Raw genomic sequence first — 91,788 nt, 5'->3', positions numbered from 1 at the left:
TGGAACATGAGAAAAACACCTTCCTTTAGTCGGCTTTTCTCTATTATAAAATGAGGAGATGTAAATTTTAAGGGAAAAATAAAGCTGTCGAGATTTTCTCGACAGCCTGAAAGCCGGTGAAAAACCGGCTTTACTTTTACTCAGATTGTTCTTGATCTGACTCTATGTTTTCTACATTTTCTTCACTGTTCTCTTCATCGTCTTCTGGTGATTGTTCAACTAATGCCACTGTAGCGACATGTTCATCATCACCTAGACGAATCAGGCGGACACCTTGAGTGACACGGCCTGTTGTCGAAATGTCTGAAACGGCCATACGAATGATGACACCGCTCCCTGTAATAATCATCAAGTCTTCTTCAGCTTCAGCATTGGTCGCCTTCACTGTGACAAGCGGACCATTGTTGTCAGTGATCTTGCACGTTTTAAGACCTTTACCGCCTCGAGTTTGAACACGATATTCTTTTTCAGGCGTTAATTTACCATAACCTCTTTCGGTTACGATCAATACGTTTGCATCTGGCTCAAGGATTTCCATTCCAACGACGATGTCATCCTCAGAAAGTGTGATCCCTTTGACCCCAGCTGCCGTACGTCCCATTTCACGAACATCCGTCTCGTCGAAACGAATCAGCATCCCCTTTTTCGTCCCAATGATGATTTGTTTTTCTCCATTGGTTAAACGAACGGCCATCAGTTCATCTTCGTCACGCAGGCTCAGTGCAATAAGACCATTGTTTCGAATGTTTGCAAACTGAGACAATGATGTCCGTTTCGATACACCGTGTCTTGTTGTAAAGAAGAGGTACGAATCTTCATCAAATTCGCTTACTGGGATAATGGCGTTAATCCACTCTCCCTTTTCTACTTCAAGAAGGTTAATAATCGGAATCCCTTTCGCTGTCCGTCCAAATTCAGGAATCTCATACCCCTTGGCACGATAGACCTTCCCTTTATTAGAGAAGAAGAGGATCGTATCGTGGGTCGATGTTGAGATCAGTTGTTCAACGAAATCATCCTCGTTGGTCCCCATTCCTTGGACACCTTTACCGCCTCTTTTTTGACTGCGGTATGTTGATGCGGGCAGACGCTTAATATAACCATTATGAGTCAGTGTAATCACAATGTTCTCAACAGGAATCAAGTCCTCATCTTCGATTGTTTCAATACCCGCTGTCACAATTTCAGTTCGACGCGTATCATTGAAACGTTCTTTGATTTCTATTAATTCTTCTCTAATAATTTCAAGAACTTTCTCATTGTCTGCTAGGATGGCTTTTAATTCAGCAATCAAATCAACAAGTCCTTTATATTCATCTTCTATCTTTTCTCGTTCTAAACCAGTCAAGCGCTGGAGTCGCATATCAAGAATGGCCTGTGCCTGTTTTTCAGACAAGCTATAGTTTTCCATCAAACCATTTCTCGCAATTTCAGCAGTTTGAGATCCTCTAATTAAAGCAATGACCTCATCTAAGTGATCAAGTGCAATTCTCAAGCCTTCTAAAATATGAGCTCTTGCTTCTGCTTTACGCAGCTCATATTCCGTTCTTCTGCGAATGATCACTTTTTGATGCTCAAGATAATATTCAAGACATTGTTTCAGTGATAAAACCTTTGGCTGTCCATCAACAAGCGCCAGCAAGTTGATACCGAATGAGGTTTGAAGTGTCGTTTGTTTATAAAGATTGTTTAATAGAACATGGACATTCGCATCTCTTCTCAGCTCAATGACAATACGCATACCATTACGATCTGACTCATCACGCAAATCTGTAATGCCATCAATCTTTTTATCACGGACAAGATCAGCGATTTTTTCAATCAAACGGGCTTTGTTGACCTGGTATGGGATCTCATTGATAACAATTCGCTGTTTACCGCTAGATGTTTCCTCAATATTCGATTTTGCTCTTAATGTAATAGAGCCGCGCCCTGTTTCATACGCCTTTCGAATACCGCTTCGGCCAATAATTTGTCCTGCTGTTGGGAAATCTGGCCCTGGGATGATATCCATAAGCTCCTGTGTTGTCATTTCCGGGTTTTGACTGATGGCCAATACCCCATCAATTACTTCACCTAATTGGTGCGGCGGAATATTGGTCGCCATTCCTACAGCAATTCCTGTCGCTCCGTTGACCAATAAGTTCGGAAATCTTGCAGGCATCACCATTGGCTCTCTTTCACTGCCATCATAGTTATCTTGATAATCAATGGTATCCTTTGTGATATCACGGAGGATTTCCATAGAAATCTTAGATAGACGCGCCTCGGTATAACGCATCGCCGCTGCTCCGTCTCCATCGACTGAACCAAAGTTTCCATGACCATCAACTAACATATAACGATAGTTGAAATCTTGCGCCATCCGAACCATTGCTTCGTATACAGCGCTATCACCGTGAGGGTGGTACTTACCGATAACTTCCCCAACGATACGTGCAGATTTCTTAAATGGTTTATCGCTTGTCATTCCTAGGTCATTCATCGCATACAAAATTCTTCGATGCACGGGCTTCAATCCATCTCGTACATCTGGTAATGCACGCGAAACAATAACACTCATTGCATAATCTAAAAAGGACGTACGCATTTCTTGACTGATATTCACTTCGCGTACATTTGGTGTATGTTGTTCACTCACTATAAGAACCTCCCTTTACGTATCACATGAAATAAATTATGTGGGAGTAAAATATGTATTTATCTTCACAAGACTATTCTTCATTATATCAATAATCTCTGCTTTATACACATTAATTTACTAGAAAATCAACGAAACATAGAAAACCAGGACATTCGTTTCACAGGCCTGAATCTTGAAAAACAACCTTATTCCAAACAAGAAATAAGGTTGTTCTCAAGGGGACCTATCTAAATATCAAGATTTTTCACGTATTGTGCATTTTCTTCGATAAAGTTTCGTCTCGGTTCTACTTTATCTCCCATCAGCATTTCAAATGTCTCATCAGCATCAATCGCATCCTCAAGTGTCACTTGAAGAAGTGTTCTCGCATCAGGATCCATTGTTGTTTCCCAAAGCTGAGTTGCGTTCATCTCTCCAAGACCTTTATAGCGCTGAAGTCCAGGTTTTGGTGTTTGAGGCAATGTCTTTAGCAGCTCATCTAGCTGTTTATCGTTATACACATACTCAACACGTTTACCTTGCTGCACTTTATATAAAGGCGGCTGCGCAATATACACATAACCGTTTTCAATGATTTCACGCATGTAGCGATAGAAGAACGTTAAGAGCAGCGTGCGAATATGGGCACCATCGACATCCGCATCCGTCATGATCACAACTTTGTGATAGCGAGCTTTCTCTAAAGTGAAGTCTTCACCGATTCCAGTTCCTAACGCTGTAATCATAGAACGAACTTCGTTGTTAGATAAAATTTTATCTAGTCGTGCTTTTTCAACGTTTAGGATCTTTCCTCTTAGCGGTAAAATGGCTTGGAAGTGACGATCACGCCCCTGCTTAGCAGATCCGCCCGCAGAATCTCCCTCTACGATATAGAGCTCAGAGATAGAAGGATCTTTAGAAGAACAGTCTGCCAATTTCCCAGGCAGGCTAGAGACTTCCAGTGCACTTTTACGTCTTGTAAGCTCACGTGCCTTTTTGGCTGCCATTCTTGCACGAGCTGCCATCAGTCCCTTTTCCACGATTTTCTTCGCAGAATCAGGGTTCTCTAGCAAGAATTTCTCCAGTGCTTCAGAGAAAAGAGAATCTGTAATGGTTCTCGCTTCTGAATTCCCAAGCTTCGTCTTCGTTTGACCTTCGAATTGTGGGTTTGGATGTTTAATGGAGATAATAGCTGTTAAGCCTTCGCGCACATCTTCACCACTCAAATTCGAGTCTCCATCTTTGAATACGCCATTTTTACGAGCATAATCATTAATGACGCGCGTCAAACCCGTTTTGAAGCCTGCTTCGTGTGTTCCGCCTTCATACGTATTGATATTGTTGGCGAAAGAATAGATATTACTTGTATAGGAATCGTTGTATTGTAAAGCAACTTCAACAGTGATTCCGTCTTTTTCACCCTCGATGTAAACTGGTTCTTCATGAACCACTTCTTTCGAGCGATTTAAATGTTCCACATAGCTCTTGATACCGCCTTCGTAGCAGTATTCATTTCTCCGCTCTTTTCCTTCGCGTAAGTCCTCAATGATGATGTTAACACCTTTTGTTAAGAAGGCTAACTCACGTACACGATTGGCAAGTGTGTCGTAATCAAATTCAATGGTTTCAGTGAAAATTTCTGGATCTGGCACAAAATGAGTGGTTGTACCTGTTACGTCTGTTTCACCAATAATTTTTAGATCGCCAACTGGAACTCCGCGTTTGAATTGCTGATGATGAATCTTTCCATCACGGTATACTGTCACGTCTAAGGTTGTAGATAACGCATTTACAACAGACGCCCCTACACCATGCAGACCGCCAGATACTTTATAACCGCTGCCGTCAAACTTACCGCCAGCGTGAAGAACAGTCATAATGACTTCTACTGCAGGTCGTCCCATCTTTTCATGAATCCCAACAGGAATACCGCGGCCATTATCTTTTACTGTAATGCTATTATCTTTTTCAATTTGCACTGTAATGTCTGTACAATAACCAGCTAATGCCTCATCAATACTGTTGTCGACAATTTCCCATACAAGATGGTGAAGTCCTTTTGCATTGGTTGCCCCAATGTACATTCCTGGACGTTTTCTAACAGCTTCTAGCCCCTCGAGCACCTGTATCTGATTTTCATCATAACTATTATGTTGCTGTTCCATTGCCACGTACATTCACCTACACTTTTCTTAAACGATATATTTATATGAATTGAGCTTTTAGACTTCAATTTCAATCACAAATGAAGCACGTTTTTTGAGCGTGCTTGAGGAAAGAGGAGAGTAATACACAGATTTAGTTGTGACGACGATGGATTTGGGTGTCCCTTGTGACAACGAAATGATTTGTTCCTCTTGTTTTTTAAGAAATTCCTCTACAACAGAAGATGACCTCATTTTGTAATCAACAATTGCGACAATCTCTCGTGTAGAAACAACACAATCATCACCTAAATGAATATACAAGACTCACACCTCATTTATCAGTCAATTACTTTTCCACTGGCTACTCTGAAAATTTCCGCTTCTTTCAGGGTAGCGTGATCGATGCCTTCAACACTTGTTGTCGTGACGAAGGTCTGTACACGGCCCTGAATGGTATGGAGCAAATGAGACTGTCTATAATCATCAAGTTCAGATAAAACATCATCGAGTAGAAGAATTGGGTATTCACCGATTTCTTCATGGATCAGATCAATTTCTGCAAGCTTTAGTGAAAGAGCTGTTGTTCTTTGCTGCCCTTGAGAGCCATATGTCTGAACATCCCGACCATTCACAAAGAAAAGAAGGTCATCTCTGTGAGGTCCCCACAGTGTCACCCCTCGGTCTATTTCTCTGTCTCTTAGTTTCTGAAACGATTCTTCATAGCTATTCTTTATTTTCGACAAGTCTGACGCTTCTGATACCTCTATCGCTGTCTGGTATTGGAGCGTGAGTGTTTCTAGCTCTCTAGAAATTCCAAAATGCAGCGGCTGCGCCCATTTTTCAAGCTGTTTCGTAAAAGTAAGCCGTCTTTTGACAACTTTCGCTGCCGCATCAATCAACTGCTCTGTTAAAACCTCCAGCATCGCTTGATCCGTTTGCTTTCTTGTTTGCAATTGTTTCAAGTAATGATTTCGCTGAGAGAGGATTTTTTGATAGAGCGATAAATCATGCAAATAAACAGCAGAAACTTGTCCAATCTCCATGTCGAGGAATCTTCTGCGAATTTGCGGGCTGCCCTTCACAAGGCTCAGATCCTCTGGTGCAAACATGATGGTGTTTAAAGCACCAACATAATGACTAAGTTTCTGTTGTTCAATGTGATTGACCTTTCCCTTTTTTCCTTTTTTTGAGATCACGAGCTGCATTGGGAGTGGACCGTTTTTTTTGATGACTCTACCTTCTATTTTAGCATAGTCTTCGTCCCATCGGATAAGTTCTTTATCATTTGACGTACGATGAGACTTTGCCATCGACAATACATAGATCGCTTCCATCAAGTTCGTTTTACCTTGGGCGTTCTCACCGATCATGACATTGACCTTATTGTCGAATTGAAGTTCGGTGTGTTCATAGTTTCGGTATGAGGTTAACGCCAGACTTTGAATGTACATGTATTGTCACCCGTTTCTACTTCACAACTTGAAATGTGCCATAACCTTCAATCTCGACAACATCTCCTGGGTATAATTTACGTCCCCGTCTATTATCTGACTCTTGATTAATGAACACCTCATGTTCACTTAAAAACCATTTCGCCATTCCGCCAGATTGGATGACTTCGGCTAATTTCAAAAACTGCCCTAATGTAATCATTTCTGTTTCAATGGTTATAAGATTAGGCATTGTATCGACCTCTTTCAATATCACTAATATCTAATTGTACTAAAAAACAAGACAAGAAGGAAAGGGGGAAAGCGTACTGGGATGAAAGAAAGCATGGTAAACGAGAAGAAAAGCTGCTGTGCACTCACACAGCAGCCATTTTAGATGAACTTAATACGTTCTTACTGGAAGAATCAATTGCAAGATTGAATCATCATTCGGCGTGCGTAAAAGGAATGGTCTCATCGCACCAGTGAAGCTTACATGAATATCAGTTCCCTCTAATACTTTTAAAGCATCCAGCATATATTTCGGACTGAAGGAGATCTTTAGGTCCTCCCCTTTAATGTCATCCGCTTGAACCGTTTCAACCACTTTACCAATTTCAGGCGAGTTAGAAGAGATTTCAAGATTTTGCGCAGGATCAGCAGACAGTTTCACGACATTATTCCGTCCCTCTCTTGCCAAAAGTGACGCACGATCAATCGCTTGAAGGAATTCTTTCGTGTTCACCACGACATCCGTTTTACTTTCTTGCGGGATAAGGCGAGCTGTATCTGGATAATTACCGTCCAGCAATCTAGAGAAGAACAGCACGTTTTGTGCTTTAAAGAGAACTTGCGTTTCTGTAATCACGATGCTCACAAGATCTTGTCCATCATCAAGAATTTTGCTTAGCTCTGTTAAACTCTTCCCTGGAATGACCACATTGTACGAGCTTTCTTCGTTCATATCTAACTTCGCTTTTCTTAAAGCAAGACGATGGCTATCCGTTGCCGTGCATATTAATTCACCTTTTTCCACCTTCCAGTTTACACCTGTCAAGATAGGTCGTGTTTCTGAGGTGGACACTGCGAAAACGGTTTGACGAATTAAGTTTTTAAGCAGATCTGTTGGAATTTGAAAAGCATGGTGCTCTTCAATTTGTGGCAGATGCGGATATTCTTCAGCATCTAAGCCGTTTAGATTAAATTCTGCTGAACCAGAGCGGATGATGGTCAAATGGTTTTGTTCTACTTCAATTTCGACAGTAGACATTGGCAGTTTCTTAACGATTTCGCTAAAAAAGCGGGCCTGCAGCACAATGCTTCCCGGACGATCAATTGTAATCACTTCTAAATCCCCATCTCTTTTAGGAATAAAGGATTCAATTGAGATATCAGAGTCGCTTCCTGTTAGAGAAACCCCTTCATCAGATGCAACAATTTTAATCCCTGTCAAAATAGGAATCGTTGTTCTAGAGGATACGGCCTTTAATACATCTTGGACACCTTCAACAAGACGATCTTTTTGAATCGTGAATTTCATAGTGGTCCTCCTAAATTTTCTTAATGACATGTATATATATTTATTTAATAAAAATCGTAGAAGTACTAGTAGGGCTTGTGAATATGTGGATAAGTTGGCAAAAAGAAAGGAAAGACAGCCTATCCACATGTGGACAGACTGTGTATGACCATGCTGAAGTTATTCACATTTTCCCGTACTAATCATATCAGCTTGTTTATTTTAATTGTTCTTTGATCTCTTTGACATGCTGCTGAAGCTGTTCATCTTCAACGATTAATTTCGAGATTTTCTCGTGAGCATGAATGACTGTCGTATGATCACGTCCGCCAAATTCTTCTCCTATTTTAGGCAGAGAGGAATCGGTCATTTCTCTAGAGAGGTACATGGCAATTTGTCTTGGATAAGCAACTGATTTCGTCCGTTTCTTCGCTTTGAAATCTTCTAATCGAATATTAAATTGCTGCCCTACAATTCTTTGAATATCTTTAATCGTAATGATCCTTGGCTTCGATGAAGGAATGATGTCCTTTAGGGCCTCAGCTGCCAGATCAGCATTGATGTCTTTATTAATTAGAGAAGAGTAAGCAACGACACGAATCAAAGCACCTTCCAGCTCACGAATGTTGCTGTCGATTTGATTGGCAATATAAAGCATGACTTCATTTGGTATGTCTAAGCCTTCTGCCTTTGCTTTTTTTCGCAAGATCGCAATACGCGTTTCTAGATCTGGCGGGGTAATGTCTGTAATGAGACCCCATTCGAATCGGGAGCGTAATCTGTCTTCAAGTGTCGGAATTTCTTTCGGCGGCCGGTCACTAGAAATGACGATTTGCTTACTTTCTTCGTGAAGTGTGTTGAATGTATGGAAAAACTCTTCTTGTGTTTGTTCTTTTCCTGCTAAAAATTGAATATCATCTATCAAAAGCACATCTACATTCCGATAGCGATTACGGAAGTCGACAGCCTTGTTGTCTCGGATTGAGTTGATAAATTCATTTGTAAATTTTTCAGATGATAGATAGACCACTTTGGCTGATGGATTATGGTCTATGACGTAATGACCAATCGCATGCATCAAGTGGGTCTTTCCTAAACCAACGCCTCCATAAATAAAGAGCGGGTTATAAGCTTTTGCTGGTGCTTCTGCGACTGCAAGTGAAGCGGCATGAGCAAAACGGTTGCCTGAACCAATAACAAAAGTATCAAAAGTATATTTTGGATTCAGCATATTTTGTGGAATTTCAACAGGCTCTTCTTTAGACATTTTTTTAATTGGAGACTTTGGCACGGCTTCCACTTCGTCCTGATTTTGAGGAATAATAAATTTGATGCTGAGCTCTTCACCTGTCAGTTCATAGATGGTATCTGCAATTAGGTGGAGATATCTTGACTCCAGCCAGTCTCTAGCAAATTCATTAGGTGCAGTAATTGTGAGTGTATCTCCTTGAAGAGAATGGGCTTTAGTCGACTTCATCCATGTTTCAAAACTGGGTTTGCTCAATTTTGTCTCTATTTTTTGAAGTGCTTTATTCCACAGATCCAAAATATTTTCCATAAGGCTTCTCCCCCCTCCTTTTCTTTTTAAAATGACCAGTATCAAACTGTTATAGAACACGAAAAAGAGCAAATGGTCATTACCATTCGTGCACATACTTTGTTGAAAACAATTAATATAGTAGAAAAACGTCTTTTCGACAAATTACACAAGTTGTGGATAAACAATTCAACAAGCTGTGTAATAACTTTCCACAGGTTATCCACAGATTGTGGATAATATAAATAGGTCAGATAAGTAATTAAGAGTTAAAACACAAATATAATATCAAAATAAACGAGATGGTGCAATGGGTGTCACAAACTTATCCACAAACTTTACATCCTGTTGAAAAATAATTATCCACACCGGTTATTTGTGTGAAAAAAATGTCGATAATGGATGTGGATAGTCTAAATATGCTGGGAAAATATCCACAACCTTGTTTTGGAGGTCTTTTAGGAGAAAAAAAAGAATAAAATGCTGGAAACTGAAAAAGAAGGTTTCTTCACTTGATAACTTGTGTTATGCTTATAAGGTTGATAATAAGAGTTTTATCATTGATATTGACAATCGATGGGTTACACAAATATAATGAGTTAGACTGTCTTAAACAGCTATTCCTCAGGGAGGTGTCATAAATGAAAAGAACGTTTCAACCAAATAACCGTAAGCGTAGTAAAGTTCATGGCTTCCGCAGCCGTATGAGTTCTAAAAACGGACGTCTAGTTTTAAAGCGACGCCGCAGTAAAGGTAGAAAAAAATTATCAGCTTAGGCCACTGAATAATGTCAGTGGTCTTTTTTACATAAAATCGTAAATGAACTGTCAGTTTTTATCGGAGTGGAAGAAAACATGAAGAAGCGAAACAGGCTAAAAAAAAATGAAGAGTTTCAAAAAGTGTTCAAAAAAGGTCAATCAATGGCTAATCGCCAATTCGTTATTTACCAGCTGGATCAACCAAATCAAGATGAACTGCGTTTAGGATTGTCTGTCAGTAAGAAGATTGGTAATGCAGTGATAAGAAATCGAATTAAACGTCTGATCCGTCAGGTGTTTTTAGAAGAAGGTCATAAGTTAAAGCAAGAAAAAGATTATATTGTCATTGCACGAAAACCAGCGAGTGAATTGACCTTTGAGGAAACAAAGAAATCTCTCCAGCATTTATTTAGAAAATCCGCTGTTTATCAACAACAACCGAAAAAGTCTTCGTAATAGAAACTTTCGTTGAATCAATTTTTAAAAGCGCTTCCTTCATCTAGTGAATTAAAATGAAACCACCACTTTGTAATGAAAAAATGTTACCATACTGATTAGGTGAGTCACTTTCGTAATCAATTCCAACTTAAATAAAGTTTGAAGTAATGGGAGGAATCTTGTTGAAAAGGCGATTATTACTAATATTTAGCTTGATTGGCGTGTTGGTTCTATTGGCAGGATGTACACAAATCAATGAACCAATTACATCAGATAGTGAGGGATTCTGGAATTCTTATATTGTTTACCCGCTATCTCAATTAATCACGTACATGGCAAATTTGACTGGTGAAAACTATGGTGTTGCGATCATTATTGTTACACTGTTAATTCGCTTGCTTATTTTACCATTAATGATTAAACAGTTAAGAAGTACAAAAGCAATGCAAGCTTTGCAGCCTGAATTGAAGAAGCTTCGTGAAAAATACAGCTCTAAAGATCAAAAAACACAGCAGCAGCTTCAGCAGGAAACAATGGCTCTTTTCCAAAAAAATGGTGTAAATCCATTAGCAGGGTGTTTCCCGATTTTAATTCAGATGCCAATCTTAATTGGTTTTTATCATGCGATTATGAGAACAGCTGAAATTAAAAAACATACATTCTTATGGTTTGACTTAGGCAGTCCAGATCCATTGTTTCTATTACCGATTATTGCGGGTGTAGCTACTTTCATTCAGCAGAAGCTGATGATGGCTGGAAATCCTTCGGACAACCCTCAAATGGCAATTATGCTTTGGGTCATGCCGATTATGATCGTTGTGTTTGCAATCAGTTTCCCAGCGGCACTTTCACTGTACTGGGTTGTAGGTAACATTTTCATGATCATTCAAACATTGGTGATTAGAACACCTCAAGTACAAGTTGATACAAAAGAAAAAGCTGGCGGGAATAAAAAATGAAGGAAATAACTGCTGTCGGTCGTACAATCGAAGAAGCAGTAGATTCCGGACTTAAACAAATTCAGCTACTACAAGAAGAAGTTGATATCACAATAGTAGATGAAGGAAATAAAGGGTTTTTAGGATTATTTGGTAAAAGACAAGCTGTTGTTAAGTTAATAGAAAAGAGAGATGCTTTCAAATTAGCTACACAGTATTTAGATAAAATTGTTAAATCAATTGATCCTAAAGCAAAAATTGTTTCCAAGAAGGAACCGAAAAAGATTTCTTTCCACATTGATGGAGATAAAACGGCATTAATGATAGGAAAAAGAGGACAAACTTTGTACTCTTTAGAAACATTGGTACAGTTAGTGTTTAATCGTTATTCCGATCAGTATCACCATATTACAATTGATATTGGAGATTATAGGAAGAAACGTCAAGAAGCACTTGAACAATACGCCATCAAGACGGCAAACCGTGTTTTAAAAACGAAGAGAAAAGTTCATTTAGAACCTATGCCTTCGAATGAACGAAAAGTCGTTCATGATACGATCGCCGCATTTTCTAAAGAACTTGCTACGGCATCGGAAGATACAGGCAGCAAACGTCATGTTGTGGTGCTGTATAAAAAATAGCAGAAAGGCTAAGATTCAGCAAAGCTGGATTTTAGTCTTTTTTTATTGAAAAATTCCCTTTTTATAGAAGATTCATCCTTTATTTCTAAAAATTTAGCGTGTTATTTGGATGAAAAACGCCATTTTTACAATGAAGTAAAGGGATCGGGGCGTTTAAATTTATTGGATTTAGGTGTAAGATGTGAAGATAAGTTGAGAACGTCGTTATTCACATGTGGATAAGTTAAGTGTTAAAATAGACAAGATGCAAAGTTGTGGATAATTAGATATGGGATGCTTTCGCTTCGCTTTCATTTGTGGTATCTTTAAATTTTGGATTAAGCGTTTTTGATATAAAGATGGACAACGTCCATTTAATCGATAAAAGACTGTCTATTAAGTAGAGAAAGAGGTGAATGAGCGGTGGATACAATTGCAGCAATTTCTACACCAATGGGTGAAGGGGCAATTGCGATTATTCGTTTAAGTGGGCCTGATGCGGTACAGATTGCTGATCGTATGTATAAGGGGCCTAAGGAGAAAAAACTTGTATCGATGGATTCCCATACCATTCATTATGGCCATATCGTGGATTCTAGTACTGAGCAAGTAATAGAAGAGGTCATGGTGTCGGTATTAAGAGCACCTAAAACATTTACGAGAGAAGACGTTATTGAGATCAACTGCCATGGCGGAATTGTGACGGTAAATAAAGTATTGCAGCTTGCTATAAGAGAAGGAGCAAGATTAGCGGAGCCAGGTGAGTTTACAAAACGTGCTTTCTTAAATGGAAGAATCGATCTGTCTCAAGCAGAAGCCGTAATGGACTTGATTCGTGCAAAGACAGACCGTGCGATGAATGTAGCGATCACTCAAATGGAGGGACGTCTCTCCGGTTTGATTAAACGACTTCGCGGTGAGATATTGGAGACACTCGCCCATGTTGAAGTAAATATAGACTACCCAGAGTATGACGATGTCGAAGAAATGACACATCGAGTCTTAGTTGAAAAAGCGACATCTGTGAAAAAGGAAATTGAATCGCTGCTGACGACTTCGCAGCAGGGGAAAATTCTTCGTGAGGGCTTATCCACTGTGATTATCGGAAGGCCGAATGTTGGGAAGTCTTCCTTGCTGAATAGTCTTGTACAGGAAACAAAGGCGATTGTGACGGATATTCCTGGAACAACGAGAGATGTCATTGAGGAGTATGTGAATGTAAGAGGGGTACCTCTTCGTCTAGTAGATACTGCGGGTATACGTGAGACTGAGGACATTGTTGAGCGTATAGGGGTTGAGCGATCTAGACAGGTCTTAAAAGAAGCCGACCTGATTTTACTTGTGCTCAATTATAGTGAGGAATTATCAGAAGAGGATATTAAGCTTTTTGAGGCTGTCTCAGGTATGGATATCATCGTGATTGTGAATAAGACAGATCTTGAGCCTAAGCTTGATATAGAAAAGGTCAAGCAGCTAGCGAAAGATCGTCCGGTGGTCACAACATCATTATTACAAGAAAAGGGGATTGATGAGCTTGAAATGGCGATTCAATCACTGTTCTTCACAGGTTCAATTGAAAGTGGAGATTTAACGTATGTAAGTAACACAAGGCATATTGCGCTCCTTCAGGCAGCCAAACAATCAATTGAAGATGCTCTTGAAGGAATTGAAATGGACGTACCGATTGATATTATTCAAATAGATTTAACACGCTGCTGGGAGCAGTTAGGTGAAATTATTGGGGATGCTGTTCATGAAAGCTTAATTGATCAGTTGTTCTCTCAATTTTGTTTAGGAAAGTAAAGGGAGGAACATAAGAAATGGGTTATGAAGCTGGCCAATATGACGTCATCGTTGTCGGTGCCGGTCATGCCGGTGTTGAGGCTGCTCTTGCTTCTGCAAGACAGGGCGCCAAAACACTTGTATTGACCATCAACCTCGATATGGTTGCTTTTATGCCATGTAATCCGTCCGTAGGTGGTCCCGCAAAAGGGATTGTCGTCAGAGAAATTGATGCACTAGGCGGAGAAATGGCACGAAATATAGATAAGACGCATATTCAAATGCGCATGCTGAATACTGGGAAAGGACCTGCTGTCCGTGCGTTAAGAGCGCAAGCAGATAAGTTCCAATATCAGCACGAAATGAAAAAAACAATGGAAAATGAACCAAACCTGACAATGCTCCAAGGTATGGTGGATCATTTAATTGTAGAAGATGATGAATGTAAAGGTGTCGTTACACAAACAGGGGCGAATTATCGTGCGAAATCTGTTGTCTTAACGACTGGTACTTTCTTAAAAGGCCGCATTATTTTAGGGGATCTTTCCTATTCAAGCGGCCCTAATAACCAGCAGCCTTCAATTAAATTATCAGATCATCTAGCAGAATTAGGATTCGATTTGGTTCGTTTTAAAACAGGAACACCCCCTCGAGTGAACAGCCACTCGATTGATTATAGTAAGACAGAAATTCAACCAGGTGACGATGTACCACGGGCATTCTCCTATGAAACGGTTGAATATATTACAGACCAATTACCATGCTGGTTAACATACACGAGTTTAGAGACACATCAAATTATTGACGAGAATCTTCACCGTTCTCCAATGTATTCAGGTATGATTAAAGGAACTGGTCCTAGATACTGCCCTTCCATTGAAGATAAGGTGGTTCGATTTAATGACAAACCGAGACATCAAATTTTCTTAGAGCCAGAAGGTCGTAATACGCAGGAAGTTTATGTGCAAGGTTTGTCTACAAGTCTTCCTGAAGATGTACAGCAGCGTATGCTTTCAACCATCCCAGGACTTGAAAATGTACAAATGATGCGAGCGGGTTATGCCATCGAGTATGATGCAATTGTGCCTACACAGCTGTGGCCGACACTTGAGACGAAGAAAATTTCCGGATTATATACAGCCGGCCAAATTAATGGAACATCGGGTTATGAGGAAGCAGCAGGTCAAGGAATTATGGCAGGTATTAATGCAGGAAGAAAAGCTTTAGGGAAAGAAGAAGTCATTTTAAGCCGATCTGATGCATATATCGGTGTTCTCATCGATGACCTTGTCACAAAGGGAACAAATGAACCTTATCGTCTCTTGACATCCCGTGCAGAGTATCGTCTACTTTTACGTCATGACAATGCTGATTTAAGATTAACTGAACTGGGATATAACCTGGGATTAATTTCTGAAGAGAGATTCCAAGCGTTCCAGCTGAAAAAAGAAGCCATTGAAGCGGAGAAAAAACGATTATACTCTGTCATCATTAAACCTACAGCGGAGACACAAGAATTTATTCGTTCACTTGGTGGAAGTGAGCTGAAGGACGGCATTCGTGCAAGTGATTTGATGAAGCGTCCAGAAATGAACTATGAATCTGTTGTGCAATTAGCTCCTGCTGAAACACCGCTTCCTTCTGATGTGTGTGAGCAGGTAGAGATTCAAATTAAATACGAAGGTTATATTGAAAAGTCGCTCCAACAAGTTGAAAAGCTGAAAAAGATGGAGAACAAAAAGATTCCGGATCGAATCGATTATGATGCCATCAAAGGGATTGCAACTGAAGCGAAGCAAAAGCTGAAAGAAGTCCGACCGCTTTCTGTTGCACAGGCTTCTCGTATTTCTGGCGTTAACCCTGCTGATATTTCTATCCTTTTAGTGTATTTGGAGCAGGGACGTATTGCGAAGATAGCAGAGTAGAAAGGATGTCGGCATGAACATTGATCAATTTAAAGCAGCACTTGAGGAGAAAGGGATCACTCTTTCTCCTGTGCAGCTTGAACAATTTGAAACTTACTTCCGCATGCTTGTAGAATGGAACGAGAAGATGAATTTAACGTCCATTACAGAAAAGGAAGAAGTCTATTTAAAGCATTTTTATGATTCGATATCAGCAGCATTTTTTATTGATTTTCACAATGTGACAACGATTTGTGATATTGGAGCTGGTGCTGGTTTTCCAAGCATTCCTCTTAAAATTTGTTTCCCTCATCTACATGTGACCATTGTTGATTCTCTCCAGAAACGAATTACGTTTCTCAATGAGTTAGCAAAAGGGTTAAATTTACAAGATACTACTTTTTATCATGATCGTGCGGAGACGTTTGGCCAACGTAAGGAAAAGCGAGAAAGCTATGATCTTGTCACTGCTAGAGCAGTTGCGCGTCTATCTGTTTTGAGCGAATTATGCCTGCCTCTTGTGAAAAAGGAAGGATTGTTTGTTGCATTAAAAGCATCTGCCGCTGATGAAGAGATGCAAGCAGGGAAAAAAGCCGTCACAGTCCTCGGAGGAGAGGTTGTTGAAAAGCATTCCTTTGTTCTTCCTTTAGAAGAAAGCGAACGGAACATCATTGTCATTGAAAAGAAAAAACAAACACCAAAAAAATATCCTAGAAAACCAGGAACACCTAATAAATCACCAATAGAAGGTTGATCATGTAAAAGGTCGGTTTTTCTTCAATATTTATGATTTTACAGAAGGAAAAAACATGAGAAAATAGAATTATAAAAAGGTAGTTTTTAAAGGTGGTGTAGGTTCATGAAGCATTCACTCTCACGCTTCTTCGGGCTTGGTGACAAAGAACATCCTGAGCGTGAAACCGAAATAGAGGTAGAGATTGCTGAGCATGATACATTAAAGGAAGAGATACAGGAGCTCCCGGTCGACACAATTATGCCTAACCGTTTTCAGCCACGCACCATTTTTTCAGAAGAAAAGATACAAGAGCTGGCCACGACTATTCATACCCATGGCATTATCCAACCTATTGTTGTCAGACCAACAGAAGAAGAAGGAAAATATGAACTGATCGCCGGCGAAAGACGTTGGAGAGCGGTACAAACTCTTCAATGGGAGAAGATCCCCGCTATTATAAAAGATTTTACTGATACGGAAACGGCATCTGTGGCATTGATTGAAAATTTGCAAAGGGAAGAGCTGTCTGCTATTGAAGAGGCTCATGCTTATGCACGCCTTTTAGAGCTCCATGATTTAACGCAAGAGGCGCTTGCTCAGCGTTTAGGCAAGGGACAATCAACTGTTGCCAACAAATTAAGACTTTTAAAGTTGCCTGAAGAGGTACAACAGGCCATTTTGGAGAAAAAAATCTCTGAGAGGCATGCACGTTCACTTGTACCCCTAAAGCTTCCAGAATTACAAATCGCGCTATTGCAGGAAATCATCGAAAAGCAGCTGAATGTGAAACAGACTGAAGAGCGTGTAGTGAAGATGCTTGAACAAAAAACAGATCGCAAACCGAAGCCAAAACGTAAGGCATTTAGTCGAGATACACGAATTGCGATGAATACCATTCGCCAGTCTCTCCACATGGTAGAAGACAGCGGACTTAAAATAAATACCGAGGAAGAAGAATTTGAGGAATACATCCAATTAACGATTCGAATTCCTAAATAGAAAAAAGCTGATGAGATCGGGACTGACCCCCGTTTTTGAGACAGGGATCAAAACACCTTTATGAAACAGCCAGTTGTCGAAACTCTTTCGGTGACTGGTTGTTTCATTTCAATTGAATTCGGATATTGTTATAATAATAAATATACTCCCTGACTGTTTTTTCTACAATGGCTGTTGTAGTGTTTGTCAGGTGGTGGAGATAGAATCCTTCTGATTTTAAACTGGAGTGAAAGGATTCGATGGGGGCATTATCAGCGGGCATTCCCTTACGGGACATGCTCATGATAATGCCTTTTTCCTTTATCTCCTTTTGATAAGCATATGAAGTGTAGACCGATCCTTGATCACTATGAAGTACGCAGCCTTTAGGCAATGTCTGTAACTGATTCAACGTATCTAGCACAAGAGAAATATCCTGTTTATCACCAATCGTATAAGCTACAATCTCACTTGTATATAAATCTTTTATGCTAGATAGATAAAGCATTTTTTGGCCAAAGGGCAGATACGTTATATCTGTCACCAGTTTTTTAAGTGGCTTTGTCGCAGAAAAATCTCGTTTCAAGTGATTTTCTGCAATGTCATAAGGTTGACCGGTTTGTTTACGCTTTTTCACTTTCACACGACACTGCAAACCGTAGGTTTGCATAATACGTTGTACCGTCTTATGGTTCATTTTCATTTCTTTTCGCAGTAGAGCCGTTATTTTTCGATAACCATACGTATATTGGTGTGCCTCACAAAGCGATGAAATGAGGTCGATTAACCCCTGCCGCTTCGGCTGATGACCTTGTTTTTTCCAACGATAAAATGTTGATTTTGCAAGCTCAAACATCTGACAGAATGCACTTATACTCACTTTGTCTTTTACCGTATCATAAATCGACACGAACGCTTCTTTTTTCACTTCCTTTCCCATTCTGTGTACTTTTTTAATATGTCAATTTGTTGTTTTAAGTAGCGAATTTCCGTTTTCAATTTCTCATTCTCATCTTGATATTCAGGCCCTTTCCCGTACGAATACTGTTTGCCTACTGGCTGTCTTAAACGATGAATGTCTCCTGATTTATACCGTTGCATCCATGTTTTAGGTTGAGTCACATTCTGAATATTTAATTCCTCCAACACTTTTTTAACTGGTACTCCCGCCAATCGCATTTCAATTGCTTTCATCTTCACTTCAATTGGATAACTAACTCTTGAGCCCATAGAAAAACACCTCCAAATTATTTTCAGGTATTCTATACCCGATTTTCAACTTAAAGGTGTTTTTTATTTGTCTCACTTTATGGGGTCAGTCCCCTTTCATCAAAGTGCATAATATTTACTTATTATTGATTAATTGGTAAAATATGATTTTCATAGTAGAAAGGAGGTGACATCTATTCAATGAATATGAAAAAAACTATTTTTGCTATTATCTGTTATTTACTATTTTCTATTTCTCTTTTTTCAAATGAAACGACTATATTTGCTGTGAATACGCCACCGAGTCAAGAGGTTCATGCTGGAGAAGAAACGGTTACGAAGAAAGAACTGAACGTCCTGAAGAAACAAGGCGTGGTTTCTAAAGAGGTAACTGTTCAACAATTAAATCAAGAGCATGAGTCTCAGGACGAGACGATCGACTTGATCACAGCTGATGATGATTTGAAGAACTATGGCTTACGGCAAAACAAGCAGGATGAGATGGAGACTGATGAAAAGCCGCATACCATTCGCCACCTTTTAGGAAAGCCTTATCCTGGAACCGATATTATGCCTAAAAAAGGGGATATATTGGTGACAAGCACTGGTGCTTTGAATGGCTTAATTGGTCATGCTGGTATCGTCATTAACGAGAAAAGCTATGCCTCCATTCCAGGGTTTCGACAGCACCCTCATATTGATTCCATTCATAGCTGGTTTCGCTATAGTGCCAACACAAAGGTGATTCGGATCAATCACGAAGAAAAGGCGGATCTTGCAGGGGAATGGGCACACGATTACGTGAAAGACCATCCGAAGGCTCGATACTCCATCACAATGTCGATCCAATCATTGGACCCCACATACTGTTCAAAGATTGTGTGGCAGGCCTACGCCAAAACGGGTGACGCTGTCGGACATGCGACATTTACCATTAAGGCACCCTATGGATTCTTGAAAAAGAAAAGCTATAAAACAGTGACCCCTAAGGTCATTGTGAGCGAAGGCCGTAAAATTGGCGGATTAAACTTTTGATATGTGCCCTCACTTTTGATTAAAGTGAGGGTTTTTTATTTCTAAGTATATCGATTTTTATCAGAAAGATATACTAATATACTTTTTATGTGTGTTTTCATTCATCTAATCATGTACGAAAATAGACATTCGTCAACGAATTAATAATGGAGAAACAAAAAAAGCAAACGTTTCATACTTTTTTTGATAGAATAGAAAGTATGAATGAATGAGAAACTTGTTAAGTTGAAAGTGGGTGACATCGTGGGAAAAATCATAGCGATTACCAACCAGAAGGGCGGCGTCGGGAAGACGACAACTTCTGTGAATTTGGGTGCGTGTTTAGCATACATAGGAAAAAGAGTGTTGTTAGTTGATATTGATCCGCAGGGCAATGCCACGAGTGGTATTGGGATTGAGAAGGCCGACGTAGAGAAGTGTGTGTACGATATTTTAGTTGACGATGCAGATGTACTTGATGTGATTAAGACGACAGAGGTCGAAAATCTTGATGTCATTCCTGCGACGATACAGCTTGCAGGGGCGGAAATTGAGCTTGTGCCTACGATCTCACGTGAAGTGAGGCTGAAGAGAGCACTTGAATCTGTGAAGCAAAATTACGATTACATGATTATTGACTGTCCGCCATCACTTGGATTACTGACGATTAATGCGTTAACTGCATCCGATTCCGTTTTAATACCGGTTCAGTGCGAATATTATGCGCTTGAAGGATTGAGTCAATTGTTAAACACAGTTCGTCTCGTGCAGAAACATTTAAATACCGATCTTGCCATTGAAGGTGTCTTGCTGACAATGCTTGATGCGCGAACAAATCTTGGAATTCAGGTCATCGAAGAAGTGAAGAAATACTTTAGAGATAAAGTCTATCAGACCGTGATTCCGAGAAATGTGAGACTCAGCGAAGCGCCTAGTCATGGAAAGCCTATTATCTTGTATGATCCACGTTCAAGAGGTGCAGATGTCTATTTAGACTTAGCAAAGGAAGTGGATGCGAATGGCTAAAGGTCTTGGAAAGGGTATTAATGCACTATTTAACAACGTAGATTCAAATGAAGAAACTGTCGAAGAGATCAAAATGAAGGATCTGCGTCCGAACCCGTATCAGCCAAGAAAAACGTTCGACGATGATGCATTATCCGATCTCAAAGAGTCGATTCAGCAGCACGGTGTTTTACAGCCGATCATTGTCCGAAAATCGATTAAAGGATATGACATTGTAGCAGGTGAGCGCCGATTCCGAGCAGCACAACAAGCTGGTCTGACAACGATTCCTGCGATCGTCAGAGAATTTTCAGAAACGCTGATGAGAGAGATTGCCCTTTTAGAAAACTTACAGCGCGAGGATTTATCACCATTAGAGGAAGCGGAAGCCTATGCTTCCTTGCTAGATCACTTAAGTGTGACTCAAGAGGAATTAGCGAAGCGATTAGGTAAGAGCAGACCACATATTGCGAACCATCTCCGTCTTTTGACATTACCGGATGAAGTACAAAAGCTGATTGCAGATGGAACGTTATCTATGGGACATGGGCGAACATTGCTTAGCTTGAAAAATAAGAAGAAGCTGGCGCCATTGGTAAAGAAAATCGTGGATGAAGGGTTAAATGTACGTCAGGTTGAGAAACTTGTTCAGCAATTAAACGAAAATGTTCCACGTGAAACAAAGAAAAAAGAAGCACCAAAGGATCGAGTGTTGAAAGAAAGAGAGTCTTTCTTACAACATTACTTTGGTACTCCAGTTACGATCAAGAAACAGAAGAAAAAAGGGAAAATTGAGATTGAATTTCTCTCAAACGAAGATTTAGAAAGAATTCTTGAATTGCTTTCTGCGAGAGAATCCTCAGAGTGACCATCTTGATACGAGAGATGGTCTTTTTTATATTCTCCCAGTGATATTTTGAATAGGGGTGAAGAGAGACCGGCTTTTTTCTCTCGTCCAATCCATTTGATCAATGTGAGATAGACTTTCAGAAAGTGTATTGGCCATAGACATGACAAGGTGAAGACGTGTATTTTGGAGAACGAAGTATTCCATAAAACCGCTCACGTTGACGATCCCATTGATATGAATATCTCCTACCTCTGGCAGCTCCTTTTGCACACCTGCCCCAGGCTTTAACGGCCCATCTCCAATCTGAAAGGAACCTACACTTTTCACTCTTCCTAAACAGGCATCAACAGCTACAATAAACGGATGTTTATGAGCTTGTTCAATTTCAGCGAGCTTTTCTTTTAAATTGACCGCATGCACTGGGTCAGAGAGCGTTCCGTATACATGAAGCTTTTTCAATTCCAGACCTGAAAGCTTTGTGCCAACAAGTGGACCTAGAGAGTCGCCAGTTGAGCGGTCTGTTCCAATACAAACGATGGCAATAGGTCTTTTTCCTGCTTTCTGAAGATGCGAGAATAAAATACTTTTAAGCTGTTGAATGGCATTTGTATCCGTATGGGACACGTATTCTTTTACCCTATTTCTTAAAAAAAGACCGTTCTTGCTATTCATAGGTCTCACTTCCTTGTCATAGTAGTTAGTAACAGTATACGGAAACAAGCTTAATTCTATACCTATGAGGTGATGATTGTGTGGAAGGCTGGTTCAAGGTGGACGCTTTTAATTTTAGGAAGCTTAATAGGAGCGGGATATGCTTCCGGCCAAGAAATTTGGCAGTTTTTTGGCATTGATAGTGGACTAGCCATTCTCCTGTTTACATTGATGTTTATGCTGTCTACCTATGTGGTGTTAAAAATCAGTTATGAGGTGCGTGCCGATCACTTTGTGCCAGTGTTAGAGCGGCTTGTAGGACCATGGCTGGCTAAGGTGTATGACATTTTAATCGTTCTTTATTTATTCACGACAACGACGGTCATGATTGCCGGTGGCGGGGTTACACTTGAGATGTATCATGTACCATTTTGGGTTGGCATCGGTGCGTTTTGTTTTTTTTCATTTATGATTTTTTTCTGGGATGTGAAAGGGCTCTTATCAGTGAATGCTTTCATTATACCAATTTTGGTGGCGGGGCTCATCTATGCGTTTGTTTTTTATTATATGAATCATGATCATATGTGGAGGATTGATTTTGGCCAGCAGTACAATTGGCCAGCCAGTATTGTCTTTGCCTCTTTGAATATATTATCTGTTGTTGCAGTGCTGTCTTCGGTTGGGAAAGAAATGAAGGGGCTCGGAGAAGCCAAGGTGGCGAGCATATTAAGTGGTCTGATTTTTGGTGTGATCTCTTATGTGTATAACGAAATACTGGTTGATATTTCTGGAAGTCTTTCAGCAGAGGGAATTCCTTTGTTTACAGTATTAGAGGGGGCGCCGACGTCATTGTTTGTGTTTATGACAGTCGTCCTTTGTCTAGCGATTTATACGACGACAGCCGCAGGTTTATTTGGTTTATCCAGCCGGATGCTCTCTGTTGTAAAAATGCCTCGCTGGTTGATTGTGTTTGTCATGCTTCTTTTGATGGCGCCTTTAACATCTCTTGGATTTGCCGATTTGATTGCTTTCTTGTATCCGATTTATAGTTTGTTGAACCTTTATTTACTCGTCTGTTTAATGCTATATCCGATTTTAAGTAAAAAGATATTTTTCCGGTCTAAAAATTATATTGATAAAACAAAATAAGCACCTCTCTTCGCAAGAGAAGTGCTTATTTTATCCGAATTGAATCGATGGCGTCTTTGATATCGTCATATACAGGCATTTGCTGGAGACGCTGAATGCGTTCCTCTAATTCAGTGATGGCTTGTCCTTTTAAATGCTGGGATAAATGCTGTTTGACAATGGTTGTCTGGTTCAACATGTCTTCTGTTTTGGACAGCTGATACTCCAAGTGCACGCGAGTGTTTGCTAATTCGTCATGAAGCCGCATTTTCAGCAGTCGCTTTAAATCCTTTCGCTGTCCTTCTCTGCGTATAGCCTGAATGGCGGCGATTTCTTCAGGAGATTGCGATTGTGTTTGGGGTGCAGATTGATTTTCGAATACAGACATGGAGCGGCGAGCGCTCACATTTTGCAAGAAACGCTGGGCGTCACTAGGAGGTTTATTTTGATTGACCATTTGGCGACTCCTTTCTTAATGAATACCCATTTGCAACGCAAGACGTCTATCTGCCTTGGCATAGTCATCACCCATTGTGTAGAGATGTCTTGAAAGGGTGGAAAGTTCTTGTTCATAATCTCTAAGGGTGTACAAGGCATTCAGTTGTTTTTCATGTGAATAAAAGGATGAATGCTGCTGCTCCATCCTTACTTCCTCTAACAGTGCTTCTACATCTGTATGACTTAATAAATCATAGTGGCCAAAACCGACAAGTCCTTTGAGCTCTTGTTTTACATGGTGGACGGCTTCTTTTACACTTTCATCGATTCCATCGATTTTCTCAAATACAGTTTGCACCTCATGCTCAATAATGCTTTGTAGATCATAAGATGAATTTTTTAGTAAATGGGATTTTATGATAATTTCAAGACCGCTTTGTGCATATGCACGGCCTGAATGAATTTCTTGCAAAAGCATCGCTGTAAAACTTGTATTGTGATCAAGCTGTTCATCTAAAATACGAGCGGTTCCATTCGGGTGGAATAAATAACCATTTGGCTTGGAATCTCCTGAAACGAGAGCTAAAAATGCATTTGTATCAAATGATTCGTTCCATTCTATATTCATAGAAGCAAAGGCTGATTTTAAAAAGGTGTCAATTTCTCTTTGTTTATATTGAATGGATTCTTGGACTGAGCCTTGCTCCCGAGGCGGTACGGTGTATTTGACTTGTCCAACCCCATGATCGTGACGATTGAGTAAACCTACGTAATGAGTAGGCTGAATATATTCAGTGAGAACATGAGTATATTTACCTTGCAGCGCCTTTTGCTGAATCGAAGGCGGCAGGCTACTCCATATATTTGGACTATCAAAGGTGACGGCTTTTTTGACAGCTGGCTGTTCTGTTGCAATATAAGCACAAACAGCACCGGCAAGGGCTTGTCCAGTGAGATGGATGGCTACATTAGGGTGCTTCTGACTGATTTGTTCTATGTATTCCTTCCCTCTAAAAAAGACATGTTCTTGATTCCCAGCTAGGGACTTTCTTTCAATAGGGTAGGCATAATCCGTTTTGAGCAATGATTGTGCCGCCGTTTGCACATCTTGTGATGATGTGACTGTCATTTGATTTGGCAGCGGACAGTGAAAAGCAACGATGAATTCGTCTGAATGTTCCTGCTGCATCATTAAACCATATAATTTATGATCGATCTTTAGAAAATCGTGGACAGTGAGCGTTTGCTGACCTATTTCTATCGTATGGTGCTGCTGGTAATTGTCTATGTCTCCAGCATGATCGGATATGATTTTATATTCTTTATCAGTTAATCTATCCTTTCGATTGACCATCGTACCTGCTCCCTCACATAACATTTATGCAGATATCATAAATCAAAAAATATGGAAAAACCACAGCGTTCTACCAATAAAAACCTTTTGACCTACAGTGTTTGTGACAATATTGAAAAAAAGCGGAGTTTAAGTAACTATTGGTCACAAATAAAATGATCTAAAAGAAGGGTTTTTTCTATAAGTAAAGAACTGGATTGACGAATGAAGAGGCTCTTTATTTTATGCATTGCCCTTCATCGTCGTTTTTTTGTACAATAGATTCAATGAAGTGAGCAAGAGAGGTGAAGGCTGATGGCAGACAAAGCGTTTGGGTTACATGACGTAGTTGAAATGAAAAAACCCCATCCATGTGGTGCCAATCGGTGGAAGGTGATTCGTTTGGGCATGGATATTCGCATTAAATGCGAAGGCTGCGGGCACAGCGTGATGATTCCAAGAAGAGATTTTGAACGAAAAATGAAGAAAATTCTTGTCAAGCATGAGGAGCCAACTGCTTAGTAGGCCTCATGTTTTTTTTGATTAAATTTGTATATTGTACAGGAGAAACAGATACAATTTCTCCTTTTGCAGCTCTGATTTACTCTTTTTGTTGCTGTTTCTTCTATTGAAAATGCATGATGGTTAGCTTGTCTTTTCATGTAAACCTACTTATAATTGCTCTAGGTTCATATTACGCAGTATAACGAGCACGTTTGATATAGAGGAGATGAAAGAATGGCTTTAACAGCTGGTATTGTTGGCTTACCTAACGTCGGGAAGTCAACGCTATTTAATGCAATTACACAGGCTGGAGCGGAGTCTGCTAACTATCCGTTCTGTACCATTGATCCAAACGTCGGAATTGTAGAAGTTCCAGACGAGCGTTTACAAAAGCTAACAGAATTGGTGCAGCCGAAGAAGACAGTTCCAACTGCTTTTGAATTCACTGATATTGCTGGTATTGTCAAAGGTGCATCTAAAGGTGAAGGTTTAGGGAATAAATTCCTTTCGCATATTCGCCAAGTAGATGCGATCTGTCACGTGGTGAGAGCCTTTGCAGATGATAACATTACACACGTATCAGGTAAGGTTGACCCTGTATCAGATATCGAAACCATTAATCTAGAATTGATTTTGGCTGATTTAGAAACGGTTGAAAAGCGTTTGACTCGTGTGAGTAAGCTCGCGAAACAAAAGGACAAGGAAGCTGTAGCTGAATTTGATATTTTGTCGAAGCTAAAGGACGCATTTGAAGATGGGAAATCGGCAAGATCTGTAGAATTTACAGATGAGCAGCAAAAGCTTGTGAAACAGCTTCATTTACTCACGTCTAAACCCGTTCTTTATGTAGCGAATGTGAGTGAGGACGAAGTAGCGGATCAGGACGGTAACGAATATGTGCAGCAAATTCGCGAGTTTGCATCTGGCGAAAACGCTGAAGTGATCATCGTTTGTGCTAAGATCGAGTCTGAAATTGCAGAGCTTGAAGGAGAAGAGAAGCAGATGTTCCTTGAAGAGCTTGGCATCAAAGAATCAGGACTAGATCAGCTGATCAAAGCGTCTTATTCACTTCTTGGCTTAGCTACGTATTTTACAGCAGGTGAGCAAGAGGTACGCGCTTGGACATTTAAAAAAGGAATGAAGGCGCCAGAATGTGCCGGCATCATTCATACTGACTTCGAGCGTGGATTTATTCGTGCTGAAACGGTGGCTTATAAGGATTTACTGGCTGGCGGAAGCATGTCTGCTGCGAAAGAGGCAGGGAAAGTTCGTTTAGAAGGTAAAGAATACGAAGTGAAAGATGGAGACGTCATTCATTTCCGTTTTAATGTATAAGTTCTTGTCATAGGCCAAGTGATTTGTTATAATATACAATTGTGAGTAATATAATTTATTGCTCCTTGCCCGTTTAGGGCCGCTTAGACCAAAAGGAGGTGCAATCAGATGAGAAAGTACGAAGTTATGTACATCATCCGCCCAACAGTTGACGATGAGGCTAAAAAAGCAGTTATCGAGCGTTTCAATAACGTGTTAACTTCTAACGGTGCGGAGATCACTGGAACAAAGGATTGGGGTAAACGTCGTCTTGCATACGAAATCAACGATTTCCGTGACGGTTTCTACCAAATCGTAAACGTTCAATCTGACGCTGCAGCAGTTCAAGAATTTGACCGCTTAGCTAAGATCAGTGACGATATCATTCGCCACATTGTTGTTAAAGAAGAAGTATAAATCATTGAAATATATATTTAAAGGTGGTCTTTCAATATGCTAAACCGTGTTGTATTGGTCGGAAGACTAACAAAAGACCCTGAGCTTCGCTACACGCCTAATGGTGCGGCTGTAGCCACGTTTACTCTAGCTGTGAATCGTACGTTTACGAATCAATCTGGAGAGCGTGAAGCCGATTTCATTAACTGTGTTACTTGGAGAAGACAAGCCGAGAACGTGGCTAATTTCTTGAAAAAAGGAAGTCTTGCCGGTGTAGACGGTCGTTTGCAGACAAGAAACTATGAAAATCAGCAAGGACAGCGTGTCTTCGTGACAGAGGTTCAAGCTGAAAGTGTTCAATTTCTTGAGCCTAAGAGCGGCGGTGCTGGTTCAGGTGGATACAGCGGCGGTGGCAATAGCGGAGGCCAGTATTATGGCGGTAGCCAAAACGATCAGAATCCATTCGGAAATGAACCAAATCAAAATCCATATGGCAATCAAAACAACCAAAATCGTAATCAGGGAAATAGCTTCAATGATGACCCATTTGCGAACGATGGTAAACCGATTGACATCTCCGATGATGATTTGCCATTCTAATTGATCTGGAAAAATGACTAAAGGAAAGGTGTGAAAACAAATGGCAGGTGGACGCAGAGGCGGTCGTGCGAAACGTCGTAAGGTGTGTTTCTTTACTTCTAACGGTATCACGCACATCGACTACAAAGATGTTGATCTTCTTAGAAAGTTTGTTTCTGAGCGTGGTAAAATTTTACCTCGTCGTGTAACAGGAACTAGCGCTAAGTATCAACGTAAATTGACTTTAGCGATCAAAAAATCACGTCAAATGGCATTACTTCCATACGTTACTGGTGAGTAAGTCGTTGACTTAAAAGCGAAGAGCCTTGAGCTCTTCGCTTTTTTTATTTGTCTAACTGAAGAATCACATCTTTTTTTGCAAGAGCCGTTTTTGGCGGTCATACTAGGGGAAGTATGTAAAAGAGAGCCAAGGTGACAGTTTGTTTCTATACAAATACTAGGTGGATCTGTCATATTGGTAGTCTAGAAAATAATTGGAGTCAGGGCGTGGGAAGATGATTGAATTTAAGAGGGTATCGATGCAATTTTCTGATGAGCGCTATGCCGTTCAATCTGTTGATTTAGAGATTCAGAAAGGTGAGTTTTTTGTACTGATTGGCCCTAGTGGAAGCGGGAAAACGACAACCTTGAAAATGATCAACCGTCTCATCTCTTCTACAGAAGGTGAGATTTACATAAAAGGTCAAAAAATAAGTGATTATGATATTTATGAGCTGCGCTGGGACATTGGCTATGTTCTTCAACAAATTGCGCTTTTTCCTCATATGACCATAGAAGAAAATATTGCTGTGGTACCGGAGCTGAGACATTGGAGCCGGAATGAGACGAATAAGCGTGTTGATGAACTGATGTTAATGGTAGGGCTTGACCCAGCTATGTATCGACACCGAAAGCCGGCAGAGCTTTCTGGGGGACAGCAGCAGCGGGTCGGTGTTGCACGTGCACTTGCAGCTGATCCTGAGATCGTCTTAATGGATGAACCTTTTAGTGCGTTAGATCCACTAACGAGAGAGAAATTGCAGGCTGATCTGCTTGATTTACAGCGCCGTATTCAAAAGACCATCGTCTTTGTGACGCATGATATGCAAGAAGCCATGAAGCTTGGTGATCGGATATGTGTCATGAATGAAGGAAAAGTGGTGCAGATTGGACGTCCAGAGGAATTGGTTCAACATCCAGTCAATTCATTTGTTCGGGAGTTTGTCTCAGGGGCTGCTCGCCATGTGGGACATCAGGCATTTGAGCTAGAAGCTCTGGCTCAACCATTGGCTCACGAAGCTCTTTTAGGCTATAATGCGGTCTCAGCAAATGCCACGCTGGATGAGGTCTTGTCTCGATTGACAAAGCATGAGGAATTGGCTGTTGAGAAGGATGGGGAGCGGATTGGACTGGTCAATCGGCAAGCAGTGATTCAGTTTTTAGCTGATTCTCCTAGAGATAGGGGCGAGTCACATGAATGAATGGACCAGTGTGTTATGGGCACGGAAAGAACAATTGGGTCACGCCTTACTTGAGCATATTCAAATTTCTTTTATTGCTTTATTTTTGGCAATTTTGATTGCGATTCCATTGGGCATCTATTTAACGAGGGTTCCAAAGTTAGCAGAGTGGGTGATTGGGGTGACGGCTGTCTTGCAAACGATTCCGTCTCTGGCTTTGCTGGGCTTGCTGATTCCTCTAGTTGGAATCGGGCAGGTGCCCGCCATTATTGCTCTTGTGGTCTATGCTTTACTTCCTATTTTAAGAAATACATATACAGGCATTCATGAGGTTGATCCTTCCCTTAGAGAAGCGGCGCTTGCCATGGGAATGAATCATCGCAAACGTTTATTAAAGGTGGAACTGCCCCTGGCCATGCCAGTGATCATGGCGGGTATCCGAACCGGGATGGTTCTCATTGTTGGGACAGCTACTCTTGCGGCTCTGATCGGGGCTGGGGGATTAGGAAGTCTGATTCTACTAGGAATTGATCGAAATGATATGTCGCTGATCGTCATTGGCGCTATACCAGCTGCCTTACTTGCGCTCTTATTTGATGTGGTACTGCGAACATTTGAGAAAATATCCTTTAAAAAGACCGTGATCTCTGTGACTGTCTTAGCTGTAATTGCAGGAGCAGTTGTCGCTGCCCCCTTGCTGCTTCAACAAGAAAAGAAAGAAATCACCATTGGGGGAAAATTAGGATCAGAGCCTGAAATTTTGATCTCGATGTATAAGCTTTTAATTGAAAAGGATACGGATATTCAAGTCAATCTTAAGCCGGGCCTTGGTAAGACGTCCTTTGTTTTTCAAGCTTTACGATCTGGCGATATCGACATTTATCCTGAGTTTACGGGTACAGCGATTTCTGAGTTTCTCAAAGAAACAGCGAAAAGCACAGATAAAGAAAAAGTGTATGAGCAGGCGAGGCGAGGCTTGGAGTCATCCTTTCAGCTCCGTCTTCTTCAGCCGATGGCTTATAACAATACGTATGCTTTAGCCGTACCTCAGTCGCTGGCTGATCAATATGAGTTATCAAAGATTTCAGATCTAGGTCAAATCAAGAATCGTATAAATGCTGGATTTACCTTAGAATTTTCTGATCGTCAGGATGGGTATCGAGGCATTCAAAAGACTTATCAATTTTCCTTTGACGATATGGTGACGATGGAACCGAAGCTTCGGTATCGAGCGATTCAAAAAGGGGATATCAATTTGGTCGATGCGTATTCTACAGACAGCGAGCTGAGACAATACAAATTAAAGGTGCTCGATGATGACAAGCATGTGTTCCCGCCATATCAAGGAGCGCCACTGCTAAGACAGGAGACGTTAACTGAGTTTCCTGAGATTGAGACCTCTCTCAACAAGCTCGCTGGTCAAATCACAGACGATGAGATGAGAGAAATGAATTATGAAGTCAACGTGAAGGGAAAAGACGCATTTCAGGTAGCGGAAGCCTATTTAAAAAAGAAAAAGCTTCTGAAATAATCAAGAAACAGCAGGTTTGCCATTTGAAAAGCAGGCCTGCTCTTTTCAAAGAAAAGACAAAAATCGTTGACATTTATTTAAAAACATCATATCCTTAATTCGAGATAAATATATTTTTTGTTTAATATCTCGAATTCAAGATAATATAAAGACGTCAGCAAAGACAGAATGAATAGAGGCTTGTTACTTCATGATGAGGAGGTCATTAGAAGTGAAGAAAACAGAAGGTATTCACCATATTACAGCAATTGTTGGTCATCCTCAGGAGAACGTTGATTTTTATGCAGGTGTATTGGGATTACGTCTCGTTAAGAAGACCGTCAATTTTGATGATCCGGGCACATATCACTTATATTTTGGGAATGAAGGAGGATCTCCAGGTACCATTATGACGTTTTTCCCTTGGCCAGGCGCACAAAAGGGGCAAATTGGTGCAGGTCAAGTGGGTGTGACAACATATGTTGTCCCGACAGGCGCTTTTTCTTTCTGGAAGGAACGTCTGAAGCAGTTTGATATTTCTTATGAAACCATTGAACGCTTTGGTGAAGCCTTTCTCTCATTTGAAGATCCACACGGCTTGTTGATTGAGCTTGTAGAGCGTGAGGAAGGAAAGCAAAATGAGTGGACATTTAACGGTGTCACATCAGATATAGCGATTAAGGGGTTTGGCGGAGCTGTGTTATTAACATCGCAGCCGGAGCAAACGATGCAGCTGTTAGAGCAAACGATGGGACTTGAACGAGTTGGAGCAGAAGAGGACTATGTGCGATTCCGTTCGTTCGGTGAAATTGGCAATGTGATTGATGTGAAAGTGACACCTGTTGCACGAGGACGTATGGGTGTTGGGGTTGTACATCATATTGCATGGAGAGCAACAGATGATCAGGATCAATTAGATTGGCAAAGACATATTGCACAAAGCGGGTATCAAGTCACACCTGTGCAAGACAGAAATTACTTCAATGCCATTTACTTTAGAGAGCTTGGCGGCATATTATTTGAAATTGCGACGGATCCTCCAGGGTTTGCACACGATGAAACAGTGGAAACAATGGGTGAAGCATTGAAACTGCCATCGCAATATGAGGCGCAGCGCAGCCAGATTGAACAAATTGTGCTGCCAATTGAGGTGAGAGAAATCAAAGGGAAAGGAGATTCATGATGAAGCATCTTTTTCGAAAAGGAAAGAATGAACAAAGACCTGTCCTTTTATTACTGCATGGAACTGGCGGTACAGAACATGACTTATTGCCACTTGCAGAGGCGATAGATCCTGACGCATCTGTTCTTAGTGTGAGAGGAAATGTGTTAGAGAATGGCATGCCGCGTTTTTTCAGGCGTTTGGCAGAGGGTGTATTTGATGAACAAGATTTAATTGAGCGTACAAACGAACTATATACATTCATCGGGGAAGCAGCAGTTGAATATGGGTTTGATCGTCATAATGTGATAGCTATCGGCTACTCCAATGGGGCGAACATTGCTGGAAGTCTGTTATTCCATTATGGAGACGCGCTGAAAGGAGCCATCCTGCATCACCCGATGGTCCCAAGACGCGGGGTTTCAATGCCTTCATTAGCGGGGAAACAAGTCTTTATAGCAGCTGGTGAAAATGACCCAATGTGCCGTCCAGAGGAATCACAGGAGCTGGAACAATTGCTGCAAGACGCGGGCGCTTCGGTTACGCTTCATTGGGAAAATCGTGGACATCAGTTAACGAGAGAAGAAGTCGATGCTGCGGCTTTATGGTATCGTCGTCAATTTAAATAAGGTGGGGAATACAGGTGGGATTTTTACAGAAGCTTTTTGGGCAAACCAAACAAAAGGAGCTGGAACAAATGGAACATGTAAAACTAGCGATTATTTATTATAGTTCAACAGGTACAAACTATCAGATGGCGAAATGGGCTGAGGCTGGAGCGAAAGAAGCTGGCGCTGAGGTCAAAGTATTAAAGGTTCCTGAATTGGCACCAGAATCAGTTGTTGCATCAAATCCAGCATGGAAAGCACATTTAGACGAAACAAAGGATGTACCAGAGGTTCAATTGAGTGATTTAGAGTGGGCAGATGCGATCATCTTTAGCATGCCGACACGTTTCGGTAACTTGCCGGCTCAAATGAAGCAATTCTTAGATACAACAGGTGGCCTGTGGTTCCAAGGAAAATTGGCAAACAAAGCAGTGAGTGCGATGACATCTGCACAAAATCCAAATGGCGGACAGGAGCAGACCATTCTGAGCCTTTACACAACCATGTTCCACTGGGGAGCGATTATTGCTGCTCCTGGATACACAGATGACTCCCTATACGGTGCAGGGGGTAACCCTTACGGTGTGAGTGTCACTGTGGACCAAAATGGAAAGATCCAAGAGGATGCAGAAGCAGCCGCGAAACATCAGGCAAAACGTACAGTCAATGTGGCAGAATGGATCAAAAAAGGCCAAAACGCTTAATAGGTGTAAAAAAGAAAGAATGCAGCCTCGCCGCTGCATTCTTTTTTATTTAATAAGGATCTGAAGGTGTGCTATTGTTGATGGCTTCGTTCACGGCTTGAGCTGCGCCTGTTGAGCCAATGGGTCCGCTTGGTTCCTCTTGTTTAAAGGCTTTTAAACCGTCAGCGACACGCTTTCCGTAATCAGGATCTGCTTTTGTAAAGTTTTCGATCATTTGATCTTGAATGTCTTTTTGACATGTCGCAAGGGTGTTGACTAAGTTCTTAATCAGCTCCTCACGCTCCCAATCATTGAAGCGGCGATACGTTTCTCCCGCTTGACCGAAATTGTTCGGGCGGTCAATGGATTCTCGTTTGACTTCACCCTCGACAAAAGGTGAATGATCCTTTCCATCCTGCTTCGCTTCTTTTAATCCACCGAGGATAGACGGCTCATAATTCACATGGGGATTTTGCCCTTTTCCTTGATCGACGTGGTATTCCATTTGTCCATCTCGTTGATTGGTGGCGACATGCTTTTTCGGAGCATTGATCGGCAGCTGTAAATAATTTGGCCCCACACGATACCGCTGCGTGTCAGAGTAGGAGAAGGTGCGCCCTTGCAGCAATTTATCATCTGAAAAATCGAGACCGTCTACGAGAACCCCAGTCCCAAAGGCAGCCTGCTCGACTTCTGCAAAATAATTTTCTGGATTTTTGTTTAAGACCATTCGCCCGATCGGTTTCCATGGATAGTCATCCTTGTACCAAAGCTTTGTCGGATCAAGCGGGTCAAAGTCAAGGTGAGGATGGGCATCATCTTCCATGATCTGCGCATATACCTCCCATTCAGGGTGGTCTCCTTGCTCAATCGCTTCATATAAATCCTGTGTGGCATGATTAAAGTTTTCACCCTGAATCGCTTGAGCCTGTTCCTGGGTCAAATTGCGAATGCCTTGTTTCGGTTCAAAGTGATATTTGACCAGCACCGCTTTTCCATCTTGATTCACCCATTTGTAGGCATGGACACCCGATCCTTGCATGTGGCGGTATGTCGCTGGAATGCCCCATGGTGAAAAGAGAAATGTCACCATATGTGTCGCTTCTGGTGATTGTGAGACGAAATCAAAAATGCGCTCGCCGTCCTGACGATTGGTGACAGGATCGGGCTTAAAGGCATGAACCAAATCAGGGAACTTCAAAGCATCTCGGATAAAGAAAATTTTCAGGTTGTTTCCAACTAGATCCCAGTTGCCTTCTTCTGTATAAAATTTGATCGCAAACCCTCTAGGATCGCGCAATGTTTCTGGCGAATGACCGCCGTGAATCACAGAAGAAAAACGAACGAAGACAGGGGTCTTTTTCCCTTTCTCCTGAAATAATTTGGCTCTTGTATAGGTGGAGATGGGTTCATCACCGAATGTACCATAGGCTTCAAAATAACCGTGTGCCCCAGCCCCGCGTGCATGAACGACTCGTTCAGGAATACGCTCACGATCAAAATGACTGATTTTCTCTAGGAAATCGTAGTTTTCAAGCGTGGTTGGTCCTCTATTCCCAACGGTTCTCATGTTTTGATTATCTGTTACCGGATGACCTTGTCGATTCGTTAAAGTGTCTTCTGAATCTGAAGATGGTTTAGGCTGTTGATCTTCTTTCAAGTAGAATCCCTCCTTCAATCTCTCAATAACAATATGGTCATGTTGCTCCCTATTTCATACAAGGATTGATATAATGATTGAAAACTTTCATGAGGAGCGAACCTGATGTTTCGATTACACTGCCTTCACGCACATCCATCCAATATGTCTTATATAGAAGACGTTTTTCGTGATACAGCATTTGAGCTGCATCACACAGTCGATTCATCATTTATGGAACGCGCCAAACAAGATCCCGTTTTTGATCTTCACAAGCAGCAAACCTATGCCATCAACAGACTGATGCAAGAGAGGAAAGCCGATATCATCCTCTTAACCTGTACACAATATATTGCGGCTATGGGTGATCAGCAGCACCTTTTCAAACAACCGATTGTTCCGATAGATGAACCGTTATTTGAGCTGATTTGCGAGAAAAAAGAGGCTCTTCAGCTTGTGTTTTCAAACCCAGATACAGTGGAAGGAACGATGTATCGGCTTTATTCGTATGCACAAGAGCGGGGAAAACAGGTTGAAGCAGACATTGTTGTGATGGAGGATGTCTTTCATCTTTGCCTAAATGGTGACATGCAGGCTTATGAGGATCGAATCAAGGAGCAGCTGAGAAGATGTATGAAGCAAAAAAGCGGAGACATTTGCGTGATGCAGCTCTCGATGGTTCACGCTGCACAACAGGTAGAGCGGGAGACAGGCATCTCCATCATTCATCCGCTCTCTCCATTAAGATCGTTTGTTCATCAAAAAATAACCGCTTTGAAAGAGTGAACCCGTCAGGTTCGCTCTTTTTGTATAGAAACGAACATGCGATGACATGTTAAAAAAATAACTGAGCGCAAACTATTTTCAAAAGGCGCGCGTCTATCCATTGTAAGAAATAACAAATGCGCATTTAAGATAAAGGAGCTCTTTGTAAAATGAAGAAACGAAAGATTGATGATCAATTTGCAGATTACGTAATGGAGCATAAACATAGTTTTTATCGATTGTCCTATAGTTATGTCAAAAACCCGGAAGATGCCATGGATGTCGTTCAAGAGGCGATTCATAAAGCACTTAAATCTGTTCACCGGCTAGAGGATGCAAGCAAGATGCATAGCTGGTTTTATAAAATCGTGGTGAACGCTGCCCTAGACTTTTTACGAAAGAAGAAGCGGATGCAGGTGACAGATGACGACACACTCGAATTCTTATCAAAGGGTGAATCAGATGTCTATGAGGATCAAGACGTCAGACGGGCCATAGAGGATTTACCTGAGATGTATCGGATCATCATCATATTGAGATTCTTTGAAGATTTAAAACTAGAGGACATCGCTCATATTCTTGAAGAAAACGAAAACACAATCAAAACTAGATTATATAAGGCGTTGCGACTTTTAAAAGTAGAATTATCGCAGGAGGAAATATAAATGGATAAGTATTTGGAACAGTTAAAAGAGGAATATTTAGAAATCCCTATTCCACCGGAATATGATGCCATGGTTGAACGGACGTTGAAACGAAAAAATAAAAAACCTCACTTTCAGCAATGGACCATTGGACTCGTCGCTGCGGCTGCTCTTTTTGTCACGACTGTTAACGTCAGTCCACAGGCAGCAAGAGCAATTTCAGAGATACCTGTCATTGGCGAGCTTGTGAAGGTTGTGACTTTCACAGAATTTAAAAAGAGCGATCAAGGAACGAATATTGATCTCAAAACACCACATGTATCGGGGCTTGGTGACGGAAAATTAGAAGCCAGCCTGAATCAAAAATATTTAGCTGAAAACAAAAAGCTGTATCAAGATTTTGAAAAGGAAACAAAGGGCTATAAAAATGGTCATTTGAGTGTTGAGAGTGGGTATGAAGTGAGAACAAACAATGATCAGATTCTCTCACTAGGTCGATACAAGGTAACCACTCAGGCTTCAGCAGCAGAAGAAAGAACGTACGATACGGTGGATAAGAAAAACCATGTACTGATCACACTACCAAGCTTGTTTAAAAATGACCGTTATATTGATGTGATTAGTGAGAACATTAAAGAACAAATGAAGAAACAGATGAAAGAGGATTCAAATAAGATTTACTCGATTGGCAAAGATGAAATGGACCCATTTAAGAAGATTCAGCCAGATCAAAGCTTCTATATCAATTCGAAAGGCAAGCTTGTGATTTCCTTTAATGAATATGATGTGGCGCCTGGCTACATGGGTGTTGTTGAATTCACGATACCAACAAGTGTGCTAAAGGATATTCTCGTCAGTGATATGTATATTCATTAAAAAGAAGCGTTCTGAAAGGAACGCTTCAGCGTGTAGACAAACCCTCGCATTCGTTGTCAGGTCTGCGCTTCGGTGCTCACGAATCTCAAATTCGCTCCGCTCCGGTGCTCGTCCTTCCTAGACCTCAAGGGCTTTCTATCACGCTGAAAAGAAGACATACAAAAAAGACTGCTGAACGTGTCAGCAGTCTTGTCGTGTTGATTAAGCAAGTACGTCTGTAAGTGCAGGCACCACTTGTTTCTTTCTTGATACAACACCTTTTAGTAAAGCCGTGTTATTTTCAAGTGTTACGTTAAATGCTTTTTCTACTTTTGCCGCTTCAGCACCAAGTGCAAGAGCAAGAGAATCATTTTCTAAAATGTCTGTGATCACTAAAACAAATAGATCAAGACTTTTCGCTGCAATGACTTCATTGATTTTCGCTTCAATGTCAGCCTGTCTTGCTGTCACTTCAGCGATATCTACTGTATTGACCTGAGCAATTTCGACTTTGCTGTTACCTAGTGCAAATTCTTTAGCATCAAGTGTAATTAATTCTTGAACGGTTTTTTGGCTCAGATCAGCGCCTGCTTTCAGCATGTCTAGGCCGTATACTTCTGGATCAACCCCTGCGATTTTCGCAAGCTCATGTGCAGCATCAATGTCTTGCTGTGTGCATGTTGGGGATTTGAATAGTAAGGAATCAGAAATGATCGCAGATAAAAGCAGACCAGCGATTTCTTTTTCAATCGTGATTTGATTCTCTTTGTACATTTTGTTTAAGATCGTTGCTGTACAGCCAACTGGCTCAGCACGATAGTAAAGAGGTTCACTTGTTTCAAAGTTGGCAATACGGTGATGGTCAATGACCTCAGTCACTTGTACTTGATCAATATCGCTTACACTTTGCTGGAATTCGTTATGATCGACAAGAATGACTTGCTTTGTTTCGTTTGCAGCCGTTTCAATGAAACGAGGTGCTTCTTGTTTAAAGAAATCTAATGCGTATTGTGTTTCTCCATTGATTTCTCCAAGTCTGACAGCTTCTGCCTGAGCGCCGATTTTGTTTTTCAGATCAGCGTAAGCGATAGCAGAGCAAATCGTGTCTGTGTCAGGGTTTTTGTGTCCGAATACGAGTGTTTTTCCCATGTGAATTCTCCTTCTTACATTTATTGATGATGTTTCTATTCTAACAGCTTTTGACCTTGAATTCAGGGTTTATAGCTAAGAATAATCTAAAAAATTGTAACATGCTGTCTGAAAACTTGCATGTACAATTCCTTATTGTGTTCCACGTGAAACGTGCTCAGGATAGCCTGGATTTTACTTGAGATTTGCCGCTATGGTAAAATAAAGGTTGGGGCAAGACATGATGGAGCTTACATAGTACGTATACATAGAAGTACAAATTGAGCAAGATATAGAAAAATGATTGGATAGAGGTGAGGGTGTGAAACAAACAAAAGCGTTAGTAGAAGGCGCAATTATGATCAGTATTTTTTCGGTCATGACACTGTTTTATTTGTATGTGCCGCTATTATCCATTATTTTCTTTCTAGCTGCTCCGATTCCGATCATTCTCTATACAATCAGGCATGGCTTGAAAAAAGGAATTGCTGCTGGCGCTATTGGCATAGTGATCAGCTTTTTAATTGGGTCTATTGCTGGGCTGATGAGTGCACCAATGCTGATTGCTGTCGGTTTAGGCATGGGTGTTTTCTACAGCAAGAGGCAGCCGGGGAATGCGGTCATTACAGGAGCGCTGATCTATTTATTCAGTTTTCTCATCTACTTTGTTGTCAGTGTTCAGCTTTTCCAAGTCGATATACTTGGTATCGCTAAAGAAGCGATTGAGCAAATGATTCCTATGTTAGAGAGTGTCTTAAAGCAATCCGGCGCTTCTGCACAGGACATTGCGAAACAACTGAAGCAGTTTAGAGAGATGCAGGATACCGCATTGAGTGCTTTACCGGTAACGTTATTGATTTTCGCCACGCTAATGGCTTTCGTGAATCATTGGTTCGTGCAGCCTCTGATCAAACGGTTTGTCAAAGACATGCCAACCCTTAAGAAATTTAAGGATATGCGGCTGCCAAAAAGCATGGTATGGTATTATTTACTCACACTGCTTTTGATGCTGATTCAGACGGAAAAAGGCAGCTTTTTATGGCTCGTGCAAACGAGCGCGTTTCAAATTTTATTTATACTGGTGATTATTCAGGGCTTTTCTTTTATCTTCTATTATTGCCACGAAAAAAACATCTCAAAAGTGGTACCCATTTTTGGTATTGTGTTGACGGTTCTCTTTCCGCCAATCGGTGTGATTGTACGTATTATAGGGATTGCTGACATAGGCTTTGATTTAAGAGATAAAGTAAAAAACAAATAATTCACTCTGAATGTTGAGGAGTTGATATCAGTGCCAAGCTTCTATAGAAAACCTGTCATCAAGTATCCGATCTTCGCGTTAATTGTACTTGCGATGGTCACAGTCCTCCTCAACCTTTATTATAATTGGATCATAGGAGCGATTGGTCTTTTAGTCCTTGCAGGTGTGCTCTACTTCTTAAAGTGGGCAGATACGCAAGTACAGAAAGAGATTGATTCATATATTTCAACATTATCCTATCGAGTCAAAAAGGTTGGAGAAGAAGCATTAATGGAGATGCCAATTGGTATTATGCTGTTTAATGACCAGTATTATATCGAATGGACGAATCCATTTCTCGCTTCGTGCTTTCATGAAAGTACACTTGTCGGCAGATCCTTGTACGATACATTCGAGTCAATCGTGCCTCTTATTAAACAGGAGGTCGAGACAGAAAATGTGACGCTGAATGACCGGAAATTTAAAGTCATTATTAAGCGGTCAGAGCGCCTTCTATATTTCTTTGATGTAACGGAACAGGTGCAGATTGAAAGACAGTATGAAAATGAACGAACGGTGTTATCTTATATCTTTTTAGACAATTATGACGATGTCACGCAAGGCCTTGATGATCAGGTGCGCAGCATTATTAATAGTGAAGTGACGTCGCTGTTAAACAATTGGGCACAAGAATATGGCATTTTCCTGAAGAGAATTTCGTCTGAACGATTTATGGCGGTATTAAATGAGAACATTTTAGCAGAGCTTGAAGCGTCGAAGTTCTCCATTTTAGACGAGGTTCGTGAGAAAACAGGGGCACATAGCGCGACGCTTACCCTTAGTATCGGAATCGGTGCGTCTGTTCCTTCTTTAAAAGAGCTTGGAGCACTTGCGCAATCGAGTCTTGACCTTGCCCTTGGACGAGGCGGGGATCAGGTAGCCATTAAACAGCCGAATGGGAAAGTGAAATTCTACGGCGGGAAAACCAATCCAATGGAAAAACGGACACGAGTACGCGCACGGGTCATTTCTCATGCCTTAAAAGAAATTGTGTCTGAAAGCGGCAATGTCATGATCATGGGGCACAAGTTCCCAGACATGGACTCAATCGGTGCATCGATCGGTATTTTAAAGGTCGCCCAAGCCAATGGGAAAGAAGGCTATATTGTCATTGATGCCAACCAGATTGGGGACAGTGTTCAACGCTTAATTAGTGAAATTAAGAATTATGAAGAACTTTGGTCACGTTTTATCACACCAGAGGAAGCCATGGAGCTTGCAAAGGATGACACATTGCTTGTGGTCGTTGATACACATAAACCGTCCCTCGTCATGGAAGAACGACTGCTGAATAAAATTGAAAATGTCGTTGTCATTGACCACCATAGGCGTGGCGAGGAATTTATCCGTGATCCTTTACTTGTTTATATGGAGCCGTATGCTTCATCTACAGCAGAACTTGTGACAGAGCTATTAGAGTATCAGCCGAAGAAATTGCGGATTAACATGATTGAGGCGACTGCCCTTCTTGCTGGAATCATCGTGGATACGAAGAGTTTCTCGCTGAGAACGGGATCAAGAACGTTTGATGCAGCTTCCTACCTTCGTGCGAAGGGGGCAGATCCTGTCCTTGTGCAAAAGTTTCTGAAAGAGACAGTCGATCATTACATCAAACGGGCAAAGCTCATTCAGCATACAGAGCTGTATCAAAATCAGGTAGCGATCGCTTCACTGCCGTCTGACAGCTCGGAGTATTATGATCAAATTACGATCGCACAGACAGCTGATTCCCTCTTGTCAATGAGTGAGGTGGAAGCGTCATTTGCTGTCGCTCGACGAGATGACGATACTGTGTGCATTAGTGCAAGATCGTTAGGGGATATCAACGTTCAAATTATCATGGAAGCGTTAGACGGAGGCGGTCATTTGACTAACGCTGCGACCCAGATTTATGGTATAACCATTGAAGAAGCGGTAGAGAAGTTAAAAGATGCCATAGACGAATATTTCGAAGGAGGGGTTCAAAGATGAAAGTCATCTTTCTAAAAGACGTAAAAGGCAAAGGGAAAAAAGGCGAAGTCAAAAATGTAGCTGACGGATACGCACACAACTTTCTCATCAAACAAGGGTTAGCGGTTGAAGCAAATCCAACGAACCTAAGTGCATTGGAAGGACAGAAAAACAAAGAGAAAAAGAATGCCATCCAAGAGCTTGAACAAGCGAAACAACTAAAAGAAACACTTGAGGCGTTAACAGTGGAGCTCACTGCAAAATCAGGTGAAGGCGGCCGTCTGTTTGGATCTATTACAAGCAAACAAATCGCTGATAAATTGCAAAAAGGTCATCAAATCAAACTCGATAAGCGCAAAATCGAGCTGAATGACGCCATCCGTGCGTTAGGATATACAAATGTACCTGTGAAGCTTCATCCAGAAGTGCAAGCAGCATTAAAGGTACACGTCACAGAACAAGCATAAGCACAAAAGAACCCGTCTCACGAAGAGGCGGGTTCTTTTTTTAAGATGGATCTGAAATATAGACGCTTCGTCCGGCTCGCATACCAGATAGAAACATGAAAAATAGAATGATGATAAAGATGATAATCGATGGCGTCCATGTATGTGTGATATCAAAGAGAATCCCAATCAAGAGCGGGCCAACAGCGGCTAATAAATAACCGAGAGACTGCGCCATTCCTGAAAGGGCAGCTGCTTGTTCCATATGTGTTGTCCGTAATCCGATAAATGTGAGGGCAAGACTGATACTGGCTCCTTGTCCAATGCCGATCAATAAAACAGAGATGACAAGAATAGGCGTAGTTCCTCCTAGAAGAAGTCCGATCATGCCAAGCAAATACACAAGAACAAGGCCGCATACAAGCGGTCTTTGCGTTTTTAATTTTTCTGCAAAAACAGGCGTTAAAAAGGTGGATGGCAGACCAGCGAACTGCATAATAGACAGCATCCATCCAGCCGTTGACAGGTTCATTCCATGTGATGTCAAAATATCAGGGAACCATGCGATGCTGCTATAGAAAAGGAATGACTGCAAGCCCATAAAAAAGGTCACCTGCCATGCGACACGTGAACGCCATATTGGCTGCTCTGTGAGCGAAATGCTTTTGACTGCCGCTGTGTTTTGGTGAAGAAGCTGCGGAGCCCAGACCATCATGGCTATAAGCGCAAGTCCACCCCATACAAGGAATGACGTATTCCAGCCGCCAGGCATCGTATGGCTGAGCGGAACACTCACACCTGATGCAAGTGCAGCAAAAACGGACATCGAGGTCGTATATACACTTGTCATCAATCCAGCATGTGCAGGGAATTTATGCTTCACGAGCCCCGGTAAGAGCACGTTACAAATCGCAATCCCGACGCCGACTAGCGCCGTTCCAATCATTAAGAAGGTGATGGTGCCAAACGAGCGAATGACAATCCCAAATAGAAGGACAGCAAGTCCAAGCCAAAGGGTTCGTTCATTGCCAAGACGTTTTCCGATTTTAGGTGCAATTGGAGATAGCAATGCGAATGAGAGCAGCGGTAATGTCGTGAGAAAACCTGCAAGTCCATTTGAAAGCTGCAAATCGGAACGAATGGCGCCAATCACAGGGCCAACGGACGTAATGGCAGGACGCAGGTTAAAGGCAATGAGTAAAATCCCAGCAATCAGTAAAATGGTTTGCCCTGTACTGCGAGGATGTAATGTTGATTGTTCTAGTTGTTGTTCCATGAATGTAAACTCCTTTATTTCTTTAAGAAGAACGATCTTTCTTCTGTTCAAGCTCCGCTAATTTAGCTATTAAGATATGCTGCGGCATATGCATAATTTGTTCAATTGGTACATTGAGAGATGCAGCAAGCTTTTGTGCGGTATCGGCTGAGATTTGTAAGGGTCTCATGCGCAAATCCCTCCTCCTTCAATCTATACGTTCCAATATATCATATAAGGGGATCGCTCTAATAGATTTTTTCACAACACACTGGGGAAGTATAGAAATGGTCATTTCAAGTGGATTTTATGATTGTTGCGGATTAGATGGATTTACTGTTATCAATGAAAATGGAGAAATCATTGGATTCATTACATACATCATAAAAGATCAGGGAAAGTCCCATCATTTCTAAATTGAAAATGATAAATTTCAATGAATGACAAAGAAGCAGACAGCAAAGGTCTGCTTCTTACCTTTTTTTCTAAAAAAGGTCACCGGTGAGAATCAGCTTTTATAACGATTTTCTTTTAGCAGCTCTATGATGAGTTCATTTTGTTTTTCAGTTCTTTTTAAACTTTTCTCAATCATGGTACTTGATATGAAAAGCACAATTAAAATGGCAATCCCAACAAATAACAAATAATTCCTCCTCAAATTGAACATATCAAACCAAAAATCAATTTAATCCTTCTAGGTAGTTCTTGTTTTGTTGTGGGAATCCTTCTTCACTTCAACCAATGTCATATAAAGAACCGTTTTGATAACCAATAGATAACACCAAATCGGGAATTGAATCAAACCCGTTTTTGGCTAGATCAAATAGCTGTGCACCGTAATGTGAAGCGGCAATGCGCGCATTTTCTGATGTGTATGGATTTTTCAGGAGTTCTTCTTTGTATATATCAAAAATATTTGTTCCGTTATCCGTTACAAATTGACCATTTACAATGCTTAAATCTTTTAAATTGTAGCCTGTCACCGTTTTGATTTGATTGACAAGATGGAATTTTGCAAGAGAATCCGGTGTGAATTGAGTAGAATCGTCATTTCTACTTTTCATAATATGGAAAAATAGTTCTCTTGTATTGTTGGTTGTATTTAATAGGTCTTCTATTTGTTTGACCAGCGATTTGTCTGTTGATCCACTCACCACTAATTTAAAATTATTTGGGTCAATGGTAAAAGTTAAATTTGTGTTTTTAGGAATGGTCAAACCATTGCTAGAAAATAAAGCTTGCAGTTGTTCGTTCACCTTTTGACGATTGAATAGTTTCTTTTCTACACTTTCTTGGGTAGGATCGTACCGTTTTTCATTACGGAAGATGCATCATTAAAGTCATATTGTCCCCCTTTATTATTCCTTGCCCAACTCATTTCCATGGTGTACGCAGCTTCTCTTTCAAATTGGGTTAGATCACTTCTGAAATAAGAGGAATATGGATTTCTATACTTATTATATATGTGGTCTTGAGGATCTTTGAATCGTTTATTTTGTTCATTTATTTTTTGGTATTTTTCATCTAATATTTTCATCCGTCTATCAGATTCTGTCATCATCTCATTTGTACTTTTAATAGCTGATTGACCTTTAGAGTCTATTCGGTTCTGATTGTGTGAAGCACCTGCCGTGTATGACGTATTAATATTCATTTTGATTCTCCTTTTTAAAAAATAGTGATTATTAAATATATCAGCAATTAAGTTAAAATTTGTTAAAAAATATCTTTAAACGTTTTTTATTCCCATTATTGTTGCTCATGCTTGTTACCAGCTTTATTACACCAAATTCAGCGGAAGCAGCTATTACAGGAAATAACAGTCCTAACACAGCAAGTTTAATGGGGGATTGGAAATATAGTCGTCCAGATACAACAATCTTACCTGAAGGTGAAAATGAAGCGTATTATCAGTTCACGATCAATAAGGGTGAAAGGGTTTATGTGCGAAGTTCATATGATAAGCAATATACAGGGATGAAAATAGAGGTGTATAATTCAAAACATTCTATGACTGGGTCCGAGGTTATGAATCCTGATTCAATTACACCATTTATTTATGCCAATACTAGTAAAGTTACTTCAACAACAGAAACTTATTTTGTGAAAGTAACTCGTGGCACATATACAGGGAATATGTATTTTACTGTCTCAATTCGAGATCGTATTAAGTCTGGAAATGGGACATTTAATTTTACAGGAACTGCTACAAACATCTTTTTTGTTATATCCACATTCATGCTTTTAGTTTTCAATCCTTCTACCTCTCCCATCTATAAAAAGACACTGTTCAATCATTCATCCTCATGGTAATTTTGACTATAGTCGATGTTTTTCACTTTTTTATTGATGAAAATGTTAAAATGATGAGTAGCGTATTTTTTTATGAAAGGACGGTGCTTGGCATGACGGAACTTCTCGATGACCGGCTGCCGCCGCAAAATATAGAAGCCGAGCAGGCCGTATTAGGTGCTGTTTTTTTAGAACCGTCTGCGCTAACGCTCGCTTCTGAGGTATTAATTCCAGAGGATTTCTATAGAATGTCGCATCAAAAGATTTACAATGCGATGCTTGTACTTGGTGATAGAGGGGAACCGGTTGACCTTGTCACGGTGACATCAGAACTTGCCAATACAGATTTACTTGAAGAGGTAGGCGGGATTTCGTATTTAACTGATATTGCGAACTCTGTCCCAACTGCCGCAAACATTGAATACTATGCAAAAATTGTAGAAGAGAAATCAATTTTAAGACGTCTGATCCGAACTGCGACAACCATTGCACAGGATGGGTATACGCGTGAGGATGAAGTAGAAGATTTATTGAGTGATGCTGAAAAAACCATTATGGAAGTAGCTCAGCGTAAAAACTCAGGAGCCTTTCAAAACATTAAGGACGTTCTTGTTCAGACATATGATAATATTGAACAGCTTCATAACCGCAAAGGCGATATCACAGGGATTCCAACAGGTTTCTCAGAGCTTGACCGGATGACAGCTGGATTCCAGCGAAATGACTTGATTATTGTAGCGGCTCGTCCATCAGTAGGGAAAACAGCCTTCGCATTGAACATTGCACAAAATGTCGCGACCAAGACAGACGAAAGTGTCGCCATCTTTAGTTTAGAGATGGGGGCTGAGCAGCTAGTTATGCGTATGCTTTGTGCAGAGGGGAATATCAATGCACAGAACCTAAGAACCGGTAATCTGACAGAAGAGGACTGGGGCAAGCTGACAATGGCGATGGGCTCGCTATCAAATAGTGGAATTTTCATTGATGATACACCTGGAATCAGGGTAAGTGAAATTCGCTCGAAATGCCGCCGGTTGAAGCAAGAAAATGGTCTTGGGATGATCCTGATTGACTATTTGCAGCTCATCCAAGGGAGCGGACGATCAAGCGATAACCGTCAGCAAGAGGTATCTGAAATCTCTAGGGCTTTAAAATCGCTGGCAAGGGAACTTGAAGTTCCGGTCATTGCCCTGTCTCAGCTTTCTCGCGGAGTAGAGCAGCGTCAGGATAAACGTCCGATGATGTCTGATATTCGTGAATCAGGAAGTATTGAGCAGGATGCCGATATCGTGGCATTCCTTTATCGTGATGATTACTACGACAAAGAATCAGAGAATAAGAACATTATTGAAATCATTATTGCCAAACAGCGTAACGGTCCAGTTGGTACGGTTTCACTGGCGTTCGTCAAAGAATATAACAAATTCGTTAACCTGGAAAGAAGATTTGACGATGCGGGTGTTCCGCCCGGTGCTTAAAGCCCAGCTCAAGAAGCTGGGCTTTTTTGATCCATCTACATCGAAAGAATGACTGAAAAACAGCCGAAATGAGGAGGAGAGAGAAAAAAAGAGATCGTATACTAAAAGGAGAAAAGGAGTGATGACTGATGAAATTTCAACAGTTCGAAGCCGCTCAATTACGCATCGCACGCCCAACCGTCAACATGAAAGAGGTTGTTTCCTTTTATGAAGAAGGCTTAGGGCTCAAACGGATAGGCTCATTTGATCAGCATGAAGGGTATGATGGTGTGATGCTCGGACTTCCTCACCAGCATGTTCATTTAGAAATCACCAAACATGAAGAAGAAGAGAGCCTGCCCGTTCCGCATCCAGAACAGCTGCTTGTTTTCTATATTCCTGATGAACAGGAGTTTCAGCAGATGAAAGAGAGACTGATCTCATTTGGCGGACGGCAAGTCACCTCTACGAATCCATACTGGGACCGGGGAGGAGCGACCATTGAAGATCCAGATGGGTATCGGGTTGTGCTCATGAACACAGATGGAATCACCCCCGTTTAAAAACGACTCCCATGCCCGGGAGTCTTTTCTGTTATGAACGAGGCGTAACACGCAGTTTCAGCTATTTCAGTCCATACATACTGCTGCTTGTCATTGGAACGTAAGAGAGGAGCTCAAGTGCCTCATATAGTTCCATTAAGGCCTTTATGGCAGTACATGCTTCAAGACGGGCAAGTGGTGCGCCAAGACAGAAATGGATGCCGTGACCGAAACCAATATGAGGGTTAGGATGGCGGTGTATATCAAATTCATGTGCGTTTGAAAATTGACGCTCATCCCGGTTGGCAGAAGCAAGCAACACAATCACATTGTCTCCATTCTCCTCTGCTTGAAAATGATGGCTGAGGACAGGAAGACCTTACTCGCCTGATTTTATGGCAAGTTCGATGATTCGGTTGATTGAAAATCAATCAAAATAGGGAACAATCAAAATCGTTGTTTTTACTCAAAATCTCCCTTTTTAAGCGCTGAAGAAGTGATTAAAGCGCTTTTCCTCACATTTAAAGCGAACAAAATTTGATTTCGAGATACTAATGTTCGGATTTAGCGTTGACTTTTTCGTTTTGCATTGATAAAATAAATGTGTTTGAAAGAGATAACGTTTTGAAAGGTTAACGGAGGTGCACGATATGTCTTCAGTAGTCGTAGTAGGTACGCAGTGGGGTGACGAAGGGAAAGGGAAAATTACCGATTTCCTTTCAGAAAATGCAGAGGTGATTGCCCGTTATCAAGGGGGAAACAATGCAGGTCACACGATCAAATTTGATGGAGTGACTTACAAGCTACACCTCATTCCGTCCGGTATTTTTTATAAAGAGAAAACTTGTGTCATCGGTAATGGAATGGTGGTTGATCCTAAAGCGTTGGTCACTGAGCTTGCGTATCTTCACGAACGGAATGTGAGTACAGAGAACCTCAGAATCAGCAATAGAGCCCATGTGATTCTACCTTATCATTTAAAATTGGACGAGGTAGAAGAAGAGCGGAAAGGGGCTAATAAGATCGGTACGACGAAAAAAGGAATCGGACCAGCTTATATGGATAAAGCAGCTCGCGTCGGAATCCGCGTCGCAGATCTATTAGATCGTGAAGTATTTGAAGAGAAGCTTGCACGTAATCTAGAAGAGAAAAATCGTCTTTTAGAGAAAATGTACGACACAGAAGGCTTCAAAATTGAAGATATTTTAGACGAGTATTATGAATATGGCCAGCAAGTGAAAAAATATGTCGTGGACACGTCTGTTGTATTGAACGATGCTCTAGATGAAGGCCGCCGTGTTCTATTTGAAGGGGCACAAGGCGTTATGCTTGATATCGATCAAGGGACATATCCATTTGTGACATCCTCTAACCCAGTGGCTGGAGGAGTGACGATTGGTTCTGGCGTAGGACCTACGAAAATTCAACATGTAGTCGGCGTATCAAAAGCTTACACAACACGTGTTGGAGATGGCCCATTCCCAACAGAACTTCATGATGAAATTGGCGATCAAATCCGTGAAGTTGGCCGTGAATACGGTACGACAACTGGACGCCCGCGCCGTGTTGGCTGGTTTGACAGTGTTGTTGTCCGTCATGCCCGCCGTGTGAGCGGTATTACAGATTTATCTCTGAACTCAATCGATGTACTGACAGGGATTGAGACATTGAAAATCTGTGTCGCTTATAAATTGAACGGAGAAATCACAGAGGAATTCCCAGCAAGTCTAAAGGAATTAGCGAAATGTGAGCCTGTCTACGAAGAAATGCCAGGATGGACCGAGGATATTACAGGCGTGAAGAATTTAAGTGAACTGCCTGAAAATGCCCGCCACTATTTAGAGCGCATTTCACAATTAACAGGTATTCCACTTTCTATTTTCTCAGTCGGACCAGACCGTTCACAAACGAACGTTGTCCGCAGCGTGTACCGTCCATAAGTATAGACTGATCAGACACCAGTAAAATCACACATTTTACTGGTGTTTTTTTTGTTTAAATATTCCTTAAATTCAACAGAACGGACTTCCTGACTTTACCAAAATATGATAATTGTATAAAGGGAAGGGGCGTTCAAGTGAAAGAGAGAATACGATTATTAGATATTTTACGAGGCTTTGCCATACTAGGCACATTGGGGACGAACGTTTGGTTTTTTGCGTACGCAGGGGATACCTTTGCGACAGATCAGATTGCAGATGAATATGAAAATGGCAGTTTGCTTGAAAGCATTGTCTCGATGTTCGTTTATGGCAAAATGCTCTCGCTGCTCACCATCATGTTTGGTGTGGGATTGGAGCTGAAATACCAGCAGGCGAAAAGAAAAAACACGCCTTGGCCGGGTACATATTTATGGATTCTTTTATTTTTATTTAAGGGCTAAAATAAAGATCATTTTAGCCCTTTGTCAACAATCTGAGAAGCCCTCATCACGAGAGCTTCTTTCTTATTTTATGCTTTTATATTGCCCTTTTAAATTTTTACGAATGTATTGGATGATTTTGCGCAATTCGTTGGCATGCGGTCTGCCAAATGGGCTTGTTTGTCTTTGTTGATAGAGCACTTGCCCTTTTTCATTTAATAAGAAATAGGCGGGTTCTCCGTGTACCCCGTGATCTTCATATGGGGCATCTTCCCCGTGATAGAACACTTCATATGCTTTTAATGATGTGAGATCTTGGTCAGACATGATCGGGATGGAAAGTCCCTCTTTATCAGCAAATTTCTTCAAGTCCTCAGGGTTATCCGTTGAAATCGCCATTAAGTGAATATCCTTGTCTTGAAAGTATGATTGCTGCTTTTCTAGCTCTTTTAATTCCTCTACGCATACTGGGCACCATGATCCTCTAAAGAAGATGATGAGGTGCCAGCTTTGATGCTCCTCTAAATGTTTGTAGAAATCAATGTGTTCGCCCTGCACCGTTGGCAGTGAAAAATTGGGCATTTTATCTCCTAATTTGAATGAACTCATGCTGCTTCCTCCTTTTTCAATTACAATGTTACTTGTCTCTTGTATAACCATTTTCAGGCGGTCTAAAACGTTTCTATGTGCTTGAATAAACAGTGACCATTGAAAAGAAGGATCAAAATTGAAAGCGGTTGCAGAAATGGGCGATTTGACAGGAGATATCAAATCCGACACTTTTATAAAAAAAATGTCGAAAAACGTATTGCCATATGTAATGACTCTATGATATTATAAATCTCGTTGTTGCAAAGGTCTCTGAAACTTGTTAGGATGCGATGTTCCAGCTTTTTTGAAAGCGATTGGTTTGACGCAATACAGCTTCTTCAGATTCACTTTTCACAAACCGAGAGCCATTAGCTCAGTTGGTAGAGCATCTGACTTTTAATCAGAGGGTCGAAGGTTCGAGTCCTTCATGGCTCACCATGTATTGGCCCGTTGGTCAAGCGGTTAAGACACCGCCCTTTCACGGCGGTAACACGGGTTCGAATCCCGTACGGGTCATTGATTTACTTTAGCGTTAAGCTAATTTTTCCTCACTTGCTTGAAAGAGCACCACGATTGCTTTTTCGGGCAAGTTACTGAGGTCCGGTAGTTCAGTTGGTTAGAATGCCTGCCTGTCACGCAGGAGGTCGCGGGTTCGAGTCCCGTCCGGACCGCCATTTATACATATTCATCTTTTTGATGATGGCTCGGTAGCTCAGTTGGTAGAGCAACGGACTGAAAATCCGTGTGTCGGCGGTTCGATTCCGTCCCGAGCCACTTCCAAACGCATCTGCAAGCGCAGGTGCGTTTTTATTATGAAAAGAAGGCATAAAAAGGGAGAAGCCGGACCTAGGTAGGGCCCGGCTTCATAAGAAGAAGACGTTACATGTATATAGACGTTTGGTGATTGGAAAAGTTTCGATAAAAAAGGAAAAAGTCATCAATTTTTTTGAGCAGTGTCCTTCCTATTCAACGTTTACTAGAAAAGAAAGCCGTTATTATTTTTATCTTTGCCTCGTAAAACGTTATAATAGACAGTGAGCCTTTTTTCCGCAAATGAAAAAGGCGTGATTAGACATGCAAAATGGAATGACATAGATGCTAAAAATGCAGGAGGAAATTATAATGGAAAAAAAGATTCTTGTCGTAGATGATGAAAAACCGATTGCGGATATATTGGAATTTAACTTAAGAAAAGAGGGCTATGAGGTTCATTGTGCGTATGACGGAAATGAAGCCCTTGAAATGGTAGAAGAAATGAAGCCGGACATCATTCTGCTCGACATCATGCTGCCGAACAAAGATGGCGTTGAAGTATGCCGTGAAGTGAGAAAGAAATATGACATGCCGATTATTATGCTTACAGCGAAGGACTCTGAAATTGATAAGGTCATCGGTCTTGAGCTTGGAGCGGATGATTATGTGACGAAGCCATTCAGCACGCGCGAGCTGCTTGCACGTGTGAAAGCGAATTTGAGAAGACAGACTGCTGCTCCGCAATCGGAGGAAGAATCTGAATCAAATGATATCGAAATTGGATCACTTGTCATTTACCCAGATGCGTATGTCGTGTCTAAGCGTGAGGAAACGATCGAGTTGACGCACCGTGAATTCGAATTGCTTCATTACTTAGCGAAGCATATTGGACAAGTCATGACACGTGAGCATTTACTACAAACTGTATGGGGCTACGATTACTTCGGAGATGTCCGTACAGTAGACGTCACAGTGCGCCGTCTTCGTGAGAAAATTGAAGACAACCCTAGCCACCCGAGCTGGATCGTGACAAGACGAGGCGTCGGCTACTATTTAAGAAACCCAGAGCAGGACTAAGATTCTTATGAGTAAAGTAGGTTTTTTTCGCTCGATTCACTTCAAATTGACCTTAATCTACGTGCTGCTGATCATTGTCGCCATGCAGATCATTGGCGTCTACTTTGTGAAGCAGCTAGAGCAGTCCTTAATTAATTCTTATGATAATTCCTTGAATCAGCGAATCTACTCGTTATCGTATTACCTAGAACAGGATTCATCGAAAAGCAAGGCGGAATTAAAAGAGGATGCTCAAAAGATTTTAAACGATTTTAACAACAAAGATGAGTCTAATGAAATTTCTGAAGTCAGCTATATTGACGAAAGCAGAGAGGTCATTGCCTCTGTGAATAATGGCAGTCAAGAGATTGCCGGCAAGAAAATCACAGATCAAATCATTAACCGTATTTTCGCGGTTGGCAAAGACTACGAGAAAAAATTCTATGACCCAGAATCGAACAAACGAGTCCGCATATCAGCGACAGCCGTGAAAAATGAGAACCAAGAAACCGTTGGTGTCATTTATGTGGTCTCCTCCATGGAAAGTGTTTTTAACCAAATGCGAACCATTAATACGATTTTGGCAACGGGAACGCTTCTTGCCCTTGGAATTACTGCTCTACTTGGTATATTCATATTCAGAACCATCACACACCCAATTTCGGATATGAGAAAGCAAGCGATCGAGCTCGCCAAAGGGAACTTTTCCAGAAAGGTCCGAAAGTATGGACATGATGAGATCGGTCAGCTAGCGACGACCTTTAACCATCTGACGAGAGAGCTGGAGGAAGCTCAGCTGATGACAGAGGGTGAGCGGAAAAAGCTTTCTTCTGTGATTGCGTATATGACGGATGGGGTCATTGCAACGAATCAAAACGGTGCCATTATTCTATTAAACAGCCCAGCATTAGAGCTTCTGAATGTTTCACGTGAAACAGCATTAGAGATGCCCATTACGTCATTGCTAGGCTTAGAGGAAACTCATACATTTGAAGATTTAGTCGAAAATCAAGACTCCATGCTGCTTGAAATTGAACGCGAAGATCAGCTGTCTGTTCTGCGTGTCAATTTTTCAGTCATTCAGAAAGAGCATGGGAAGATCGACGGCTTAATTGCTGTCATTTATGACGTGACAGAGCAAGAGAAAATTGATGCTGAACGCCGCGAATTCGTGGCGAACGTATCGCATGAACTACGTACACCGCTAACGACGATGCGAAGCTATCTTGAAGCATTGGCTGAAGGTGCGATTGGTGATAAAGAGCTTGCGCCAAGGTTCCTCAGTGTCACGCAAAATGAAACAGAGCGCATGATCCGGCTTGTCAATGACCTGCTCCAGCTGTCTAAGTTCGACAGCAAGGATTATCAATTCAATCGTGAGTGGACGAATTTTATCAGGTTTATCTCTTTGGTCATTGATCGTTTTGAAATGACGAAGGAGCAGCATGTCGATTTCATCCGCAACCTGCCGCAGCGTGAAGTGTATGTTGAAATTGATCAAGATAAAATCACACAGGTACTCGATAATATTATTTCCAATGCCATGAAATACTCGCCAGAGGGTGGACATATCACGTTCACAGTCGATCTGGATGAGGATCAAGGGCTTGTGTTATTCAGCGTCAAAGATGAAGGAATCGGTATTCCGAAGAAGGATATGGATAAAATCTTTGAACGTTTTTATCGAGTGGATAAAGCGAGAACAAGAAAGCTTGGCGGAACCGGCCTAGGTCTTGCGATTGCAAAAGAAATGGTTCAGGCTCATGGCGGAGATATTTGGGCTGACAGCATTGAAGGAAAAGGAACAACAGTAACCTTTACCCTTCCGTACAATGAAGAACAAGAGGATGATTGGGATGAAGCGTGAGACCTTTAAAACCATAATATTAACAATCCTAATTGCGATCAGCCTTGTGTTTACGTGGAATATTTGGATGTTCCAGCCCGTCATGCAGGATCAGGCGGATGCCGGCACAAAGGTCGTGGAAACGAAAAAGATTTCAAGCGATGAGCCCCGAAGTCTCATTGATGTCGTGAAGCCGCGGGAGATGTTCATCCATTCAAATGGTGAGCATTTTAAAGTGGATCAAAAGGAACTCTTTCAAAACTTTTGGAATGATGTGAGCCTGTGGGATGTCAAAGAGATTGCCGATGTGTCGGACCAATATTCCGAGCAGAGATTTAAAAATTTCTTCTATGGACGCGGAGGACAGGGGAAGACATTGGATCTTGTGTTCAATGATCCGATTCCGATTGATATTTTCCAAGCACTGTTTAAATGGCCGAATAAATCCATTGAATACAACTCATTTGATCGGATGATTGTGCCGTTTGCCCAGCAGGATAAGGCCAATAAAAAAGTCTATTTGGTCTCATATAGCAAGGAAACGGTGCTTGAGCTGACGATTGAGTCCGCCAACTATCGTAATCTGATGGACAGCATCACAGCCGCTCAAAACGAGATGCCGCGCTATGATCTTTATACATTCTCAGAGAATTCTAAAAGAGATTTCCTCCTGCCGAGAAAGCAAAAGCAGCTTGAAGCAAAAATGTTCTTTATCGAAACGATTAAGACAACCAAATTCAAGGACGCTTTGTTTACAGACCCAAGTCTTGTCGGTGAGGAATCTAATTTAAACCGGACGGTGTATACAGATGGGACAAGTCGTCTTGAAGCCAATCAAAAAGATCACCGCATCCAATATCAGCACCGCAATATCAATTCCAGTACCGTTTTTCAAACGGGGGATTTGATCAAGCGAAGCGTGAAGTATTTCAATGATACGGGAAGCTTTACAGATGACTATCAATACTTTGGCATCAACAGCAACCAGCAGCTGTCCTTTAATATGTTTATGGATGGTCTGCCAATCGTCAACAGTACGAAGCATCCATTTGGTATGACCTCTCTTGAAGTACAATGGGCGAATGATGACATCTTGAATTACAAGCGCCCAAACTACATTCTTGGCAACAAAGCGAGTCAAAGTGAACAGGTCAAGCTGATGAATGGGACAGAGCTGAAGAATCTGATCATCAAACAGACGAAATATGATGATCTGGAGAAAATTGAACAGATTTTCCCTGCGTATCAAGCTGCGACAACGGCATCAGATCAAGATCAAGCGATGTTTGTCTGGCTGGAGCCAGTATGGTGCATGAAATATAACGGCAAAACCGTGATTCTATCGAATGATCTGCTGACAGAGGGGAGCGAGAATAATGGAGTGGAATAAGACCAAAACGATCTTTATCCTAGCCTTTCTCGTTCTCGATATCTTTCTAGGTTTTCAATACTTTGAAAAACGATCGACTGATCATTTTGCGATTATCGAAAAAACGGATACGCTGGAAGAAATGAAGGCAGACGGAATCAAATATGGCAATCTATCAGATGAAGCGAAGATTGGATACCGCATTACAGCTGAAAAGAAGCAATATACGAAAAAGGATGTCGACGGATTAGCTGATCAAAAGGCGAAAAGCACATTCCCGAAATCAGACAAAGACGATCCTGTCACGTTGCTTGAAATGACTTTCAATAAACCAGTCGCATTGCCGAAAAAGGATATGAAAACAGCAGCGACGAACCTTGTGAACCAGCGTTTGCTGGATGGGAAGAATTATAAGCTGTGGAGTATTGATGAAGAGACAGGTAAAATCGTCTTTTTCCAAACGTATAAAGGGAAATACATCTTCCAAGAAGGCCTTGATGACACCGAAACCATCGGAAAAATCACATTAGATTTGAACGATCAAAACGAGGTCGTATCGTATCAGCAGTCGATGGTGACGTCGATTAATGAAGTGAGAAAAGAAACCCTTGTCCCGGCGCTTGAAACCGTGAAGGACTTATATACACAAAATATGCTGAGCCAAAACACGACCGTGAACAAGGTGGAACTTGGCTACTATACGCAATACCCAGGTGCAAGCACTCAAGTCATGGTTCCTGTATGGCGAGTGGAGCTTGAAAGCGTATCAGCTGGTTCAAAGAAAAAGACAGAGGAAGAATATTTGATCAATGCCATCGACGGCTCAACACTTGATCATATAGAGAAAGATGACAAATCTTCAATGGAGTGAGAGAACATGAGCTTGCAGTTCAGTGTACTAGCGAGCGGAAGTACGGGGAACGCTTTTTATTTAGAAACAGACGAGCATGCCTTTTTGGTGGATGCTGGCCTAAGCGGCAAGCAGATGGTCGAGCTGCTTGGTCAAATCGACCGAAAGCCTGAAGACTTGGACGGAATTTTTGTGACACATGAGCACTCAGATCATATTAAAGGGCTTGGTGTCATGGCAAGAAAGTACAAGCTTCCCGTCTATGCGAATGCGAAAACGTGGAAGGCGATGGAATCTCATATTGGGAAGATTGACACAGAGCAGAAATTTCATTTTGATATGGAGACGGTTCAAACCTTTGGCGGTCTGGATGTCGAGTCCTTTGGCGTGTCACATGATGCGGCAGAGCCTATGTTTTACGTATTCCATTATGGAGGGCGAAAGCTTGCCCTCATGACGGATACAGGCTATGTGAGTGATCGCATGAAAGGAATTATTAAATCAGCCAATACGTTTGTATTTGAGAGTAATCATGATGTCGGCATGCTGCAAATGGGCCGATACCCATGGAGTATTAAGCGCAGAATCCTGAGCGACGTTGGACATGTATCGAATGAAGATGCCGCTCTTGCGATGACAGATGTAATTGGGGATGCCACCTCACGCATTTACTTAGCTCACCTGAGTCAAGACAACAACATGAAGGATTTAGCCCGTATGGCGGTCCAGCAGACGCTTGAAATGAAGGGCTATGTTGTGGGGGGCGGCTTTGATTTATATGATACGGATCCGAAAAAAGCAACCCCGCTTTGCGCCGTATGATTTTGACAATCGTATGATTAAGATAAGAGCTTCTTACCAACACTATATACATCATCTATTCACTGAAAGGAAGGAAACATAGTGGATTATCGCGATGTAGAGTGGAAGCCGAGACGAAGCAGAAAAGGATATTTCCTATCTGGTTTGATCGGTGTATTGGTAGGAGCTTTTTTAATGGGATTCTTTTTCCCCTATGTATCTGGACAGAGCGGCAGTCCCTTTGGCTGGCAGCCGGCCGGAGACCAGCAAGCATCAGAGGGCCCTTTAAAGACAGTCAATGTGAACGTCAATGATGCTGTCACGAAAGTGGTGTCTAGTATGTCGGATACGGTTGTCGGCGTCATTAACATCCAAAAGTCGAGCTTTTGGGAGGAAGGTGGAGAAGCAGGCAGCGGGTCAGGTGTGATTTATAAAAAAAAGGGTGATACCTTTTATATCGTGACCAACCATCATGTCATCAAAGGCGCAAACCAGCTTGAAGTGAGCCTTCAGGACGGGACAAGAATTGGAGCCGATCTTGTCGGCAGCGATCAGCTCATGGATTTAGCGGTACTCACAGTCAAAAGTGATAAGATCAAGAAAACCGCCGCCTTTGGCAATTCAGACCATGTGAAGCCAGGTGAGCCTGTCATCGCCATTGGGAATCCATTAGGGCTTGAATTTGCAGGCTCAGTCACACAAGGTGTCATTTCGGGAACGGAGCGTGCGATCCCTGTTGATTCAAACGGTGACGGACAAACGGATTGGAATGCGGAAGTTTTGCAAACGGATGCCGCCATCAATCCTGGGAACAGCGGTGGTGCCTTGATCAATATGGACGGGAAAGTGATCGGTATCAATTCAATGAAAATTGCTGAATCAGAAGTTGAAGGAATTGGGCTGTCCATTCCTGCGAATTTGGTTATCCCTGTCATAGAGGATTTAGAGCGCTATGGGGAGGTCAAACGTCCGTACCTTGGGGTTGGCATGAAATCACTAGCCGATATTGCGAGCTACCACTGGCAGGAAACGTTGAAACTGCCAGAAAAGGTCACAACCGGGGTTGTTGTGATGAGTGTTGAACCTTTGTCTCCAGCAGGAAAAGCGGGGCTAAAAGAGCTGGATGTCGTGACATCCTTTGATGGCAAAGATGTACAGAATATCGTGGATCTGCGTAAATATTTATATCAAAAGAAAGTCGGCGACAAGGTAAAGGTGCAATTTTACCGAAGCGGAAAGAAAAAATCAGTAGAGATCAAACTCTCCCAGACCGACCGATTCGGCGGATAACCAGTTCCAACAAGGGACTGGTTTTTTTTGCATGCTCATCATATGATGAAGGAAAGGGGGAGGTACGATTGGTTACACTACAACCGATGTCACAAACAGATTACGATTCATTGATGGAGGAAGCCATTAAGCGGTATGCAGAAGAAAAAGTGCTCGCAGGGACATGGGAGAAGGAGGAAGCACTTGCGAACGCAGAAGATCAATTTGACAGGCTGCTTCCAGAAGGTCTGCAGACAGAACATCATGAGCTGTGGAACTTCTTAAATGGAGAAGAGGCGATTGGCTGGGTTTGGCTTTGTTATGATCCGAATCACCCTCAACAGGAAGGATTTATTTATAACTTTATTTTGTTTGAAGCATATCGAGGAAAAGGTTTTGCGAAGCAGGCCATTGCTGCATTAGAGGAGCAGGCAAAGTCATTAGGTGTGCAAAAACTCTCGCTGCATGTCTTTGCTCATAATCAAATCGCCCGTGCGCTGTATGAGAAGACGGGATTTGCGGAAACCGGCATTTACATGAGCAAACCCTTATAAAAAAGAAGAAGTACCGTGCGGATAGCGTACGGTACTTTTTATGAGGAAATCATGGCATCCTGAGCCGTGACTCTGTATAGGTCTACTTTGCATTTCACGAAAGCGCGGATGATCGCAGGGACTTGGGCTTCTGAACGAATCAACAATGAGGTCTCGTCATCACTGATCACAAGATCTGTTCCCACAGTTTGTAAGTACTGCGTGAGAACAGGCTTCACCTCATCATCAATCCATGCATGCTTGAAGGTTGCACGAATGTTTGAGGATGTGATGGTTTTCTCTTGAGGATAAGTATGTGGGGACACTAATTTTCCTTCAGAAATGAACGCAGTTTTGGTACAGATACTATTTGTGAACCTTGGACGGTCAACTGTTAAAAAGACGGTTTTGCCTTCATCCTTTAACGTATCAATGACCCGCTGGATATTCAAGATAGAATCTGAATCAATATCGGCAAAAGGCTCGTCGAGCAAAATAAATTCAGGTTGATGGGCGATGGCCTGCGCAATTCCGAGCCGCTTCTTCATACCAGGTGTAAAGGCACCGACTTTCTCCTGATGATAGCGATGTAAACCGACGAATTCGAGTAATTCTTCATAATCGCTCGTTTTCTGGCGTGTACCGGTAATTTTTGATAAATAGGCGATATGCTCAAGTGCCGTGAGCCCTTCATATAAATCCGTATATTCAGGCAGAACACCGATGTGATGCCTCACTTTTTTTAACGAAGGCATGTCCATCATTGTAAACGTACCAGAGGTGGGGCGGGAAATTCCCGTAATGATATTGAAAAATGTGGTCTTACCAGCACCCTTTGGTCCGATGAGTCCGAAGATATCGCCTTGATTGACATCAAGGTTAATATGATCTATTGCGACTTTTGTCCTATATTTTTTTGTGAGTCCTTTAGTATGTAGCATTTAGACATCCCTCCTCTGAAACAGCAGCGCAGTTCCAATGAGTAAGACAACGGTCAATGCTGCATTCATCAGCACATAGGTCAGCGGTTCACTCCATCGCGCATAATAATAAGGCGTCATGTATTTGAACCAATGAATCAACCGCTCTGAAGAGAGAACAGAAATCATACTGACGATTGGGAAAAGAAAGGAAAACAACATACCGACAAACATCGATTTCTGCGGTGTTGGAAAGAGCATGGACAAAAACAAAGCACATGAGATGCCGACACTGATAAAGGTTAAGATTTTTAAGGCATCAGAGAACAGAAACCGATGTGAAATCACCATATTCAGTACATATGTCGTCATAATGCAGCTGAGCCAAAACAGCATCAGTCCAAGATATTTTCCGACGATAATATTCAAACGGGTCGTTTTACTGACGAGAAAACGAATGGTTTTCAAGTGAATTTCGCGACTCAAAATATCATGAGACAATAAAAAAATAAGGAAAAAACCAAATAAAGAAATCACCAGTTCATTCCCAATGGAATAAGGGTCCTTTGCCTGCTCCCATTTCCCTTGATAAGCAGCTATAAATGGAAGACTTGATACAAAAGTAGATAAAATGAAAATAATAACAATTGTTAAGATGGATTTTGTGCTTTTGAAGAGCTGCTTAAACTCATTCATACAGATGGTCCACACACACTGTACCTCCCTTCCTCTCTATTATAACGCTAGAAAAGAAAGACACCATATCTCACTCTTTAACATTTGTTTAAATTTTATAAAAAGAAGACTCTTCCAGTATCAGTTGACTCATTTTTAAAAATGTTCAGAAAAATATCTTGATTTATAAAATAACATCATGTATGATAGCTTTAATTCAAAATAGTTGAACAGGCAATGACGAGAGAAAGTACAATCATCAATTTTTCCACAGAGAGCTTCGGCAGCTGAAAAGAAGCAAAAATAATGATTCGAAAAATGGTCTCTGAGCCTCGTACTGAACATATCTTTGATATCAGTAGGTCACGACGAGAGTTGGTACTCGTTATCAAAACCACAGTATATGAGCCAGATTGGAGCTTTGTACTTGTAGAGGCTGTTTAGCGCGAGCAAACAGTAAATAAAGGTGGTACCACGAGACAAATACCTCGTCCTTATGATTCAAAGATAAGGATGGGGTATTTTTTATTGTCCACTTTTTTCATACAAATGTTCAAATGTTCCACGTGAAACACCACAACCATTTTTTCAAATGAAAGGGAGATTAACATGAGTGAACATGCATTGGTTTTACAATCAGATTTCGGCATTGATGACGGAGCAGTCAGCGCAATGTACGGAGTGGCAAATACGGTGAGCAGCAACATCCGCATTTTTGATTTAACACACAACATTCCGCAATATGACATTTGGGAGGCATCTTATCGCCTGCTCCAAACCGTCACATACTGGCCGGAGGAAACGGTCTTCGTATCCGTTGTTGACCCGGGCGTTGGATCAGAGCGAAAGAGTCTTGTCGTCAAAACAACAAGCTCGCACTATATCATTACCCCAGATAACGGGACACTCACGCACGTCGCGCAGGATATTGGGATTGTGGAAGCCCGTTATTTAGATGAAACCATTAACCGGCTGCCGAAGTCGGGAAAATCACATACATTCCATGGGAGAGATATTTACGCGTATACAGGCGCGAGAATTGCTTCAGGCATGATTTCTTTTGAAGAGGTCGGGCCAAAGGCGAATATTGATGATATTATTCACCTTCCAGTCGTACAGGCTTATGCTGAAGAGGAAGTGATCACAGGAACAATTGATATTTTAGATGTGAGGTTCGGAAACCTATGGACAAACATTCATCACACGTTATTTGAACAACTTTCAATCAATTATGGTGATGCAATAGAAGTTACCATTGCCAACGGCCCGAAAAATGTGTATAAAAATATCATGACCTATGGACGATCTTTTGCCGATTTAAAGGTAGGCGAACCACTCGTATATGTCAATTCACTCGATCATTTAGGCGTGGCGATCAATCAAGGGTCATTTGCAAAGGCTTATAACATCGGTACAGGCACAGGCTGGCGCCTTTCGATTCGCAAAGCTCCGCGCATTATATACGAATAAGAGGAGGAAACATCATGGCAGGTAAACAACTTTCAACGAAAACTGTCGTTGCCATCGGAATTGGCGCAGCCGTCTTTGTCATTTTAGGCCGCTTCGTCTCCATTCCAACTGGAATTCCGAATACACAAATTGAAACATCGTATGCATTCCTTGCGTTAATGGCTGTATTATTTGGCCCTATTGCAGGCGCACTGATTGGTTTTATTGGCCATCTCATTAAAGATGCCACTACATTTGGCCCTTGGTGGAGCTGGATTATCGTTTCAGGTATCGTTGGTTTGTTGATCGGCTTCATTTCAAACCGTTTAAAAGTAGAAGAGGGCGACTTTGGCTGGAAAAAGATCACGCTCTTCAACGCTGTACAAGCAGGCGCGCAGGCATTAGGCTGGTTTGTCATTGCCCCTGTACTCGACATTGTGATCTATGCAGAACCAGCGAACAAAGTGTTTGTTCAAGGCATCGTAGCAGGAATTTCGAACATCATCACAGTCGGTGTACTAGGAACAATCATCATTGCAGCTTATGCGAAAACGAGAAGCAAAAGCGGCAGCCTATCGAAAGAAACATCATGAAGCAAGGTGGAACAAGTAAATGAAGAAACCGATGATTCAATTCGAACATTTCGGATTCAAGTATCGCAGTCAGTCAGAACCGACATTGAAAGATATCAACCTGACCATCTATGAAGGAGAAAAAGTCCTCATCGCAGGCCCGTCTGGATCGGGAAAAAGCACACTAGCCCATTGTATCAATGGGCTAGTTCCTGCGTCTTATAAAGGGTCTATGGAAGGAAGTCTTCACATCGGCGGAAAGAATGCAGAGAAAGAGAACATTTTCTCCCTCTCACAGCTCGTCGGGACGGTTTTGCAGGACCCTGATGGACAATTTATCGGGCTGACCGTTGGAGAAGACATAGCGTTTACGCTTGAAAATGATCAGGTCACGCGTGAAGAGATGAAAACACGTGTAGCAGAAGCAGCGAGATTAACAGAGGTAGACGGCAAGCTGGCAGCATCCGTGCATGAGCTGTCAGGGGGGCAAAAACAGCGTGTCGCCATTGCAGGCGTACTTGTCAACGATGTCGACATTTTATTATTCGATGAACCACTTGCGAGCCTTGATCCCGCAACAGGCAAAGAAGTCATCGACCTCATCGATCGACTGCAAAAAGAAACGAAAAAAACTGTCGTGATGGTCGAGCACCGATTAGAGGATGTCCTCTTCCGTCATGTCGACCGCATCATCGTCGTCAATGACGGTACGATTGCAGCGGATATGACACCAGATGAATTACTCGCGTCAAATGTATTAGGAGCGGCGTATTTACGTGAGCCATTATATGTGAAGGCCATGAAATATGCAGGCATTCCGGTTGCGCCGGGAGATCAGTTAGCAAATTTACAGCACCTCACCTTAAATGACGAGGCAAAAGAGAAAATCGATCAATGGATGGAAGCATCCGAGCCGTCAGTAGAGCAGATTGCAGCACAGGATTTACTAGAAGTGCGCGAGCTGAGCTTTGACTATCCAACAAGACCAAACACGCTGAGCAACATCTCTTTTACCGTCAAAAAAGGAGAAATGATCAGCATCGCAGGAGCCAATGGTGCAGGCAAGACGACATTGTCCAAGCTGCTCTGTGCATTTGAAAAGCCAACTGAAGGGACAATTCTTTTAAATGGTGATGACATCACAGGAGATACGATCAAACAGCGATCCGAACGAATCGGTGTCGTCATGCAAAACCCAAATCAAATGATTTCAAAACAAATGATCTTTGATGAGGTCGCACTCGGTCTCGTTTTAAGAGGCGTGCAGGAAGAAGAAATAAAGGAACGTGTGGAGCGTGTCCTGAAAGTGTGCGGCTTGTATCCATTTCGAAACTGGCCCATCTCGGCCCTCAGCTTTGGACAGAAAAAACGCGTCACCATTGCGTCCATTCTTGTATTAGAGCCAGAAATCATCATTTTAGATGAGCCAACCGCCGGACAGGATTTTAGACATTACACAGAAATGATGACGTTTTTAGAGCAATTAAACAAACAAGGTGTCACGATTTTAATGATCACACATGATATGCATCTGATGCTCGAATACACGACAAGAACCATTGTGATGTCAGATGGAGAAAAAATTGCAGATGATACACCGGCTAAAGTGCTGACAGATCAGCTGCTTGTCCAAAAGGCGAGTTTAAAGGAAACGTCGCTGTATGAATTGGCGCTGAAAGCAGACTGGCCGAATCCAAATGAACTCGTGGATCGCTTCATTGAGGTTGACAGAAAGGAACGAATGACATGGCTGTAGACATGCTGTCCTATATCGATCGCCCGTCGCCGATACACCGGCTGACAGGTGCAACCAAACTCATTTGCTTTATCCTCTGGTCATCCGCAGCGATGCTCACGTATGATACAGGCGTATTAGTGTTTATGCTAGCCGCCAGTATCGTATTCTTTCAGCTGTCGAACGTGCGATTTCGTGATATCTCCTTCGTGGTGATTGTCCTGGCGATTTTCCTTGTGATCAACAACATCGCCATTTACATCTTTGCGCCCCAGCAAGGTGTCGCCATCTACGGAGCAAAACACGAGCTGTTTCATATCGCTGGCTGGTACAATGTCACACTTGAACAGCTTTTCTATCAATTGAACATTACACTCAAATATGTGACCGTCATGCCAGCGGCGCTTTTATTTATCGTCACAACGAATCCAAGTGAATTTGCCTCATCGCTCAGCCGAATCGGGGTCAGCTACCGGATTTCCTATGCTGTAGCGATTGCCCTGCGCTATATTCCAGACATCCAGCGGGATTTTCGGACGATTGCGATTTCTCAACAAGCAAGAGGAATTGATTTATCGAAGAATGAAAAACTGGGGAAACGAATTAAAAATGCGCTGTCGATTGTGATGCCGCTGATTTTCTCCAGCTTGGAGCGGATTGAAACGATCAGCAATGCGATGGAGCTGCGTGGATTTGGAAAGCATAAAAAGCGCACATGGTTTACCGCCAAAGACTTTCAAAAAGCAGATTATGCGGCGTTATTGTTTGTTGGTGTGGTGCTGATCGTGTCGCTTGTGATGACTTTTGTAAGAGGAACGAGATTTTATAATCCGTTTATATAGAAGGAAGCCTTCACAGGAAGTGGAGGCTTTTTCGTTTTGTTTGTGGATAAAAGGTGTGGAAAAAGGCAAAAGACTATTAACATGTGAATAAATCGGTTATATTGAACAATGAGCGAAATAATGTGAATAACCGGAGAACATATTGGAGGAAAAAGAAACTTATGAACAAAATATTTTATGCTTGTGCAGAACACATTGAAACCGTATTAGACATGTACATAGATGATCACGAACTGCCACCAGAATTCAGAAAAATCGAACATACACACAGCTTATCCACAACCTGTGAATTGTGCGATGAACCTGCAATATATATAGTGGGGAACGAATGATCGGACACAAAATACACAAATTTTATCCACAATTGTTGATAACTTATATGAATAACTTGTTCTTAAGGTGGGGATGACCTGTGAATATATCAATTATCACAGTAGGAAAATTAAAAGAGAAATATTTAAAGCAAGGCATAGCCGAATACACAAAACGATTACAGGCCTATGCGAAAATGGAGATCATTGAGCTCGCGGACGAAAAAGCGCCCGAACACCTCAGCGATCAAGACATGAAAATCATCAAAGACAAAGAAGGCGAACGCATCCTAAGCAAAATCAACCCAGACGCCCACGTCATCGCCCTCGCCATCGAAGGAAAAATGAAAAGTTCCGAAGAATTAGCCGATACAATAGATAAGCTGGCAACATACGGAAAAAGTAAGGTGTGTTTTGTGATAGGCGGGTCGCTTGGGTTAAGCGATGCTGTCATGCAGCGTGCGAATGAGAAGCTGTCGTTTTCGAGGATGACGTTCCCGCATCAGTTGATGAGGCTGGTGTTGGTGGAGCAGATTTATCGGGCGTTTCGGATTGTGCGGGGGGAGCCGTACCATAAGTAAGTGAGGAATGAGAAGGGTAAATTTAGCGGAGGGTAATCTGTGCAGTTGATTTTTTAATGCTTAGACATTGACATAACAGGAAAACAATATTCCGTTTTCCTGTTTTATCTCCAAGAGGAAAGACGAGATCGAACCCCAAATTATGTTCAAGTTGAAATATTTATAATTGCTCTTAATCCAGATTCTCTTTAGGTTTTTCTTTATGTTTTCTGTTTTTGACCTCAGTAAATAAGTTATCTGACATGATTGTTTGAGTTTTTGATGATCCATTCTGAGGGCGGGATTGGTTTGATTCAATTAGCGATTTGAGCATCTGAATATCCTCCTTAGTAGCATATTGTTTATCAGACTTTAACATATATCCTAACTGACCGTTCGCTTCTATTGTAGCCCATTGTAAGTCAGTGAAATGCTGAATGTTCTCCTGCCTCATTCGTACTTCAAGCATATCAACAGTTAACCGCAGCTTTTTTAAATTGCTTTCATTAATTTGGCCGTTTTCGACTACTAGAAGTGATTTTCCATAAACAAATGTCTCAAAAACATTGTATTTCAAAGCGATATACTCAATAAAAAGAAGTGTAATTACCATCAAAAATGTAATCACCATTGTAATCCAGATGTTCCTGTCACCCACAGGTTGAATAATCAATGATCCGACTGCTATCATCATGACAGTCTGAGCTACCGTAAGCTGTGAGATTGATTTTCTTCCTGCTAACCTCAAAATTATGACTCCTCCTACGACAACGACAATAGCTTTCCATATGAAGTGAAAATCCATAAGCAATCCCCTTTCCGAACAATCAATTTTGTTTAGTGCTTTTTTTTCTTTTTTTTACATTTTCTAAGGTTTCTCCTTGGGGAAGATTATATAACCTGCTCTTAGGGTTATATATTTTCTGAGAAGGCCAGATCCCATGATGTCCTGAGAATAGATAGCTGACTAAACAAGCAACAAAAAAGTACTCTAACCCTTTCCCATTAAACATCTCCATTGCCAGCAGGAAAGCAGCTATAGGGGTATTCGCACCCCCGCAAAAAACCGCGATTAAGCCTAAAGCGGCGAGAAATGACATAGGTAAGTCAATGAACGTGTGTAAGGCATTACCTAATGTTGCCCCGATAAAAAACAAAGGGATGGCTTCCCCGCCGACAAAGCCGCTGCCCAGGGTTACCGCAGTAAATACCAGCTTGGCCAGGAAAGCAAAAGGCGGCACCTCTTCTGAAAAAGTTTGTTGCAGCATTTGTAATCCCCGGCCATTGAAGTCTTGTGATCCAACAATTAAAGTTAATCCCACAATGACAATTCCTCCAAAGAAGGCTCTTTTCATATGATTTTTCTTGAAAAGTTTCTCAGAGAAATTTTGTATTCCGTGCCTCAACTGACAGTAGAGAACACTTATCAGGCTAAAAATGACTGCTATAAGAATAACTTTTAAAAACGTAATAGATGATATTTCCGGTACGGTTTGTATAATAAATTCTTCGTGTTTATGTCCCCAAGCTGCTGTAGTTATATAGTGACCAACAAAGCTAGCGACAAGACAAGGAACAAGTGCTTCAAATTTCAGCTTTCCTAAAGCAGCCATTTCCATGCCAAAAACAGTACCAGTTATGGGTGCTCCAAAGGCAGACCCAAAACCAGCACTTATACCGCTTATAATTAAAACTTTCTTGTCAAATCTGTTTACCTTAAAAAATTTGTTGACCGCTGCAGCTACACTTCCTCCCATTTGGACAGCTGCACCTTCTCTTCCTGTTGAACCGCCAAAAAGGACCGTGATAAAAGTCCCGAAATAGACGATAGGTCCCATCCTCCGCGGAACCTCTTTTTTTCCATGAACTGAGTCTATCACGAGATTATTTAATTCAGCAGTGTCATTCAAAGTATTATTCAAAAATACCTTTCCGTATTTCATATATATGTATCCTATGATAATTCCTCCAAAGGGGAGAAGGAAGATAAGCCAATCTCTTTTTGCTCGTATATCATCTCCTAGATAATCATTTGTCTCTAAAAGAAAATTTGTTGTCGTACCGACAACTATACCAATTATGCTTCCAAAGAAAATCCATTGACCAAGAATTGAAAAAAAGTCTTTATACTTTAACTGCATTTACCAATTCACCTCATTTCAAATCTTTTAGGAATATCGATTCTATTTTTACCCATTGTATTAAAATTATTATAATAAGAATTGAATAACCAATTATGCAAAAAAGGATTAAAAACCCATAAATGCGATTTAATAAAGGCCGTTTTACACCAACCTAAAAATCTTCATTTAGATTTATCACGAAGAGCCTTATCATAAATAAGTGCGGTTTAATGTAAAGTATTTAATTCACATATGACTGTAAGACACTTAGACATATTCAGGTAAAATGAATATATCTATTTTTTTCAAAAATCTTGTAATGTTTTATTGTTTCTTTAGTTATCTTATTAGCTTAATTTATTTAATTGAAACAATCGTCTATTCTCCTGCTAGCCATTTTTTTACGGAGGATAAAAGAAGTGGACCTGAGACTAGATTTAGCAGAAAGTGAACTAGTGGATGCTGTCTATTACGGGGAATTTGATCTTGGTTAAGTAACGAAAGAAAAAGAGCAAACTGATTAGCGGAATGACATTACATATCATCATGCTAATATTGCTCTCACTAGTTACGTATTCTTATGTTGGAGTATTGCTCATTTTAATATTATGGTCATTTGCTGCATGGTCTTCTGGCCCGACTCAACAATATCACCTAGCTACAATAGAGCCAGAGTCATCAGGTATACTATTAGGTCTCAATCAGTCAATGATGCAATTGGCGATGGCTGCAGGTGCAGCTATTGGAGGTATCTTTGTAGAGAGAGTTTCTCTATCTTCCATTACTTGGGTAGGGGCTTTGGGCGTTGCAATCGCAATCATTGTAACAATATTGGATTGACGTGCTACTTCGAGTAATGGAATTCGATATACTTAGTAATTAGTAAACCGCACTTATAATATTGAAGGACGTCCGCATCATAAACAGTGGAACGATGAGTAAAAAACGTGATTCGATTAAAATATAATTATAGAAAGGAGGAAGCAACCTATGCACTCAATTAAAAAAATAGGTCAGAGTTTTTGGTACATCACACCTATATCGCTTACCGACCGCCCCATTCTAGGTATGGTTGTGGGCAGTAACAAGACATTAATGATTGATGCTGGTAACTCGAAAGAACATGCCAAGTACTTTATCAAAGAAACGTTAAAACATGAGAACTTGACTCCTGATATGGTTGTCCTCACGCATTGGCATTGGGATCATATTTTTGGTCTGCCAGCGCTGCCTGATACGATTTCAATTGCTTCTGCAAAAACCAGAAAGGAAATGGAGAAGCTTCTTCCGTTTTCGTGGTCAGATGAGGCGATTGATGAGCGGGTGAGGGAAGGAACGGAGATTGAGTTCTGCGCGAAGGCCATCAAGGAAGAATATAAGGATCATCGAGATATTAAGGTGGTTTTACCGGATGTCACCTTTGACCATCGGGTGGAAATTGATCTTGGCGGGGTCTCTTGTGTCGTGCAACATGTTGGAGGCGATCATGCTGCAGATTCAGTCATCGTGTATGTGAAAGAAGAGAAAATCCTTTTTCTTGGTGATTGTATTTATCCGAAAATGTATGCCGAAAAAGTACATTATACGGTGAAAGAAATATTGCGTCTTTTAGATGAGTTAGAAGCTTTTGATGCAGAAACGTATATTCCTTCACACCAAAGACCGTGGACAAAAGAGGAGTTTTGTCAGGAAAGAGACAAACTTCGGATGATGGCGAAATTCACTGATCAATGTGGTGGAGATCAGCATAAAATCACGAAAGAATATCAAAATTACGTGAACAGAGAACTGAAAGAAGATGAATTAGAAACCATTGCTTATTTTGTAAATGGGTATTAAACAAAAAAGTCTCATTTGAGCTATTTCCCTCAAACGAGACTTTTTTAATTTCTATGGTAAGCCTACAACATCTTCTGCATCACGAACTGTGACAGACATGTTTTTGGCATTAATAATAATGACACAATCCCAAGTCGGCTTAATTTGCAGTTCATCATTCTCATCAAGTCGGATAATCCCTTTAAATTCAATGGTCTGTTCTAGAAAGACCATTTTCTTTTCTGTATCATCTTTGACTGCTGTTAAATGTTCAGGATAGTGAACCGTCCAATCAAAAAAAGTGGTTTTCTTCATAGTTCCTCCTATTTTCATTCGTACACATCTCCGAATACTTCTTCTGTTTGCCGGATTGTCAGTGATTTGTTGGTTGGATTAATTGTAATGACACAATCCCAAGTCGGTTTGATTTGTAGCTCGTTGTTTTCATAGTTCCTCCTTTTATTCACTGATAACATTACCATACTTATCTAGTGATGCTTTCCGTGTAGGATTGCCGATTTTCCAAGCTTTTTTATTTCCATTATAACCTATATGTTTCCCTACATCTTTTGTTATTACCCATTTTCCATTCTTGAACGTACCGCTTGTTTTTTGGGCTGGCGTTTTTCCATGTTTGTCTTTAAACTTTTTTAAATCAACCTTACCCTCTGACTTTTTTAAGCTTTTGGAATCTTTTTAGCCGCAGTATCTGCTGCTTTTTTACTGAAATAATAACTAATCTTGTTATAAAGCCAAGAACTAGCTGCAATGGTAACTCCACCTATCAAGCATTTTTGTTGAAATATCCAGGCTTGGATCAACGTAACGCTCAATATCATATTGCCTCGTATATCGGTATTTCTCCTGTTTCACTGAGTAGGCCGCTGCATAACGCCGAAGATTAACCTATGTTAATGCTACAACAAATGACATCAAAGAGAAGAAGAGATCATTAGGGAGAGTGGAATATACACAGAGTGTCATATATAGATTGAGTCCAGGTGAAAAGAATATGGGGAAAATTAAATTAAATAAATTGACGAGAAAAGTTTCAGAGTTAGAAGCGATACGAGATGGAAATATTCCATCAACATTTTAGTTTGATAGAGCTGCACAACAATTAGCAGCCTGTCTTCTAAGAGTAGGTGGAGTATTTCCAGAAAAAACAGCGTTTGAATTATAAGACGGTTTTATATATATCTGAACCCGATTGTAACACAAATGTGTTTGTCTAAAGATCAAGAAATTGTCCTCAAAGAAATCCCTTTTTGGAAAGTATATTATTATTTTATATAAGTTTACTTTACTTTTATAAACGATTAGTTTATGATTTTTTTAAGAGGTGATGGATATGAAGGGAGATTTTGGTGATTCGATATCTAATAAGGTTTATGAATATCGGGTGCTTGCCAGAATGTCTCAGCAAGAGCTTGCTGAGAAAGTCGGTGTTTCTAAACAAACCATTTTCGTCATGGAAAAAGGAAATTATGTTCCTACCTTACTGTTAGCCTTTCGTATTGCGAATTTCTTCAAAGTTGATGTTAACGATATTTTTACTTATGTGAAAGGAAATGAGAAGAATGAAAAATAAGGGAGATCTTACAAATACAATCTTTTATCCTTTAAAAACTTGGGTGGAGACATCAACTGATAATTGGAACATGCTCCTTGGTATTGGGTTTGCTATGCTTTTAGTGGGATTGATTCTAACAATTGTATTCCTTAAACGAATTGGAAAGAGTGACGAAAGGACAAATCAAATCACTTTAAAAGGTTGCCTCTGCATGTTATTCGGAGTAATTTTATGTGACGTGATTTTTCCAAAAGAATATATGTGGCAAATCTTCTTTTTGTTTAAATATTCTCTTGCAACTCTCGCTTCAGGAGTATACCTAGCTGTTCGATATAAGAGAGATTTTAATTAAATATTAAATTGGAGGTACATATGAAACAACTTTATATGAAGCAAAAGGTATTTAGTCTCAGTGGCAGATTTACGGTAAAGGATCAGCAGGAGAACGATGTGTATGTGGTCGAGGGTAGCTTTATGAAGATGCCGAAGACGTTCACCATACTGAATACAGAACGAGACGAAATTGCCGTGATTACGAAAAAGATGTTTAGTTTTTTACCGAAGTTTTTAGTAGAAGTTGGTGGTCAAGAGGTATTGACGATCAAAAAAGAGTTTACGTTCTTTAAAGCAAAATATTCGATTGATGCAGTGGGGATAGAAGTGAGTGGGAACTGGTGGGATATGAATTTCCAAGTGCTGCAGAACGGCGAAGTGATCGGTCAGGTGAAGAAGGAATGGTTTACTTGGGGCGATAGCTACAAGGTTGATATTTTAAAAGAAGAGATGGAGCCTGTGATGATTGCTTTGGTTGTTGCAATTGATTGTGTGAAGGCTGATGAAGCAGCATCTAGATCTTCTTCGTCGACACCGACGAATTAAGAAACATTTCAAACGATCTTATCAATCAATGGAGGGTTTAAAAAGTTGGACAACCTCACCCGCATATTAAGATTAAGAGATGCAGAAATATGGGAGTATGAATTTCTCGATAAAAAAGAAATCATCATTTATTTCTCCATTACAGATTTAAATCGAAAAGCAACGACTTACGATAATCCTCTAGCTATCCAAGAAGAATTGGATGAAAGAGATAATTACATTTCAATTGATGTGCATAGTAATCTCGATCTCAAAAAAACGCTTGAAGAAGATACATTTGATGATTTTATCACCACGATCTCTTCTTTAGTAGAGCATATGCACGATTTCCATCATGCTCATGTTTTTATTAAAACGCATGTTCATGACAAAATGGACTTAACTGATTTTCAGTTAGAGGAAGATGAAGATTTGCATGGTGATGAAAAAGAACAGCTAGACACGTTTAAACGGTCATTGATTCAGGAGAAATGTTTTCAGTTGATAGAAAGCCATTTAAATCAAAACATTAAATCTATATCTAGTAGTAGGTTTTGCCAAGATCTAAAATGAGATGAGCTTGTGAGGTGAGCGGGTGATGCCTCCTATTCGGCAAAACATTCATCATGCGACATTTCTTCATACGACAAACAAGCCTCCTGAATTGTATCAGGAGGCTTCTTCCGTCCATCACCCATAATAATTATTCGCTTGAATAAAAAATTGAGACTGCATGTAGTTATACGTGATTTTTGAGAAGTCGAAGGGCTGGCCGTTTGTGAGGTGAAAGATAGTCTCGACGCGGAGGGCGGGATCGTCTTGTTTGAGGCCGAGGTGCTTTGCTTCAATATAATTCAGTTTGCCTACTTGCATGTACATATCAGAAAAGCCGACTTTGAGTCCCAGACCTTCGCTGACGAATTTAAAAACGGAATCGGCGGCGATTTCTGTGTTGAGATAGGGAATGATTGTTTTTCGATAATAGGATTCTTCTAAACATAAGGTTTGTCCATTGATGTAACGAATGCGTTTGAGGTAGAAAACATCCTCTTCTTGTTCAATGTTCAAATTAAGCGCAGCTTCTTCTGTCGGTTTGACGGTGTCTAATGTTAAAACCTCTGATGTCAGTTGAAATTCCTCTAAATCTTTTTTAAACCCTTGGTTGGATAAAAGGCTGATGTAGCCTTTGCGCCGGTGTCTTCTGACAAAGATCCCGCTGCCCCTCACCTGATAGACAATTCCTTTTCTTTCGAGCAAGTCTAATGATTTGATAATTGTACTTTTGCTTACCGCAAATTGGCTCATGAGTGTCTCGAGTACAGGGAGTTTGTCCCCTTGCTGCAGCTCATGGGTGACAATATATTTTTCAATATCGTTCGCAATTTGTTGATACTTTAACATAGCCATTCCTCTTTGTTTTCACGATTTATTGTCTTTGTATTATAGCACATACGGATTTTCCTTTGATATGCTAACTGTAATTATATATGTATTGATAAATTGTAACGGTATAATTATAATGTACATATACTAGTGTTAATAAAGGGGGGGTTATATGTCAAAAGTGAGGGATTATCAAAAGCTTGCAGAAGACATCTTAGAGGCAGTTGGCGGAGAAGAAAATGTGGTGAGTGCCGCAAGATGCGCCACGCGGCTGCGTTTGGTACTGAAACGTTCAAATCCAAAGGCCAAGGAAGCAGTCAATGCGATGCCTGGCGTCATTACTGTGGTGGAAAACGGTGGGCAATTTCAGGTCGTCATCGGTCAGCATGTTGGCGAGGTATACGAGCATTTTTCCAGTCTTGTTCAGCTTCAATCGTCTGATGATGATCAGGCAAATGAGAACAAGGGAACGGTGCTGAACCGAGTCATCGCGACCATGTCCGCTGTGTTTGCGCCATTTGTGTATATTTTGGCTGCGGCTGGTATTTTACAAGGTGCACTTATCTTAATTAACTTGTTATTTCCAAGCTTCTCGAAAACTGGAACATATGAAGTTTTTAGCTTCATTTCCTGGGCGCCGTTTACGTTCTTGCCAATCTTTATTGCAATAACAGCAGCCAAGCACTTTAAAACGAATATGTATATCGCAGTTGCTTGTACAGCAGCGCTTGTCAGTCCAGCTTGGACAGAGATTGCTGGGCGCGTGGCATCAGGTGAAGGCGTTACCTTTTTAGGCATTGCATTATCTGAAACGGTCTATACATCATCGGTATTGCCGCCGCTGTTCTTAGTATGGATTCTTTCTTATCTGGAGAGATTTTTAAACAAACGAATTCATGAGGTCGTCAAACCGTTATTTGTACCATTTATCTGTATGGTCGTCATGGTCCCGTTAACCATTCTATTAATTGGTCCTCTTTCGACAGCAGGTGCAAATGGGATTGCAAACGGATACAATTTCTTAGCTGACAATGTACCGGCATTAGCAGGTGCCATTATCGGCGGATTCTGGCAAGTGCTTGTCATTTTCGGTGTTCACTGGGGCATCACGCCGATGGTGCTGGCCAACTTCGAACAGTATGGACGTGACTCCTTCCAGGCATATCAAACCATCGCTGTTATCGCTCAGGTCAGTGCAGTGTTAGGCGTTATTTTAAAAGCAAGAAATCGAGAAACACGGAAAGTCGGGGTCTCAGCGGGAATCACGGGTCTCTTCGGAATTACGGAGCCTGCGATTTATGGGGTCACCTTACGCTTCAAAAAACCATTTATTTTCGGATGTATTTCTGGAGCGGTCGGTGCCATTGTCGCCAGTTTCTTTACGCCATATTATTTTGCGTATGCAGGTTTGCCTGGTCCGCTGACGATTGTGAACGGAATTAGTGCAGATTATCCAACGTCGATCATTGGTATTTTGATTGGTGTGGCAATTGCGCTTATTTTACCAGTTGTGCTCATTCAAATGTTTGGTTATGGGGAAGATACGGTAGAACAGACAGCTAGTGAAACACATGTCAAAGATCAAGACGGAGAAAATACAAATGCTCCTATGAACAATGAGGAAATGATCACTGCACCACTTGCAGGAAAAGTGCTCCCATTATCTGAGGTGCCGGATGCCGTGTTTAGCTCCGGGGCGATGGGCAAAGGGATTGCCATTGAGCCAGCAGACAATAAGCTGTATGCACCGTTTGACGGCAGTGTCGTCATGCTTGCACCGACAAAGCACGCCATTGGGCTGCGTTCAGAATTTGGTGTGGAGTTACTTGTTCATGTCGGAATTGATACGGTTTCCCTAGATGGCTCAGCATTTACACTCAATATCCAAGAAGGCGACAAGGTAAAGAAGGGTGACTTGTTGATGACATTTGATCAAGAAGCGATTGAAAGCAAGGGATTAAAAACAATCACACCAGTCATTATCACCAATACACAAGCGTACGAAGATGTGATTGTAGAGGAACATTCGACATGTCAGCCAGCGGATGTCATGATGACAATAGTGAAATAGGAGGAATAAATGATGACTTTACCAAAAGATTTTCTATGGGGCGGCGCATTAGCTGCACATCAATTCGAAGGTGGATGGAACGAAGCAGGCAAAGGTCCAAGTGTTGTGGATGTGATGACAGCAGGTGCTCATGGAGTACCGAGACAAATCACTGAAACGATAGAAGAAGGAACATTTTACCCGAACCATGAAGCGATCGACTTCTACCATCGTTACAAGGAAGATATCGCCATGTTTGCAGAAATGGGCTTAAAATGCTTGCGCACATCAATCGGCTGGAGCCGGATTTTCCCTAAGGGAGATGAAGCAGAGCCGAATGAAGCAGGCTTACAGTTCTATGATGATGTATTTGATGAGCTGCTCAAGCATGGCATCGAGCCTGTGATTACACTGTCCCACTTTGAGATGCCCCTTCATTTGGCAAGGGAATATGGCGGCTTCCGCAGCAGAAAAGTCGCTGAATATTTCGCGAAATTTGCAGAAGTGTGCTTCAATCGATACAAGGACAAGGTCACATACTGGATGACATTTAATGAAATCAATAACAAAATGGATGTAAACAACCCTTTGTTCCTTTGGACAAATTCAGGAGTATCAGTCAAAGAAGGCGAAAATGCCAAAGAAATCATGTATCAAGCAGGACATCATGAATTACTTGCAAGTGCATGGGCAGTGGCAAAAGGAAAAGAAATCAATCCGTCCTTTCAAATCGGAGCGATGGTTTCTCACGTGCCGATCTATCCATATTCCTCAAACCCAGAGGATGTCATGCTGGCAGAGGAATATATGAGACAACGCTATTTCTTCCCTGATGTGCAGGTTCGCGGCTACTATCCGAGCTATGCATTAAAAGAATTTGAACGCGAAGGCTATCATATTCCGTTTGAAGCAGGCGATGAAGAAAGCTTAAGAAAAGGGAAAGTGGATTATCTCGGCTTTAGCTACTACATGTCGACTACGGTCAAAAGTGATGCAGTGTCTGACAACAGCGGAGACATTGTCAACGGAGCCCTGCCGCATGGTGTAGAAAACCCTTATATCAAATCAAGTGACTGGGGTTGGTCCATCGACCCAACTGGACTAAGATACACATTGAATCGTTTTTATGATCGCTATCAAATCCCGCTATTCATCGTGGAAAATGGTTTTGGTGCCATTGATCAAGTGGAAGATGACGGTTCCATTCACGATCCTGAACGAATTCAATATCTCGCTTCTCATATCGAAGCGCTGAAAAAAGCCATCGAATACGACGGTGTGGACCTCATCGGCTACACACCTTGGGGCATCATTGATATCGTTTCATTCACAACAGGCGAAATGAAAAAACGCTACGGCATGATCTACGTTGACCGCGACAACGAAGGCAACGGCTCGATGAAGCGTCTCAAAAAAGATTCGTTTACTTGGTATCAAAACGTTATTGCAACGAATGGCGAAGAAGTGTAATAAAGGAAAATGCAGACCCGGATGAGCGTGGGATTCGCTTGTTCGGGTTTTTGTGTTTCTTTCGACAAAAAAGGTGCGCATATCCTTTTGTTAATAAGAAATAAGTCTTATAATTTAGTGAGAATATTTGATGATGAAAATAAGAGAAGATGGATGGAATGGGAGAGATAGTAAATGACGAAATGGTGGATGGTTCGTGCGGGTGACCAAAATGAGTTAATTTCAATTTGGGAAGAGAAGGGCATCGCATCGATAGGGTGGCCTAAATTAGGTAACCCAAAACAATATCAAACAAAGCAAGAGATGAATGCTCGAGCTGATGTCATATTCGCTGAGAACAAACCTTTTACGAGAAGAAGCTGGGTCAGTCAGGTATGGAGGTTTAGTAGAGAAATTAAAAAGGGAGATCGAATCATTACATACATAAAAGAAAGCCGTGAATATCGAGTAGGTACGGTGATTGCTCCGCATTTTTTTGATGAAACAGCTGGAGATAAGATGTATCCAAATCATATTCAGGTGAATTGGGAACCAATAGCAGTTAAACGAGATTCTCTCAGTCAATCAGCTAAGAACAGCCTCGGTTCTATATCAACTGTTTTTCGTGTAGATGATTGGGGGAAAGAGATTGAACATTTACTCAAAAACCCTACTTCCATAACAGCACCTGAAGATGAAACAGAAGAAGATGAAATTATCGAAGATTTAGTCAGCAAAGCCACTGTCATGATTGAAGATAAAGTAGATAAATTGGACCCTTGGAAAATGCAAGACTTAGTCGGAGGCTTACTGCAAGCAATGTCATACAATGTTCGCGTGAGTCCAAAAGGGCCTGATGGCGGTGTGGATGTGTTAGCTTATAAAGATGCATTTGGTTTTGAAAAGCCAATTATAAAAGTGCAAGTAAAACATCGAAAATCCTCAGCCAGTTCTCCAGAGGTGCAGCAATTATTAGGTGCTAATCCAATGAATGCTAACAGTTTATTTGTTTCTACTGGTGGGTTTACTTCTCATGCAAAAGCTGTTGCGAAGCATAATGAGGTTCATCTAGTGGACTTAGAAGAACTCGTAAATCTTATTGTACATTGGTATGAACATATGCCAGCTGAGACAAGGTCTTTATTACCTTTGAAAAAAGTGTATGTGCCTGAGTGAACATCTTTTATTAACGCTTCAATACTTTCAAGAGCCTTGGGAGGACTATTCCTGCCGAGGATTACATATTTGATGCCCAGACTCATTTGCACTTAATAGCAGGTATAGTTACTCTGTTCTTCAAAAAATTTTAAGAACTCTTTCGTAGAAGCAGATAAGTAGCTATTAGATCTCCAAACTAATGAAGGATCAGATATCCATGGATGATCTTGAATGGAGATCTTTTTAAATTCCTCCGTAAAACGAGGGTTTACCATGGATAAAGGTAATATTGTTGCCCCAAATCCTTTTTTTACCAAACTTAATAACATGGCAGAGTCGTGACATTCACATAAAATATTAGGCGTTAATTCTAATTGTTGAAATGTATCAACAATTTGATCAAATAATCCCACTCCTTCTGTTGGACGAAGTAATAAAAGCGGAATTTCAGAAAGTGTTTGTATGCTTATTTTTTTTTCATCTATCTTATATTCTTTAGGGACAACTAATACGCAAGGATCGGTATACAAACTTTTCACTTTAATGTCTTTTTTAGAGAACGATCCTCCTGTAATCGCAACATCAATTTGCCGATTATTCAATAATGTCATTAAGTGAGCAGAGTTACCTTCCCAAATATTAAATTTAACATGCGAATGCTTTTTCCGAAATTCGGTAAGAGCAGATAGTAAAATAGGTGCACAATAGATAGTAGAGCCAATTGAAAGTGTTCCGCTTATCTCCTCACTAAATTCTTTAATTTCAAGAATGGCGTCCTCCATGCTATAAACTATTTCTCTAGCCTTTTTTAAAAATATTTCTCCCTGAGCAGTCAGAGTTACTTTCTTCTTTTTATTCCTTTCAAATAAAACAACACCTAATTCATCTTCCATCATTTTTAATTGCCGGCTAAGGGGTGGCTGAGCCATATGCAGATGTTCTGCAGCTTTAGAGATGGTACCTTGTTCTGCAATAGCTATAAAATATCGTAGTTGTCGAATGTCCATATTTCTTCTCCTATCTTTTTTATACTTTATAAGTATTATATATAAACAATATGAATATTATCAATATAATAAAATGGATAGTATAATTTATTTAGAGATATAAATAGTTAAATATTAAAGAAGGTGAAATATATGAAGATCATCGTTGGAATGTCTGGTGCGACAGGAGCCATTTTTGGAATTCGTCTTCTAGAAATTCTCAAACATACAGATATTGAAACTCATTTAGTTATGTCTTCATGGGCAGCCGCAACCATAAATGTTGAAACGTCTTATATAGTGAAGGACGTTGAAGAATTGGCTGATTGCACATATTCATATAAGGATTTAGGTGCGAAAATTTCTAGTGGTTCCTTTAGAGTAGATGGAATGATTGTTGCTCCTTGTAGTATGAAAACTCTAGCATCTATTCGAATGGGGTTGGCAGATAATCTTGTCACACGAGCTGCTGATGTCATTTTAAAAGAAAGAAAAAAATTGTTATTGATGACGCGTGAGACACCGCTTAATGATATTCATCTTGAGAATATGTTGGCATTATCACGAATGGGATCCATCATTTGCCCTCCAATGCCTGCTTTTTATAATCACCCTCAACATATTGATGATATGGTGAATCATATTGTCTACAGAGCTTTAGATCAGTTTGGTATTCAGTTATCAGAAGCTAAGAGATGGGACGGTATAAAAAAGAAGTGATCAGGCTTTTGTTAGAATTTGATTCTGTGAAGATGGTGGAGAACTGTATAAGTATAGGAATTCATGAGAGACAGTAAAGTTGCAAGCAAAGTGTGTTCTATTTCTCAAGAGAATAGAAATAAAGTTAACTAGGATAGTCTATTTTTTAGGACTATCTTTTTAATTAGCTTAGGATCTAATCTTAATTTAAGATGAATAAAAATATACCCTGAAAGTATATTTTAAATATTTAATAGATATTTTTAATGCTGTATGTTGAGGCGTACAATGGTTATGTAAGGAAGAATATATCACATATAATAATGATGAATAGGAGGATTTACCCATGTCTTACAGAGACTTAAGAGAATTCCTAGATTTACTAGAATCAGAAAATCAATTAGTACGTATTAAGGATGAAGTAATGCCTGAACCAGATTTAAGTGCTATTGGTCGTTCTGCTCCGGATATGGAGAATGCACCAGCTGTTCTTGTAGAAAATGTGAAAGGGTATAAAACACCTGTTGTACTAAATGTGCATGGATCATGGCAAAATCATGCGTTGATGCTTAACATGGACAAGGACACACCGGTGAAAGAACAGTTTTTTGAATTAGAAAGAATTTGGGATAGATTTCCGATTAAACCTGTTTGGGTGGATAAAAAAGATGCACCAGTCAAAGAGGTTGTAATTGAGGACGATATTAATTTATTTGATGTGCTGCCATTGTTTCGTATTAATGAATTCGATGCGGGTTTTTACCTTTCTAAAGCTCTTGTCGTTAGTAAAGATACAAACAAGCCAGAAAGCTATGAAGAACAAAATGCTGGAACATATCGTATTCAAGTAAAGGGCAAAGATAAAGTGGGGATTCAGCCACTGCCATTTCACGACATAGCGGTCCATCTAAAACAAGCGGAAGAAAAAAATGAACCTTTACCAATTGCAATTTGCCTAGGTAACGATCCTGTCTTGAGCTTTATGGCTAGTACACCAATTGAATATGCACAATCCGAATATGATTTTGCAGGAGCTTTAAAAGGAGAAGCAATTGAATTAACGAAAAGTGAACATGGTCAGTTAGATATTCCAGCGAGAAGTGAGGTTGTTCTAGAGGGATACATTATGCCTCGTGAAAGAGAGATAGAAGGTCCATTTGGTGAATTTCCTGGAAGTTATTCAGGAGCACGTTTGCAGCCGATTGTGAAGATTACTAAAATGACTCACCGTCAAAATCCAATATTTGAAAACTTATACTTAGGTATGCCATGGACAGAGATTGATTACTTAATGGCTTTAAATACAAGTTTACCATTGTATAAACAATTAAAACGGGACTTTCCAGAAGTTGAGGCAGTAAACGCAATGTATACACACGGCATAGGAACTATTGTATCTACAAAATCTCGATTAGGGGGATACGGTAAGGCAGTTGCGATGAGGTTATTATCAACCCCTCATGGAATGCCTTATACAAAAATAGCGATTATAGTAGATGAGTTCGTGGATCCATTTAACTTAGAGCAAGTGATGTGGGCCTTAACAACACGAGTACGTCCAGACAAAGATGTTTTCAAAATTCCATATGCACCAGGAATGCCTTTAGATCCGTCTTCTGATCCTGCTGGTATGCATACAAAGCTAGTAATCGATGCGACAACTCCAGTTGCACCTGACATTGCACGGGATACTGAACTTTTGGCTACTCCAGAAAAAGCAGAAGAGTGGTCTGCAATTCTCCGTGACTTAATGAAAAAGGGAGGAAATCAATAATGAAGTGTCCAAGATGTGAATCTGAAAAAGTAAGCTTATTAACAAAGTCTCCTGTTAAGGATGTTTGGGAAGTTTATATTTGTGATACTTGTACCTTATCTTGGAGAAATACAGAAGGGCCTAATATAACAGACCCTGAAAAATATGATAAACGTTTCAAGCTAGACCCGGCTAAATTTAAAGAATTAGACCAGATTCCTCCAGTACCAAAGTTAATAGATTAATTTAAAAATAAGAAGATCTCTATTTTAAGAATAGAGATCTTCTTAAATAGTAGAATAGTTTACACATCATAGTGAGGAAAGGTGCTAACATGAATAGAACGGAATTGTCTACTGAGGTGTTTGAGTTATTAAATGGAACATGTCTATTAGAAAAACAACATGAAGCAATGATGTTAATGACAGTAAGCGAAGATGGTTGGCCTCATAATGCAATGATTAGTGTTGGGGAAATCCTAGCCGTTAATCATCAGGAGTTAAGAATAGGATTGTGGCCAAACACATCTACTGCGTCTAATATGATTCGTACGAATAAAGCGACGTTAGTCCTTGTTTATCAAGGGAAGGCTCATTATATTCGACTTTTTTTGAGAAGACTTCAAGAGCTGCCTAACAGAAATTATAAAAGGGAAAGATTTTCTGCTCAGGTTGTTTTAGCTCGTGAGGATGTAGCAAAATATGCAAAAATAACTTCTGGCATCAATATAGAATTATTAAACGAGAAAGAAGTAGTTGAACGTTGGAAAAATACAGTCGAAGATTTGATGAAATAATCCATCATAACAATATTACAACTAAAGGTTCAAGAAGTATTTACAGATGATTGATTATATGGGACAAAGAATAAAGAGTCAAACTATGATTAAATGAAGCAAAGTATAGACAATTTCTATTTGTCCATACCTTGCTTCATTTATTTGATAGTGAAGTTTGTAGATGGGTGAATCCCTATATTTCGCTTTAGAAAGGATATTTTCTTGGTTGATTTTGTACAGAAATCCATTGAACTCGTGTAAATTCTTCGAAAGCCCATTGGCCCCCGTATCGTCCAAGTCCAGAGGCCTTTTCCCCACCAAATGGCGCCAGGCTATCATCATTTACGCTTTGATCGTTCACATGAGCCATTCCGCTTTCAATGCGTCTTGCTAATTTAATTCCTTTTTCAATGTTTTTCGTAAATATGCCAGCACTTAACCCATATTCAGTGTCGTTTGCGATATGTATTGCTTCTTCCTCATTGTCAAAAGGAATGATTGACACCACTGGGCCAAATATTTCACTGCGTGCAATCTTCATGTCGTTATTGACATCTGCAAATACAAATGGCGTTATAAGCTTTCCCTCTCTTTTTCCTTCTAACACTAATTTGGCGCCTTCATTTTTTCCTTCTTCAATGATAGACATTACATGATCAGCTTGTTTAGCATTAATTAGAGGTCCAATCACTACAGAAGGGTCTGCTGGGTTCCCGCATTTTAATAAAGCTGCTCTTTCAGTGTACTTTTTAATAAAGGTATGATAAAGATTACGATGAACGAGAATACGGTTAATAATCATGCAGATTTGCCCTTGGTGTAAAAATTTACCGAAAATTGCAGCGTCTATAGCTTGGTCAATATCTGCGTCTTCCATTACAATAAATGGATTGTTGCCACCAAGTTCTAAGGCTGTTCTTTTAAGGTTTTTTCCAGCAATTGAACCAATATGGCGTCCGACTCCAGTTGAACCTGTAAAGGAGATGATTTTTGGAATTGGATGTTCGATAAATGAGTCTCCAATTTCTTTTACATTTGTCAAGATTAGATTAAAAACTCCTTTTGGTAGACCCGCCTCTTCGAAAGCTTTTGCGATTACGACCCCACCTGATAACGCCGTTTGCAAGTCTGGTTTGTGTACAACTGTATTACCTGTGGCAATGGCAACAGCAATAGACCGCATAGATAAGTGAAGAGGAAAATTAAACGAACTTATAATTCCGGCTACCCCTATAGGTGCTCGATATACATAATTTGTTTTGTTTTCTATTAAAGCAGGGAATTCTGATCTCTCTTCTAGTTGGTATGGATAGTCCATGGATTTTTTCAAGATATTCATGGTAGCTTCAATTTCAATAGTGGCTTTCACCAAGGAACTTCCAGCCTCTTTACAGAGAGTTTCAACTATTTCATTCTTACGTTTTTCAAAAAAACTATATGCATTTTGAAGAATGCTCACCTTTTTAGAAGCTGACACTTTCCCCCACTTGTCTTGAGCTTCCTTTGCAGCTTGGTATGCAGAGTGAAGATCCTCTTCGGAAGCTATATTTACTTCAGTAATTACCTCAGAAGTATAAGGATTAAAAATTTTCTTAATTTTATTCGATGAACCTTTTCTCCATTGTCCATCGATATATTGATTTATTTTCTTTGCAAATAAATCCACAATGATTCCCCCTTGTGTCTATCAATTTCAGCCATTATTTAATTATAATGAATAGATATTTAGAGGGGAAATATCTATTTTATATAAATAAAATACCTATTAAGTATCTTATTTTCCCTTCATAAAAGATTGAAACTTAGTGCTAAATGCTATTTTAAAGTGCGATTTAATTAAAAAACTTCCCAGTATAAAGTGGAAGGTTTCCTGTCTTAATTATTAGCTAATTTTAACAATACTTTTTGGGTTTTCTAGATTTAATTGCTCAAATACAAATTCTTCACCTTGTTTCTCAATAACAGCCGCCTTAATTTCCAACATATATCCCCTTTTAGTTGACATTCATTGTATGTGGATTAATAAATCTATCATAAAACGACAATGATCAATAACATATCCATTATCAAAAAGGCCCCTGCATGCCTCAGGGGATTTCTCTCTACAATCATTCCCCTCAAATTTAAGCAATTCACTATCATTACCTTTCACATTCATATAAAATAAGAGCTAGTGAAAATTTGAAGAGATGCTTGATAAATGAAGGGCATGTAGGCTGTGAGCTGCATGAGATGATGAGATGTTTGAACGTGAAGGTTGCGAAGCTGTTCCTCCTCACACATGAGATCTTGTAAGCGTAACCATTATTTGTCACTTCATTGCGATGGTGTTGAGGGGTGTGTCAGCATGAGGAATCCGTATGTGAAAACGGCTTCTAGTCTTTATATCAATTATTTTTTATTAGGTATGGTCAATATTATATTGGCTTCAAATATGCCATTTTTAATCAAACAGTTAGATACCAATAGTGCGGGAATTAGTTATATGATCTCGGCACTCGGCATTGGCAGGGTGCTCACGTATGGTCTATCAGGCGTGCTGTCAGATCGGTTTGGCCGAAAGCCGGTGATTTTGGTTTCAGGTGTGCTGATGGCGGTGTTCCTCATCGGGATCCCATTGTCTCCAAATTATCAAATCGCCTTTGCGTTTGCGATTTTGGCAGGGGTGGCGAATTCAGCGATGGATGCAGGGACGTATCCAGCCTTAATGGAGGCTTTTCCGCAAAACTCGGGATCTGCGAATGTGATGGTGAAAGCCTTTATTTCAATTGGGGCGACCATTCTGCCGCTGGCAATTTTCTTTTTAGCGGAGCATGATTTATTTTATGGCATTGCGTTTTTTGTTCCTGCTCTGATCTATCTTGTGAATGTCTTGATGCTCTGGACATTGCCATTTCCGAATCATCGCAAAGTGGAGCAAGTTCAGGTGACCGAGCATGACGGACTTCCACGCTTCACGTCAGAGCCTACGTTTTGGAGGGAAGGGATCGCACTCATTGTGATCAGCTTTACATCAAATGGTCTGTACGCCTTGCCGCAAATTTGGCTTCCTACGTACGGTGAGGCCATATTGGGGATGGCTTCTGGCAGTGCAGTGAAGCTGCTTAGTTACTATAGCATGGGTGGGTTGCTGTCTGTTTTATTGCTCGCATTTCTTTTGCGCCGCATTGTCCGTCCGGTCACGGTGCTGCTGATCTATCCAATCATGACACTTGCCTCTATCTGTGTGCTACTGGTCGTAAAATCCCCAGTCATAGGAACTGTCAATTCATTTGTATTGGGATTTTCAACGGCTGGTGTCTTTCAGCTGACATTAACGGTGATGGCTGAATTCTTCTGGAAGAACAAAGGAACGATGACAGGGATTATCTCAACAGCCGGCGGGGTGTCGGCCATCGTCATCCCGGTCGTAACAGGTTTGATTGAAAGCCACTCGACCATTTTACAGATCTTTATGTTCGATGCGGTTGTGGCTGTTGTGGCCATTATTGGTGCAATGTATATCCTGTATCGATACCGCCAAATCATGGTACATGAATAAAAAAAAGACGACCTCCACTCAGGAAGTCGTCTTTTTTGTTTAGAAACGGTCGTTTTCAAAAAGTATCTGTTTCACTTGATCAACTGGCATATCTTCACCAGTAAAGAGTTTGTAAGCAAGAGCACCTTGCCATAGCATCATTCCAAGACCGTTAATGGTTTTGGCACCCGCTTCCTGTGCTTGAGCAAGAAGTTTTGTTTTTTGCGGGTTGTACACAACATCTGTCACGATCAAATCTTTACGCAGTACATCAAGCGTGTCATCAATAATGCTAAGCTGGTCTAATGGTTTCATTCCAAGGCTTGTCCCATTTGCTAAGATCGCACTTTCAGCTACTTCACGGCGGAAAGCGTCTTTGTCTTCAAGTGGGAAAATGTTCGCTTTGACACCGAATGATTTCATCTCTTCATTGATGTACTTCACATTTTCTTCCGCTTGAACAAAGTATTGATCTTGACGAGCAAAAATACTAATTTCACGAATACCTGATTGTGCAAGTTGAATGGCAATCGGTGTCGCAGCACCGCCTGAGCCAACAAGTGTTACCTTTTGTCCAGCTAGTTCAACGCCATGTTCAATCAAGTTTCTCACGTAACCAAGACCATCTGTGTTGTAGCCAATCAGCTTGCCATCTTTGTTCACAACAGTGTTGCTTGCACGTGTATATCTCGCAGAATCATCTAGTTCATCTAAGTAATCCAGCACTTTCATTTTATTTGGCATAGATACGTTAAATCCAGCTGCACCCATCGCTTTCATTCCGTTTACTGCTGCTTCTAGTTCATCATTTCCTACTTCAAAGGCTAGGTAAGCGTAGTTGATACCTGTTAATGTGTATCCAAGGTTGTGCATCCGTGGTGACAGGCTGTGTCCAATTGGTGTAGCAAGAAGACCGACTAATTTTGTTTTTCCATCAATATTTCGTTCATGTATGTTTGTCATAATTGACATCTCCTTTTATTATCTAGACAATTTTTTCATGCGTCCTAAAACAAAGACTGCTAACAATACGCTAATGACCGCAATGATCATATCGAAAAATAACGTCATTTTAATATCGTACGTGCTGACCAACCCACTTGTAATGAGCGGCACAAGAATAAACGCTGAGCTTGCCGCAATGTTGACGTATGATGAAACCGTTGCTTTGTTTGTAGGGAATAATTTCATCATAATACTCATGGCCAGCTGGAAGATCCCTGCTGTAAATAATCCTAAGAAAAAGGTGCTGACAATCACAATGCTGTACGTTTCGATTTGAAATAGTGAAAACATTGCAAGGAATGCCCCAATTGGGTAAATAATGGCGACCATAATAGGTGAAATAAATTTATCTAATACGATCGATAGTAATAGAACAGACACAAGGGCACCAATACTAAAATAAGAAAGAAGCTGCGTCGCTTGTCCTGTGCCAAGTCCAATCAGTTTTAACCCGAGTTGCGGAAGCCACGTCTGCCATACGACAAACAATGCAGTAGACGTGAATCCCATGAGCACAACAGCTAAGCCTTCACCAACCATTTTAGGTTCTTCCTTCATTTGTTCCTGCACTGGAAGATCATCTTGTGAAGAGACTTGCTTATGGTTCGGGAATGGCATAAAGATCAAGTAAATCCCTACGAGTAAATAAAGAAGTCCTAGTCCAAAGAACGCCCAGCCCCAGAAGATGTCATGTGCAATAAGGAACGCCAAGATAAATGGAAGAACAGTCGCTCCAATTGAAACGGACGCCTTCACTAAAACAGAAGCTGAACTTGCCTTTTTAGGAAACGATTCTGTTAGAGCAGGGTATGTCCCTGAATCAAGCAGTGAGTTTGCAATCCCTGCTGAAATCGCAAAGATAAAAGCGAGTGTATAATTCGTTGTCGTTGGAATTCCGATTAAGAATAATAAGTAAAGAAAGTTTCCTGTAATAATGACAGGCTTACGTCCCCAGCGGTCTGCTAACCGTCCAGAGAAAAAGAGAGCAATCAGTTTACCTATTCCGATCGCCGATACAAGCAAGCTGATTTTCGGAATATCCACATGGTAGCGTTCAGATAAGCTTTCCATGTTGGATGCCACAATAATATTGATCATGCCGAGCATGAAGTAGTTTAAATACATGCCAAGTGACGATTTAATATAAGGATTTTTCATGTTCCCACTCCTATATTTAAAACCCTTTTTGGGTCAAATTCTTTGTTTACCTTTGTAATATCAAGCCCATCACAACACCCTTTGTGTGATTGATGAAAAAATAATGAATATTCATCTGTTCTTCCATTAAGTACATCGTTCTACTAAAAATAAAAAATAACAACACTCTTGATAAGAAAGTGTATCTTCATGATTTGATCAGAATCAGAAATTATCAATTTCAACTGTTGTTAAATAAAAATAACAGTATGACGAATTAGGTATAACGATATACTAAAAGAAGCAACGTGATAAATATACTCCTGCGCTTTAAATGTGTCAAGTTTATGACTTTGTGATGTAAAAAAAGAAAAATGAAATAAAGAAATGGTTGACTTGATCAATAAAAAAAAGAGAATTGCTGCATGCAATTCTCCCTTTCATGATGATGTAGAGGTTTCTCTAATATGAAGTTGAGGCTTTAGGATCAATCGCTGCAGCTCTTCATCCTGCTCGTTCATTTTATGATATAAAAGGTTCGCTGCTTTTACCCCGATGGATCGTGGGAATGATGAGACAGTGGTGAGCGGCGGATGATACATCTCCGCTTCAGGGATGTTATCGAATCCAACAACATCGATGTCTTCACCAGGCTTGATGTCACGTACTGTCAGTTCCTGAATGACCCCAAACGCGACTAAGTCACTAAAGCAAAAAATAGCAGTAGGAGGCTCGGGCTGGTCGATGACTTGGGTAAGGGCTTCTTTCCCGCCTTCACGGGTAGGTTCCATATCGATAATAAGAGATTCATCAATCGTCAGGTTTGCCTCATCATGGGCTCTTTTGAAACCTTTCATGCGTTCAATCCAAGTCGATGAGGACTTGATGCCGCCTAAAAAGGCAATACGTCGATGTCCTTTTTGAAGAAGGTGATGTACCGCCATCCAAGCGCCTTGTTCATAATCAGCGCCGACATAGTCACAGCGCACATCCGCTAATTCACGGTTTGCCAGTACTTTTGGGGTGCGAATTTGATTTAACTGTTTGACCGTCCGAGTAGAGCTTTTCGAAGCTGGGTTTAAAATAATCCCGCCAACCCGGTGCTCTACCATTGTGGAAATGAGCCGTTCCTGCTTATCGACACTGTCAAAGGTTGTACCAAGTAAAACGGTATAGCCAAGTGATTCAAGTGTGGTTTGCACGCCGATTAAAAACTCAGAAATAAAGGTGTTTGAAATGTCCGTGACGATAACACCCACAATATTGGAGCTTTTTGACCGCATGTTTGCAGCGACGCGGTCGTACACGTATCCTAAATCCTCCATGGATTGCAGTACTTTTGTTCGAGTGGCTTCAGAGATTCTAGGATTGTTTCGAACAACGAGTGAGGCCGTTGAGGTCGAGACACCGGCATGCCGGGCGACTTCCTGTAATGTGACACGCTGTTTGTTCAATTTTTTCATTTATCTTCACCAACTTCAATGGATTGCCTAACTTGGTTCATGGTCAGGATGGATTTCTCCATCAAACGAGCCGAACATCTTTTGATTTATTATACCTTATCAGGGGGTGTTGATGAAGTGAAGTCATATTGAGTCAAATAGGGAGGAGATAAAATCTTAAAAGATTACCATTGACAGCTTTCTTCTAGAGGCGTAAAATATAAAATTATTCAGAAATAGCAACATTTTAAGTAAATAACGAAGGCTATGATTGCTGTGGGTCACACTATGGCAGGAGCAGCTTCTGGAGAGACCGCATGTACGTGCGGCGCCGAAGGGTTCACAATCTCAGGCAAAAGGACAGAAGAGTACGAAATATTGTATTTGTGATGCATGGATGATGCCATGTATTGCTTTTCTCTATTTTGCTATTCTTTTATGACCATGAGATTGGAGCGCATCCAATCTCTTTTTTTATGGACTTTTTGAAGGTTCATTATTTTAGTATAGGATCGTGTCGGAGGAGGGCGTTGACATTGGCACAACAAGAATTAAAACGAGCTTTATCAAACCGTCATGTTCAATTAATTGCAATAGGCGGAACCATCGGAACAGGGCTGTTTTTAGGCTCTGGAAAGGCCATTCAATTGGCAGGTCCGTCGATTATTTTTGCTTATTTAATTGTCGGAATGGCCATCTTTTTTGTCATGAGGGCACTTGGAGAATTGCTCTTATCAAGGGCGGGCTATCAGTCATTAACCGATATTGCAGAGGACTATCTTGGCCCATGGGCTTCCTTTGTAACTGGCTGGACGTATTGGTTTTGCTGGATTATGACAGCGATGGCTGATGTCATTGCGGTCGGGGTGTATGTGCAGTATTGGTTTGACATTCCGCAATGGATTCCTGCAATCATTTGTTTGTTGATTTTACTAGGGTTTAATTTATTAACGGTGAAGCTTTTTGGAGAAATGGAATTTTGGTTTGCACTGATTAAAGTCATTACGATTCTACTGCTAATTGGCGTTGGGGTTGTTCTTTTAATCATTGGTTTTCAAACAGATGCCGGGCCTGTGACGGTCACGAACCTTTGGTCACATGGCGGGGTATTTCCAAATGGTGTCACAGGCTTCTTATTGTCATTCCAGATGGTGATTTTTGCGTATGTGGGAGTGGAACTTGTTGGCGTGTCCGCAGCAGAAACAGCAAATCCACAAAAAAACATTCCGTCTGCGATTAATAAAATTCCATTAAGAATTCTATTTTTCTATGTGGGTGCGATCTTTGTATTATTATGTATCAACCCATGGACCGAGCTCAGTGCATCAGAAAGTCCTTTTGTGAAAACCTTTGGACTGATTGGTATACCAGTAGCAGCGGGGCTCATTAATTTTGTTGTCCTGACTTCTGCGGCTTCCGCTTGTAATAGCGGCATGTTCTCGACGAGCCGTATTTTGTATAATCTCAGTCATCAAAAGCAGGGACCATCCTCCTTTGGCCGTCTGAATAAGCACGCTGTCCCAAGCAATGCACTGTTTGTTTCAACGATCGTGGTATCTGTCGGGGCTCTTTTAAGCAAGCTGATTCCTGAACAAGCCTTTGGCATTGTGACAACAATCAGTGCCATTTGTTTCATTTGGGTATGGAGTATTATTTTAATATGTCACCTGAAATATAAAAAAACACGTCCTGAACTGCATGCAGCATCTACCTTTAAAGCGCCATTCACACCTTTTGTGAATATTTGTGTTCTTGTGCTTTTTGCTGCCATTCTTGTGATCATGCTGTTTGCGGATGCAACACGTCCGGCGCTCTTATTAACACCGGTTTGGTTTGGTTTCTTATTATTGATTTATGCACGAAAGAAACGCCGTGCGTCATAATGGACGGAAAAAAGCACAGCCTTTGCATTAGGCTGTGCTTGCTCAGATTGTAGAGAAACTCATGTTTTTCTACAATCTTTTTTATTTTCAACGTAAGTATGATGGATGAGATTTAATGAAAAAGGCCTCCCACACACCTAGCCTAGCTTCGC

At 40.9% G+C, this 91,788-nt stretch carries 88 protein-coding genes, 4 tRNA genes, 5 pseudogenes, 1 riboswitch and 1 other annotated feature; of the genes and pseudogenes, 66 read left to right on the top strand and 31 right to left on the bottom strand.

Features of this window, described 5'->3' with window-relative positions:
• Positions 1-136: 136 nt before the first annotated feature.
• The 7 genes from gyrA to dnaA form a co-directional block, all read right to left on the bottom strand.
• Positions 137-2,641, bottom strand: coding sequence for a DNA gyrase subunit A (gene gyrA / locus ACSLGF_RS12860; RefSeq protein ID WP_456006010.1), 2,505 nt, complete (start codon positions 2,639-2,641; stop codon positions 137-139).
• A 230-nt stretch (positions 2,642-2,871) separates the two neighbouring features.
• A complete protein-coding gene (gyrB, locus tag ACSLGF_RS12855) occupies positions 2,872-4,788 on the bottom strand; it encodes a DNA topoisomerase (ATP-hydrolyzing) subunit B (RefSeq protein WP_099726326.1) in 1,917 nt (638 codons plus the stop codon).
• 57 nt (positions 4,789-4,845) lie between these two features.
• Positions 4,846-5,091, bottom strand: coding sequence for an extracellular matrix regulator RemB (gene remB, locus ACSLGF_RS12850; RefSeq protein ID WP_099726327.1), 246 nt, complete (start codon positions 5,089-5,091; stop codon positions 4,846-4,848).
• Between the two features lie 17 nt (positions 5,092-5,108).
• Entirely contained in the window at positions 5,109-6,221 is a 1,113-nt protein-coding gene (gene recF / locus ACSLGF_RS12845; RefSeq protein ID WP_024718424.1) for a DNA replication/repair protein RecF, read from the bottom strand.
• Positions 6,222-6,237: 16 nt separating this feature from the next.
• Positions 6,238-6,453: a S4 domain-containing protein YaaA gene (yaaA, locus tag ACSLGF_RS12840; RefSeq protein ID WP_456006007.1), complete on the bottom strand. Its 216-nt coding sequence runs from the start codon at positions 6,451-6,453 to the stop codon at positions 6,238-6,240.
• A 150-nt stretch (positions 6,454-6,603) separates the two neighbouring features.
• Positions 6,604-7,740, bottom strand: coding sequence for a DNA polymerase III subunit beta (dnaN, locus tag ACSLGF_RS12835; protein WP_456006004.1), 1,137 nt, complete (start codon positions 7,738-7,740; stop codon positions 6,604-6,606).
• A gap of 196 nt (positions 7,741-7,936) precedes the next feature.
• On the bottom strand, positions 7,937-9,277 hold the full coding sequence (dnaA, locus tag ACSLGF_RS12830) for a chromosomal replication initiator protein DnaA (protein WP_456006002.1): 1,341 nt from the start codon (positions 9,275-9,277) through the stop codon (positions 7,937-7,939).
• A 620-nt stretch (positions 9,278-9,897) separates the two neighbouring features.
• On the opposite strand from dnaA, the gene rpmH reads away from it, so the two are divergent.
• The 8 genes from rpmH (at position 9,898) to noc (ending at position 17,431) form a co-directional block, all read left to right on the top strand.
• Positions 9,898-10,032, top strand: coding sequence for a 50S ribosomal protein L34 (gene rpmH / locus ACSLGF_RS12825; protein ID WP_008360908.1), 135 nt, complete (start codon positions 9,898-9,900; stop codon positions 10,030-10,032).
• A 78-nt stretch (positions 10,033-10,110) separates the two neighbouring features.
• Positions 10,111-10,470, top strand: coding sequence for a ribonuclease P protein component (rnpA, locus tag ACSLGF_RS12820; protein ID WP_008360906.1), 360 nt, complete (start codon positions 10,111-10,113; stop codon positions 10,468-10,470).
• A 164-nt stretch (positions 10,471-10,634) separates the two neighbouring features.
• Complete coding sequence (gene spoIIIJ, locus ACSLGF_RS12815) at positions 10,635-11,411, top strand: YidC family membrane integrase SpoIIIJ (protein WP_456005999.1); 777 nt, start codon at positions 10,635-10,637, stop codon at positions 11,409-11,411.
• On the top strand, positions 11,408-12,031 hold the full coding sequence (gene jag, locus ACSLGF_RS12810) for an RNA-binding cell elongation regulator Jag/EloR (RefSeq protein WP_456005997.1): 624 nt from the start codon (positions 11,408-11,410) through the stop codon (positions 12,029-12,031). The genes spoIIIJ and jag overlap by 4 nt, the downstream gene beginning before the upstream one ends.
• A gap of 402 nt (positions 12,032-12,433) precedes the next feature.
• On the top strand, positions 12,434-13,813 hold the full coding sequence (gene mnmE, locus ACSLGF_RS12805; protein WP_456005995.1) for a tRNA uridine-5-carboxymethylaminomethyl(34) synthesis GTPase MnmE: 1,380 nt from the start codon (positions 12,434-12,436) through the stop codon (positions 13,811-13,813).
• A gap of 17 nt (positions 13,814-13,830) precedes the next feature.
• Positions 13,831-15,717: a tRNA uridine-5-carboxymethylaminomethyl(34) synthesis enzyme MnmG gene (mnmG, locus tag ACSLGF_RS12800; RefSeq protein ID WP_456005993.1), complete on the top strand. Its 1,887-nt coding sequence runs from the start codon at positions 13,831-13,833 to the stop codon at positions 15,715-15,717.
• Positions 15,718-15,730: 13 nt separating this feature from the next.
• Entirely contained in the window at positions 15,731-16,450 is a 720-nt protein-coding gene (gene rsmG, locus ACSLGF_RS12795; RefSeq protein WP_456005991.1) for a 16S rRNA (guanine(527)-N(7))-methyltransferase RsmG, read from the top strand.
• A gap of 105 nt (positions 16,451-16,555) precedes the next feature.
• Positions 16,556-17,431, top strand: a complete 876-nt coding sequence (noc, locus tag ACSLGF_RS12790; protein WP_099726337.1) for a nucleoid occlusion protein — start codon at positions 16,556-16,558, stop codon at positions 17,429-17,431.
• A gap of 103 nt (positions 17,432-17,534) precedes the next feature.
• On the opposite strand, the gene ACSLGF_RS12785 is transcribed toward noc, so the two are convergent.
• A protein-coding gene (locus tag ACSLGF_RS12785) for an IS3 family transposase (RefSeq protein WP_456005989.1) occupies positions 17,535-18,640 on the bottom strand; the annotation gives its coding sequence in 2 pieces (ribosomal slippage) (positions 17,535-18,367 and positions 18,367-18,640; 1,107 coding nt in all).
• A gap of 180 nt (positions 18,641-18,820) precedes the next feature.
• Between ACSLGF_RS12785 and ACSLGF_RS12780 the strand changes: the two genes are divergently transcribed.
• From ACSLGF_RS12780 to ACSLGF_RS12770, 3 genes are all read left to right on the top strand, one after another.
• The gene (locus tag ACSLGF_RS12780; protein ID WP_456005987.1) at positions 18,821-19,654 is read left to right on the top strand and encodes an orthopoxovirus pf05708 family protein; all 834 of its coding nucleotides are present in this window, start codon (positions 18,821-18,823) and stop codon (positions 19,652-19,654) included.
• A 243-nt stretch (positions 19,655-19,897) separates the two neighbouring features.
• Positions 19,898-20,659, top strand: a complete 762-nt coding sequence (gene soj, locus ACSLGF_RS12775) for a sporulation initiation inhibitor protein Soj (protein ID WP_008360890.1) — start codon at positions 19,898-19,900, stop codon at positions 20,657-20,659.
• Positions 20,652-21,506: a ParB/RepB/Spo0J family partition protein gene (locus ACSLGF_RS12770; RefSeq protein ID WP_456005985.1), complete on the top strand. Its 855-nt coding sequence runs from the start codon at positions 20,652-20,654 to the stop codon at positions 21,504-21,506. Before soj ends, ACSLGF_RS12770 begins: the two co-directional genes overlap by 8 nt.
• A gap of 27 nt (positions 21,507-21,533) precedes the next feature.
• On the opposite strand, the gene yyaC is transcribed toward ACSLGF_RS12770, so the two are convergent.
• Positions 21,534-22,160 (bottom strand): spore protease YyaC, encoded by a 627-nt coding sequence (gene yyaC / locus ACSLGF_RS12765; protein ID WP_456005983.1) that lies wholly within the window; start codon positions 22,158-22,160, stop codon positions 21,534-21,536.
• A gap of 72 nt (positions 22,161-22,232) precedes the next feature.
• Here yyaC and ACSLGF_RS12760 point away from each other — a divergent pair, with 72 nt between their 5' ends.
• Positions 22,233-23,288, top strand: a complete 1,056-nt coding sequence (locus ACSLGF_RS12760) for a YkvI family membrane protein (protein ID WP_456005980.1) — start codon at positions 22,233-22,235, stop codon at positions 23,286-23,288.
• Positions 23,289-23,313: 25 nt separating this feature from the next.
• Here ACSLGF_RS12760 and ACSLGF_RS12755 read toward each other — a convergent pair whose 3' ends face one another.
• Both ACSLGF_RS12755 and ACSLGF_RS12750 read right to left on the bottom strand, forming a co-directional pair.
• Positions 23,314-23,724, bottom strand: coding sequence for a hypothetical protein (locus ACSLGF_RS12755; RefSeq protein ID WP_456005978.1), 411 nt, complete (start codon positions 23,722-23,724; stop codon positions 23,314-23,316).
• A 15-nt stretch (positions 23,725-23,739) separates the two neighbouring features.
• Positions 23,740-25,059, bottom strand: coding sequence for a hydrolase (locus ACSLGF_RS12750; protein WP_456005976.1), 1,320 nt, complete (start codon positions 25,057-25,059; stop codon positions 23,740-23,742).
• A gap of 294 nt (positions 25,060-25,353) precedes the next feature.
• On the opposite strand from ACSLGF_RS12750, the gene ACSLGF_RS12745 reads away from it, so the two are divergent.
• The 10 genes from ACSLGF_RS12745 to wrbA all read left to right on the top strand — a co-directional run bounded on the left by ACSLGF_RS12745 (position 25,354) and on the right by wrbA (position 33,275).
• The gene (locus ACSLGF_RS12745) at positions 25,354-25,560 is read left to right on the top strand and encodes a DUF951 domain-containing protein (RefSeq protein ID WP_008347561.1); all 207 of its coding nucleotides are present in this window, start codon (positions 25,354-25,356) and stop codon (positions 25,558-25,560) included.
• Positions 25,561-25,776: 216 nt separating this feature from the next.
• Positions 25,777-26,877 carry a redox-regulated ATPase YchF gene (gene ychF / locus ACSLGF_RS12740; RefSeq protein ID WP_456005974.1) on the top strand — a complete coding sequence of 367 codons (1,101 nt, stop codon included), beginning with the start codon at positions 25,777-25,779 and terminating at the stop codon, positions 26,875-26,877.
• A gap of 108 nt (positions 26,878-26,985) precedes the next feature.
• On the top strand, positions 26,986-27,273 hold the full coding sequence (gene rpsF / locus ACSLGF_RS12735; protein WP_024424058.1) for a 30S ribosomal protein S6: 288 nt from the start codon (positions 26,986-26,988) through the stop codon (positions 27,271-27,273).
• A gap of 36 nt (positions 27,274-27,309) precedes the next feature.
• A complete protein-coding gene (gene ssbA, locus ACSLGF_RS12730) occupies positions 27,310-27,852 on the top strand; it encodes a single-stranded DNA-binding protein SsbA (RefSeq protein ID WP_099682525.1) in 543 nt (180 codons plus the stop codon).
• 40 nt (positions 27,853-27,892) lie between these two features.
• Positions 27,893-28,132, top strand: coding sequence for a 30S ribosomal protein S18 (gene rpsR, locus ACSLGF_RS12725; protein WP_008347556.1), 240 nt, complete (start codon positions 27,893-27,895; stop codon positions 28,130-28,132).
• Positions 28,133-28,346: 214 nt separating this feature from the next.
• The gene (locus tag ACSLGF_RS12720) at positions 28,347-29,312 is read left to right on the top strand and encodes an ABC transporter ATP-binding protein (protein ID WP_456005972.1); all 966 of its coding nucleotides are present in this window, start codon (positions 28,347-28,349) and stop codon (positions 29,310-29,312) included.
• The gene (gene opuFB / locus ACSLGF_RS12715) at positions 29,305-30,822 is read left to right on the top strand and encodes an osmoprotectant update ABC transporter permease/substrate-binding subunit OpuFB (RefSeq protein WP_456005970.1); all 1,518 of its coding nucleotides are present in this window, start codon (positions 29,305-29,307) and stop codon (positions 30,820-30,822) included. Before ACSLGF_RS12720 ends, opuFB begins: the two co-directional genes overlap by 8 nt.
• Before the next feature lie 190 nt (positions 30,823-31,012).
• Positions 31,013-31,984, top strand: coding sequence for a ring-cleaving dioxygenase (locus tag ACSLGF_RS12710; protein WP_456005968.1), 972 nt, complete (start codon positions 31,013-31,015; stop codon positions 31,982-31,984).
• Entirely contained in the window at positions 31,981-32,592 is a 612-nt protein-coding gene (locus tag ACSLGF_RS12705) for an alpha/beta hydrolase (RefSeq protein ID WP_456005965.1), read from the top strand. Before ACSLGF_RS12710 ends, ACSLGF_RS12705 begins: the two co-directional genes overlap by 4 nt.
• Before the next feature lie 68 nt (positions 32,593-32,660).
• A complete protein-coding gene (gene wrbA / locus ACSLGF_RS12700; RefSeq protein WP_456006016.1) occupies positions 32,661-33,275 on the top strand; it encodes an NAD(P)H:quinone oxidoreductase in 615 nt (204 codons plus the stop codon).
• A 49-nt stretch (positions 33,276-33,324) separates the two neighbouring features.
• On the opposite strand, the gene katX is transcribed toward wrbA, so the two are convergent.
• On the bottom strand, positions 33,325-34,941 hold the full coding sequence (gene katX, locus ACSLGF_RS12695; RefSeq protein ID WP_456006014.1) for a catalase KatX: 1,617 nt from the start codon (positions 34,939-34,941) through the stop codon (positions 33,325-33,327).
• Between the two features lie 78 nt (positions 34,942-35,019).
• On the opposite strand from katX, the gene ACSLGF_RS12690 reads away from it, so the two are divergent.
• From ACSLGF_RS12690 to ACSLGF_RS12680, 3 genes are all read left to right on the top strand, one after another.
• Positions 35,020-35,679 carry a hypothetical protein gene (locus tag ACSLGF_RS12690; protein ID WP_456005963.1) on the top strand — a complete coding sequence of 220 codons (660 nt, stop codon included), beginning with the start codon at positions 35,020-35,022 and terminating at the stop codon, positions 35,677-35,679.
• 149 nt (positions 35,680-35,828) lie between these two features.
• Positions 35,829-36,323 carry an RNA polymerase sigma factor gene (locus ACSLGF_RS12685; protein ID WP_456005961.1) on the top strand — a complete coding sequence of 165 codons (495 nt, stop codon included), beginning with the start codon at positions 35,829-35,831 and terminating at the stop codon, positions 36,321-36,323.
• On the top strand, positions 36,324-37,178 hold the full coding sequence (locus ACSLGF_RS12680; RefSeq protein ID WP_456005959.1) for a DUF3298 domain-containing protein: 855 nt from the start codon (positions 36,324-36,326) through the stop codon (positions 37,176-37,178).
• A gap of 201 nt (positions 37,179-37,379) precedes the next feature.
• On the opposite strand, the gene ACSLGF_RS12675 is transcribed toward ACSLGF_RS12680, so the two are convergent.
• Complete coding sequence (locus tag ACSLGF_RS12675; RefSeq protein WP_456005957.1) at positions 37,380-38,306, bottom strand: manganese-dependent inorganic pyrophosphatase; 927 nt, start codon at positions 38,304-38,306, stop codon at positions 37,380-37,382.
• A 301-nt stretch (positions 38,307-38,607) separates the two neighbouring features.
• On the opposite strand from ACSLGF_RS12675, the gene ACSLGF_RS12670 reads away from it, so the two are divergent.
• From ACSLGF_RS12670 to rplI, 3 genes are read left to right on the top strand one after another with little or no spacing between them, the layout of a single operon-like run.
• Positions 38,608-39,546: a YybS family protein gene (locus ACSLGF_RS12670; protein ID WP_456005954.1), complete on the top strand. Its 939-nt coding sequence runs from the start codon at positions 38,608-38,610 to the stop codon at positions 39,544-39,546.
• Positions 39,547-39,576: 30 nt separating this feature from the next.
• Positions 39,577-41,556: a DHH family phosphoesterase gene (locus ACSLGF_RS12665; protein WP_456005952.1), complete on the top strand. Its 1,980-nt coding sequence runs from the start codon at positions 39,577-39,579 to the stop codon at positions 41,554-41,556.
• Positions 41,553-42,002, top strand: a complete 450-nt coding sequence (gene rplI, locus ACSLGF_RS12660) for a 50S ribosomal protein L9 (protein ID WP_456005949.1) — start codon at positions 41,553-41,555, stop codon at positions 42,000-42,002. Before ACSLGF_RS12665 ends, rplI begins: the two co-directional genes overlap by 4 nt.
• Before the next feature lie 40 nt (positions 42,003-42,042).
• On the opposite strand, the gene ACSLGF_RS12655 is transcribed toward rplI, so the two are convergent.
• The 4 genes and pseudogenes from ACSLGF_RS12655 to ACSLGF_RS12640 form a co-directional block, all read right to left on the bottom strand.
• Positions 42,043-43,257 carry a CynX/NimT family MFS transporter gene (locus ACSLGF_RS12655; protein WP_456005947.1) on the bottom strand — a complete coding sequence of 405 codons (1,215 nt, stop codon included), beginning with the start codon at positions 43,255-43,257 and terminating at the stop codon, positions 42,043-42,045.
• A 22-nt stretch (positions 43,258-43,279) separates the two neighbouring features.
• Positions 43,280-43,426 (bottom strand): YycC family protein, encoded by a 147-nt coding sequence (locus tag ACSLGF_RS12650; protein ID WP_003214589.1) that lies wholly within the window; start codon positions 43,424-43,426, stop codon positions 43,280-43,282.
• A 318-nt stretch (positions 43,427-43,744) separates the two neighbouring features.
• Entirely contained in the window at positions 43,745-43,879 is a 135-nt protein-coding gene (locus ACSLGF_RS12645; protein ID WP_456005944.1) for a hypothetical protein, read from the bottom strand.
• A gap of 91 nt (positions 43,880-43,970) precedes the next feature.
• Positions 43,971-44,890, bottom strand: a pseudogene (locus tag ACSLGF_RS12640) (DUF4885 family protein).
• Between the two features lie 59 nt (positions 44,891-44,949).
• On the opposite strand from ACSLGF_RS12640, the gene ACSLGF_RS12635 reads away from it, so the two are divergent.
• From ACSLGF_RS12635 to ACSLGF_RS12625, 3 genes are all read left to right on the top strand, one after another.
• The gene (locus ACSLGF_RS12635) at positions 44,950-45,549 is read left to right on the top strand and encodes a hypothetical protein (RefSeq protein ID WP_456005941.1); all 600 of its coding nucleotides are present in this window, start codon (positions 44,950-44,952) and stop codon (positions 45,547-45,549) included.
• 92 nt (positions 45,550-45,641) lie between these two features.
• A complete protein-coding gene (dnaB, locus tag ACSLGF_RS12630; RefSeq protein WP_003214779.1) occupies positions 45,642-47,006 on the top strand; it encodes a replicative DNA helicase in 1,365 nt (454 codons plus the stop codon).
• 128 nt (positions 47,007-47,134) lie between these two features.
• On the top strand, positions 47,135-47,548 hold the full coding sequence (locus ACSLGF_RS12625) for a VOC family protein (protein ID WP_456005938.1): 414 nt from the start codon (positions 47,135-47,137) through the stop codon (positions 47,546-47,548).
• 61 nt (positions 47,549-47,609) lie between these two features.
• Here ACSLGF_RS12625 and ACSLGF_RS12620 read toward each other — a convergent pair.
• Positions 47,610-47,870 (bottom strand): annotated as a pseudogene (locus tag ACSLGF_RS12620) (cytochrome P450); the annotation flags it as partial.
• Between the two features lie 307 nt (positions 47,871-48,177).
• Between ACSLGF_RS12620 and ACSLGF_RS12615 the strand changes: the two are divergent.
• Both ACSLGF_RS12615 and ACSLGF_RS12610 read left to right on the top strand, forming a co-directional pair.
• Positions 48,178-49,467 (top strand): adenylosuccinate synthase, encoded by a 1,290-nt coding sequence (locus tag ACSLGF_RS12615; RefSeq protein ID WP_099728578.1) that lies wholly within the window; start codon positions 48,178-48,180, stop codon positions 49,465-49,467.
• A 137-nt stretch (positions 49,468-49,604) separates the two neighbouring features.
• Positions 49,605-49,901, top strand: a pseudogene (locus tag ACSLGF_RS12610) (DUF418 domain-containing protein); the annotation flags it as partial.
• A 72-nt stretch (positions 49,902-49,973) separates the two neighbouring features.
• Here ACSLGF_RS12610 and ACSLGF_RS12605 read toward each other — a convergent pair.
• Positions 49,974-50,498 (bottom strand): peroxiredoxin family protein, encoded by a 525-nt coding sequence (locus ACSLGF_RS12605; RefSeq protein WP_456005936.1) that lies wholly within the window; start codon positions 50,496-50,498, stop codon positions 49,974-49,976.
• Between the two features lie 344 nt (positions 50,499-50,842).
• Between ACSLGF_RS12605 and ACSLGF_RS12600 the strand changes: the two genes are divergently transcribed.
• The 11 genes from ACSLGF_RS12600 to ACSLGF_RS12550 all read left to right on the top strand — a co-directional run bounded on the left by ACSLGF_RS12600 (position 50,843) and on the right by ACSLGF_RS12550 (position 58,978).
• Positions 50,843-50,918 (top strand) — tRNA-Lys (locus tag ACSLGF_RS12600).
• A gap of 6 nt (positions 50,919-50,924) precedes the next feature.
• A tRNA-Glu gene (locus ACSLGF_RS12595) sits at positions 50,925-50,996 on the top strand.
• Between the two features lie 81 nt (positions 50,997-51,077).
• Positions 51,078-51,154, top strand: a tRNA-Asp gene (locus ACSLGF_RS12590).
• Between the two features lie 27 nt (positions 51,155-51,181).
• Positions 51,182-51,254 (top strand) — tRNA-Phe (locus ACSLGF_RS12585).
• Positions 51,255-51,602: 348 nt separating this feature from the next.
• The gene (yycF, locus tag ACSLGF_RS12580; protein WP_099727306.1) at positions 51,603-52,310 is read left to right on the top strand and encodes a response regulator YycF; all 708 of its coding nucleotides are present in this window, start codon (positions 51,603-51,605) and stop codon (positions 52,308-52,310) included.
• A 7-nt stretch (positions 52,311-52,317) separates the two neighbouring features.
• A complete protein-coding gene (gene walK, locus ACSLGF_RS12575) occupies positions 52,318-54,156 on the top strand; it encodes a cell wall metabolism sensor histidine kinase WalK (protein WP_456005933.1) in 1,839 nt (612 codons plus the stop codon).
• Positions 54,146-55,525: a two-component system activity regulator YycH gene (gene yycH, locus ACSLGF_RS12570; protein ID WP_456005930.1), complete on the top strand. Its 1,380-nt coding sequence runs from the start codon at positions 54,146-54,148 to the stop codon at positions 55,523-55,525. The genes walK and yycH overlap by 11 nt, the downstream gene beginning before the upstream one ends.
• Entirely contained in the window at positions 55,512-56,375 is an 864-nt protein-coding gene (locus ACSLGF_RS12565; protein ID WP_456005928.1) for a two-component system regulatory protein YycI, read from the top strand. The genes yycH and ACSLGF_RS12565 overlap by 14 nt, the downstream gene beginning before the upstream one ends.
• Positions 56,376-56,381: 6 nt before the next feature.
• Positions 56,382-57,176, top strand: a complete 795-nt coding sequence (locus tag ACSLGF_RS12560; RefSeq protein WP_456005926.1) for an MBL fold metallo-hydrolase — start codon at positions 56,382-56,384, stop codon at positions 57,174-57,176.
• A 78-nt stretch (positions 57,177-57,254) separates the two neighbouring features.
• Entirely contained in the window at positions 57,255-58,445 is a 1,191-nt protein-coding gene (locus tag ACSLGF_RS12555) for a S1C family serine protease (protein ID WP_456006012.1), read from the top strand.
• 68 nt (positions 58,446-58,513) lie between these two features.
• Positions 58,514-58,978 (top strand): GNAT family N-acetyltransferase, encoded by a 465-nt coding sequence (locus tag ACSLGF_RS12550; RefSeq protein ID WP_456005924.1) that lies wholly within the window; start codon positions 58,514-58,516, stop codon positions 58,976-58,978.
• Positions 58,979-59,016: 38 nt separating this feature from the next.
• Here ACSLGF_RS12550 and ACSLGF_RS12545 read toward each other — a convergent pair whose 3' ends face one another.
• Positions 59,017-59,898 carry an ABC transporter ATP-binding protein gene (locus ACSLGF_RS12545; RefSeq protein WP_456005921.1) on the bottom strand — a complete coding sequence of 294 codons (882 nt, stop codon included), beginning with the start codon at positions 59,896-59,898 and terminating at the stop codon, positions 59,017-59,019.
• Positions 59,899-60,588 carry an ABC transporter permease subunit gene (locus tag ACSLGF_RS12540; protein WP_456005918.1) on the bottom strand — a complete coding sequence of 230 codons (690 nt, stop codon included), beginning with the start codon at positions 60,586-60,588 and terminating at the stop codon, positions 59,899-59,901.
• Positions 60,589-60,780: 192 nt separating this feature from the next.
• Positions 60,781-61,051, top strand: a binding site (T-box leader).
• A gap of 110 nt (positions 61,052-61,161) precedes the next feature.
• Here ACSLGF_RS12540 and ACSLGF_RS12535 point away from each other — a divergent pair.
• From ACSLGF_RS12535 to rlmH, 6 genes are all read left to right on the top strand, one after another.
• Complete coding sequence (locus ACSLGF_RS12535; protein ID WP_456005916.1) at positions 61,162-62,022, top strand: SAM hydrolase/SAM-dependent halogenase family protein; 861 nt, start codon at positions 61,162-61,164, stop codon at positions 62,020-62,022.
• Positions 62,023-62,036: 14 nt separating this feature from the next.
• The gene (locus ACSLGF_RS12530; protein WP_456005914.1) at positions 62,037-62,594 is read left to right on the top strand and encodes an ECF-type riboflavin transporter substrate-binding protein; all 558 of its coding nucleotides are present in this window, start codon (positions 62,037-62,039) and stop codon (positions 62,592-62,594) included.
• Positions 62,595-62,613: 19 nt separating this feature from the next.
• On the top strand, positions 62,614-64,329 hold the full coding sequence (locus tag ACSLGF_RS12525; protein WP_456005912.1) for an ABC transporter ATP-binding protein: 1,716 nt from the start codon (positions 62,614-62,616) through the stop codon (positions 64,327-64,329).
• Positions 64,320-65,150: an energy-coupling factor transporter transmembrane component T family protein gene (locus ACSLGF_RS12520; protein ID WP_456005909.1), complete on the top strand. Its 831-nt coding sequence runs from the start codon at positions 64,320-64,322 to the stop codon at positions 65,148-65,150. Before ACSLGF_RS12525 ends, ACSLGF_RS12520 begins: the two co-directional genes overlap by 10 nt.
• Positions 65,151-65,311: 161 nt before the next feature.
• Positions 65,312-65,482, top strand: a complete 171-nt coding sequence (locus ACSLGF_RS12515; protein ID WP_113767955.1) for a CxxH/CxxC protein — start codon at positions 65,312-65,314, stop codon at positions 65,480-65,482.
• An 80-nt stretch (positions 65,483-65,562) separates the two neighbouring features.
• A complete protein-coding gene (rlmH, locus tag ACSLGF_RS12510) occupies positions 65,563-66,042 on the top strand; it encodes a 23S rRNA (pseudouridine(1915)-N(3))-methyltransferase RlmH (protein WP_099682465.1) in 480 nt (159 codons plus the stop codon).
• 172 nt (positions 66,043-66,214) lie between these two features.
• On the opposite strand, the gene ACSLGF_RS12505 is transcribed toward rlmH, so the two are convergent.
• Together ACSLGF_RS12505 and ACSLGF_RS12500 are read right to left on the bottom strand one after the other, a co-directional pair.
• Positions 66,215-66,826 carry a DUF421 domain-containing protein gene (locus ACSLGF_RS12505; RefSeq protein ID WP_106071262.1) on the bottom strand — a complete coding sequence of 204 codons (612 nt, stop codon included), beginning with the start codon at positions 66,824-66,826 and terminating at the stop codon, positions 66,215-66,217.
• Positions 66,827-66,848: 22 nt separating this feature from the next.
• On the bottom strand, positions 66,849-68,162 hold the full coding sequence (locus tag ACSLGF_RS12500) for a voltage-gated chloride channel family protein (RefSeq protein WP_456005906.1): 1,314 nt from the start codon (positions 68,160-68,162) through the stop codon (positions 66,849-66,851).
• Between the two features lie 498 nt (positions 68,163-68,660).
• Between ACSLGF_RS12500 and ACSLGF_RS12495 the strand changes: the two are divergent.
• Together ACSLGF_RS12495 and ACSLGF_RS12490 are read left to right on the top strand one after the other, a co-directional pair.
• A pseudogene (locus ACSLGF_RS12495) lies at positions 68,661-68,984 on the top strand (MFS transporter); the annotation flags it as partial.
• 150 nt (positions 68,985-69,134) lie between these two features.
• A complete protein-coding gene (locus tag ACSLGF_RS12490) occupies positions 69,135-69,983 on the top strand; it encodes an MBL fold metallo-hydrolase (protein WP_456005903.1) in 849 nt (282 codons plus the stop codon).
• Positions 69,984-70,034: 51 nt separating this feature from the next.
• On the opposite strand, the gene ACSLGF_RS12485 is transcribed toward ACSLGF_RS12490, so the two are convergent.
• A complete protein-coding gene (locus ACSLGF_RS12485; protein WP_456005900.1) occupies positions 70,035-70,277 on the bottom strand; it encodes a hypothetical protein in 243 nt (80 codons plus the stop codon).
• A gap of 14 nt (positions 70,278-70,291) precedes the next feature.
• Positions 70,292-70,429 carry a hypothetical protein gene (locus tag ACSLGF_RS12480; protein ID WP_456005898.1) on the bottom strand — a complete coding sequence of 46 codons (138 nt, stop codon included), beginning with the start codon at positions 70,427-70,429 and terminating at the stop codon, positions 70,292-70,294.
• 315 nt (positions 70,430-70,744) lie between these two features.
• Between ACSLGF_RS12480 and ACSLGF_RS12475 the strand changes: the two are divergent.
• The 5 genes and pseudogenes from ACSLGF_RS12475 to ACSLGF_RS12455 all read left to right on the top strand — a co-directional run.
• Positions 70,745-70,867 (top strand): annotated as a pseudogene (locus ACSLGF_RS12475) (Crp/Fnr family transcriptional regulator); the annotation flags it as partial.
• A gap of 446 nt (positions 70,868-71,313) precedes the next feature.
• Positions 71,314-71,553 carry a helix-turn-helix transcriptional regulator gene (locus ACSLGF_RS12470; protein ID WP_003214675.1) on the top strand — a complete coding sequence of 80 codons (240 nt, stop codon included), beginning with the start codon at positions 71,314-71,316 and terminating at the stop codon, positions 71,551-71,553.
• Complete coding sequence (locus tag ACSLGF_RS12465) at positions 71,543-71,887, top strand: DUF2178 domain-containing protein (RefSeq protein WP_230031396.1); 345 nt, start codon at positions 71,543-71,545, stop codon at positions 71,885-71,887. The genes ACSLGF_RS12470 and ACSLGF_RS12465 overlap by 11 nt, the downstream gene beginning before the upstream one ends.
• Positions 71,888-71,907: 20 nt before the next feature.
• Positions 71,908-72,414 carry an LURP-one-related/scramblase family protein gene (locus tag ACSLGF_RS12460; protein WP_456005896.1) on the top strand — a complete coding sequence of 169 codons (507 nt, stop codon included), beginning with the start codon at positions 71,908-71,910 and terminating at the stop codon, positions 72,412-72,414.
• A 45-nt stretch (positions 72,415-72,459) separates the two neighbouring features.
• Positions 72,460-72,966 (top strand): hypothetical protein, encoded by a 507-nt coding sequence (locus ACSLGF_RS12455; protein WP_456005893.1) that lies wholly within the window; start codon positions 72,460-72,462, stop codon positions 72,964-72,966.
• Positions 72,967-73,083: 117 nt separating this feature from the next.
• Here the strand turns inward: ACSLGF_RS12455 and ACSLGF_RS12450 are convergent, their stop codons facing one another.
• Complete coding sequence (locus tag ACSLGF_RS12450) at positions 73,084-73,794, bottom strand: GntR family transcriptional regulator (protein WP_456005891.1); 711 nt, start codon at positions 73,792-73,794, stop codon at positions 73,084-73,086.
• Positions 73,795-73,948: 154 nt separating this feature from the next.
• On the opposite strand from ACSLGF_RS12450, the gene ACSLGF_RS12445 reads away from it, so the two are divergent.
• From ACSLGF_RS12445 to ACSLGF_RS12435, 3 genes are all read left to right on the top strand, one after another.
• Entirely contained in the window at positions 73,949-75,847 is a 1,899-nt protein-coding gene (locus ACSLGF_RS12445; protein ID WP_456005888.1) for a beta-glucoside-specific PTS transporter subunit IIABC, read from the top strand.
• A gap of 9 nt (positions 75,848-75,856) precedes the next feature.
• The gene (bglA, locus tag ACSLGF_RS12440; RefSeq protein WP_456005886.1) at positions 75,857-77,296 is read left to right on the top strand and encodes a 6-phospho-beta-glucosidase BglA; all 1,440 of its coding nucleotides are present in this window, start codon (positions 75,857-75,859) and stop codon (positions 77,294-77,296) included.
• A 174-nt stretch (positions 77,297-77,470) separates the two neighbouring features.
• Positions 77,471-78,451, top strand: coding sequence for a restriction endonuclease (locus ACSLGF_RS12435; protein ID WP_456005884.1), 981 nt, complete (start codon positions 77,471-77,473; stop codon positions 78,449-78,451).
• 92 nt (positions 78,452-78,543) lie between these two features.
• Here the strand turns inward: ACSLGF_RS12435 and ACSLGF_RS12430 are convergent, their stop codons facing one another.
• The gene (locus ACSLGF_RS12430) at positions 78,544-79,440 is read right to left on the bottom strand and encodes a LysR family transcriptional regulator (protein WP_456005881.1); all 897 of its coding nucleotides are present in this window, start codon (positions 79,438-79,440) and stop codon (positions 78,544-78,546) included.
• Positions 79,441-79,572: 132 nt separating this feature from the next.
• On the opposite strand from ACSLGF_RS12430, the gene ACSLGF_RS12425 reads away from it, so the two are divergent.
• From ACSLGF_RS12425 to ACSLGF_RS12410, 4 genes are all read left to right on the top strand, one after another.
• A complete protein-coding gene (locus tag ACSLGF_RS12425) occupies positions 79,573-80,139 on the top strand; it encodes a non-oxidative hydroxyarylic acid decarboxylases subunit B (RefSeq protein WP_456005878.1) in 567 nt (188 codons plus the stop codon).
• Positions 80,140-80,464: 325 nt separating this feature from the next.
• Positions 80,465-81,892 carry a non-oxidative hydroxyarylic acid decarboxylases subunit C gene (locus ACSLGF_RS12420; RefSeq protein WP_456005877.1) on the top strand — a complete coding sequence of 476 codons (1,428 nt, stop codon included), beginning with the start codon at positions 80,465-80,467 and terminating at the stop codon, positions 81,890-81,892.
• Positions 81,892-82,116 carry a non-oxidative hydroxyarylic acid decarboxylases subunit D gene (locus ACSLGF_RS12415; protein WP_456005875.1) on the top strand — a complete coding sequence of 75 codons (225 nt, stop codon included), beginning with the start codon at positions 81,892-81,894 and terminating at the stop codon, positions 82,114-82,116. Before ACSLGF_RS12420 ends, ACSLGF_RS12415 begins: the two co-directional genes overlap by 1 nt.
• An 89-nt stretch (positions 82,117-82,205) precedes the next feature.
• The gene (locus tag ACSLGF_RS12410; protein WP_456005872.1) at positions 82,206-82,667 is read left to right on the top strand and encodes a pyridoxamine 5'-phosphate oxidase family protein; all 462 of its coding nucleotides are present in this window, start codon (positions 82,206-82,208) and stop codon (positions 82,665-82,667) included.
• Positions 82,668-82,854: 187 nt separating this feature from the next.
• Here ACSLGF_RS12410 and ACSLGF_RS12405 read toward each other — a convergent pair whose 3' ends face one another.
• Complete coding sequence (locus ACSLGF_RS12405; protein WP_456005869.1) at positions 82,855-84,315, bottom strand: aldehyde dehydrogenase family protein; 1,461 nt, start codon at positions 84,313-84,315, stop codon at positions 82,855-82,857.
• A 681-nt stretch (positions 84,316-84,996) separates the two neighbouring features.
• Here ACSLGF_RS12405 and ACSLGF_RS12400 point away from each other — a divergent pair.
• Positions 84,997-86,190, top strand: coding sequence for an MFS transporter (locus ACSLGF_RS12400; protein ID WP_456005866.1), 1,194 nt, complete (start codon positions 84,997-84,999; stop codon positions 86,188-86,190).
• A gap of 39 nt (positions 86,191-86,229) precedes the next feature.
• Here ACSLGF_RS12400 and ACSLGF_RS12395 read toward each other — a convergent pair whose 3' ends face one another.
• From ACSLGF_RS12395 to ACSLGF_RS12385, 3 genes are all read right to left on the bottom strand, one after another.
• On the bottom strand, positions 86,230-87,132 hold the full coding sequence (locus ACSLGF_RS12395; RefSeq protein ID WP_230031390.1) for a quinate/shikimate dehydrogenase: 903 nt from the start codon (positions 87,130-87,132) through the stop codon (positions 86,230-86,232).
• An 18-nt stretch (positions 87,133-87,150) separates the two neighbouring features.
• Positions 87,151-88,332, bottom strand: a complete 1,182-nt coding sequence (locus ACSLGF_RS12390; RefSeq protein WP_456005864.1) for an MFS transporter — start codon at positions 88,330-88,332, stop codon at positions 87,151-87,153.
• A 419-nt stretch (positions 88,333-88,751) separates the two neighbouring features.
• The gene (locus ACSLGF_RS12385) at positions 88,752-89,774 is read right to left on the bottom strand and encodes a LacI family DNA-binding transcriptional regulator (protein WP_456005862.1); all 1,023 of its coding nucleotides are present in this window, start codon (positions 89,772-89,774) and stop codon (positions 88,752-88,754) included.
• Between the two features lie 273 nt (positions 89,775-90,047).
• Positions 90,048-90,127: riboswitch (glycine riboswitch) on the top strand.
• A gap of 162 nt (positions 90,128-90,289) precedes the next feature.
• Between ACSLGF_RS12385 and ACSLGF_RS12380 the strand changes: the two genes are divergently transcribed.
• Positions 90,290-91,636, top strand: a complete 1,347-nt coding sequence (locus ACSLGF_RS12380; protein WP_456005860.1) for an amino acid permease — start codon at positions 90,290-90,292, stop codon at positions 91,634-91,636.
• The last annotated feature ends 152 nt before the right edge of the window (positions 91,637-91,788 follow it).

The organism is Bacillus sp. A015, from assembly GCF_053851875.1.
The sequence above is the reverse complement of the archived record's forward strand: the minus strand, read 5'-3'. Positions and strand labels throughout refer to the sequence as shown.

What these genes read in the sequence shown, in the direction of transcription:
- ACSLGF_RS12625 (WP_456005938.1), top strand. Translation starts at nt 47,135, where the DNA reads ATGAAATTTCAACAGTTCGAAGCCGCTCAATTACGCATCGCACGCCCA.
- ACSLGF_RS12780 (WP_456005987.1), top strand. Translation starts at nt 18,821, where the DNA reads ATGAATATGAAAAAAACTATTTTTGCTATTATCTGTTATTTACTATTT.
- jag (WP_456005997.1), top strand. Translation starts at nt 11,408, where the DNA reads ATGAAGGAAATAACTGCTGTCGGTCGTACAATCGAAGAAGCAGTAGAT.
- ACSLGF_RS12400 (WP_456005866.1), top strand. Translation starts at nt 84,997, where the DNA reads ATGAGGAATCCGTATGTGAAAACGGCTTCTAGTCTTTATATCAATTAT.
- ACSLGF_RS12680 (WP_456005959.1), top strand. Translation starts at nt 36,324, where the DNA reads ATGGATAAGTATTTGGAACAGTTAAAAGAGGAATATTTAGAAATCCCT.
- ACSLGF_RS12390 (WP_456005864.1), bottom strand. Translation starts at nt 88,332, where the DNA reads ATGAAAAATCCTTATATTAAATCGTCACTTGGCATGTATTTAAACTAC.
- dnaB (WP_003214779.1), top strand. Translation starts at nt 45,642, where the DNA reads ATGACGGAACTTCTCGATGACCGGCTGCCGCCGCAAAATATAGAAGCC.
- ACSLGF_RS12450 (WP_456005891.1), bottom strand. Translation starts at nt 73,794, where the DNA reads ATGTTAAAGTATCAACAAATTGCGAACGATATTGAAAAATATATTGTC.
- ACSLGF_RS12500 (WP_456005906.1), bottom strand. Translation starts at nt 68,162, where the DNA reads ATGCAGTTAAAGTATAAAGACTTTTTTTCAATTCTTGGTCAATGGATT.
- ACSLGF_RS12710 (WP_456005968.1), top strand. Translation starts at nt 31,013, where the DNA reads ATGATGAGGAGGTCATTAGAAGTGAAGAAAACAGAAGGTATTCACCAT.
- gyrB (WP_099726326.1), bottom strand. Translation starts at nt 4,788, where the DNA reads ATGGAACAGCAACATAATAGTTATGATGAAAATCAGATACAGGTGCTC.
- opuFB (WP_456005970.1), top strand. Translation starts at nt 29,305, where the DNA reads ATGAATGAATGGACCAGTGTGTTATGGGCACGGAAAGAACAATTGGGT.
- ACSLGF_RS12385 (WP_456005862.1), bottom strand. Translation starts at nt 89,774, where the DNA reads ATGAAAAAATTGAACAAACAGCGTGTCACATTACAGGAAGTCGCCCGG.
- ACSLGF_RS12445 (WP_456005888.1), top strand. Translation starts at nt 73,949, where the DNA reads ATGTCAAAAGTGAGGGATTATCAAAAGCTTGCAGAAGACATCTTAGAG.
- rsmG (WP_456005991.1), top strand. Translation starts at nt 15,731, where the DNA reads ATGAACATTGATCAATTTAAAGCAGCACTTGAGGAGAAAGGGATCACT.
- noc (WP_099726337.1), top strand. Translation starts at nt 16,556, where the DNA reads ATGAAGCATTCACTCTCACGCTTCTTCGGGCTTGGTGACAAAGAACAT.
- ACSLGF_RS12425 (WP_456005878.1), top strand. Translation starts at nt 79,573, where the DNA reads ATGAAGATCATCGTTGGAATGTCTGGTGCGACAGGAGCCATTTTTGGA.
- ACSLGF_RS12705 (WP_456005965.1), top strand. Translation starts at nt 31,981, where the DNA reads ATGATGAAGCATCTTTTTCGAAAAGGAAAGAATGAACAAAGACCTGTC.
- rpsR (WP_008347556.1), top strand. Translation starts at nt 27,893, where the DNA reads ATGGCAGGTGGACGCAGAGGCGGTCGTGCGAAACGTCGTAAGGTGTGT.
- ACSLGF_RS12565 (WP_456005928.1), top strand. Translation starts at nt 55,512, where the DNA reads ATGGAGTGGAATAAGACCAAAACGATCTTTATCCTAGCCTTTCTCGTT.
- mnmG (WP_456005993.1), top strand. Translation starts at nt 13,831, where the DNA reads ATGGGTTATGAAGCTGGCCAATATGACGTCATCGTTGTCGGTGCCGGT.
- ACSLGF_RS12410 (WP_456005872.1), top strand. Translation starts at nt 82,206, where the DNA reads ATGAATAGAACGGAATTGTCTACTGAGGTGTTTGAGTTATTAAATGGA.
- ACSLGF_RS12485 (WP_456005900.1), bottom strand. Translation starts at nt 70,277, where the DNA reads ATGAAGAAAACCACTTTTTTTGATTGGACGGTTCACTATCCTGAACAT.
- ACSLGF_RS12690 (WP_456005963.1), top strand. Translation starts at nt 35,020, where the DNA reads ATGTTTCGATTACACTGCCTTCACGCACATCCATCCAATATGTCTTAT.
- ACSLGF_RS12525 (WP_456005912.1), top strand. Translation starts at nt 62,614, where the DNA reads ATGAAGAAACCGATGATTCAATTCGAACATTTCGGATTCAAGTATCGC.
- yaaA (WP_456006007.1), bottom strand. Translation starts at nt 6,453, where the DNA reads ATGCCTAATCTTATAACCATTGAAACAGAAATGATTACATTAGGGCAG.
- ACSLGF_RS12465 (WP_230031396.1), top strand. Translation starts at nt 71,543, where the DNA reads ATGAAAAATAAGGGAGATCTTACAAATACAATCTTTTATCCTTTAAAA.
- yycF (WP_099727306.1), top strand. Translation starts at nt 51,603, where the DNA reads ATGGAAAAAAAGATTCTTGTCGTAGATGATGAAAAACCGATTGCGGAT.
- ACSLGF_RS12650 (WP_003214589.1), bottom strand. Translation starts at nt 43,426, where the DNA reads ATGAGACCCTTACAAATCTCAGCCGATACCGCACAAAAGCTTGCTGCA.
- ACSLGF_RS12535 (WP_456005916.1), top strand. Translation starts at nt 61,162, where the DNA reads ATGAGTGAACATGCATTGGTTTTACAATCAGATTTCGGCATTGATGAC.
- ACSLGF_RS12415 (WP_456005875.1), top strand. Translation starts at nt 81,892, where the DNA reads ATGAAGTGTCCAAGATGTGAATCTGAAAAAGTAAGCTTATTAACAAAG.
- ACSLGF_RS12755 (WP_456005978.1), bottom strand. Translation starts at nt 23,724, where the DNA reads ATGGTCAATCAAAATAAACCTCCTAGTGACGCCCAGCGTTTCTTGCAA.
- rnpA (WP_008360906.1), top strand. Translation starts at nt 10,111, where the DNA reads ATGAAGAAGCGAAACAGGCTAAAAAAAAATGAAGAGTTTCAAAAAGTG.
- ACSLGF_RS12490 (WP_456005903.1), top strand. Translation starts at nt 69,135, where the DNA reads ATGCACTCAATTAAAAAAATAGGTCAGAGTTTTTGGTACATCACACCT.
- ACSLGF_RS12460 (WP_456005896.1), top strand. Translation starts at nt 71,908, where the DNA reads ATGAAACAACTTTATATGAAGCAAAAGGTATTTAGTCTCAGTGGCAGA.
- rpmH (WP_008360908.1), top strand. Translation starts at nt 9,898, where the DNA reads ATGAAAAGAACGTTTCAACCAAATAACCGTAAGCGTAGTAAAGTTCAT.
- ACSLGF_RS12515 (WP_113767955.1), top strand. Translation starts at nt 65,312, where the DNA reads ATGAACAAAATATTTTATGCTTGTGCAGAACACATTGAAACCGTATTA.
- ACSLGF_RS12720 (WP_456005972.1), top strand. Translation starts at nt 28,347, where the DNA reads ATGATTGAATTTAAGAGGGTATCGATGCAATTTTCTGATGAGCGCTAT.
- bglA (WP_456005886.1), top strand. Translation starts at nt 75,857, where the DNA reads ATGATGACTTTACCAAAAGATTTTCTATGGGGCGGCGCATTAGCTGCA.
- ACSLGF_RS12760 (WP_456005980.1), top strand. Translation starts at nt 22,233, where the DNA reads ATGATTGTGTGGAAGGCTGGTTCAAGGTGGACGCTTTTAATTTTAGGA.
- ACSLGF_RS12675 (WP_456005957.1), bottom strand. Translation starts at nt 38,306, where the DNA reads ATGGGAAAAACACTCGTATTCGGACACAAAAACCCTGACACAGACACG.
- ACSLGF_RS12470 (WP_003214675.1), top strand. Translation starts at nt 71,314, where the DNA reads ATGAAGGGAGATTTTGGTGATTCGATATCTAATAAGGTTTATGAATAT.
- ACSLGF_RS12685 (WP_456005961.1), top strand. Translation starts at nt 35,829, where the DNA reads ATGAAGAAACGAAAGATTGATGATCAATTTGCAGATTACGTAATGGAG.
- ssbA (WP_099682525.1), top strand. Translation starts at nt 27,310, where the DNA reads ATGCTAAACCGTGTTGTATTGGTCGGAAGACTAACAAAAGACCCTGAG.
- ACSLGF_RS12395 (WP_230031390.1), bottom strand. Translation starts at nt 87,132, where the DNA reads ATGACAAACATACATGAACGAAATATTGATGGAAAAACAAAATTAGTC.
- ychF (WP_456005974.1), top strand. Translation starts at nt 25,777, where the DNA reads ATGGCTTTAACAGCTGGTATTGTTGGCTTACCTAACGTCGGGAAGTCA.
- ACSLGF_RS12750 (WP_456005976.1), bottom strand. Translation starts at nt 25,059, where the DNA reads ATGGTCAATCGAAAGGATAGATTAACTGATAAAGAATATAAAATCATA.
- ACSLGF_RS12560 (WP_456005926.1), top strand. Translation starts at nt 56,382, where the DNA reads ATGAGCTTGCAGTTCAGTGTACTAGCGAGCGGAAGTACGGGGAACGCT.
- yycH (WP_456005930.1), top strand. Translation starts at nt 54,146, where the DNA reads ATGAAGCGTGAGACCTTTAAAACCATAATATTAACAATCCTAATTGCG.
- ACSLGF_RS12655 (WP_456005947.1), bottom strand. Translation starts at nt 43,257, where the DNA reads ATGGAACAACAACTAGAACAATCAACATTACATCCTCGCAGTACAGGG.
- dnaN (WP_456006004.1), bottom strand. Translation starts at nt 7,740, where the DNA reads ATGAAATTCACGATTCAAAAAGATCGTCTTGTTGAAGGTGTCCAAGAT.
- ACSLGF_RS12420 (WP_456005877.1), top strand. Translation starts at nt 80,465, where the DNA reads ATGTCTTACAGAGACTTAAGAGAATTCCTAGATTTACTAGAATCAGAA.
- recF (WP_024718424.1), bottom strand. Translation starts at nt 6,221, where the DNA reads ATGTACATTCAAAGTCTGGCGTTAACCTCATACCGAAACTATGAACAC.
- ACSLGF_RS12545 (WP_456005921.1), bottom strand. Translation starts at nt 59,898, where the DNA reads ATGCTACATACTAAAGGACTCACAAAAAAATATAGGACAAAAGTCGCA.
- ACSLGF_RS12520 (WP_456005909.1), top strand. Translation starts at nt 64,320, where the DNA reads ATGGCTGTAGACATGCTGTCCTATATCGATCGCCCGTCGCCGATACAC.
- ACSLGF_RS12505 (WP_106071262.1), bottom strand. Translation starts at nt 66,826, where the DNA reads ATGGATTTTCACTTCATATGGAAAGCTATTGTCGTTGTCGTAGGAGGA.
- rplI (WP_456005949.1), top strand. Translation starts at nt 41,553, where the DNA reads ATGAAAGTCATCTTTCTAAAAGACGTAAAAGGCAAAGGGAAAAAAGGC.
- walK (WP_456005933.1), top strand. Translation starts at nt 52,318, where the DNA reads ATGAGTAAAGTAGGTTTTTTTCGCTCGATTCACTTCAAATTGACCTTA.
- yyaC (WP_456005983.1), bottom strand. Translation starts at nt 22,160, where the DNA reads ATGAATAGCAAGAACGGTCTTTTTTTAAGAAATAGGGTAAAAGAATAC.
- ACSLGF_RS12745 (WP_008347561.1), top strand. Translation starts at nt 25,354, where the DNA reads ATGGCAGACAAAGCGTTTGGGTTACATGACGTAGTTGAAATGAAAAAA.
- ACSLGF_RS12530 (WP_456005914.1), top strand. Translation starts at nt 62,037, where the DNA reads ATGGCAGGTAAACAACTTTCAACGAAAACTGTCGTTGCCATCGGAATT.
- ACSLGF_RS12435 (WP_456005884.1), top strand. Translation starts at nt 77,471, where the DNA reads ATGACGAAATGGTGGATGGTTCGTGCGGGTGACCAAAATGAGTTAATT.
- ACSLGF_RS12430 (WP_456005881.1), bottom strand. Translation starts at nt 79,440, where the DNA reads ATGGACATTCGACAACTACGATATTTTATAGCTATTGCAGAACAAGGT.
- ACSLGF_RS12770 (WP_456005985.1), top strand. Translation starts at nt 20,652, where the DNA reads ATGGCTAAAGGTCTTGGAAAGGGTATTAATGCACTATTTAACAACGTA.
- dnaA (WP_456006002.1), bottom strand. Translation starts at nt 9,277, where the DNA reads ATGGAAAATATTTTGGATCTGTGGAATAAAGCACTTCAAAAAATAGAG.
- ACSLGF_RS12615 (WP_099728578.1), top strand. Translation starts at nt 48,178, where the DNA reads ATGTCTTCAGTAGTCGTAGTAGGTACGCAGTGGGGTGACGAAGGGAAA.
- ACSLGF_RS12605 (WP_456005936.1), bottom strand. Translation starts at nt 50,498, where the DNA reads ATGAGTTCATTCAAATTAGGAGATAAAATGCCCAATTTTTCACTGCCA.
- rpsF (WP_024424058.1), top strand. Translation starts at nt 26,986, where the DNA reads ATGAGAAAGTACGAAGTTATGTACATCATCCGCCCAACAGTTGACGAT.
- wrbA (WP_456006016.1), top strand. Translation starts at nt 32,661, where the DNA reads ATGGAACATGTAAAACTAGCGATTATTTATTATAGTTCAACAGGTACA.